Source organism: Massilia sp. TWP1-3-3, assembly GCF_049897805.1.
Taxonomy (GTDB): Bacteria; Pseudomonadota; Gammaproteobacteria; order Burkholderiales; family Burkholderiaceae_D; genus Telluria_A.
Map to the genome: position 1 here is coordinate 1 of NZ_JAFCWX010000024.1, position 97965 is coordinate 97965.

Consider the following 97965-nt stretch of genomic DNA (forward strand, 5'->3'; position numbering starts at 1 on the left):
ACCGGGACATAGATGCCGCCGACGCTGACGAACCGTTCTGAGCGGTCGCTGCGCCATTGCGGTTGAGAAATCACGCGCTTCCAAAGCCAGATTTAGGCGGATTTACACCGCCGCTAACAAAGCGGACTCCTGTCGCGGCGAAACGCGGGCTGCCAAGCCGAAGACTTCCAGCTCTCGTGCCTGAAATACCTGCGCTACGCGATCATGGACACCCCGGGTGCGGCCCTTTGCCACATGCCGCGGCAAGGGGCTCAATCGTTGGCAGCGAGGCGCGAGCCAGTTGGTCGCCTTGCGCCGCCGCCAGGCGAAGCCAGCGCAGCGACTCTGGATAGTTGCGCGCCACGCCATCGCCGTTGGCATAGGCTTGGCCAAGCAATCGTTGCGCCGGCACATTCTGCTGCTCCGCGGCCAGGCGCAGCCACTTGACCGCTTCGACCTGATCTCGCTTGACCTTGTCTCCTATCAGGTACATCAGGCCAAGATTTGACTGCGCCATCGGCATGCCTTGTTCGGCTGCAAGGCGTAACCAACGGGCTGCCTCGGCGCCGTCTCGTGCCACGCCCCGGCCTTCGGCATATAGCACACCAAGGTTAAGTTGCGCTACAGCCGCCCCCTGCTTCGCAGCGAGGGTCAGCCAGCGGGCCGCTTCCACTTCGTCTTTGGCCACACCTGTGCCGTCGCGATACATGACGCCCAAATTGGCCTGGCCCGGCGCCCAGCCTTGGGCGGCGGCAAGGCGGTACCATTTAACAGCTTCTCGCGTGTTTTTTTCGATCCCGATCCCGTCTGCGTACGCCAGCCCCAAGTTCGCCTGCGCCGGCGCCGCTCCAGTTGCCGCAGCGGCACGGAACAAGTTGACCGCTGCCGCTGCATCGCGCGGGACGCCTTTCCCCTCCCAGTACATGACGCCCAGGGCGTATTGGGAATAGGAGTCCCCTTTCTGGGCAAGAGGGGTGAGCAACGTGACGGCCGCCACGTTGTCGCCGCGCTGGACGGCCGCGAATGCGTCCTCCTGTGGGCCGGCGCGTACGCCGGAGGCCGCAATTAAGGCGATGCACACCGCCAGCGGTATCAAGATGTTCATTGGATTACCATAACATGGATTGGAACACCAGCATACCAATAGTTGTCAGGGGGCACGCTGCCAGGTTTTTAGCGCCGCATGAAAAATAGGTAAAGATATGAAAATCGCGTTAATGAGTACGCCAGATACCCGCGAAGAATTCGAGCATCGATTTCACTTGCTTGGTGAGCGTTTCAATAACGGGAAGTTGCAGGTTATGCGAGGAATTGATACTGGGCTTGAGCTAAACCGATTTCTTCCTAATGGCCGCATCGATCTACTTAGTATCAATGAGACCGCGCGTGTGACGGCGAATACGACAGCTACTTTCGCAGGACGCTTTAGTGGTCTCAGGCCTGTCGCTTTAGGGGGATATTAATGGGCATGAACATTGACCTGACGCCGCAGCTTGAGGAAATGGTGCGGCAAAAAGTGACGTCTGGCTTGTACACGTCGGCGAGCGAGGTTGTGCATGAAGCGCTGCGACTCATGGACGAGAAGGACAAGTTGCGAGAAGCGAAGCTTGGCCAACTTCGCAAGGATATCCAGGAAGGGCTTGATAGCGGCACGAGCATTGCCTGGGATCCGGAAGAGATAGAGCGTATAAGTCGGGTGAGACGCGCGGCAAAGGCGGATGACGGTGCGTAGATGCCAACCGTTACTCTTCGGCCCCAAGCTCGCATTGATATTGGGGGAATTTGGGACTACATTGCGCAAGACAGCGAGGCACAGGCCGATACTTTCGTCGACCGCTTGACTGCGAAATTCACTCTCCTTTCCCATCAAGCCGCATTAGGCCGGCAGCGCGATGATCTTATGCCAAAGTTACGCAGTCTTCCATTCGGGCGCTACGCGTTATTTTAAATGCTGACGCATAACGGTGTCGAGATTGTGCGGGTTCTTCACAGTTCCCGAGACGTCAAAACACAGTTTTAACCCGGTTGCTAGCAGGCCGAAACCGTTGCTGTCCTTTTTGTATCCATTCCCGCGACGCCGATCCCGCCATGGGACCCGCCGTAGTCCAGGGCTGAACGGCACTACTTCCCTGTTGTACCTATGCTGACCGCGCCCACGACATCGTCTCAGCGACTGCTGAACTTCCAGCGCCATCTATCGCTGCACATCCAAGCCGCCGGCTGCAATGGTGGGGCATCGACTTCCCCCATGCGCCGGCTGCCCCTCGCGCTACTGCACCGCAATCACGCCCTTGATCACCTTGCGCTCGGCCGCCTTGTTCCCCTGGCCCTGGCTATCGTATGCCACCATCTCAGCACCAGACATCGGATCCACCCGCCATATCTTCAAGCTGAAGTTGCCAGCGCCGTCGCCTTTCCCATTGCCTGCCTTCGCTCCCATGCTGAATTGATAGTTTCCCGCGCCATTGATCGTACCGTTGCCTGCGAATACACCCTGCATCCCGGTCGGGCGCAGTTCCTTGCTGCGGAAATTGAGCCCGCCGACTTGAAAGTCCAACTGACCGGCCACCAACACCTTCTCCCCACGGGTGACGGCAGGCGCTATAAAACTGAATGTGGCCAAGCCCGCCTGGAACGGCGCCTTTTTATTTGGCACGTGCGGCGACGTGAACGACCCCGCGCCGCCCGCAAAGCCGCGCGACTGGTCATATACGATGATCTTGCGGCTCACCGCAGCACTGTTACCAGCCAGATCGGCCACCCTGGCCGACACGGTATACATTCCCGGCGACCCAAACGTATGGCTGCCCGTTGCGCTTCCGCTGCCGTTACGCGCCATCGTATTACCCGCGCTGTCGCCACTACCGTCACCCCACGACCAGATCACGTTGTGCCTGGCGGCCCGGTCCTCGCCCGCAAAGCTGACTGAAACGTCGAGCGGCGTACCGACTTTTACCAGCTCGGCAGCTGCGATCGGACCCACTGCGTGGCGGCATCCACAAACGCGCTCCGGCACCAGCAACACCAGTCCCGCATTTGAAATCGCCAAGATCGCGCCCTTGTCCGAGACCGCCTGGGCCGAATGCAAGGTCAGCCCCGCCGGCGCATGCCTCAGCCGTGTGTTCAGGTCAACCAGGCCTTCTTTCGCCGTCCAGACAAAAGCGCGCCAATCGTCGTCAACCGTTGCCGCGCCGCCGACCACCTGGCCCTTATTGTTGGCGCCAATGGCGAACGAGGTTGCACCGCCAAACGTGCCGAGCATGACAATCCCAGTAGCGCGCGTCCACGTCATCGCACGCTGGGCGACGTTGGTGGAAGTGATGACGCCGGTCATGCGGCCGCTGGCCGTCATGCCTACGATCCAGTTGCCTTCGCCGCCGGCCGTGCCGATATCGCGCATGCCGCCGCCGCGCGTCCAGATGAACGCGTGCGTATTGCCATTATCGACGAAGAAATTGCCGCCAATTTGTCCGTTGGCGTCCACCCCCACCGCGTCCGAATAGCGGTTGCCAAGTGTATCGATATCAACGATGCCGGTGGCGCGCTCCCACGCAAAGGCGTGGTAGTCGTACGCTGGCGTCAACGAGTTACCCGCGATTAAGCCGTTATCATTGATTGCCCTGCCATAAGCGATGGTGTCGGCCCCGCTGGCCAGGCCGCCCAGGTCTTCCATGCCGCTGGAAAGTGTCCAGCGGAACGCGCGCGGATACGGCAGCGGATCGCCATTCGACTCGCCGGTAATTTCATCGCGATTATTGATCGCCGGTTCCCATGTCGATACGGCACCAGGGAGCGCGCCGAGATCGATCATGCCGCGCCGTTTGCTCCACACAAATGATCGCACGATGCCAGCCTTGGTTTGCGAAACGCCGGTGACGTGGCCATGATCGTTCAGCCCAGTCACCCGCGCAAAATCGGCGCCGAGCGTGCTTATATCCTGGACGGTTTTTCCATCATAAAAAAACGAGCGCAGCGGACCATCGCGGCCGTTAGCCAGCGAAAACGCCACTTGTCCGCTAGCGTTGATCAACGCTGGAGCAATGTAATCTCCATTTGCAAGATTGATGATGCGATAGGTCGTGCGTTGCAGCGCGGCATGCGCGCTGTCGGCGCCTTGCTCCAGCGCTGCGGCTTGCCGGGCAGACGCCGCAGCGGCCAGCGTCAAGCCAGCTAACAGACAGGGCAGCCACACGGCAACTGCCAATTTTTGGGACGGCGAGGGTTTAATAAAGTTCAGCATTTTTTGCTCCAAGGACGGATGGGAGAACGGCGCGCGACGCTTTTTTAATCGCGGCGCAGAAGTCCATCATCAGGTGCGGCTCGGCAGTGGAGCATGGGGGAGATCATGGGGAGTTCGTTTGACGCCAAAAGGGCGCCGTGCCTCTATCGCACGCGCATCACCAACGCCAGCCCGGTCACCCACGCCACCGAAGCCATCCACCCGGCCAACACATCGGAGGGATAATGCACACCCAGATACACCCTGGACGCTCCCACCAGCACGACAAATACGGCGCCGCAAGCAAGCGCAATCCCGCGCCAGCGGGTGCTGTGCCAAAGCAGACACACTACCGCCGCAGTGACCGCCATGCTCGCCATGGAATGCCCGCTCGGAAAGCTGTAGCTAGTGTCCTGCGTTGGAAATTCGTTGTATAAATATTCCGACAATCCCCACGATGCTGCGTCAAAAATGCTCGCAAGGCCCCGGCCTTGCTCCGCTTTTGTTCCTTGCCTCATGGCGATTTAGGAACATTTATAAACAACGAACTTCCAACGCAGGACACTAGTTTCAGGCAACATCGACGTCCATAAACTTGGTCGCGCCCGCGCAAAGCTGTATTTCGCAAGCAGATTGAGCAGCGCCGCGCCCCCAGCCGCCAGCAGCCAGAACCACAATCGCAAGCGTTCGCCGCGCCTGTACAGCCAGCCTGCCACCAGCACAATGCACGGCACCAGGCCCAGCGCTGATCCGGCGCGCGTGCTCGCCACCATCACCAGGTCCAGGACCGCGCCGGCATGTGCGTGCATGAACTGCAAAATCGGACCATCGAAGAAAAAAGCGCTTTCTCGATCACGTCTTCAGCCAGCATGCCAAAGCCAAACAGCGGCACCAGCACGCACGCGAACAGCACCAGCACGCGCCTGGCTGCAAACGGCGCAATACGGGGCCAGCGACTCATCGTGCATCCGCCGAGACGGCTGCAGCCCGTTGCGGCGCCATGATGATGCAAGCGATGATGAACGCGGCCAGCCAGGCCGTGGCGCTGTAGCGGCTCAGTGCCAGGCCGCCATTGCCGATCGGCTTGTCGAGGTAGTCGCCAACTGTCGCCCCCAGCGGGCGGCTCAAGATAAATGCCGCCCAGAACAGTGCGGTACGTGAAACGCCGGTCCAGAAGTACGCTGCCGCAATGGCCAGCAGCGCCGCGGCGAACACCAGCGCGCTGCCTTGATAGCCCAGGCCCAGCCCGGCGGCAGGATCGGCAAACCAGTCGCCCAGCGCGGTTCCCAGTGTTTGCGAAAACATGATCGTCACCCAGTAGAAAACTTCCGCCCTGCGCGTATCGAGGCGTTCCAGCGCGACCGATCCCAGCGACATGTGCCAGCAGGCCAGCGAAGCGAGCAGCAAAATACCCAGCGCGGCGGCGCCGCCGGCGTAGCCAATTCCCAGTGAGCGGTCGACATAATCAGCCAGCGTGGTCCCGAAGGTGGTGGTGGCCACAATGACCGTCCAGAACAGCGCCGGGTGAAAGCGCCTGGCTACGATCTGCGCCGTCACTGCCGCCAGGAACAAGGCGGCAAACACGACACTGCCAACCAGGTAGCCCAGCTTCATCGACATGGTCACAGCGTCGCCCGCGGTTTCTCCCAAAGTGGTCGCCGCGATTTTGATGAGCCAAAACATCAATGTCAGTTCCGGGACTTTGCCCAACTTGTTGCTGCTAACGCCAGGCATCTGCATCCTCCGGTAAATTTCCTTAACGCGAGGATAGCGGCTGGCTAGCCGCGCACGCTTAAGATTACGAAAATGTAATCTCCCGTTTCCCTATGCCAGCCGAATTGCGGTCACAATGCGGTATCGCTTTTTTATGCCTGCCCATGTTCCTTTCCAAGCCTCCCATGGCGTTATCGCCATGACCAAGATCCTGTTGGTGGAAGACCAGCCCACGGCCGCCGCCTACCTGGCGCAAGGCTTGCGCGAGGCGGGCATGGTCGTCGATGTCGCCCACACCGGCCCCGACGGTTTGCACCAGTTGCTGACCCAGGCCTACGACTTGGCCATTCTCGACGTCATGCTGCCCGGGTTGGACGGCTGGTCCATTCTGGCAACCGTGCGCCGCGCACACAGGCCAACCCCGGTGCTGTTTTTGAGCGCGCGCGACGACATTGAAGACCGCGTGCGCGGCCTGGAGCTGGGCGCCGAAGATTACCTGGTCAAGCCATATGCGTTCAGCGAACTGCTGGCGCGCGTTCGCGTGATCTTGCGCCGCAATGATGGCAGCGCGCAAACGCACGAAGCCTCCCGGTTTACACTGGCCGACCTCACGCTCGACCTGCTCAAGCACCGCGCCACCCGCGGCGCCGACAGGCTGGAGCTAACGCCGAAAGAGTTTGCGCTCCTGGCCTTCTTGCTGCGGCGCGCCGGCGAGGTCCAGTCGCGCACCGTGATCGCCGGCCAGGTGTGGGACATGAATTTCGAGTCGGATACCAATGTCGTCGACGTTGCCATCCGGCGCCTGCGCGCCAAGCTCGACGATCCGTATCCCGTCAAGCTGCTCCACACCGTGCGTGGCGTGGGCTATGTTCTCGATGTCCACAATTAGCCTGCTTGACGCGCGGCGCTGGTCGCTGACGGCGCGCTTGACGGTGTTTTTCGGGACCGCCATTGCCGTGATCCTGGTGTGCGTGTCGGCCATGATGTACGCCGAATTGGTGCGCCAGGTGCACGAGAAGCAAGAGGTCGAACTGCTGGAAGACGTGCACATCCAGCAAGAGGTGCTGAGCGAGCTGCAAAGGAAGGGCCGCCAGTCCGACTGGGAACATGAATGGCGCGAACAGCAGGATGAAATCGGCGAATTTACATGGCAACTGATCGGGGCGGACGGCAAACTCGTCGCCGCTTCAGGCAACGCGGCCAACCTGGCGCCCGCGTTCGCCCACGCCGCTCCGGCCAACCGCTTTTACCGGGTGAGCGTCCCCGGCGCCCAGGGCGAGCGCTACTTTCTGGTGTTCGACGCCACCGGCAGCGGCGCCGACGGCAGCAAGCTGTTGCGCGGCATACTCGACGTCGCGCAGGACGAACAAGTGCTGCGGCGCTACCTGGCCAAATTGTTCAGCGTCGTCATGCTGGCGATCGTCGTCGCGGTCCTCACCGGCTTCTTGCTGGCGCGGCGCGGCCTGGCCCCGGTGCGCGCCATCAGTGCCGATATCGCCCGCATGAGCGCCGAGCGCCTCAGTGCCCGCATCGCACAAGATGGCTGGCCGTCCGAACTGCGCACGCTGGCCGGCAATTTCGACGAGCTGATGGGGCGCATCGAACGTTCCTTCGAACAGTTGTCGCGCTTTTCCTCTGAGCTGGCGCACGAATTTCGTTCACCGATCAACAATCTGGTGGCGGCAGCCAGCGTCACGCTGGGCCGCGCACGCTCGGCCGAGGAATATCAAACCACGCTGGCGGTGGTGGTCGAGGAGGGCGCTCGCCTGTCGCGCATGGTCTCGAGCATGCTGTTCCTGGCGCGCGCCGACAATGCCAAACAATTGGTGCAGGTCGAAGACTTGTCCACGGAACTCGAGTTTCAAAAGCTGCTGGAGTTTTTCGGCATCCTGGCCGACGAGCAGGGCGTGGCGCTGGAAGCGGACGGCAGCGTGCATCTGCGGGCCGATCCGCTGCTGCTGCGCCAGGCCTTGTCGAACCTGCTGGCCAATGCCTTGCGCCACAGCGCGCGCGGCGGCAAAGTGCGCCTTTGCGCGTTCGACCGGGCCGACGCCATTCTCATCGCGGTTAGCGACAATGGTTGCGGTATCGCCCCCGCGCACCTGCCTTTCCTGTTCGACCGCTTTTACCGCGCCGACGCGGCGCGCAGTGCGACCGACAGTACCGGGTTGGGCCTGGCCGTGGTGCGTTCGATTGTCGAGCTGCACGGGGGCACGATCGAGGTCCGTAGCACGCCGGGGGAAGGCGCCACATTCACGCTGCGGCTGCCAAAAGACGCGCCTGGCATGTCCAGATGACAGAAATGTAATCAGCCCATCCGTATTCCGTCACGGTGCACTTGTCACAATGCTGGCATTCACCGGGAGACGGACATGCAGATCAAATGCGCAATAGGAACCTTATTGTTGACGGCAACGTGTTGTGGCACGGCTTTGGCGGGCAGTGGACCCTTGGGAATAGATTCCAAGCTGAACTACGACAACCAGGGAATCTGGAAACGCAGCAATCAAAAAGCGCTGGCCGGCGTGCTGATCGGGGGCGAAATAGTCGGCGCGCTGTGGGAAGGGAGCGACACGCGCCTGGGCCGCACGTTCTACCAGGCGATCGACGCCTCCATCGTCGGCGCCGTTTCGTCCGAAGTCCTCAAGCGCACTTTCAGGCGCGAGCGGCCTTCTCAGACGGACGACCCGAACGACTGGTTCAAACGCGGCGGTCGCAGTTTTCCCAGCGGCGAAGTCACGCTGGCGGCATCGGTGGTCACGCCCTTCGTGCTTGAGTACGGGCACGACCATCCCGCCGTGTATGCGCTCGAACTGATTCCCCTGTACGACGCGCAGGCGCGCATGAAAACCCACGGCCACTGGCAAACCGATGTGCTCGCCGGCTGGGCGCTCGGCACGCTGGCCGGCTATTACGCCCATTCACGCAGCGAATCGTTCACCGTCGGGTTCGTCCCGCGCGGGATCAGCGTCGGATGGAAAAGCAAGTTCTAGGAGAACGTCATCCGTCACCATGCATATTGATATGCTGAATGCCACCGCGCCCGCCAGGCCCAACAAGGTCCCGGCGGTGACGCTTGTGTTTTGGATCATCAAGCTCTTGTCGACCACGGTCGGCGAAACGGGCGCCGATTACCTTGCGGTCAACGCCGGCTTCGGGCAGTTCGTCACCGTCGCCATGATGGCCGCCGCGCTGGCCGTGGCGGCAGTGTTGCAATTTCGCACGCGCCGTTGCATTCCGGCTGTGTATTGGCTGACGGTGATCCTGGTCAGCATTGTCGGCACGCAGATTACCGATGTGCTCACGGACAGCCTTGGTGTCAGCCTGTATGCAAGTACTGCATTTTTCGGCGTCGCATTGGCGCTGGTCTTTATAGGGTGGTACCGCTGCGAACGGACGCTGTCGATCCGCTCTATCGACAGCGTACGCCGTGAATGCTTCTATTGGTCTGCCGTCTTGTGCACCTTCGCACTCGGGACCGCAGCGGGCGACCTGGCAACCGAAGCCTGGGGATTGGGGTTCAAATTTGGCGTGCTGGCATTCGGCAGTCTGATCGGCATGGTGCTCGTGGCCTGGCATCTGGGCGCCAACGCGGTCCTGATGTTTTGGCTGGCGTATATCCTGACCCGGCCGCTGGGGGCCGCCCTGGGGGACCTGCTGACCCAGTCGCCCGACTATGGCGGCATGGGCCTGGGGTCCACACTGACCAGCGTTATTTTTCTGGCGGCGATCGTCGCTCTGGTCGCGCTTTCTCACCTGCCGGGAACGCGGGCCCAGGCAGCGTCCAACTTGCCTTTAAAGGAATTGCCATGATGTTGATATCGAAGACGTGGGGCCTGGCCGGATTGTTGCTGGCGGCGCTGATAACGCAGGCGGGGTGTTCGAAACCTGGCCAAGGCCAAGCAAGAGCACCAGTTGCCAGCGCGGCGCCGGCCACAAAACATGCATCCAGGCTAGGCGAACTCGGGCATTTTCGCGTGATCGCGGCTGACGTGGCAAAGATGGTGGAACGTGGCGATTTAGCGGCGGCAAAGGCGCGGATCAAGGATCTGGAAATTGCCTGGGACGAGGCGGAATCTGGATTGAAGCCCCGCGCGGCGGCCGACTGGCACACGCTGGACAAGGCCATCGACCAGACACTCGACGCCTTGCGCGCCGAGCCGCCCAACGCCAGCGCGTGCCGGCAAAAATCAGCTGATCTGCTGAAAGTATTCGCGCTGATGGACTGACACGGCGCGCCATTGAAGATCAAGAATCTTGCCCAGCAACCGGGGGACACGCGCCAGCGCTGACCTTCACACGATAGCGAGAAAGTCTTCGAATGGTGCCAATCCGTTCGCGCAGGTGCTTGCGCGGCCTGTTCAGCGCGCTGGACGGGATCAGCCACGATGGCCGCATAGGGCAGCTTGCACTGGCTGCGGGGCGCCAAGGTGCAAATGGCGCCGGCCGTTGTTGAAAAGCCCATCGTGCTACTTCTCGCCAAGCGCCACTGTTCCTTGCGCCGGTCCCTTGGGCATTGCCTTGCCGGACGACTGGACGTCAACAAGCGCCGGGACGCCGGAACGTGCCTTCAAGCCCGCAGCCTTGTCTGGCGCACGTTCGGCCGGGTAAAAAAACGCCGCCCAAACGACCGCAACGAAGATGCTAATAATGGGATACTTTTTCTTGGTCATGCAAAACCCTGGACCAAAGGAAGCCTTGCCTCGTGTTGAGACAATCTGAAATAACATGGTGGGAAGTCCTCACGTGGCGCCGCGCTCTGCGCCAGGATTTACCCGCGCAACGCCATCGGCATACGAACAGACAAGATTGTTTTCTAAACTGCAGCTATCGTACGATGGGCTTGGCCGCGCGCGATTCGATTAGTTGCAAGTGTTTGTATCAATAGTAACGAATCTGCTATCTTGCACGAATCGGATTGCACAGGTGCTTTCCGACGCGCGTATTCGCGTCGCATCGACGCAGGAGAGAAGCCATGGAAATGAAACGCATCAACGCAGGCAAGCTGCGCGCTATCGGATACGACCAGAAGGAACGCATGTTGCGCGTCGAACTCGACGACGGCAATGCGATCGATTACGCCGGCGTGGGACAGGAGGTGTGGCGCAAGTTGTCGACGTCAGCTTCCGCCTGGAGCTATTACCGCGACAATATTGAAGAGGAATTTTCTGGCAAGCGCGGTATCGCGAACAAGCAGCAAAACCGCGATGCACTTGACGCACTGTTCAGGTCAAGCGATACCGACGAAACGCCTTGACTGCACCAGCTTGGCACGGCCGGCGTGGCGCCAGCCGTGCGCCAACATTAGATTACGCAGGCAACGTACGAAGCGGTCGATTCAGCATCGTCGCTGACCGCACCGTCACTAAGCCGCACGCCTTTGCGCTGAGCGGCGAGCAAGCCGGCGGTGGACGACCAGGTCCGCGACAACGTCCAGCCGTGGCCCGCCATCGCGCCAGCGGCGCGCAGGTCGCTCAGTTCAAGCTCGGTGGGCATGCGCCAGCCTTTGGTGCCATTGATGGTCGTCGTGGTGCAATAGTTGTTGGCGTTTGCCCAGGTATCCACGAAGGTAACGCCCATCCACGTGCGCCCGGCGAACGTGACGGGCGTGGCGCTGGTGGCTGGTGCGGTACAGGTGTTGTTCTGACGGGTTGCCGGCGCGATGCATGCCTTCATGCTGACGGTCAGTACGGCGCTCGTGCTCGAGGCGTTATAACTGCCCATCGCTGCCTGCTGGGCCGTGATGGTGCTGGTGCCAGGGCCGACAATCGTGACCGTGTTGCCGGCGATGGTGGCCACTTCCAAGTTGCTGCTGCTAAACGTGAACGCGCCCGGGCCCTTGCTGCTCGGCGCCGTCAAGGTAAATGGGGCATCGCCTTCAGCTTTGCTTGTTGCGGGAAATGCGCCCAGGGTAGGGCCGTCTCCGCCGCCACAGGCAACCAGGAACATGGTCAGTAATAAAGCAAAGGGAAACAAGCGTTTGAAGGTCATATCGATCCATCGGTAATGAGCAGGATTGCAGACCAATATTGTCTCATGTATAAGTAAGAAAACGCAGACTGAGGAGTTGATTTTGAACATTTTTTCTTTTAGAAATACCGTCGTGCTGTCCATGCTGAGCTTGAGCGTTGGCATCAGTGCGTGCAAGCGTACCGAGCCAGCCAAACCGCCGGCCCCGCCCACCGAGGCCCCGGCGCAAGCGAACCAGCCTGCTGCGCCGCCTGCAGCCGTGCCCGCGCCTGCGGAACCGGCGATGGCGCCGGCGCCTGCCAGTGCCGCGGGCGGCAGTGCAGCCCCGACGACCGGGCATTCCAAGGGCAAGGCCAGCAGCCACTCGCAACGTGCGCCGGTGCTGCGCGCCGTTCGCAGCGCCACCCAGGCCGGGTTTGACCGGCTCGCGTTCGAGTTCGATACTGTCGGGCTCCCAGCGTGGGATGTTGCCTACGTCGACAAGCCCGTGCTCGACTGCGGCAGCGGTGAGCCGGTCAAGGTGGCGGGCGAAGCCTTTTTGCAAGTCCGCTTCACCGGAGCCCAGGCAAATGCGGGAAAAGGGGGCGTGCCGCGGCGGCGCGCGCTGGCGCAACCGAATGCGCGCGAGCTGGTGCGAACCTGCAGTTTTGAAGGGGAGGTGACCTGGGTGGTCGGCCTTGCGCGTGCCAATGCGTATACGCCGCGCATCATGACAGAGCCGTCGCGCCTGGTCATCGATATTGCCCACTGACAAGCAAAGCTAGAGTAAGACCTCTACGGCTGTGTCGGTTACCGAACGGAGCCGGCGCCCGTTCGGCTCTAATCTGATTGTTCTGTCGAGCGGCGCCAAGCCTTGGCCCGTATTCAAACAGTACCAAGGGATAGCCATGCAAACCAAAGAGACCTACATCGCCAAAATGAAACTCCAACTCGACGAGCTGGAAGTCAAAATGCATGCACTGGAAGCGAAAGCCAAAGACGCCAAAGAAGCGGCCCACGACAAGTATGTGGAAGACATGGCCAAGCTGCGCGAGCAGTCCAAGCTGGCAAAAGCCAAATTCGACGACCTGGTCGATGCCGGTGAAGACAAGTGGGACAATGTCGTCGTCGAAATGGAAAAAGTGCGCGATGCTTTTGCCCATTCGTTTAACTACTTCAAGTCGCAGCTGTAATACCGGCGCTTTAGGGAAGCACTGATTTATTCTGGCGGATGGAATCGGTCACGCAAAAAGTGCCCGGCAAGGCGCAACACTGCAGACATGCCGGGGCATAGCGAAGATTTGCAACGCAGCTGGGCGCTTTTTTCGTGCGCCGAGTCCGCCGCCATGAATTAATCAGTGCTTCCTTAGCACGTCATGTGCTGAACGCCTCGCTGGAAACAGGGTGATACAAGTTTCTGTTGTGGAGTCTGGATCTTCTATATAGTCCACACTTGTATTTCACACAGAAACACCCTGTTAACGTTTTCAAGCCAGCACATGTCCAATCTTTCCTCATTTCCCCGGCTCAGCGCTGCCACTGTCGTTGCCGGCACCTGTATTCTCGCGCTGCTCCATTTCGGCCGCGATTTTCTCGAGCCGCTATCGCTGGCACTGATCCTGAGCCTCGTTATCGCGCCGCTGGTGCGCATGATCAGCAAGACCGGCATGGGGCACTTGCCCGCCACCCTGGTATCGGTGCTGCTTGCCACCATCGGCGTGATCGGCATTAGCGCCATCCTCGCTTCGCAAATGGTGTTCGTCACGGCCGACCTGCCGCAATACCGGGTCGCCATTCAATCAAAGCTGGAAAAAGTGCGGGAATTGACCGAGCGCCCATTTGCCCGCTTCGAGGCCGAACTGCGGGCGGTAACACCGGGCGTTCCCAAAACCGAGCGCGTGCCCAATCGCCCCGGCTTGAAACTGGCTGTCGGCCAGGTCCAGCCTATTCCCGTCGAAATCCACACCCCGCCATTGACCGCGTCCAAGACCATCAGCCGCTTGCTCTCGCAGGTGCTCGGGCCGATCGGGGAGGCCGGCCTGGTGCTGGTGCTGATGATCTTCATCCTGCTCGAACACGAATCGCTGCGCGACCGCGTGGTGCGCCTGACAGGCAACGCCGATGTGGGCCGCACCATGAAGGCGCTGGCCGATGCGACCGAGGGTGTGTCGCGCTTTTTCTTTTCGCAATTCGTGGTCAACGTCATTTTTGGCTGCGTGGTCGGCGTGCTGCTCTGGGCGGCCGGCGTTCCGCACGCCATCTTGTTCGGCGCCTTGAGCGGCCTGTTGCGCTTTGTGCCGTATCTTGGTGCGCTGGTCGCCGGGGCGGCCATCGCGCTGTTTGTCGCCGCCACCGACACTGGCTGGACGCTGGCAATTTCCTGCGTGACGATTTTCATCGCCCTCGAACTGCTGGTGGCGAACGTGGTCGAACCGAAGGTGTATGGCCACAGTTCAGGCCTGTCAGCCCTCGGGGTAATGGTGTCGGCGCTGTTCTGGGGCGCGTTGTGGGGCCCGGTCGGGTTGCTGCTGTCGACGCCGCTTACGCTGTGCCTGGTCGTTGCCGGGCGCCACGTGCGCGCGCTGGAGCCCATTACCATCCTGTTTTCCGACGCGCCCAGCGTTGACGCTGCCCAGCGGTTTTATCACCGCATTTTGCTGGGCGACTCCGACGCGATCATCCGCGACGCCCATGCCTACTTGCGCAAGTTTAGTTTTGCCAGTTATTGCGACAACGTGCTGCTGCCAGGCTTGGCGCTGGGTGTCGATGAATTCGATTCGGGGAAGATTGAACAAGCGCAGCAGCAAAATATCCGCTTCGCCATTGCCGCCCTGGCCGATACCTTGATTCCGGCGGCGGGCGCTCTCAAAAAGCGTCCGAGGCGCAGGCGCGTGGCCGTGATTGATGCGAATGTCGGCGCCCATTTGCGCCATATGCGGCAATTGCAGCTGGGCAGGTGGCAGGGCTCGCTCGATGTACCGGCCCGGTCCATCGTGCTGTGCATCGGCTTGCCGACCGAGCGTGACGAGTTGCTCAACGAATTGTTCATCCTGGCGCTGCGCGAGGCCGACGTGGACGCGCGCAGCGTATCGGTTGAAGAGCCGCAGATCAGGCCGGACACCGCGCGCACCGATCTGGTGGCCACCGTCTTTGTCGCTTATCCACTGGAGGAAATGCTGGAGCAGTGGCTGGCGGTTGTGGGCCAGTGGCGCATCAGGTTGCCCGATTCGCTGTTCGTGTCGATACGTTTGCTGTCCGAAGGCAAGGACGCGAAGCAGTCGGTGGTGGAAAAGAGCGTCGACATGGTGTTGCGCACGTTCGAAGAAGGGCTGGAGTTTGTCGCGCCCGATCGGCCTGCCTGATTTGCCAATATATTTGAACGGCCGCGCTATTTGATGGCCCGGGGAAGTGCGCTAGGCAGGGCGGTTGTACTGCCGGCCGGCTATGTTGCCGCGGTCAGCATCGAGCATGGCGCTCACCTGATGCACGCGGTCGATGCCCATGGCGCGACGGCGGCGACGGGGCGCATTGTGCTGCGTGCCGGCACTGCGGTGTTCGACCGCATCGGAACGCTTGCGCCTTATCGCGGCAAGGGGCTGGCCACGGCATTGATGTGCGCGCTCGACGAACTGGCAGCGCGCGCCGGGGTATCGGAGCGCTTGCTCGTTGCGACCGAGGCGGGGGCTGGGCTGGCACGTCGTGTCAGCCTACTCGACGGCGGTGCTGGCCGCGCCGTAAAGCATCTGGAGCGCGCTGGTCGTCTGACCAGTCACATCTCCTCGCCATCTCCTCGCCATCTCGCGCCAGTGCGATGTATCTGCTCGCGCATTCACGGCAAAACACGTTCAACCCGCTGCCCGATACCGGCAAGCTCATGAAAAATGTCATCCAGATAGGTCACGATTTCCTCTTCTTCCAGATGACTTGGAATGACCACGTCGTTCATCCGGCCCCGCTTGCCCAGCGCGATTCGATAGACCTGCCAGCAGTTGTCCTCACGCCTCACCTCAACTTGAAACCGGCCGTAAATATTGAATTTCATGTTGTCCGCTTCCTCATATTTCGCATCATATCCTGCAATCACCTTCCAGGCAAAAGTACGTCCGGTATTAGTTAATCCCAATTTTGGTACTTAAAAATATTGAATTGGTGCTATATTGGTATGGCGAGCTTTTTTTCTCGTCATTTTTTTCCCTTGGACAAGAGTGAGAGATGCACGCACCGGTTGACCGTCGTCTGGCTCGACCTGCTGATCCGCGCTCTGCGGGCCTTTCAACACTTTCGCTATGGAGTCACTCTTGAACAGAACCATCATCAACAGTCTCATTGTCGGCCTGCTGGGCGGCTCGCTGGTCGCCTGCGGCGGTAGCACGCCCGGCGCCGCCGCTGCAGCGCCTCAACAAGCCAAAATGCTGGCGAGCACCACCGTGTGCTACGCAGCATGGGTGGCTACTACCGCCTATACAGGCGGACAAAGCGTCAGTTACGCCGGCGTAAATTACACGGCCGCCTACTGGACGCAGGGCGACAACCCATCAACCAACAATGGCGCAACAGGCAGCGGCAAACCGTGGCTGGTGACGAGCACTTGTGGATCGACACCGACGCCGACGCCGACGCCAACGCCGACACCGACGCCGACACCGACACCGACGCCGACGCCGACGCCGCCCCCAACGCCAACCCCTACGCCACCGCCAGCGGGATGTGCCTTGTGGGCCGAAGGCAAAACCTATACAGCCGGGCAGGTGGTCAGCTACCTCGGCGTCTCGTACACGGCCCTGGTCACGCACACCGCCCACGTCGGCGCGAATTGGAATCCCAAGGATTCGCCAACGCTGTGGTCTGCGAGCGGGAACTGCACCACGCCAACGCCAACGCCAACGCCAACGCCAACGCCAACGCCAACGCCAACGCCAACGCCAACACCAACACCAACCCCGACGCCAACGCCAACCCCGACACCAACCCCAACCGGCTTGGCCAAGCACGCCCTGGTAGGCTACTGGCACAACTTCACCAACCCAAGCGGCAACACCTATCCGATCAGCCAGGTAAGTAACGACTGGGACGTCATCGTCGTCTCCTTTGCCGACAACGCGGGCGGCGGCAATGTCAGTTTTACTGTCGATCCAGGCGCCGGCAGCGAAGCCCAATTCATCGCCGACATCAAGGCCAAGAAAGCCCAGGGCAAGAAAATTGTGTTGTCGCTCGGCGGCCAGAACGGTTCCGTCTCTGTCGGCTCCACCGCCGAAGCCACCAACTTCACCAATTCGCTCTACGCCATCATTGTCAAGTACGGGTTCGACGGCATCGACCTCGACCTTGAAAATGGCGTTGCCCAAGGCGCGGCCATCCAGACCTACCTGCCAATCGCCGTCAAGAACCTGAAAGGCAAGGTTGGCGCCGGCTTCTACCTATCCATGGCGCCGGAGTGGGTCTACGTGGAAGGCGGCTTCACCAGCTATGGTTCGATCTGGGGCGCGTACATTCCCATCATCAACGCGCTGCGCGGCGAACTGACGATCCTTCATCCCCAGTACTACAACAACGGCGACATCTACACGCCCTATGCGAGCGGCGCTTTGAAGGCCGGTTCCACCGATCAACTGGTAGCAACAGCGCGCATGTTGATCGAGGGCTTTAGCTACGGCGGCAATACCTTTGCCGGCTTGCGTCCGGACCAGGTAGGCTTTGGCGTGCCGTCCGGACCGAGTTCGGCCAACTCCGGCTTTACCACGGCCGCCAGTGTCAACAACGCGCTCACGTGCCTGACGCGCCTGCTCAATTGCGGCACCATCAAGCCGCTGAAAGCCTATCCGGATTTCCGCGGCGTGATGACCTGGTCGATCAATTGGGACAAGCACGACGGCTACAATTTTTCCGTGCCAGTGAAGACGACCTTGAAATCACTTCCCTGAGCAATCCAAAAACAGCCCGGGATCTCTGCCGGGCTTTTTATACACAGGCAAAGTGGCCGGGCCGGCATTGGTGTGGCGCGCACTTTGGCTTACACTATCGTCACCGTTGCCACCATGGCCAGACATCCTGTCGCATTGTGAGAGCAATGGCTTGCACGAAGGGGGTAAGATGAAAAAAGTAATCTTGTTTTCCGCAGCAATCCTGATCGCCGCCAGTGGTTCGGCCTTTGCCGACCATCACCTCAAGGGTGAGGGCGGGATGAAAATGATGGACGCCAATAGCGACGGCATGATCTCCAAGGATGAATTCATGAAGCACCACGAAATGATGTGGGACAAAATGAAGAAGAACAGTGCCGGAAGCGTAGACATGAAGGACATGGAAGCGATGCACAAAGAAATGACTGCAAAGCACAAAGACATGATGAAAGACGATAAAAAGAAATAAGCGCTGGCAGCCGGGCACTGATCGACGCTGCAGGTGCCCGGCTGCTTTATTTTTCCCTTGCAGTAGCACTGGCAAGCCGTGCTCACGCGACCTGGCTGTCGAGCGACTTGATTGCGTTCCCGCCGGCTCGTCATTCCCATCCTTCAGTTCCATCAACTCACTTTCCTGCATGTACTTGACGACGGCCACGCCGCCTGTCTTGCGGCACCTGTGCATGGCGGAATGCATCCGCCGTATGAGAGTCACGGCCCGTAGGGCGGATGCAATCCGCCATGAGAGTTGCGGCAACTGTGCATGGCGGATTGGCATCCGCCCTACGAGTCACGGCCTGTAGGGCGGATGCAATCCGCCATGAAAGTTGCAGCACCTATGCATGGCGGATTGGCATCCGCCCTACGAGAGTTGATTTGAACGAGCTAAAGTGAACCTTGCTCATATACGTGGTGAGCTTGGCCGGTGCGAAGGCAAATCCGACGGTTCATTTGGCTTGCCTGATGGGCTGAGTAATATTGTCAAATATTAAATCATTTCTGTGGTGAATAGGTCGCAAAATGAAAAGTTGCAGAAATAAAATCTTAGCAAATATATACATTGGGCTATCATGTCAGAAACTTGCAACGGGTAGCCACCAAAGACAATGAACAAGAAAAAGCTGGGAATTATCGCCGCCGGCGGCGTCGTCTGTGTCGCCGCGATCGCAGCCTACGCCGTCTTCGGCTGGAAGGGCATGGGCAAGGTCAGCGGCCTGCACCTGGACCTGTCCAGCCCCGACGCCATGATCGTCACCAAGAGCTTGTCGTCGCTGCCCAAGGACCTGCTGACCATTCCGCTCGCGCGCGACGTGCTGCGCGAAGATTTTTTGTTCTACTACGAGCAAAATGAAGACCGACTCGGCATCAGCGGCGCGCTGCGCCGCATCGCCTACGAACATGAACTGCTGTGGGGCGACCAGCTGATCCGCATGGTGCTCGACGAACCGGCCGACGTGGCCCTGTGGCGCGACGCCGACGGCTCGCTCAAGCACTTCGCCATTGCAGTCTCGCGCAGCAGCTTTACCCGCCTGCTCGAAGAAAGCGGCAAGATCGCGCTCAAGGACAGCCAGATGACGGTGGCCGGCAGCCTCAAGGTCGACGGCGACAAGGTGCCGGTCTACGCGCTCGCCTACGGCGCCAACCGCACGCTGCTGTTTGCCGCGCACGGCAAGCGCCTGGTGATCCTGTCGCACCCGGGCATGCTGTACAGCGGCGCCGACGGCAAGGACGCCGACAGCAAGGCCGTCGACGTCGTCGCCAACATGCTCGAAGAAGACCCCAAGAAAAGCCAGGCCTTGCGCCAGCAGTTCCACCTCGACGGCCAGGCACCTAGCGGGCACAGCGTCGCCGTCAAGGCCGATTTTTTATCCTTCGGCTACCAGCCGTTTTTTGGCGCGCTGGCGGCGCTGCGCTTCGACTTCAGCAAAGGCCACTGGAGCACGCAGGCCCTGGTCGACGCGGCGCGCCTGCAAAGCGGCGGCTATGACAACAAGGCGCTGTGGCCGATGCTGCCGCATAACCCGGCCGCCTGCTTTGCGCTGCCGGCCGACTGGGCCGCGATGGCGCCGGTCTTCAAGCGCGTGGGCGACAAAGCCAACGCCGATCTGTCCAAACTGGGCGAGCAGCTGAGCGGCCCGGCCGCCGTCTGCTGGTACGGCAGCTCGCGCCTGTACACGCCGCTGATCGTGGCCACCCGCAAGCCGGGCGCCTCCGGCGACGAGCTGCTCGGTGCGCTCTACACGGCAGCGGTGGGCAACGTGGCCGCCGGCGCCGTCAGCAAGCGCGCGGGCAAGAGCGGCGAAACACTGTGGCAGCGCGCCGTGACCACCCCCATCGGCGAGCAAACGCCGACACTCGCCATCAAGGGCCAGACGGTGCTGTTTTCGCCGGACGCCGCACTGGTGGAGCTGGCGCTGGCCGTGGGCCGCAAACAGTCGCCGGCCATTGCCGACCGGCTCGACGACGCCAGCCGTACCGTCGGCCTGATTGCGCCATCGTCGCTGTCGGACCTGATCCGCAAGGAGACCTTCGACGCGCTGCCGACCAGCCGCGAACCGGTACTGCGCGCCGCCGCCGACGTGCACCTGGTGCCGCGCCTGGACGCATTGAAAAAATATCCGCCCTACCGCCTGGTGCTCAAGTCGCTGCCGAAAAGCGGCGCCGCGTGGCAGAGCGTCGAGTGGCAAGCGCTGGACCGGTGACCGGATTGACGCACCGTCGCCGCATGCTGCTGGCGCTGGCCGCTTGCGCCGCGCTGCCGCATGCACGCGCGCTGACCGGCGCGCCCGATGCCAGCGTGCGCCTGGACCAGGCGCAAACGCGCGCCTTCCAGGCCTGGATGCTGCGCATCGTCAGCGCCCAGGTCGAGCGGGGCCCGTCGCCGCGCTGGCAGCACCGCGACTGCGCCGGCCTGGTGCGCTTTGCAGTGAACGAAGCGCTCACCGTGCACGACGCCAGATGGCTGCGCGCAAACGGCATCGGCACGGACCGCCAGCTGCCGCCCGAACTGGAACTCACGCCGCTGCAGGCAACACTGCGCAACCGCTGGGTGCAGACCGGCGGCGCGGTCGGCAATTACGTCTCGGCGCTGGCGCTGGTGCACCACAACAGCCGCTTCATCGCGCGCGAACTGACGCAGGCGCAACCGGGCGACCTGCTGTTTTTCGATCAGGGCGACGAACAACACTTGATGGTGTGGATGGGGTCGCGCATCGCGTACCACACCGGCACCGTGACATCCATCGACAACGGACTGCGCTCCGTGGGCGTTCAACAACTTAAAACCTGGAAGGACACGCGGTGGCAACCAGCGGTCGACAATCCCAACTTCGCCGGCATATTCCGGCTCGCGTTTTTATCATGAACTTGATCATGAACCCTCGTATGAACCGTATCTTCTCAAGCGTCCTGCTGCTGGCCACACTGGTGGCGGCCATGCCGCCGGCGCACGCGCAACCGGCCCAACAGCCGCCGCCGGCGGCTGAAAAGGCATCCGCGCCTGAGCCGGCGCGCGAGCCAGACGCCAGCAATTACACGCCGTTCAAGGGCGAGCCGTTCTTCCTACTCTCGGACGCGGCCTATGGCAGCGCCGACGTGGCGCGCGTGCGCCTTGAAGTGCCGGGCCGCGACAATGCGCGCGCCGGCCTTGCCAGCTACGGCGGCGTCGACATCATGGTCTACCGCGTGCCGCAGCCGCTTGAATTTTTGAAAAAGCAGCGCAACCTGCACCGCGTCGACGTCACTGCCAACTACCAGGGCGAAGGCTTGATGAATGCCCTCTCCATGCTGTGGGACAGCTGGTGGAAAAAATCGCGTCTGGCATGGCGCCGGCTGTTTACGGCCGAAGCGCGCCTGGCCGTCACCGATGCGCAACCCGCGCTGGCGACCAATGAAGCGATCCGCCGTCCTACCGTTTTCAAGAACCAGCGCCAGTTCAAGCCGCTCAAGGGTTTTGAGCTGGTCGAGCAGTTCCGCTATCCGCTGTGGCAGGCCGAACCGATCAAGGCGCCGAAAGAAGTCAAGCTGGAAGGCTCGAGCAGCGAATGGACCGTGGCCGGCGCCGGCAATTTGATGATACCGGTCGGCAAACGCGCACCGGGCCTGTACCTGGTGGAAGCGATCATCGGCGAACACCGCGCCACCACGCTGGTTTTCGTGTCCGACACCATGGCCGTGACCAAGGTCTCGTCGCAGCAAATGCTGGTGTGGACCGCGCGCCGCGACAACGGCGCCGTGGTGCCGGGCGTGGACGTGTCGTGGACCGACGGCAGCGGCGTGTTGCAGTCGGGCCGCACGGCGGCCAACGGCGTGGCAAGCCTTGAGCGCGGCAGTCCTGAACACACCTACGTGATGGGCGAGGACAGCAAGGGCGGCGTGTTCGTGTCCGAGAATTTTTACTACGACAGCGAAATCTATAACACCAAGATCTACGCGGTGACCGACCGCCCGCTGTACCGGCCTGACGACGTTGTCAACGTCAAGTTCATGGCGCGTGAATTTACCAGCGCGCGCGTGTCGCAAAGCGCTGCGGCGTCCCCCCTGGTGCTGACCGTGTTCGACCCGAACGGCACGCCTTTGCTGACGCAAACGCTGCAACTGAACGCTGACACCGGCGCCGAGGCGCGCTTCAAGCTGCCCGCCATTGCCACCGCCGGCGGTTATGAGCTGCGCTTTACCTACCGCGAAACGCCATACGGCGCCGCCTTCCGGGTGGCCGAATATGTCAAGCCGCACTTTGAAATGAACATCGTGCCGGCCAAGACCGACTTCAAGACGGGTGAAAAGGTCAAGGGACGCATCGAACTGCGCTACCCGGACGGCAAGCCGGTGGCCAACGCCAGCGTGGCGCTGACGCTGCGCGCGCAGCAAAACAGCATGGTCGAAGGCGAACTGTTTTATTCCGGCGCCTTCCCGGTCGAGATGAAGAGCGAAGAGCTCGACACCGACGGCAGCGGCAATGTGGACTTTACGCTGCCCGAGGCGAAGGAGCCGTCGCGCTACATCCTGACGGCGCTCGCTTCCGACGGCGCGGCCTTTCGCGTCAAGGGCACCAAGGAACTGCTGATCGAGCGCTCGGCCAGCCAGTATCGCCTGAGCACGCAGACGCGCTTTTCAACGCCCGGGCAGACCGTGCGCTTTAGCGTGACGCCGGAAGGTGTTCCTGGGCCAAAACCCGTGAAGTGGGAGATGATTCTTCTTGAAAAGCAGACAAAGACAGAAGGTTCTTTCGACGGCAGCAAAGCCACCTGGGACCTGCCCTTTGCCGCGCCCGGGTCATACCAGATCAGCCTGCGCGACGCCAACGGCACCATGGTTGCCTCCACCAGCCACTGGGTGGCGGGCGAGGGCTTGAAAGGCACGCCGGGCAGCATCGAGATCGTGCTTGACCGCGAACGCTATCGCGCCGGCGAAACGGCCGAAGCCTTGATCACGTTCTCGGACCCGGTGGACCAGGCTTTGCTTACGCTCGAGCGCGACAAGGTGGAGCAAGTGGGCCTGCTGGGCGGCGGCGCCGACTGGATCGTGCCCAAGCGCGTGGCGCCCAACCAGTGGCGCGTAAAAATCCCGGTCAAGGACGAGTACGGGCCGAACATCATGTTCTCGGTGGCGTACACGCGCCAGGGCGACTTCGTGTTCCAGAACGCGGGCTTGCAGATCATCGAACCGCGCATCGCGCTCACCTTCAAGACCGACAAGGAAGTCTACCAGCCGGGCGAAAAGGTCACGCTCGACGTCACCGCGCAGCTTGACGGCAAACCCGTCTCGACTCTGGTCGCGCTGGGCGTGGTGGACGAAATGATCTACGTGCTGCAACCGGAGATTGCGCCGGACATCGGCGACTTTTTTTACCACCCGCGCCGCAACAACGTGCGCACCACGGCCAGCCTGTCGTTCATCAGCTTCGACCTGGCTGCCGGGCGCACCGCCGGCGCACCGGCGCGCCACAACTACAATGAACGCGGCGTAAAAGTGCTCGAGCGCCCGCGGCGCGACAATATCGACACGGCCTTGTGGGCGCCAAGCCTGAAGACCGACGCCTCCGGCCGCGTGCAGGTCAGCTTCAAGATGCCCGATTCGCTCACGCGCTGGCGCATCACGGGGCGCGCGATGGATGCGCAGGGCCGCGTGGGCCAGCGCACCGGGTACGTGCGCTCCGAGAAAAACTTCTACGCCAAGTGGACCGCACCAACCTGGCTGCGCGCCGGCGACACGCCGCAAGCTGCCATTGCGCTGTTCAACCAGACCGCGGGCGAACAAGACCTGGAAGTGACCTTGAGTGGCGGCGGCGTCGTGGAAACCCAGAAGACCCACGCCAGGCGCGGCGTCAATTACATCAACTTTGCATTGACGCGCGGCGGCGGACCGATGCACCTCGAAGTCAAGCGGGGCGCCGTCGTGGTCGACATGCTCGACACCCAGATCGAGTTTTTGCCGCAAGGCTGGAACAGTCCGCGCTCGCTGGAACTGCCCTTGAACGGCGCCGTCGCCGCGCTGGCCTTGCCGGCCGACGCGCGCAATATCCGCGTCGCCTTCGCGCAGGGCGGGGCCAATCACTTTGCCCGCATCGCAGACGACCTGATCGACTATCCGTATGGCGGCGTGGAGCAAACCGCCAGCCGCCTGATACCGCTGGCGCTGGCGCTGCAAAGCGTGGGCCTTGACGCCGATCCGATGCGCGACCGCCTGCAAAACGCGCTGCAGTCCGAACGCCTTCGCCTGGTATCGATGGCCGGTCCCGCCGCCGTCTTTGGCTGGTGGGGCAATGCCGCCGAAGGCAATGCCTTGATGACTGCCTACGCTTATTACGGCGACTGGTATGCGGCGCGCGCACTGGGCATTGTACTGCCGGCCGAGCACTGGCAAAACCTGCTGACCGTGTATACCAAGAATGGCATCAAGGAGCCCTTGCTGCACCGCGCACTGACGCTGTGGATGGCGCAGGAGATGGGTTTGCCGGTCAAGACGCTCGCTTCCGGCCTGGCCGACGAACTGGCAAAGATGAATTTGGCCGGCAAGAGCGCGCCGCTGGCGCCGACCAGCAGCATGCTGATGGCGCCGCAAGACGCCAACGCCAACGCGCTCACGCTGGTGCTGCTGTCGGTAATCTCCAGCAAGGCCGAGCAGCCGCTTGCGCCCGAGCTGCAAGGCGCCGTGGCGGCCGCCGTAGCGACGCTGCAGGCCCATCCCGCGCCCATGCCGCAGGCGCTGCTGATGCTGGCCGGGCAGGCGCCCGTCACGTCAGCGGACGCCATCCTGGGCGCCGTGCGGTCCGACATGCCGACGATCGATCGCGCCATGACGCTGGTCTGGATCCAGAAAAAGCTTGCCTCGCCGCGCACCGCACGGTCGCTGGCGCTCAAACCGTCCGGTACCTGGCTTGAAAACACCAGCATGTTCGGCCAGCAGTTATGGCAGTGGCGGGGCGCCGCAGGCGGGCCAAAGCAGCTGCAACTGGCCGAAGCCGCACCAGCGGGTGCGGTGGCGACAGTGCGCTATGAAAGCAGCGTGACCGAAGTGCACGCGCTGCCGGTGCAGGTGGCGCGCCGCCTGCTGCTGCTCACGCAGGAGCCGGACGGCTACAAGGGCACGCTGGTCAAGGACGGCGACGCGCTGCGCACCGATGCGCTGTATCTGGACGAAATCACACTCACGCCGAGCGCGAAAGCCAGCTACTTCTTCGGCATGCTCGACGTGCCACTGCCGCCTGGCGCGTCGGTGGAAGCGGGCACCTGGGGCATCAAGCTGCTGGGCGAGAAAGAGTCGCTGGAACGCGCCAGCCATGCCGAACGGCGCGACGGCTATTCGGTGCCGGTGGACTCCCTGAGCGAGCCGCAGCGCGTGCGCCACCTGGTGCGCTTTTCGCAAAAGGGCAAGTACGTACTGCCGCCGGCGCGTTTTTACCGCATGTACCAGCCCGACAAAAAAGCGCTGGAAAACGAAGGCAAGACCGTGCGCAGCATGCGCGTGGAGTAAAGCGATGCGCGCTTCGCTTTTGCTGGCGCTGGCCTGGTTCGCCTGTGCCCACGCCCCCGCGGCGTGCGCGGACACGCTCGACGTGGCGTGGTGGCAGGAGGGCGCGCTGACGGCGCGGCGCATCAACGAAGACGGCAGCAGCCGCGCGCAAGCCTTTGACGGCGCCCGCCTGGTGCCGCTGGGGAGCCTGTGGAAGCTGTTCGTGTACGTGCACGCGGTGGAGCGCAAACTGCCCACGCCGGACTACACATGCACCGGCAAAGCGCCGCATGAAGAAGTGTATTGCTGCGACAAGGGCGGCAGCATCGCGCGCGACGCGGCGCTGGCGCAGTCGTGCGGCTTGTTCTTCGCGCCCGCGCGCCTGATGCTGGCGCGCCGTCCGTGGCGCGACTACTGGACCGAGCGGCTGGGCCACGCCCCGAGCGGCGAAACCGACTGGCTGGCCGACCCTGCGCGCCTGACGCCCGAGCGCCTGGTGACGCTGCGCAGCCTGCTGCAAGCGCTGGCCAGCGTGCCGGCGGCAGGCCGGGTCGAGGCGCAAGCCGCGCTGCTGCGCGTGGTGCTGGGTGCGCGCGGCGCGAGCACGGTTGGCTGGTTCGGCGCGCGCTTGCGGGTCAAGACATTTTCATGGCACGAGGCCAAGCGACCGACCGAGCGCTTCGGGGGCGCGGCCGGCTGGCTGGCCGACGGCACGCCGGTGTGGTTTGGCGGTGCGGGAACCAGCAACAGCGTCTTGCAGAAGTGGGCGCCGCGCCTGGCGGCGGTGCTGCCGGCGTCGGCGCCGGCGCGTGATGCCGGTTGCGTGCTGGTCGACTATTTTGCGCGCTATCCGCTCAAGCGCGTGGAAGCGGGCGGCGTGGCAGCTGTACCGGGTACGCTGAACGGGCGTTACGTGGTGCAGTTTGAAAATGGCCGCAGCCTGGCGCTGTTTAGCCAGGGCGAGCTGGCGCTGGGGCGCGACGCGCACGGACGCGCCCAGGTCAGCGGCCGCTTTGGCGTGAACGAATACGTGGCGCGCGTGATTGACCGCGAAGGCAGCGCCGCCGAGCCGCAGGCGGCGCGGGCGCTGGCCGTTGCCATTCGCACCTACCTGCAGCAAAACGCGACGTGGAAGGATGGCTGCCAGCGCATTGCCGACAGCAGCGCCACGCAGCGGGTCAGTCCCAATCCGGCCACGGCCGCGGCGCGCGCGGTGGCGCAGTGGACCGATCAGCTGGTGCTGGCCGGCGTCAACGTGCGCTACCACTCGACGACGCCGGGCAAGGATACGATGGCGTGGTCAGCCGCGCTGGAGCAGGCGCGCCAGGGACGCCGCTTCGACGAGATTTTGGCCGCCGTCTATCCGCGCGCCGAACTTGGCACGCTGGGCGGCGTGGGTGCGCTGCAGTGCACGCGCCTGGCCGGCGCCGAAGCGTGGCTGGCGCGCGAGGTGCCGCGCTGGGAGCGCGCATTGCGCCGCGAAGCGGGGTATGAAACGCCGCCGCAGCTGCCCGCAGTGTGCCAGCTGGCGGCCGGGATGCCGTTCTCGGAGCAGTCGCGCAACCGGATTTTCGTGCGCGGCTTGGTGACGCGGGAAGACCGCATCACGCTGGCGCACGAATTTTTACACCTGGGCCTGCGCAACCATCCGCGCGGGCAGGACGAAACACTGGTCGAACAGCTGGCGCGCCGGCTGGTCGATGTGAACCTGGACTCGCGTCGATGACGCCGAAAGCAATCATGAAAATACTGTTGATCCCCGTACTGCTGCTGTCCCAATCGGCGCTGGCCCAGACCAGGATCGAGGCGCCGGTGAACGGCTGGCGCAACTCGGCCGGCCAGCAGGAGCAGTACACGCAGCGCGTGAACTATCCCGCCGCGTCGGTCAATATGCAGGACGGCCAGAGCGCAAGCGCCCAGATTCGCGGCCGCATTGCGGGGGCGGCCAAGGGCAAGCCCGGTCTGTTGATCGTCAACGGCGTGCCGATGCCGATCGAGCTCGATGAGAAGGGCCGCTACGAGCGGCCGTACGCATTCGGACGCAATTCGAACAGCGTCGAAGTGCGTTCGCCCGACGGGCAGTCGCGCGCGCGCGGCCAGTTCATCGAGTCGTATGCGGGCAAGACGCAGGCGCGCTTGCGCGTGGTGCTGTCGTGGGACAGTCCCGGCACCGACATTGACCTGCACGTGATCGCGCCCGATGGCCAGCACGCCTGGTACGGCCAGCGCGTGATGAACAATGGCGGCGCGCTCGACGTGGACGTGACGACCGGCTACGGGCCGGAGATTTTTTCCAGTCCCGCGCCGGCCAAGGGGATGTATCACGTGTATGTGAATTATTTCGGCAGCGGCGAGACCAAGGAGCTGGTGACGATCGCGCAGGTGACGATCATCGCCAACGAGAATACGCCCAATGAACGCCAGCAGATGTTCAGGGTGCCGCTGCGGGCGGCGGGGGAGCTGACGCTGGTGAAGTCGTTCATGTATCCGTGAGAGGCAGGGCCTGGGAGGCTATTCCGTCGCGGCCCGCTGCCCCAGCCATGCATTGAGCGTGTCCTGCCCGTCCTGGTCGATATGCGCCAGCATGGACGCATACCACGCGTTAGCCTGCGCGCCACTCATGGCCGCATCCACCACTGGCGCGCTCTGGTCCAGGAACGATTCGAAGAACGGCACGCCGCGCAGCGTCAGGAAGGTTGCGTCGGTGCTGTGGGCCGCTTCATACACTTGCTTCACCCATTCCATGTAGGGCAGCGCCGCGGTCATAAAGCCTGCTTGTTTCAGTGCGCTGATGAAGTTGGTATGCAGGAGGATGGAACTCACGTCACCCGTATCTTCATTGACCGCTTTGGCCGTTGCAAACCATCGCTCGCCTTGTGCTAGCGCGCCCGCCATGACTGTGCTCGTGGCTACCTGCAAGGCGTTGTGCGCACTGCGTTCGGTGGCGAACACCGCTTCAAAATAGGCGGCGGCCTGCGGCCACTTGGCAAGCTGCGAGCAGCTGATCGCGCACAGGCGGTTGGCGTCGGTGCGCAGCGCAATATCGGCAGCGCCCGTGAAACCGCTTGCCCCGGCCAGCGCCTTTTCAAACTGGCCTGCCTGCATTGCGGCCAGTGCTGCTTCCAGTTCAACCGGGGTCGGCGCTTCCTGAACGTTGTCCACTTCGACGGCGCCGGCAGTTCGGGCTTGCTGCGCGCTCGCCGGGGAAATGCGCACATGCGTCACCATTTCCTTCCAGGTGTTGTTTGGCTTGCCATCGACGAATTTCACTTTTTCTTTGCGGATCGTGAGCCATGCATCCTTGCCGCCTGGCGCCAAATAGATGCCCAGGCTGGTGTAGTGCGCCGTCCCGGTCGAATACGGCGGCAGTAACTCCAGAAAGCGATCCGGATCGGCTTCCAGCGCACGGATAAACTGCGCCGTGTCGGCGTCGGCAATCGGGCCAAAGCGGCCCGCTGGTTTTTCTTCATTGACCCACGTCTTGCTGGTTTCGCAGAACGGATCGCGCGCCGCACTGCGGGCCATAAAGGCCGGGACGATGACGAACATGGCAAATTCGGCGATGGCGCCGGCGAGGTTGGCGCCTGTCCAGCGCTGCGGCGCGCTCGCGACGGCGAACAAGGCTGCCGGGTTGCCCAGGTAATCCATGGCGCTTTGCCACGCATCTTTTCCGACCGGCGCGGACAGTGCGGCCCAGAACGCCCAGTGGCAGTACCATGCAAACATGGTCAGCAATAAGGCCAGGCAAAACATCAGCACGGGATTGCGCACGTCCGCTTGTTTGCAGAGGAACACGCCGGAGCCGATCATAATCACGGTAAATATCAGCGGCGCAAAAACCGGATGATCGCGTGAAAATGCAGCGCGCCATACGCGTACAGCCATGCGAACAGCACGGCCACCAGCGACGTCACGACAAGGCGCGGCAAGAGCGTGGGCGAAAAACGGCCGGAAGGGCGGTAGTAAAGTGAGGTCATGGGATAGCTGCTGCGCTCGGTTGGAATGGTGTCTATATTAACATTTATACAATGAACTCGATTGCCAATCGGGTGCTTTTCTCATACACTTCGGCTCGTGCTATTCATCAACTGAGTTCCCCCCATTGAAAACCCCTAAACGAATTGTCCCGCTGGTCGAAGAAGGCTTGATCGATGAGGTCATGCGTCAACTGATGAGCGGCAAGGAAGCGACCGTCTATGTCGTGCGCTGCGGCGACGATATCCGCTGCGCCAAGGTCTACAAGGAAGCGGACAAGCGCAGCTTTCACCAGGCGGTCGCTTACCAGGAAGGGCGGCGCGTGAAGAACAGCCGCCAGGCGCGGGCGATGGAGAAGGGCACCAAATACGGACGCAAGATGGCCGAGGAGGTGTGGCAAAACGCGGAAGTCGAAGCCTTGTACCGGCTGGCGGCGGCGGGCGTGCGCGTGCCGACGCCTTTCGTCTGCTTTGAGGGTGTGCTACTGATGGAACTGGTGACCGGGGCCGACGGCAATGCCGCGCCGCGCCTGAACGACGTCGAATTGACGCGCGAACTGGCGCTGGCGTATCACAAAGCCTTGCTGCGCCAGGTGGTGCTGATGCTGTGCGCCGGAGTCATCCACGGTGACTTGTCCGAATACAATATTTTGGTGGATGCGGAAGGGCCGGTCATCATCGACTTGCCGCAGGCTATCGATGCGGCCGGCAGCAGCGTGGCCGCGTCGATGCTGGATCGCGATGTAACGAATCTGGCAACGTTCTTCTCGGCCACGGTGCCGGAACTGGCAGCCAGCCAGTACGGCAAGGAGATATGGCATTTGTACGAGGCGGGTTTGCTGACGCCCGAGACGCCCTTGACGGGCATCGTCGCGCTGCCCGATGTGCCGGCCGATGTGGGCGCCGTGATGCGCGAAATTGCGCTTGCGCGCGAGGAAGAAGCCGAGCGCGTCACCTACCAGATGACGGTCGACAGTTAATTAATCTTCAGGCGGCGCGTGCGCCTGGCGAGCCGCAGCCGACCTTGACGCTGATGCGCTGGCCAGCGCGCGACAGCGAACCGTTGTAGTGACTTGCCCAGCCGATATGGTCGACCTGGCCGGCGAGCATATGGCGGGCGCGCTTGACCGAACCCATCACGCCGGTAATGCCGGAGGGCCGGACAGCGCCGACGCCATTCTGGCCGCGTGGCGATTCGGGGGCGATTTCCCGGCACTGCCCGGCATCTGCACCGGCGTTGCCGGCATCCACGTGCGCGCCGCTCGGCTGCTGGGTGCCAGGATTGCTGCCCGCGATACCGTCAACCGGTTGATTGTTTTCTGCGCCAATCGATTGCTCATGGTTTGACATGGTGGACCTCTTTGAATAAGAGCATCCATAGTAGGCCAGAGGAAACATCGGCGGAATAGGCGCAGGAGAGGGCGCGTTGTAGGACAACACGCCATGCAGCAGCTTTGCTCGCCGTTGGTTTGGCCCCTTATGCAGCCTTCAGATCCAGCGACGGTTGCGCATCTTTCACCTTGCCGCGCGGCGGCATCGGGTCGGCCACGGCAATCAGCCGCTCTGCGGGATAAGGCGCGTAGACCGCCGGGTCATTCACCAGCGCCCCTTCCAGCCAGCCCTGGTACTGATCAGGTTCCAACAGCACGAGCATGCGCTTCTCGTCACCCGGCTTGTGAAACTGGCTCATCAAGGAATGGCCGTCCGCGTTGATCGTCAGCATCGAAAACGATAGCACCGGCAAGTCGCCCGGCCCGTTGGCCTTCCACTCCCAGATCCCGGCAATGCTCAGCGGCCGCGCGTCGGCGTGGGCGATGCGCCAGCGTACCGGCTTGCCCGATTCATAATTAGGTTCGTAAAAATTTTCAGCAGGAACAATGCAAAATTGATTGCGCTGCCATGCGTTGCGAAACGATGGCTTGGTGGCCACCGTTTCGGTGCGCGCATTGTAGGTCTGGCGCGACAGCTTCATCTCGGCCCAGTGCGGCACCATGCCGAACACGGCCGGGATGCATTCCATGCTGCCTGCCACGTCGCGCGACTCGCGCAGGACAGGCGCGAGATAGCCGGGAAACGATTCGGCGGGATGGTCGAAAATGCCGCGATCGAGCCCGTAATGGTGGCTGAACGCTTCGCATTTGCTGGGGGTATAGTTTGCGCACATGGCGCCAATTTTACCGGTTTTTGGGCACTGCACGACCATTCAAGCACTGGCGCGCAGGCGGCCAAGGACGTTGCCGGCCAAATGACCGGCCGTGGCGAAAGGGTGGCGCATGCCGTAGCCTTGGCGGCCCAGGTTTTGCGGCATGAAAAAGCGGCCGAAACGCTGCAGTGCATCCGGACTGGCAGTGCGGAAGCGGCCGTTGATGAAGGTGGTGCTGAAACCGTATTCATTGCTGAACAGGAAGACCGCGCTTGGCGAACTCATGGAGATATCGAACGAGGTGCCGATTGGCACCTGCTGATAGCCGTTGATGTAGGAAAAGCGGGCGGTGAGGGCGATGTCGGGAATGTACATGGTGAGCGGCTTGATCAGGCCGAGTTTTTCCAGCAGCCATGGCAAGCCGGGCAGGTTGGCGCATACGGCAGCGTGGTGCCTGGCAAAGGCGCCGGCGACGTCGGCCACGCTGGCCTGCGGCTCGGCCGGGAGTACTTCGCGCGGGGCGTCGCCCAAGCTTTCCCAATGGTCGACGGCGGCCTGGCTCATGCGCACGGTGCTGGCCGGGGTTGCGCTGTCGAGGTCGAGCACGTCGCGCGGCTTCATGAAGCGCACGGTCTCGGTTGAGGCCGACAGGCTCGACCATTGGCGGATGGTGTAGGCCGAATTTTGATAGTCGTTCAGGTAACTGTTTTCGATGCTGGAAAAGGCGACGAAGGAGGCAAAAGGGATTGTCAGCGCCGGCTTAAAGCACGCCATTTGCAAGCTGATGCGCGTGCGCCGGTCGGCTGCGGCGCGCCGTCGCAGGCCCGGCTCGAATGGGTTGCCGACCCAGTTGGCGTAACCGAACTGGGTAAACAGAAAGTCGATTTGCGGCGCCAGCGGCGCGATGGCGCTCTTGACGGCGCGGCAGGCGCCAGCGCTGGCGAGCGCGCAATCGTTCACGTTGAGCACGGTGCGTCCGCCCGAACGGATCAGGCAAAACGAGTTGCCGTCGGAGTAGGGGAAGACCGTGATGTCCATGCTGGCGTCAAGTTTCATGACAGCGCCGGGTGCGCATTCGATGGCGTCAAAACCATTTTTTTTGAGAAAGGCGAGTACGCGCTTGTCCTTGGTGCTTTGATACAGGATGGTGGCCTTGCCGGCGTAGTCTTGCTTGAGCTTTTTGAGAAAGGAGACGGAAAAGTGATCCGGATGTTCGTTAGAAAACCAGATATAGGTATTGAGCTTGCGCGTGTTCAGGTCGCGCACCACGGCGGCGTTCGAGGTGGCATTGTCGAGCAGGGTCCAGCCATGGTGGAATACCGCGCCCTCCAGCCATGGATCGACCAGCAGCAAGGTGCTGTCGTTGGCGATGTGAAAACATGCGTGGTTGAGGAAAGTTAGCGCATTGGTGGGCATGATCGCATCCGTTCGTAGAGGTGGGCAGATGGCGTGGTTCGAATCTCAGAGGGCGATGAAGCGGCCGCGGTGAAAGCCGAGCGTGCGTTGCGGATGGGAGTGGCAGGATTCGACCTCGCCGACAAAAATGACGTGCTCGGCTTCGGTGTAGCGGCTGCGGTGGCGGCATTCGAACCACGCCACGCAGCCGGGCAAGATGGGCAGGCCGCGGCGCGACAGCGCGAACGGCAGCGCCCCGAAAAGGCCAGGGTCGGCAAGAGCAAAGCGTTGCGCCAGCTCGATCTGGTCGCCGGCGAGTACGTTGACGACGTAACCGTCGCCGGCGGCAATGCCGGCCATGCTGCCGGCCGCGTGCGCCAGGCTCCACAGCACCAGCGGCGGCTCGAACGAGACGGCATTGAAGGAATTGCTGGTGACCCCGATCGGCTCGCCGTCGGCCTGACGGGCGGTGATGACGGTAACGCCGGTGGCGAACTGGGACAGGGCCTGGCGAAATTGCTTGGTGGCGAACTCGGGAGCCGAGCCGCACGCCGTGGGAGCGGACATGGGAAGCCTGCATGCATGGGTGGAGTTCAATCCATACTAAAGGCGGCCCGTTTGCTGGTCTTGATTCAAAACAATCGCCCCGGCGCGTTTGCCATCGCGCGGCGCGCACTTTTTCATTGCTGTATTCACATCAACGATAAAGTCAACCGTACGCTATCTTTTCGCTTAGAATTCACAAGCTTACCCTCAACTCATAAGGCAGCAATGGTGACACCGGCAGGCCAGCGCAAGGAGACGGCCGCATGACATTGGGCGCGTCGCCGCCGGACGCGGCCGACCGCGCCGACCGCCGCCTTTTGGGCGGCTTGCTGGCGTCGCTGCTGTTGCACGCAATTGTGCTGCTACTGCAGTTCGGCGTGCCGGGCATGGGGATGTCGGGCGCGACGGCGCCACCTTCACCTTTAACAGTGCGTATTGCCGCAACCGAGCCCGCGCCCGCTCCCATGCCGCCTGAACCGTTGCCGCCCGCGCTACCCGATTCCCCGCCAGCGCCGCCAGCGCCGCCAGCCGCGACCGCGCCGGTGGCAGGCATGCGGCTGGTTGATCCGGTGCCGGCCGCCGAGCCGCTGCCAGCACCACCGGCACCACCGGCCAAGGCCAGGCCCAAGGTCAGGAAAGATGCGCCGCGTCGCGCGCGCCGCATCAGCCCGCCGTTGCCGGCGCACGATATGCTGCAGGCAGCGACCAAGGTCATTGCGCAGGATGCAACCGTAAATGAATTTACGGTCCCGCTCGTACGGCCTGAGGAAGCAGAGCAAAAAACCGTCGATATCAAAGATGCGCAACTGGGCGACGACGATGGCGACGCCCAAAGCGCCGCCGACCTGAAAGCCGAGGCCGCGCAAGCGGGACGCACCAAGGCGGAAGAAGATGCGAAAGCGGCCAGGCTGGCCGAGGAGCTAGCACGGGTGGCGGCGGCGGAGTCGGCCGCGCAGGCGGCGCAACTGGAGAAGCGCCAGGCGGCCATGGAGCAGGATGCCCGCAAGTTGCTAGAGGCGCAGCAACTGGCGCAGCAGCAAAGCGAGCAGAAGGAGCAACAGCTCAAGCAGGAGCAACAGCTCAAGCAGGAGCAACAGAAGGCCGCGCAGCACAAGAGCGAGCAGCAGAGAGCCGAACAGCAGAGAGCCGAGCAGTTACGCGTTGAACAGCAAAAACTGGAACAGCAGCGCGTCGAGCAACAACAGAACGAACTGCTGCGTGTGGAGCGGCAGAAAACGGAGCAACTGCGTGCAGAGCAGCAAAAGCTTGAACAGCAACGGGTCGAACAGCAGAAAGCGGAACAGTTGCATGCGGAGCAGCAGAAGATAGAACAGCAGAAGATCGAACAGCAGAAGATCGAACAGCAAAAAATTGCTCAGCAAAAGATCGAACAGCAAAAGCTCGCACAGCAACAGCTCGAACAGCAAAAGAACGCACAGCAACAGCTCGAACAACAACGTGCCGAACAGCAGAAACGGGAACAACAACGCGGCGAGCGCGAACGCGCCGAGCGGCAGGCTGCGCAGTCGGCAGGGCGCGACCGCGACGCCTTGCAGCCTGGCAGCGCCGGCACCGGCGGCCGCAATGCCGGACTCGGCGGTTCAGGCGCGACCGGTCAGATTCCCCGCAACATGCTGGGCAGCGACCTGGCTAATCGCGCGCGCGACCTGGTCAAGGGCATCGACGTGCTGAGCGGCGATCCTCCCGGGCCGCGGTCGCGCGATGGACGGCGCGTTGCGGTCGGCGCCAATGAACGCGATTTGCCACTGCGCATGTACGTGGAAAGCTGGCGCCAGAAAATCGAGCGCAATGCTTCCGTGAACTTTTCGCGCAACTGGGTTGACGAGGAAAAGAAAGATCCCCTGGTCAGCGTTGCCGTGCGCAGCGACGGCTCGGTGGAAGAGGTGACGATTATCACTTCGAGCGGACGCGCCGACATGGACGAGGCGGTGCGCCGCATTGTGCGCGTCAACGCGCGCTACTCGCCGTTCCCGCCGGCCATCGCGCAAAAATACGATGTGATCGACATTCGCCGCGTGTGGCGCTTCGACGAAGCGCTCAAGCTGATGGAAGAAGTGCGCTAGCGGGCAATCGTCCGCAGCACCGAGCTTGACTAAACGCAAAGAGCACAGCTATGCCTGAGCTCGCTACAACCCTCCCTTGCTTGCCATCGCCATGCCGGTAATAGCGGTCCCGTTCGGCACGTTCCCCATTTGATATGCGGCAAAGCCGAGCCGGTGGGCGTCCCTTACTCTGGATCAGACAGTGTTTAGATTGGCAACCATCATGAAAACTTTTTCGCGTCATCTATGTACACAGGGCGCCGCCCTGGCCTTGTGCGCCGTTCTTGCCGGTCTGGCCGGGTGCGCCAGCCATGTCGTGGGCGGCAGGTCCGGGGTGTCCGAGAATGTCGGCGGCCCGGCCACGGAGCAAATTACCGAGGAGCTGATCAAGGCCGACCAGCTACAGCGCGAAAAGCGCATCAACCAGAACATCAAGCACCTGATGGTGGGCGATCCGCCGCCCTACACCATCGACCGCGGCGACGTGTTGTCGATCGTGGTGTGGGACCACCCCGAACTGGCCGGGCAGGGCGCCGCCGCCGGCGCCAACATGGCCGACACCTCCACCCCGTCGGCGCCGGCGCCCGGTTTTGTAGTAGACCACGAAGGGCGCGTGCAGTTCCCGTTCGCTGGCGTGCTCACGCTGGCCGGGCTGACCGAGGAGCAGGCGCGCAGCCTGCTGACCAAGCGCCTGGCCAAGTACATCGCCGAGCCCAACGTCACGCTGCGGGTGCAGGCTTACCGCAGCAAGCGCGTCTACCTCGACGGCGAAGTCAAGAGTGCCGGGCTGCAAGCCATCAACGACATTCCCATGACGCTGATGGAAGCGCTCAACCGCGCCGGCGGCATGCTGCCCACGGCCGACCAGAGCCGCATTGCGCTCGACCGCGGCGACGTGCGCTACATGATCGACCTGCGCGCGCTGGTGGCCAAGGGCATCAATCCGGGCAACATTTTGCTGGCCCACGGCGACGTGGTGCGGGTTCATTCGCGCGAGGAAAGCAAGGTGTTCGTCTCGGGCGAAGTGGTCACCCCCAAGGCGCTCACGATGCACAACGGGCGCCTGACGCTCAATGAAGCGCTGGGCGAATCGGGCGGCATCAGTCCGATAACGGGCGACGCGCGCCAGGTGTATGTGGTGCGCAAGGGCATCGACGGCACCCACGTGTACCAGCTCGACGCGCGCCGCAGCGGGGCGCTGGCCATGGCCGAAGCGTTCGAGCTGCATCCCAAGGACCTGGTCTACGTGGCCGCCTCGCCACTGGCCAACTGGCAACGCAATCTCTCAATGATTTTTCCCGGCGCCCTGTCGCAGGCAATCGGCGTTTCGCGTCCCTGAAACCCAAGGAACTGACATGAACCACCCTGGCGAACCGCACCAACTATCGAACATCCAGCACAATGTGCCGATGCTGCAAATGCCGCTGGCGGGACACCAGCAAGATGTCGAGCGTGACGGGCATGATATCGACCTCAAGGGCTACTTCAATATCCTGTACGACAGCCGCTGGCTGATCGGCACCGTCACGCTGCTGCTCACCGCCATGGCGATCGTGTATGCGCTCATCGCCAGTCCCGTGTACGAAGCGAACCTGATGATCCACGTTGAAGAGGAAAGCCCGAACGCGTCGAAAAACATTTTGTCCGAAGTGTCGTCGCTGTTCGAGACCAAAAAGGCGGCGATCGCCGAGATGGAACTGCTGCGCTCGCGCATGGTCATTTCGCATGCGGTCGACAACTTGCAGCTATTCGTCGACGTGCGTCCGCGCTATTTTCCCGTGGTGGGATTCTGGTTTGCCAACCGTAATGCCACCGAGCTATCCGAACCCGGCATTTTTGGCTATGGCGGTTACGTGTGGGGACCGGAACGGGCAGACGTGTCGGTGTTCGACATTCCCGAGGCATGGCTGAACCGCGAATTTACCATCACCACGCGCGGCGACGGGCGCTATTTGCTGGGCGGCGCGGGGCTGCCAGTGATCTACGAGGGCATTGTCGGCACCACGCTCAAGGCCGCCGCGCGCGGGGGCAACATTGAATTGCGCATCGACCGGCTCGACGCGCGCAGCGGCGCCCAGTTCACGCTCAAGCGCAGCTCGCGCCTGGGCACCATCGAACGGATCCAGACGGCGATGGTCATCACCGAGCAGGGCAAGCAGTCGGGCATCATCGAAGTGCGGCTGCAAGGCGACGATGCGCAGCGCATCAACAGCCTGCTGAGCGAAATCGGGCGTGAATACATGCGCCAGAACCTGGCCCGCAAGACCGAGGAAGCGGAAAAGTCGCTCGCTTTCCTCAATGAACAGCTGCCGGCGCTCAAACGCCAGCTCGAGCAATCGGAAGAGAAATACAATAACTTTCGCAACAGCCACGGCACCATCGACATGCGCGAGGAAGCCCGCATGAGCCTGCAACAAGCGGCGTCGGCGCAAACCCGGCGCTTCGACCTGAACCAGAAAAAGACCGAGCTGCTGACGCGCTTTACCGAAGACCATCCCATCGTCATTGGCCTGGACCGCCAGCGGCGCGAAGTGGACGCCGAAATTGACAGCGTGGCCAAGCGCATCAAGACGCTGCCCGTGCTCGAGCAGGACGAGGCGCGCCTGGTGCGCGAAATCAAGGTCAATACCGACTTGTATACGGCACTGTCAAATACCGCGCAACAACTGCGCCTCATTTCCGTGGGACGCGTGAGCAATGTGCGCTTGATCGACGCGCCCATGGCGCCCGAACAAGCGCTGAAACCGAATCGCCCGCTCATTGTCGTGCTGGCGGCGGTGACGGGCATGTTCCTGGGCACGCTGATCGCGTTTTCCCGCAAGGCTTTGAGCGGCGGCATTGACGATCCGCAACGCATCGAACGCTTGCTGGGCGCGCGCGTCGTGTACGCCAGCATTCCGCACAGCAGCAACCAGGACCGTTTGCTGCGCAAGGCGCGCAATACCCCGGGCTACCTGCCGCTGCTGGCGCAAGCCTTTCCCGAGGATATCGCCATCGAAAGCTTGCGCAGCTTCCGCGCGGCGCTGATGTTCGCCATGCCGCACCTGAAAAACAATATCGTGATGTTCGCCGGGCCCGGGCGCGATATGGGCAAGTCGTTCTTGTCGGCCAATTTTGCCGCCGTGCTGGCCGCCAGCGGCAAGCGCGTGCTATTGATCGACGCCGACTTGCGCAACGGCCACTTGCACCGCTATTTTGGCGTCAGCCGCGAACAGGGCTTGACCAAGGGTATCTCCGGTTCCATGCCACTCGAACACATCATCCATCGGCGCGTGCTGGAAAACCTGGACTTCATTCCCACCGGAGCACTGCCGCCGAACCGCGCCGAGTTCCTGCAACATCTCAATTTTGCCAATTTGCTCGACGCCGTGAGCGACCAGTACGACGTGGTGGTGATCGATCCGCCGCCTATCCTGGCCGTGTCCGACGTCTTGATCATTGGTGCGCACGTGGGCGCGGTGTTTATTTTGGCGCGCGCGGGCGTGACGACCGAAGGCGAGATCACCGAATCGGTCAAGCGCCTGAACCACGCCGGCATTTCTCCGCAAGGCGTGGTGTTCAACGACACGCCGCTGCGGCTGGGGGGCTACACCTACCATTTCCAGTACGGCCACGTGCCGCAACTGGGCCACGAAGATTGAGCACGCAAACCGCGCAATCTGGATGGCAACAAGAGGTAACCTGACGTGTGTCTGGCTGCCTGCACCTGTTTGCTGGGCCTGTGCGTCGCGACGGCCGGCCAGCGCGCCGAGAACGAACTGCTGTGCGCGAACATCGAGGCGGCCATGCCGCACAGGATTGATGCGCCGGCCTCGCGCGGGCTGGACGAGCCGCCGCGCAGCCCGGCCGCCAAAGCCTCCAATTTCACCAATTTCACCAGTTTCACCAATTATTATGTCGCCCCAAATGGCTGGGACAACAATCCCGGCACGATCGAAGCGCCGTTCCAGAGCATCGCCCGGGCCGCGCGCGCAGCGTTGCCGGGCACAACGGTGTACGTTGCGCGGGGCACGTATGCCGGCGGCTTTAAAACCACCGTTAGCGGCACCGCCGATGCGCGCATCGCCTTTGTGTCAAGCACCAAGTGGGGGGCGCGTATCGTGCCGCCGGCCGTGTCGGTCAACGACACCGCCTGGGACAACCGCGGCAGCTATGTCGATATCGTCGGCTTTCAGATCGATGGCAGCGCACCGCAGGGCGGGGTCCACTGGCTGCACGGCATTTACAACGGCGGCTCGTTCGACCTGATCAAGCATAACTGGATCCACCACATCGCCAAAACCGTTCCCTGCACCGGCGCCGGTGGCTCGGCGATCGGCGTAGACAGCTATTACCGCGGCGTCGACAGCGAGGTCATCGGCAACCTGGTGCACGATATCGGTCCGCTCGGATGCCGCTTTATCCATGGCATTTACCTTTCGACATCGGGCAGGGTCGCCAACAACGTGGTGTATCGCGTGGCGGAAGGGGCAATCCACCTGTGGCACGACGCGAACAATGTGATCATCGCCAACAATACAGTGACGTCATCGCATACCGGCATCATTGTCGGCGGCGGCGACTTTTACTTTACGTCCGGCGGCAACAATCACACTGTCGTGGTCAACAACATCGTGTACGACAATGTGATGGGCATTTCGGAGCAGGGCGCCACCGGCAAGGCAAACCGCTACAGCAATAATTTAGTGTATGGAAACCCCGCCTACAACTACCGCCTGAACAATGGCCTGGTGGCGGCCAAGGATGTTGGCGCGCCGCCCGGCTTTGCGCGCTATACGCGCACGGGCACGCCGGATCTGCATCTGACCGGCGCCTCGCCGGCAATCGGCAAGGCAAGCGCGACTTATGCACCGGCGCTCGACTTTGACGGCAAGCCGCGCAATGCGGCCACCGGCTTCGATATCGGCGCTTACCAGCACTAAAGCTTACCAGCGCTAGATGATCAGTCCAAAGCGGCCAGCCGGCCTCGCGCTAGCGTTCCACTGCCGCGCGCCGGTTCGGTAGCGGCGTACTGGACAGCATGCCCTTCAGCCAGCGCCGACCCTGACAGGTGCGCGCCTCGAACAGCCGGTAAAAGCCGTAAGCAAACAGCACCATCATGGCCAGCATCGCGCAGTACATGCCCAGGTTGGCCGGGCTGTCGGGGGCCAGCTGGCGCTTGTCAAACAGGTGCACGCCCAGCCAGCCGAGCATGCCCAGCACGGGAAGATGCACCACATACAGCGTGAACGAAAAACGCGAGAAGCAATGTGCCGCGGCGCGCAGCGGTGCAAGCAAGCGCGCATCCGGATTGGGCTTGATCACGGTGCTGGACAGGAACAGCAGGAACAGCACGCTGAGCAGCAGACAGGATGGGTAAGATGCCGTGCTCAAGCCCTCATTGCTTCCCGTGAGCCGGCCAGTGACGCACAGCGTTCCCAGCGCCGCCAGCAGGACGACCCGGGTCAGGGCCGTGCATTCCAGGCGCACGCGCGAAAACCCCGCGCCCAGCAGCCAGAGGGAAAAGTACAGCACGATGGGCGAGGGCAGCCACAGCGCGGCGAGCAGCAGCAGCGCGCCCGGCAGCAGGCGCTTGCCGGCGCGCCCGGGCCGCACGCACAGCACCAGCAGCGGGAACAGCAGGTAATACCAGCTCGTGTAGGACAGGCTCCACAAGGGTGCATTATTGCCGAACGGGGGCACGCTGATGGTTTGCAAACCGGCCAGGTTGCCGGCGAACGCGGCCACCGAATAGGGATTGGCGGGCGCAAAATCGGCGTGGCGCGCCGCCAGCGTGCCGGTGACGATGCCAAAGGCGAGGATCAGCACGAAGGCGGGAATGAGCACCGTCCACAGGCGCGTGATGCGGTCTATCGCGTACAGCTTCAGGGCATCCGGCTGGTCCAGTTTGTCGAGCAGGCTGCCGCCGACCAGGTAGCCGCTGATCAGGAAAAACACCAGCGCCGCCTGGTGCGCAAAGCCGGTAAAAAATAACAATGCCTGATACCACAGTGCCGGATGGTCCAGGCTGCGCAAGCTGGGGAAAAATTCGGAGCGCAGGTGCGCAGCGGCGACCTGCAGCGCGGCCAGGCCGCGCACGGCCGCGATCAGGATGAGGTGCCAGGAATCGTTGCCGCGCTCTTTTTCAGAAAGCAGGCGCAAGCGCAGGCGCAAACGAGGCAGGGCGGCGGCGTCCATGCAAGCATCCGCTTAGTCGAGACCGAGGGGGAACAGCTGGGTGTTGCCCGACAGCACCCGCGCGGCGCCGAGCATCCAGTAACCCACGTGGGCCGATTGCATCAGCCAGGCGGAGCCGGCGAACACCAGCGCGAACCAGACCAGGGCGGCCAGCGGACGCGCCGGCGGCAGCGGCCCGGACGCGACGATGGCCGTCACGCTGACCAGGGCGCCGGTGATCCAGCCGGCCAGCGCTTCGGCGGCGCTGTGCTCCTGCCTCAAGACCAGCAGCACGGCCACCAGCGCGCCCAAGGCCAGTCCGGCTACGGCGCCGGCCGTGCGCAGGCGCGCGCCGGCGCCGTACAGCAGCAGGTAAAACAGCATCGGGAACACGGCCGCCACGCCCGCCGCGTGCCCGCTCGGCGCCTTGAACGATAGTACCGGCCAGCCGGCGCCCCAGGCCAGATAGGCGATCTTGCTCGCACCCACCAAACCGATGCCCGCAGCGAACAGCAAGGCCCACGCGGCGGCCGGGCGCTGCGCGCGCCAGGCCAGCAGCCAGGCGCCGATGGCCGCCCCGGCCGGCAGCGTGAGCGCCAGATCGCCCAGCTGCACCAGTGCCCGCCACGCCGTCATGGCAAGGTCTTTCGGCTCATCAGCGCACCAGCGTGGCCAGCGTGGTAAAAATGATGCGCACATCATTCCAGAAGCTGCGCTCGTGCACATAGCGCAGGTTGTACTTGAGCTTGGCCGGCAGGATGGTCTCAAGGTAGGCTGCTTCAGGATTCGACGAGCGGCTCAGCAGCGAGTTCTCTTCCTTGTAATAGATCGAAGCCCAGTCGGTAATGCCGGGCGCCACCGACAGCACCACCGAGCGCACCTCGGGCGGATAGCAGTCGACATAGCGCGGTACTTCGGGACGCGGTCCGACCAGGCTCATGGTGCCGGCGATGACGTTGAACAGCTGCGGAAATTCATCGAGCTTGTGACGGCGCAGGAAACGCCCGGCCGGCGTGATGCGGCGGTCGTGGCCGATGGTCAGCAGGCCGTCGTGCGCTTCGTCGAACATGGTGCGGAACTTGACGATGTCGAACATGACGCCGTCCTTGCCCACCCGCGGCTGGCGAAAGAACACCGGCCCGCGCGAATCGAGCTTGATCCAGATGCCGACCAGCAAAAACAGTGGCGACAGCAGCAGCAAGCCAACCAGGGCGGCGGTAAAATCGAAGATGCGCTTGGTCATGACAGTAACTCCCTCAGGTGATCGATCGTGCGCTGCTGGTCGGCATCGCTCATTTTGGTGTACAGCGGTAACGACAACATGCTCTGGAAGGCCGCCTCGGCCACGGGGAACTGCTCCGGGCGCAGGCGGCAGCTGTCGCGCCAGATGGGCTGGCGGTGCAGCGGAATGAAGTGGACGCTGGTGCCGATGCCCCGTTCGGACAGCTTGCTGATCAGTTCATCGCGCCCGATCGGCGCCTCGTCAAGCAGGCGCACCACGTACAGGTGCCAGGCGTGGCTGCTGTCGCCGCTGCCCGTGGCCGGCAGGCGCAGCGGCAGCTCGCGCAGCGCCTCGTTGTAGCGCGCCGCCAGCAGCACGCGGCGGCGCAGGAAGGCGTCAATCTTGCGCAGCTGGGCGATGCCCATGGCCGAGGCCAGGTCGGTCAGGTTGTACTTGAAGCCGGCCGCGACCACTTCGTAAAACCAGGCCGGCGTGCGCGAGGTGTAGCGCGCGAACGCATCCTGGCTGATGCCGTGGATGCGCATGACGCGAATGCGCGCGGCCAGCGCGGCGTCGCGCGTGACGACCATGCCGCCTTCGCCGGTGGTCATGGTCTTGTTGGCGTAAAAGCTGAACACGGTCACGTCGCTGCCCAGCGTGCCCACCAGCTTGCCCTTGTACAGCGTGGGAAAGGCGTGCGCCGCGTCTTCCACCACTTTCAGGCCGTAGGTGGAAGCCAATTCGAGCAAGCCGTCCATGTCGCACGCCAGACCCGCATAATGGACCGGCAAGATGGCGCGCGTGTGCGGGCCGATGGCAGCTTCCACGGCGCGCAAGTCGACGCTGAGCGTGTCCGGGTCGGCGTCCACGAACACGGGCGTGGCGCCCAGGTAGCGCACCACTTCGGCGGTGGCCGTGAAGGTGAGGGTGGGCACGATCACTTCGTCCCCGGGCCCGATGCCGAGCGCTTCGAGCGCCAGGTGCAAGCCGGCGGTGGCCGAGTTGACCGAGATGGTTTCAACCCCGCCGCCCAGGTAGGCGGCGAAGTCTTGCTCGAACTGGCGCGTCTTGGGGCCGGTGGTGACCCAGCCCGAGCGCAGGCACTCGACGACGGCGGCAATTTCCTCGTCGCCGATGTCGGGCAGCGCGAACGGCAAAAAGGCCGGCGGCGCGCTGTTTTTGATATTGTCGTCAAGCATGGTATGTCCTTGATGGTGAGCGCCGGTTCAGGCGCAAGCTTGCAGGAAGCGGCGCCCGAGCACCGGATAGCTCAGGTTAGCCATGGCGAAGGCGCGTCCGCGCTGGCCGAGCGCGGCCCGTTCGTCCGGGCTCAGCATGAACAGGGCCAGCAGGCCGCGCGCGACCGCTGCCGGGTCTTGCGGGGCGACGGTCAGGCCGCAGCCGGCTTCAAGTACCGGGTCGTTGCCAGCCTCGACCGAATGGAGGATGGCGCAGCCGGCCATCATGTAGTCGATCAGCTTGTTGGGCGCGATGCCAAAACGGTACAGGCGCTGGCGCTGCCAGCCGATATAGGCGACGTCGAAGCATTCCAGCAGGGCCGGCACCTGCTGCTTGGGCACCGGATCGAAGAAATGCACGTTGCTCAGCTTGCGCTCGGCGGCGATTGCTTGCAGGCGCGCCTTTTCGGGGCCGCCGCCCACCAGCACAAAGGCGAACCGTTCGTCGCCCACCACGCTGGCGGCCGCCAGCAGCGTGTCGAGCGCATTGGCCACGCCGTGGGTGCCGGCATAGCCGACAATGAATTTGCCCTGGCGCCGCAGCGCGGCAAGGCGCGCGCCGGCCAAGCCAGGCAGCTGGTCGGCAACGCCCAGCCACTCGGCCGGATCGGCGCCATTGGGCACAATATGCAGCTTGTGCGGCGCCATGCCGTGCGCTTCGAGGTGCTCGCGCACCTTGGGCAGGATCGAGACGATGGCGTCGGCGTGGCGGCAGGCGTAGTTTTCGGCCGCCTGCAGCAGCATGATGAACGGGTGCCAGCTGGAATAGCCCCCCAACTCCATGGGCGAGAGCGGCCACAGGTCGTGCAGTTCGAACAGCAATCGGGCGCCGGACAGCCGGGCGATGCGGTGCGCCGGCCAGATGTCGAGCGGATAGGTGGAGGAAGCGATGACGACGTCGGCGTCGAACTCGCGCGCCAGCTGGCGGCCCTGGCGGTACAGCTGGCTGACGAAGGCGAACATATTGAGTACGCGCGCAGCGCCATTGCCGCGGTAGGCGGGGGTGGCGATCCAGCGGTACTGCACGCCGTCGATGGTTTCGTCGAGCCGCGCGCGCCCGTCCAGGTGCGGCGCCAGGGCCCGGATGTGCGACTGGGACGAGGCGATGATGCGCACCCGGTGCCCGAGCCGCACCCATTCGCGCGCCAGGTAAAACGGGCGGTATTCCATGCCGTGGCGCAGCGAGCCGGCGTAATGGTTGATCAAGAGAATGTTCACGATCGCTGATCCTTTGAAAGAAGGGTTACCAGGCCAGGTCTTCGACCAGGCGGCGCACATTGCACCTGGTGCTTTCGCGCCAGTTGGTTTCCCATTGCACCGGATGGGTCAGCAGGCAAATGCAGCGATAGCGCCCGAGAGCGGCGAGCGGCGCCATCGGGTGAAAGTAGGCCGGGTACGGGCGGTCGCTGATGTACAGGTCGAATTGCGACATCAGGGCCGCGTCGTAGGTTTCGCAGGCGATGCCGCAGCGGGCCCGGAACGCCTGGTCGTCCAGGATTTCCTGGTTGACCACTTTCAGGCGCCGGTTGGCAAAGTCGCCGTGGCTGGCGACGGTGCATAGCTTGCGCGCCAGGGCGGCCTCGATGCGTTCGAGGTTCTGGCGGAACTGGGCGCGAATCAGGGGAAAGCGCACGCGCACTTCGTCCGGGTCCTTGATGTGGTGGCGCTTGGCGAAGTCGGCCACTTCTTCAAAGTGGTAGCTCGCTTCGCTGCCGTACGCTTCGATCTCGCGCATCAGGCCAATGTCGAGCGTGGAGAGGCGAAAGTAGTAGCTGGCCGTGATGCCGTGACGCGCTTCGATGGCGAACATTTTCGCTGCGGTGCGCACGTCGCTGTCGATGTCGTGCCGGTGCACCAGCGTCGGCGCGCGGCCGGCGGCGGGCGGCGGCAGCAAAAAGTCGCGCACCGACTGCTGGCGGTAGCCGGCCTCGGCGGCGGCCTGCAGCAAATGCTCGTACTGCGCCAGGCGCGAAGGCATCAGGTAATCGCTGTAAATGCGGTTGAGCAGGGTTTTCATTGGACGGAAACATGCACGCGTTGGTCGATCGTCTGGCTGATCCGCCAGGGCCGAAATTCCTTGTGACTTTTGAAACATTCCAGTCTTGACTGTAGCGAGATAATCGACCGGGCTATTGAAGCTGCATAAGGAATCGGGAATATTGTGTTTGTTTGTCATCGGTGCCGGGCACCTGCGCCAGGCACCGTCAGTCGGTCGGCAGCGGCGCCGGCGCGATGGGGCGCGCCGGAAGGGGCAGCAGCGCGCGCTTGAGCCAGCGCCGCACGCTGGCGGTCTGCGATTCGAACAGCTGGTACGACAGGTAAGAGGCCGCCAGGATGATGGCCAGCATGCCCAGGTAAAACACGAAGTGCAGCGGCCGCGCTGGCGCGAACTGGCGCAAGCCCCAGAGCGCTTCGCTCCAGTGCTGCAGCAGGCCGATCAGGGGCACATGCAAGACGTACAGGCTGAACGAAAATGCAGCGAGGAAGTTGCCGGCGCGGGTCAGCGGCCGCAGCAGCGTCGACGTGGCGGCGGCCTTGAAGCGCAGGCTCGATAGCAGCAGCAGGAAGGCCAGGCTGCACAGCATATCGGGGAGCAAGGTGGCAAGCCCGAACGTATCCATGTCGCCGGTAAGGCGGTAATACGCCCACATCGCGAGCAGCAAGGCCGACCAGCACCAGCGCAGGGCGGCCCCGCAGCTGATGGTGATGCGCGAAAACGCCACGCCAAGCAGCCAGATGGCAAAGTAGCTCATCAGCGCGAGCGGCAGCGCCGCGGCCAGCAGCAGCAAGGCCGCGCCACAGGCCAGGCGCGCTGTGCGCCGGCGCGCGCCGAACAGCATTGCCAGCAGCGGGAACATCAGGTAGTACCAGGTCTCGTTGGCCAGGCTCCACAGGGGGAAGTTGCCGCCATATTCAGGCAGCGCGATGTGCTGCAGGCCGAGCAGGTTGGCGCACAAGGTCAGTGCCGAGTACGGATTGGCGCTTGAAAAAACGATGCCTTGGGTGCTGACGGCGCCAGTGGCCAGGCCGAACAGCAGCGTCAGTGCGAAAGTGGGTAGCAAGACGGTCCACAGGCGCGTGATGCGGTCGATCGCGTAGCTGGCGATGGCGTCGCGCTGGCCGAATTTGTCGAGCAGGCTGCCGCCGACCAGCCAGCCGCTGATGACGAAAAACACCAGCACCGCGTGGTGCGCAAAACCGGTCACGAACGAAAAGCCCTGGAACCAGAGCGCGGGATCGGCCACCGTGCGCAAACCCGGGTACATGGCCGCGCGCAGGTGCGCGCAGGCGACTTCGATCGCGGCCAGGCCACGCAGCAGCGAGATCAGCACTGCATGCCAGCTGTCGTCGGCGACCTGCCCCTGTGTCTGGAAAGTGATTCGTGGCATGGTCATGGCGTTTCCTCATCGGTTGTGCCGCGCTGGGGAAGAATATCCCCCTGCGACACTAGCAACCGCACACGCCGGCTCATTGAGTGTGCGCAAAGGAAGCGGGGCGGCGGGCGAACACTGACGTTGGTCAATCCGCCCATCATGCGGAGCATGATAATCAAGCAAGTAGCTTGACCTTCCGACATCCATCTCCGGGCCCCTCTCCGGGATGCAGCCAAAGATTTTCTGCAAAGACTACATATGACCGCGAACGTGCCTGTCTTCTGGAAACATGCCGCCACGGTTCTCTCTGGCACTGTTGCCGCGCAAGCGTTGCCGCTGCTGGTCGCGCCGCTCATCACGCGCTTGTGCACGCCCGCCGACATGGGCGCCTTCAGTGTCTGGATGGGCATCGTGGCCATTGCCGCCACCGTGGCCACCTTGCGGCTGGAGGCCGCCATGATTCTCGATCACGACACGGCGGACCAGCAAACCTGTTTTGGCGTGGTGGCCTATGCATCGACCGTGCTGGCCGTGGGCCTGACCTTGTGCGCGCTACTGGCGCGCCTGTGGGACCTTCCGCAAGCGCGCGACATGAGCTGGTTCGCCCTGCTCACGCTGGGCGTGGCGGCCTGGCTGACGGCGTACACCCAGACGGTGCTGGCCTATGCCACGTCCAAGCATGCTTTTGGCAAAGCCGCGCTGGCCAAGGTGTGCGGCGCCGGCACGGTAGCGCTGGGCCAGCTCGCGCTGCTGCTCGCCGGCATCGGCGGCAATGCGCTGCTGTTGGGACAGGTGATCGGACTGGCCAGCGGTCTGGCGGCCGGCATGCTCCTGCTGGCGCCGCCGCGCGCGCGCATCAGCATCAAGCCGACGCTGGCGCAGCGCAACTACCTGCACAAGCATGCATCGTTCTGGCGCTTTTCTTTGCCGGCCGGCCTGCTCAATATCGTCGCCGGCAAGTTTCCCCTGTTCCTGATCGGCGTGAAGTACGGCTTGCCCGCCGCCGGTCTGTATGCCTTGACCGAACGGATGCTGACCGCGCCGATATCGCTGCTCGCCGCCTCCGTGCTCGAAGTGTTCAAGCGCGAGTCGGTGCACCAGTTCCAGACACTGGGCAATTGCAGGCAGGCCTTTCGCGGCACGTTCAAGGCGCTGGTCTGGCTTGGCTGCGGACCGGCCTTGCTGATCCTCGCCTTCGCACCCGATTTGTGCGCGTGGATCTTCGGCCAACCGTGGCGCGAGGCGGGCGAGTTCGCCCGCATCCTCGCGCCCCTGTACTTCATGAATTTCGTCGCCAGCCCGCTCAGCTACGTGTTTTTCGTCGCCGGAAAACAAAAGGTGGAACTGATGTGGCAAGTGGCCTTGTTCGTGACGACGATCGCGGTCTTCCTCATGCCCGTCACGCTCAAGCAAATGCTGTGGAATTACACCATGTCGTACTCGGCGCTGTACCTGGTTTATCTGTATCTCGCGTATAAATTTTCCATCAACGACGCGCTTGCCGCATGAGAAAGCCGGCGTTGGTATAGCGCACGCAACGTGCTGGTGTCGACACCCTTACAGCGGACTTTGAATTATGCAAGCAATCAATCTGCGTCCACAGCGCTCGTCAAGATCAAAGCACGAGCAGCGCCTCGTTCAGCTTGCGTTCTTGCTGCTGTTTCCGGGATTTTTTTTCTACCAGACACTCCTTGGCCTGGGCATGATCCGCGCCTACCTGGGCGGGTATTTTTCCATCGTCGCGCTGGCCTTCACACTGCCGCTGGTATTCTTCTATTACATTGCGCTCAAGCGGCATCGCAATTTCGTCTCACGCTTCGACCTGGTCCACGTCATGTTCATCGGCTATGTCGTGCTCGTTCTCGTGATGAATTTCGTGGCGGGGGCAAATCCCATCATCGTGCAGCGCTACGTGCAAAGCCTGGTTTTTTGCGTCGATCTGTACATCATCTTCCGTCTGATCGATATTCACGACAAAAAATTCATTTTGATGGCGACGGCCTCGCTGGCCGTGATGTCGGCCATCACCATTCATTTTTCCATCAATGGCTTCTTTTACTTGCAAGCCTTGAACGACGCCAAGGATCCGGACAGCCTGGCCACTTATCAAGGTTTCGCGCGCTCGTACATCTATACCTTTATGATCGTCATTTCCTTGACAAAATTTACCAGCGCACGGCTTTTTCTTTACGGCTTGGCCATCACGACCTTGTTCTTGAATGGGGCGCGCACCGAGTTTTCGGCCATGCTGCTCCTGGTTCCGCTGTTGGAGTTTTATCACACGCGCCACAAACTCTATCTGACGCTCCCGCTCATTTTCGTCGCCATCCAGTTCGCCGCCAATGCCGGGGCCATCGCCGCGCTGCTGCCTGAAAACCGGACGCTGCAATTGCTCGATTTGTCGCATTCCAGTTCGGCCGTTGCGCGCGACCATTTGACCAGCAACGCCTTGCGCACCATCAGCCAAAACCCGATCTTCGGCGACTTTGCCAGCTATCCCGATGGCCACTACGCGCACAATATACTGGTGGCGTGGGTCGATTTCGGCCTCATCGGTTTTCTCGCTTTCTCGGCCATCTTGCTGTGGGCCGCATTCCGGCTGTTTAGCGATGGATTCTTCCTGAAAGCAAGGTCGGCCGAGTTCGTGCTCGCCTGCTCATTCGTCTGCGCGACCATTCTGTGGGTGGTGGCCGCCAAAAGCATTCCGGACATGAGTGTCGGTGCCGCGTTGGGCGCCTTTGCCCGGTATCGCTACGTGCGCCGCTATGCCAAACCCGGCCCGGTAAAACCAGAGGCCGTAACGTCGTACGGGGGCGGTGCGCCGCCTGGCACACCGCCCCCGCATTCCTGCACGTTGCCTTAGTAAGCGCCGATGTCCGGCGTGGCGTCGCGTCCGCTACCCTCAAAGTTGGTGCTTGGGGCATAGGCCGCCGCAGCCTTGTTCAAGGCCGGCGACGTGCCCTGCAGACGGTAGTTTCCATTGCCGTTCGCCAAGTAACTGACGAAGAGCGGATTGGCCGCGAGCGTGCCGCTGACGGCGCCCTTTACTTGCAATGCCGTCCCGCTGGCATACACCAGGTTGTTGATATAGCGGTTATTGCCGCCGACCGCGCCGCCTTCGACAATGCCATAGCTCATGTGGTCATGAATAATGTTATTGGCGACGACATTATTTTGCGAACCGCCCGCTGCGGAGCTACCGATCCAGATGCCGATCTTGGAGTGGAACATCGTATTGTTGACAATGGTCGAGCTGGTCGCGCCGCGGTATTGCAAGATACCCACGGCAGCGGCGCCCGATACCATATTGTTGGCGACCACGACGCCTGGACCGGCAATGTAGATGCCGTGGACGGAGGTGCAGGAACCGAGCATCGCCACGCCGATATTCCTGACGATATTGTTGGACACTGCTGCATCGCCGACGCTGCTTTCAACCTGGATCGCCGCGCCAACGCTACCGTTGCAGCCGCCACTGATCGTGAAATCATGGATGGCATTGTTCAAGATGGCCAGGTGAGCGCCACTTGCCAGCAAACCGACGCGTCCCGTTCCCGCGATATCGAAGCCGCTGATATCGACATAGCTGCCCTTGGAATTCCAGGCAATTCCCGTTCCCTGCATGACGATCCTGGCGCCGCCCTTGACGGTGGAGACGAACCTGATGCGGGCCGCCGCCGTGCCGCTTTTCGATGTCAGCAAGCCGACCGCGTCAGCGCCCGGCGCGGACACGTTGTAAGTGCCGGAAGCGACGTTAATGGTCGAGCCGGCAACGGCAGCTGCGTCCGCGCGCGCAATGGTCAGGAAGGGACTGGCCTGCGTGCCCGCATTGGTGTCGGACCCGTTGGGCGCCACATACAGGTTTGGGCCACTTGGCTGAGGCGGCGGGTTCGCCGGCGGTGGTGGTGGTGGCGGAGGCGGCGGATTGGTGGATGATCCATAGTTGTAGGCGCCAAGATCGATGGCCGAACCGGCGCGCGAGGCGCCGTCAAGGTCGGCCGCCGGGGCCAAAGACGTGGTGCCTTTGTCGATCGACGGCGACGTGCCCTGGACGTGATAGTTGCCCGAGCCATTGGCCTGATAGTTGACAAACATCGGGTTGCCGGTCAGCGAGCCGCTGACGGTGCCGGCAACGCGCCAATTGGTGCCGCTGGCATTGACGAGGTTGTTGACATAGCGGTTGTTGCCGCCCATTTTGCCGCCTTCGATGATGCCGTTCGCGGTGTTGTCGTGGACGATATTGTTGGCAACGTAATTGTTGGCCGAACCGGCGCTGGTGGCGCCGCCATCGCCCTGGCCGAGCAGGATCCCCATCTTGCTGCGAAAGGTTGTGTTGTTGACGATGGTCGACGAGGTCGCGCCGTGCCATTGCTGGATGGCCACTGCGGCGATGCCCGAAACGATATTGTTCGTGACCACGTTGTTGGCGTTGGCAATATAGATGCCTTGCACCGTATTGCACGAACCGATCATCGAGGCGCCGATATTGCGCACCACGTTCGCATTGATGACGACATTGCCGACCGGGCCATACGTATCGATGGCCGCGCCGCCGCCGCCATTGCAGCCGCCGCTGATGGTCAGGTCATGAATGAAATTATTGTTGATGGTCAGGTTGGCGCCGGCGGCCAGAATCCCGTGGCGGCCGGTTCCGGAGATGTCGAAGCCGTCGATATCGACATAACTTCCTTTCGAATGCCAGGTAATGCCGGTGCCGGAGACGATGATTTTCGCGCCCCATTTGACGTCTGAGACAAACCGGATCCGGGCGGCGGAGGTGCCGCTTTTGGCGGTGGTCATGCCGTAGCTGCCGGCAGCCGGGGCCGCGACGCGGTAGACGCCGGGGGCGACGTGGATGGTATAGCCGGCGCTGGCCAAGGCATCGGCGCGGGCAATGGTTTTCAGCGGCGCCGCCTGGGTGCCTGGATTGCTGTCGGAGCCGTTAGGCGAGACGTACAAGGCACCGCCGGCGAGGGCAGTCATTGTCGCTAACATTTTGGTTGGTGGCGCTTGGGCCGGCACTGCTTCGGGACTTGAGCCGCCGCCGCAGCCAGCTACCAAAGTGGCAACTACGCTGCAGAGCAAGAGTGGGGGATGGAACGGGTGTCGAACAGAAGTCATCACTTAAAGCCTCATCATTGGGAATGAGCAAGTTATGACCCGAGGAAAATATTTAAGTTCACCAATTGTTTATAATTAATTTTGCGCGTGATTAATTGACCAAAGTTATTTCTGTTACATTCGGCAGGTAAGAAATGACAAGTCACGACACAATTTTGCAACGGAAATTGCGAAGTACTGATAGTGAAAGGCAGCCCCGCCTCGCCTGTTGGGACGCGCCTCGCAGCTGAAGGGAAAGGTGAAAGGCCGTTAAGGCCAGACGGTCGCGCAGGCAACAGGCAGTGGGTCGATACAGGATGCCTATTCCAGACAAAGCGGACGGCAATGGCTCAGTGCAGTCAGCAGCGGCGAAGGGGCGCGAACTGCGCGCCCTGGGGTGAAGGCTGGGGTGAAGGCCGGGGTGAAGCGCTTGACTGCATGGCCGGAACGGCAATGGAGATGGGGGCGAACGCGAGCTCGCCAGCGCCGTACCGACTGCGACTCTAGTGCAGGTCGCGCGCCAAGCGCTGCACGATGCGCTGCGCCGCGTCCCCCGCGCCATACGGGGCCACATCGGCGCCCACGCTGCCAAGCGCGGCGCGCAGGCTGTGCAGCACGCTCGCCGCGTCGCGCGGGCTCGCGAGCCGGTTCCAGCCGGCCTCTACCAGCTCGCTCCACTCGGTCTCGTCGCGCAGCGTAACGCAAGGGACCCGGTAAAAGAAAGCTTCCTTTTGCACGCCGCCTGAATCGGTGGCGATCAGCGCCGCATGTTTTTCCAGCTGCACCATGTCCAGGTAGCCCAGCGGATCGACCACGACGGCAGCCTGGAGCAGCGCGTCGAGTTTGCCTTGTGTGGCCAGCGCGGCCCGCGTGCGCGGGTGCAGCGGACAGATGACCTGGATCTGCCCGGCAAAGGCCGTGAGCGCCTCCACAATGGCCGCCAGCCGCGCCGGGTGGCCGGTGCTTTCGGCGCGGTGCACGGTGGCTAGGCAATAGGCGCCAGGCACCACGCCATGGCGCGCCGCAAGCTCGCCGAGCATGCCGCCGTGCGCGCCGACCCGCTCGCCATGGCGCAGCGCGACGTCGAACATCACGTCGCCCACCTGCTCGATACTGCGGGGATCGACCCCTTCGCGCAGCAGGTGCGCGCCGGCCGCAACGGTGGGCGTAAACAGCCAGCGCGATACGCGGTCGGTGACGATGCGGTTGATCTCTTCCGGCATGGCCATGTTGAACGAGCGCAGCCCGGCCTCGACATGCGCCACCGGCATGTGCAGCTTGGCCGCCGCCAGCGCGCCGGCCAGCGTGGAATTGGTGTCGCCGTATACCAGTACGGCGTCCGGCCGTTCGGCCAGCAGCACTTGTTCGATGTCGACCAGCATGCGCGCCGTCATCGCACCGTGTTCGCCGCCATGGATGCCGAAGTGGTAGGCCGGCTTGGCCATGCCCAGCTCGTTAAAAAAGACGTCCGACATATTGGCGTCGAAATGCTGGCCCGTATGCACCACCACTTCGCGCAGCTGTTCGCAGTGGGCAAGGCAGGCGGAGACGGCGCTGGCCTTGATGAATTGTGGGCGCGCGCCGATCACGGTCAGAATTTTTTTAGTGCTCATCGGGTTTCCTTGCCGCTGTTGAACGGCGTTACTGGATTGAAAACTTGGCGCGATGCGGCGTAAAGCCGAGCATGGTTTTGAACTTGAGCATGCCCGGGCTGGCGCCGAAACAGGTGTCGTACATCAGGTAGCGGGCTTGGCGCGCTTCGATCAGGCGCGAGACGACCTCGGTCAGCATTAGGTGCATCACGCCATCGTTGTTGCGCAAGCCAATCAGGCGCTCGATGGCGAAGAAATTGCCGTACAGGCCAAAGTCGATGTAGCTCACCAGTTTGCCGGCCGGGTTCAGTACGCCCATATAGGAGTAATTTCTCTCTTTCGGGAAGTGCGTGACCTTTTCCCGATAGGTGGCATCCATCGGCCGGCCCTGGCGCACTTCCACCGACGTGTTGATCTCGTGAATGGCGTCTATATACTGGTTGCGGTCGATCTCGACGACCTGGTAGCCTTTTTTTCGCGCCTTCCTGGCATGGTCGGCCGCCAGGTTGCGCCCTTCGAGGGTGAGCATATACGCATCGCGGCTGTCAAAGCCGGACAAATCGACCAGCGCGGCGCCCAGCGCCTTGTTTTGAAACACCAGGTAGCGCGGATGGCGCTTGGTAAAATGCCGGTGCATTCTTGCCACGTCGGCCGGATTGAGCGCGCGTTGAAACTCCAGGCGCGCCACCGGCAGCCGGGCGATCGTCCCGGCCAGTTCAAACAGGTGCGACAGCTTGCTTGGCATGGGGAATGGCTCCATAAAAATCGGTCAGTTTCCTGGCCTGTACCGACCAGTTGTATTTTTCCAGCACCGCCTTGCGGCCGTTCTCGCCCATGCGCCGGGCGATCTCGGGATGGGTCACCAGGCGGTCAATCGCCGCCGCCAGCGCCCCGGGGTCGCAGGGGTCGATGCACACGCCGCACTCGTTGCCCTCGATGATGTCGCGCCACAGGGGAAAGTTCGACGCGATCACGGCAATGCCCGACGACATGTATTCGAACATCTTGGTCGGGTGCGCGTCCAGATGGTTGGGCAGCGGGTGGAAGGTGACGACCCCGGCAATCGAGCGCATCATCAGCGCGCGCACGCCGGCCCGGTCGAGCACGCCAAGCTGGTTGACGCGCGCCCAGCCGGGCGCCGCCTTCACCTCGGCCTCGAGGGCCGCTTCCGAAAAGGCGCCGGCCAGGTTGATGCGGGCCGCCGATTGCAGCGCGGCGCCGGCGCCGACCAGTTCGCGAATGCCGCGGATGGCGCCGATGCCGCCCACGTAGCACACTTCAGCCTGCTTGCCGGCCCAGGACGCCGGCGCGTGCAGTTCGCCCACCAGCGGGAAATTGTTGACATCGACCGTGTTCGGGTTGATTTTTAGGAAGCTGTCGCGAATGAATGGCGTAGCCGCGATGATGCCGTCAAAGCGCGCGCAGGCGTAGCGCTCGAACAGCGCATACGCCTTCGACAGCGCATGGCGCGACAGCGCGCCCAGGTAGGGCTTGCCCAGCAACTGGCGCGCGACGTCTTCGTGCGAGTCGAAGATGACGGTCTTGCCGAGGCGCTTGAGCTTGAGTCCGGCCGGTATCAGTTCCGGGTCGTGCAGGTGATAAATGTCGGCGTCCAGCGCGAGCGCCTGGGCCAGCACCCGGCCGGTGGTGGTAACGATCCGGTTCAGGCGTCCGTCAGGGCGCCCGACGTCGACAATGCGTACGCCGTCGCGCAGTTCGGGGCCTTTGCCGTCGGCCACGACCAGCAAGACATCGTAGCCATACGCGGCCAGCGTACGGCATTGCTTGATGAAGATGCGCGTGTCATTGCGCGGATGGGCGGAGGTGAGGTGGGCAATGCGGCGCATGTTCAGCTTTCGGCAATCGCTCAGGCGGACGGCGCGGCGCAGTCGCCGGGCACAGGCATGCCGGTTGCCGTCAATAGCGCAGTGGCGACCTCGTGTACGGACTGCTCGCTCAGGTAAGGACCCATTGGCAGGCTCATCACGGTGGCGGCCTTTTCCAGCGCCACCGGACAGCGCCCGGCGTCAGTCAGGTGGGCGTAGGCCGGCTGCACATGGATCGGCACCGGGTAATGCACGGCGGTGGGAATGCCCGCCTCTTGCAGGCGAGCCTGCACTTGCTCGCGCTCGTCCACTACCACCGTATACTGCGCAAAGGCGCTGGTGCGGGCGCGCGGACGCGCCATCAAGCCCAGCTTGCCCGAGAGCAGAGCGTCGTAGGCGGCGGCGACTTTGGCGCGTTGTTCGAGCTCCCATTCAAAGCGTTCCAGCTTGGCCAGCACGATCGCGCATTGCAAGGTGTCCATCCGTCCGCCCACGCCAAGGCGGGTGTGCACATAGCGGCGCGACTGGCCATGCACGCGGATTTCGCGCATGGCGCCGGCCAGCGCATCGTCGCTGGTAAAAATGGCGCCGCCGTCGCCGTAGCACCCCAAAGGTTTGCTGGGAAAAAAGCTGGTGCAGCCGATCTGGGACAGGTTGCAGCTCTTGCGGCCCTGGTAGGTGGCGCCGAAGCTTTGCGCGGCGTCCTCGATCACCACCAGGCCGTGGCGCCAGGCGATGGCGTTGATTTCGTCCATGTCGGCCGGCAGGCCGTAGAGCGAGACGGGCATGATGGCGCGCGTGCGCGCGCTGATGCGCTCTTCGATCTGCAACGGGTCGAGATTGCAGGTGGCCGGCTCGATGTCGACGAACACGGGCGTGGCGCCCACCAGCACGATGGCTTCGGCGGTGGCGATGAACGAAAACGGCGTGGTGATGATTTCGTCGCCCGGCTTGATGCCCAGCGCCATGAGCGAAATGATCAGCGCCTCGGTCCCGGACGACACCGTGATGCAGTGGCGCGCCCCGGTAAAGGCGGCCAGCCGCTGTTCGAGTTCGGCCACTTCAGGGCCCATGATGTACTGGCCGTGATCGAGCACGGCCTGCATGCGCGCGCCGATGTCAGTGCGCAGGGCCTGGTATTGCGATTTCAGGTCGATGAATTCCATGATGGGTTCCCGGTTCGATGGCAGTCGGCGTCAGGCGGGCAGGGCAGCTTCAATGGTGCACACGCCGCCGCGCACGGTGTAGACGTCGCCCGTGTGCGCGCACGTGGCCGACCCGTCGACGCCCGGTTCGAGCGCCAGGCGTTCGCCGTGGCGGCTCATCCAGCCGCTGTGGCGCGCCGGCACGCCGGTCATCAGGGCAAAGGCCGGCACGTCGCGATTGACCACGGCGCCGGCGCCGATAAAGGCGTACTGGCCGATGGTCACGCCGCATACGATGGTGGCGTTGGCGCCGATGGTGGCGCCGCGCTGCACCAGCGTGCGCCGGTATTCGTCCTTGCGCAATACCTCCGCGCGCGGGTTGTAGACGTTGGTAAACACCATGCTGGGGCCGCAGAACACATCGTCCTCGATGGTGACGGCGTCGAACACCGAGACATTGTTTTGAATCTTGACGCGCGCGCCGATGCGCACGTCGTTGCCGATAAAGACGTTCTGGCCCAGCGAACAGGCAGGTCCAATGACGGCGCCGGCGCACACGTGCGAGAAGTGCCAGACGCGGGTGCCTGCGCCCAGGGTGGCGCCGGCGTCGACGACGGCGCTGGCGTCGACGATGGCGCCGCTGTTGGCGCCGCTGTCAGCGGCGGTGTCGGTGTCGGGTTGCCCCATGCCGGCGGAGGCGAGCAGGTCGTGAAATGCAGAAAGGTCGGTCATGTCAGTACTCCAAAGGCAAGGCCACGCGCTTGCCGTCGCGCGCGGACATGTAGGCCGCGACTAGAATTTCGAGCGATTTGAGGCCTTCGCGCCCGTCGGTTTCGGGTTCGGCTTCGCCGCGCAGCACCTTGATCACGTTGTCGTAGTACAGCGGGTGGCCAAAGCCGTACACCGACGTGGTGGCGTAGCTGGCGTCGCGCACCAGCAGGTCGTCTTCGTGCGCAGTGGCGAACTCCCACTGCTGCACTTCGTTGACCGCCACGCCGCCAATGCGCACGCTGCCAAGTTCGCCCAGGATGGTGATCGAGCCTTCCAGATTGCGCGGGTAGGTCAGCATCGTCACATTCATGGAGCCGAGCGCGCCGTTGCGCCAGCGCAGGCTGATCACGCCGGTGTCTTCGACCTCGATGTCGCGCGCCAGCGTGGCCGTGTAGGCTTGCAGGCTTTCGACCGGACCCACGATCCAGTCGATCAGGTCGACGTAGTGGCTGGCCTGGTTCATGAAGGCGCCGCCATCGTATTCCCAGGTGCCGCGCCACTTGGCGCTGTTGTAGTAGGCGTCGGGGCGGGTCCAGAACACGTTCAGGTTGACCATGTAGATGCGCCCGAAGCGCTTTTTGTCGACCGCGCTTTTGAGCAGCTGCAAGGTGGCGTTGCGCCGGTTTTGCTTGACGACGAACATGCGCACGCCGGCCGCGTCGCAGGCCGCCACCATGCGCTTGCCGTCTTCCCAGCGCGTGGCCATCGGCTTTTCGGTGATCACGTGGCGCCCGGCGGCGGCGATCTGGATCGCCTGTTCCGGGTGCAGGCCGGACGGGGTGGCGATGATGTAGGCGTCGGCGTCGCAGCGCGCGAGCATCTCGGCCAGCGTGCGGTAGGGGCGCGCGCCGGTGGACAGGGCGGCGGCCGCCAGCGCCTCCTGGTTGATGTCGCACACGCCCACCAGTTCGCAGCGGTCGGCGTGGGTGGCGATGGCGTTGAAGTGATTGGCGGCGATGCGCCCGCAGCCGACCAGGGCAAAGCGGATTTTGCGGTCAAGAACGGCGGGTGGAAAGTAGCGCATGGTGGATCCTTGGGATGAGGGCGGGTCGGAGGCGATGTGCATGGACAGAGGCATGGGCCAGGTTCAGGCTTTGACGACGTTGGGCAGCGGATCGAGGTAGACCCCGCGCGTATCCACAATCAGTTGCGCGTGGCGGGCAATGAGCTGGTAGTCGAAAGCGCTGTGGCTGGTGGCTAGCAGCACCACGTCGTAGCTGGCCAGCGTCTCGGCGGTCAAGGGCACGCTGTCGAGCGCGAAATGGTGTTCGCGCATGGCCGGGAACACCGGCACGTGCGGGTCGGAGTACTCAACCAGGGCGCCCTTGTCGCGCAAAATTTCCATCAGTTCGACCGAGGGCGACTCGCGCATGTCTTCGACATTTTTTTTGTAGGCGATGCCCAGCACCAGCACGCGCGCGCCCTTGACCGAACGCGAACGCGCATTGAGCGCGTCGGTCAGTTTGCCGATCACCCAGTGCGGCATATCGCTGTTGATTTCGCCGGCCAGTTCAATGAAGCGGGTGTGCAGGCCGTACTGGCGCGCCTTCCAGGTCAGGTAAAACGGGTCGATCGGAATGCAGTGCCCGCCCAGGCCCGGACCGGGGTAGTAGGGCGTGAAGCCGAACGGCTTGGTGGCGGCGGCGCGGATGACTTCGTGAATGTCGATCGCCATTTTGTCGGCGATGATTTTCATCTCGTTGACCAGGCCGATATTGACGGCGCGGTGGATGTTTTCAAGCAGCTTGGTCAGCTCGGCGGCGCGCGTCGAGCTGACCGGCACCACCCGGTCGATCGCCGGGCTGTAGAGCGCAATGCCGGCCTGCAGGCAGGCTGGCGTGTCGCCCCCGCACACCTTGGGAATGGTGCGGGTGGCATAGTCGGGGTTGCCCGGGTCTTCGCGCTCGGGCGAAAACACGAGGAAGATGTCCTGGCCCACGGTAAAGCCGCGCGCTTCCAGGCGCGGGCGCAATTCTTCGTCGGTGGTGCCGGGGTAGGTGGTGCTTTCGAGCGAGAGGATCTGGCCGGCGCGCATGTGCGGCAGCAGCGCGTCGGCGGTGGCCAGCACGAACGATAGGTCCGGTTCGCGGTACACATTGAGCGGCGTGGGCACGCAGATGATGAGTGCGTCCGCTTCGGCGGCGCGCGCGAAATCGGTGGTTGCCTCAAAGCCTGCGGCGACGGCGCCGGCCACGGCGCTGGCGGCAATATGCTCGATGTAGCTGGTGCCCTGGTTCAGGCGCGCGACCTTGGCTGCATCGATGTCGATGCCGAGCACCTTGAAGCCGGCCTCGGCATAGCGCAGGCTGAGCGGCAGGCCGACATAGCCAAGGCCGATAATGCCCACCACGGCGTGCCGGGTTTCAAAGCGGTTAATAAGCCGGGTGAGGTAACTGCTGGCATGATGGTCGCGCATGATGATTATCTCCGCGTTTCGGAAAGTGATATTTAAATATTATTGGATGACGGTGTTAAATGCGCTTGAACTAAATACGGAATGGAATGATTCTGGTTAGTGCCGGGTGATTGACGGTTTTGGCCGGCAGCGAATGCGCGATGGATGGCATTTGCGGCGTATATTCCGTCACGATGGCTTTCACCATCGATTCGATCATCCCGCGGTCATTGGTATCGCAAGCCATCATCAGGAAAGTGATATAGGTTTCCAATACGCCCGCATGCAGCGCGTTTTCCTTCATGCGCATGATGCGCGGATGCTCGCTGGGGTACACCAGGCCGTCGGTCAGCAGCTCTTCGTTAAGCTTTTCGCCGGGAAACAGGCCGACGAACTTGATCTCGATGTCGCCGTCCGGCTTGGCGGGGGTGCGCTCGGTCAGGCCCGACATGACGATCATGGTGCGCGCCAGGTCGACGATTTTGATCGGCTCGCCCATGTCGAGCACGAACACGTCGCCGCCCTTGGCCATGGCGCCGGCCTGGATCACCAGTTGCGCCGCCTCGGAAATAAGCATGAAGTAGCGCGCCACCTCGGGGTGGGTGATGGTGAGCGGGCCGCCGCGGGCAATCTGGCGCTGGAACAGTGGAATGACCGAACCGGACGACCCGAGGACGTTGCCAAAACGCACCATGCAAAACGTCGTTTCCGGGGGCGCCTTGGACGCTGCCGCCTGGAAAATCAGCTCGGCGATGCGCTTGCTTGCGCCCATGATGTTAGACGGGCGCACCGCCTTGTCGCTGGAAATGAGCACGCAGGTGCTGACCTTGAACTTGGCTGCGGCCGAGGCGATGACTTGCGAGCCGAGCACATTGTTGCGCAAGCCTTCGACGATATTGGTCTCGACCAGCGGCACGTGCTTGTAGGCCGCTGCATGGTAGATGGTGTCGACCTGCTCGTCTTGCAGGATGCGTTCGACCAGCGCGGCGCTGCAGACCGAACCCAGGTGGGCGATGATGGGCAGCTCGGGGTGGCGCGCCATCAACTCTTGCTTGATGGTGTACAGCGCGAATTCGGAATGGTCGAGCAGGTGCAGCTGGGCCGGGGCGAGCGTGACGATCTGGCGGCACAGTTCGCTGCCGATGGAGCCGCCGGCGCCGGTTACCAGCACGGTCTTGCCATGCACGCAGCGGGCGAACAGGTCGATCCGGGGCGGCACCGGGGCGCGCCCCAGCAAGTCTTCGAACTTCAGTTCGCGGATCGCTTCCATGGGCGCTTTTTCGTCGGCCAAATCGAGCAGGCGGCTGAGAATTTTGGTGGTGACGCCCGCCGCCGCCATGCGCTGCATGATGTCGCGCAACCGTTCCGGCGAGACCGATGGAATGGCGATGATGATCGAGCGAATGCACAGCGAGTTGACCATTTCCACCAGGCGGTCGGTGTGAAACACGCGCAGGCCGGCGATGGTGCGCTCGTTGAGCAGGTGCTTTTCGTCAAAGAAGCACACGGGCCGGTATTCGTCGCTGTTGCGCATGGTTAACGCCAGTTGCGCGCCTTGCTCGCCGGCGCCGTAGATGGCGACGGCATGGTCGGGGGGCGGGCTCTTGCGGATATGGTTGCGCAGGAAATTGCGCACCGTCAGGCGCGATGTCACGACATAGGAAAATGCAATGAACCAGTAGATGGCCAGCGCGCTGCGGGGAAAGCGCTGATCGTTGAGCACCAGCAGCACGAAATACACGCACAGCACCGCCAGCGCCAGCGTGAGCCCGGTCACCACCAGCAAGCGCTGGTCGATGAAGCGGATCACGGCGCGGTACAAGTCGGACATGGAAAAGGCTGCCACGGTGACCGCCGCCACCACCAGGTAAGACACGAGGCCGTAATTGAATGCGAGACTCAGGTCGCCCACCCGCAGCAGCATGGCCATCAAGATGCAGAATGGCAGGGCCAGCAGGTCGACGCCGACCATCAGCGCGATTTTTGCATTGCGGTTGAGGGACACCAGGTCGGTGCAAAATTGGGCAAGGGCGGGAGCGAGTGGCGTCTGCATGGCGGTGACTATTCAGAATAAAGGTTATCTTCAATAGCTTCTTTTAAATGCCGCCGATAAATAATAATCGCGCCGGTGAAAGCAGGTGCCCGATTATGTGCGCTTAGATGGCTTATCGTTGTGTAAGTTTATTATCAGGCGCGCTTAAGGTGGTTGATTTGACAGTTATCAATGGCCGAGATAAGCATTATTTCCCCAGGGTTTTAAATCGTGATTGAATAAATACGCGCGGAAATATTATGTCGATTTAGCGTAGTGATTCGGGGTGATCGCGAAAGGCGTAGCTTTCCCCGTGCTTGAGATAGGTGATCCTGTTTTCCAGCCCGGCCGCGCGCACCGCCAGCGCAAAGTCGGCCAGTGGCGAGGTGAAGACGTCGTAATCGTTGTAATCGATGGGGATGGCGCGCGCCGGCGCGATAATGCGCAGCATGTCGGCGCCGTCCTGGCCATCCATGGTGACCTTGAGTACCTTGAGAATGCGGGTGCCGCCCAGGTGCAGCAGCGCCAGGTCGATGCCCGGATAGCGCTGCCCGATGTGCGCGATGTCGTCGTACAGCAGCGTGTCGCCACTGATATACATGCGGTAGTGCTGGCCTTGCTGCGGCCCGGCAAAGTCGAGCATGGCGCCCATGACTGCGGGCAGCAGCGCGGCCACGCCGGCGGGGCCGTGGCGAGCGGGCATGGCGGTGATGGTCAGGCGCGCGTCGCCATGGGCGACCTGGAGCGCCTCCCACGGTTGCAGTGCCACCAGGCGTTGAAAGCCCAGCGCCTGCAATTTGCCCGCCGCCTGCGCCGTGGTGACGATCACGGTGTTGCGGTCCAGCTGCTGCTGGACGAGGCGGTCGAAATGATCTTCGTGGAAGTGCGACAGCAGCACCAGGTCGATGGGCGGCAACTGCGCCAGCGTCAGCGCCGGCTCGGTCAGGCGCTCGCTGTGCAGGCCGTAGCCGAGATGCACCAGCTGGCCCTTGTGCAAGAAATTGGGGTCGGTCATGATGGTCAGGCCCAGGTAGCGGATCAGTACCGTGGCCGTGCCGATGAACTGCACCGAGCCGCCGGGCGCTGCCGCTGCCCCTATCGTTTGCGGGGCGACCGGCAAGGTGAGATGCTGGGTGGGCGCGGTGGCGGCCGCTGCGCCCGCCCCGGCCGGCGGTGCCTGGGCCAGGGCCGCGTGATCGGCCAGGCAGACAGCGATGAGTAGCACGACTGTGGCGAACAGGGCAGGTTGGCGCATCGCGGTCTCCGAGCCGGCGACAAGGGCCGGGCATGCAGGTTGGAGTCGCCTGGCGCACGACAGTTCAATATCTGCTGGGGGCTTGGCGCGCCGGAAGATGTATTTTGCGAAGGTTTGACATCGGTGGATACTGTCGCGCTGCGAAATTCATAACATCAAAGAGCGAACTGTGAAGGAAACCACCATGTCCGTTGTCGTCACGCTCGACCAGCTTGCCAGGCTCGCGCCACAGTGCAGCGCTGTTTACCGCGCCGCTTTCGTCGCCGGCCAGCCGGTGCTGGCGCGCTACGGCGTCTCGGCCAGGCGTTTGCGGGTGGTTCATTTCATGGCGCAGGTGCTGCATGAATCTGGCGCGCTGACGCTGCAGTTCGAAAATTTGCGCTACAGCGCCGAAGGCCTGGTCAAAACGTGGCCGCGGCGCTTTCGCCCGCAGGGGCCGCTCGAGCCCGAGGAGTATGCAAACAACCCCGAAAAACTGGCCAATGAAGTCTATGGCGAGCGCATGGGCAACGACCGCCCGGGCGACGGTTACCTTTACCGTGGTCGCGGAATGCTGCAGCTGACTGGAAAGGACAGCTATGCGCGTGCGACCACTTTCTTACGCCAGGGCGCGGCCGACGCGCCCGACCTGACGCGCGAACCGGACGCCGTGGTGAGCGCCGCCTGGTGCCTGCACGTGGCCGCCGCCGAATGGGCCGCGCGCGGCTGCAACCAGGCGGCCGACCAGGACGACGTCGCGCGCGTTACGCAATTGATCAATGGCGGCGAGATCGGCCTGGCCGAGCGCATCATGTGGACCGCGAAAACGCGCCGGGTTTGGCGCTGAAAGCTGGTATAGACCGAGGATCCGGCTAGTTCCTGGGAACCGCCTCGGCGCTGGACGGCACCGGGCGCGGCTGCGGCGCCATCGGCGGCACCACGATATTGTCGTTCAAGCGCAAGAACTTGAATCCCGCCAGCTTCTGGCCGTTGCGCCCTTCCTTCGCGTTCTTGAGCTCGCGCTCGGCGGTGCGCTGGAAGAACGCCGTGAAGCTTTCTTCGCGCACCTGCGGCTCGGCCGAATTGAGGAAATTGCGCTGGCCGTCGGCGCCGATGACGATCAGTCCCACATGCGAGACCCAGAACGCGCCGTCGCGCGTCGACACGACGTTGACCAGGTCGCCCTCGCGCAGTTGCGGCAATACCGGGGCCAGCTTGTCCTTGCCGACATACCATTCGCGGCTCGTTTGCACGGGAATGTCGCGCAGCGTCTGGTGGCGCATGCGCAAAAAGCGCGCGCGGTCGACCTTGAGCTCATAGCTCATCGCATCGGCGCCGCCAAGGCTGGCGCTCACGTCCGTCACCAGCCAGTTGTTGTTCGCGTTCCAGTCCACCTCGGTGTAATGGTTGCGCGTGGCTACGCCAATCACGCCATCCTTGTAGCGGATGCGCTGCAGCATCCAGAAAAACTCTTCCCACGAGCGGCTCAGCGCCATCGCGTAGGTATGTTCGGCAAACACCACGCAATCGCTTTGCTCAAGGCTGAACATCGGCAGTGCATCGTGCAGTTCGTACGGATATTCGCCCAGCAAATTGAGCATGTACGGCTGGCCGATGTTCTGGCGGCCGATGGCGGCGATGCGCTTGCGCAGATCGGGCTCGGCCTGCGCCATATGCGCAATGTAGCGGTTCACTTCCTGCGGCGTCATTTGGTAGACCTGCTTGTGCAGCAGTTCATCGGTGGTGAGCGTGCCGGCCTTGCAGGCGGACAGGATGAAAGCAAGAAACAGCAGGGAGACAATGCGCATGGGGACATTTTCAGCAGGGATGTGGCGCCATGGTAGCTGCTGGCACAGTCCCGGACAACCGAATTTACATGCAGTTGCGAAATTTAAAGCTGGCGATGCGCGTGCGCCACGCCGCGTGTCCCGTCAGCGGCAAATACTGCTGGGTGTACCAGAAGGTGCAGCCGTCGGCCGGGTCGAGCGTTAGCGCACCGGTGGCGGCCAGCTGGCGCGCCGCGCCAAGCTGCACGCCGCTGCCATTGACGACGACTTCCTCGGATTGCATGCGGCCCGGTGGATCGCTGCGCTGGCGCCCGGTATAGCGCACGCCGGGTGGCGTGTCGGGTCCGGCTACGCCGTAGCCAAGCGCGATATTGCCGGCCCGGTCGATGCCGATGCTGCCCTGGGCGCCGTGCGCGGCGTCGGGCGCGTGGGTGCCTTGCTGGTACACGTGCACTGCGCGCAGCGGAGCGCGCAATTCGTACCAGCGCAAACCGGTGCCGCCATCGCGCTGCTGCACCGCGTGCGCCAGCAGCAGCGCGCCGCGGCCCGCGTCGTCGCCGACGTTGCCGACCCGGCCAAGGTCGCCGGCGTCGTGGCGATAGACGGCGCGCGGCATGAGCCGGTCGCCCGGCGCAAATTGCGTCAACCCGGGCCGCGGCTGGCCGATGCATGGCGCTGCGCCGACGTCGGCGCAGGCGCTCTGAAACGGCGCCACGGCAATGGCGAGCGGCTCGCCCATGCTGGCGCTGGCAAACGCAAAGCGCCACAGCAGCAATCGCGCGCCGGTACCGTCCTCTGTAAAATCGAGCGACAGAATCGGCGCCGGCGTGCCTTTCGGCGGCGCCGTCTCGCCTTCCAGGCTGGCCGCAACGGCGGGACCGAAGGCGGCGCCCGGATCCTGGCAATGGAGCGCCGCATCGCGCCCGCGCAGCAGCGCCGCGCGATCGATGCCGCAGACGCGCGGGCCGCGATAGCCGCCCTGCGCATTGTCGAACAGGCTGAAGGTAAGGTAGTAGGCGTCGGGCCACAAGGCAATGCGCGCGTCGTCGACCTGCAGTGCTGCGCCGCCCGCGCCAACCATGTTGATCGCATAGCGGTAGTAGCTGCCACCCGCGTCGGCGCTGGTCGAGACGGCGATGCACTGCACGTGCCGTCCCGGCGCGCCAGCCAGCCAGGAGAGCAGCCAGCGCTTTTCAAGCTGGTCGTACAGGACCGACGCTGCGCCGCCGCCAGGGGCCGTGCAGGCATCGGCGCCGGCGCCGGAAAACAGCGCATGCAGGTTGACGGGCCCGGATTGCAGGGCGCCGTCATGCTTGCCGTAGACCGCCATCGCCGCGCCGACCACTTGAACGTATTGCTGTTCGCCAGCCGCGCCGCTGACACCCGAGGCGCCGGCGGCGGCCGCCATGCCGTCCACATTGACCGGGGTGCCGCCGGTGCTGACGTGGGGCAGTGGCGGCGTGGCCGGTCCGACGGGATGCGCGTGCACCGGCGCGCCCGCCTGCGCCAGTTTGCGCGGCGCGTGGCGCATCTGCGCTGTCACGCTGCGCACGCTGGTGTCCGCTGCGTCCGCTGCGTCCGATGTGTTTGGAGTGTCAGGCACAGGGCCACTGGCGGACAGAGAAAACAGCGCGCCGCTGACCCCGAGCTGGCGCACCGCCGCGTCGCTGGCCACTGCAGGCGCTGCGATTGCCAGGACAATTATCACAAGCGATTGCGCAAGCTTTACCATGTTTTCTCCCGTCGTTGTAGGACAGGAGGCAGTAATCATGCCTGCATGCGCTGACGAGGAGGGCGCGTGAAAGTTAGCCGCGTCAGTGCTGGTCTTCTGCGATGTTGTAAAAAATATCGACAGCGCAAAAACAGTGTGCGCGTAGTGTGTGGCAACGTACGGTTGACTTGCGTGCGCAGCCTTATGATGAAGCCGGGTGAATGAGGAGCCGCAGAAGCAAAACCTGCGGAAAGACTTCTTCAGCAGGTTAGCCGGTCGCCTCGAGTATCGGCACCAATTTTGCAAGCCAGCGCAAGCCACCGCGATGGACCAAACTACACTGGATAAGAATGGAGGTTGTCATGGCTAGCTTTAACCATCCGCCAAAGCAGGTCGTGCGCGCTTACCTCGAACGTCGCTCACGCGACCCGAAACCGCCGCCGTCGCCCGAAGAAATTCGGCGCCAGCTTGGATGGGGCCTCGCTCCTTCCGACTTCAAAATGGCCACCAGCCGTTCTTGATGTCCAGTGCCACGTAAATAAAATCGACAACAGGAGAAACCACCATGACCAAGCGTATCGGAAATAAAGACGAAGCCCAGCAACGCGGCAAAGCGGAAAAAAAAGACATTTAGCGCACCAACATCGCGCGTGAAGCCGTCAAGCAGGCAGTGGCCAGAAGCAAATATTTCAAACAGGTGAAGAACCAGCCTGCGATGAGCGCGTAATTCTGCCTCGTCCTGGCAAAGCCCGCATCGGCAACGATGCGGGCTTTTTTGCGTCGATCGATGCCGTTTGTGCTCTGTCTGGCGGCTGTTTGGCAGCTGTCAGTGCGTCTTTCGCCGAATTGCCCGTCATTCACCGGCAGCTTTACGCCATTCGCCGAATCCCGGTTTCCCTTGCCATCCTGTCCATGTATCTTGATCCTGTTCTTTCAACAGGAGGTAGCGTGAAACCCGAAACTTCGTACGAATGGCGCAAGCAATTGATGTGGGGCGTAGTCCTGATCTGCTTTGGCCTTGGCATTTTCCTGGACCAGATGAATTTGGTCGAGTTCCGCGGCATGTGGCATTATTCGCCGCTGCTTTTGGTGGTGTTCGGCATTAACAAGATGATCGGCTATCCGACGGCAAAGCATTTCACGAGCGGCTTGTGGGAGCTGTTCATCGGCTTGTGGATCTTTGCCGTGTTTGAAAACATGTACGGCCTGACCTGGGGCAACAGCTGGCCCTTCGTGATCATCGCCAGTGGTGTGACGATGGTGCTCGAACCGATCATCAGGAAGCGCTTTGCCCCCAACGAGGAGTATGGCAATGAAAAGTGATATCAACAAGCGTGACGGCAAGCGTGACGGCAAGCGCAGCATCCCAAGCCAGGTGATCCTGGGTGCGTTCGTCATCGGCATGGGTGTGTTGTTCCTGCTCGATAACCTTGACATCTTCGACTTCCACCGCGCCGTGGCGTTCTGGCCGGCAGCCTTTATTTTGTTCGGCGTCATCAAGCTGCTCGACACCCAGTCTCCCAACGGTGCTCTGGTCGGCGCGATCCTGATTGGCGTCGGTGCCGTCATGACGATCAACCGGCTCGGTTTCATGCATATCAATATGCGCGCCTTGTGGCCGTTGCTGATCATCTTCCTCGGCGCGGCTGTCATTTGCAAGGCGGTGACGGGGCGGCGCATGCTGGGCATGCAGTCGAAGGACGACGACGCCACCGATGCGGTGGTGGACATCACGGCCATCCTCGGTGGATTTGACCGGCGCATCACGACGCCCGCTTTTCGCGGCGGCGAAGTAACGGCGGTGATGGGCGGCTGCATGCTCGACTTGCGCGGCTCGTCGATCGAAGGCGAAGCGGTGCTCAATGTATTCGCCCTGATGGGCGGCATCACCCTGAAGGTGCCGCCCGATTGGACGGTGGCCCTGAACGGCACGCCCATCATGGGCGGTTTTGATGAAAAGACCATCACCGCGCCGCACAACAACAAGCGCCTGGTCATCCGCGGCTACGCCATCATGGGCGGCGTGGAAGTGCGCAACTGATGCAAGCGGTGCCAGCTCTGCCAGGCCTGCAGACGGTGCACGGCGCGCAGGGGGCAGTGTCCACCCGGCGCGGCGCCGCGCTGTACCTGCTGGCGTGGCTGATGCTCGGCATCGCCTTTGCCGCTTTGGTGGTCAGTGCCACTGGCGCCGGGTGGGTCAATGGCCTGGTGTTTGCGATTCCGGCGACGCTGCTCTATGGCTGCGCCGCCGGTTTCTCGTCGTACTATCTGTGCCGCGCCTATCCGCTGGCGGAAAAAAATGCCTTCGCCATCGTGCTGGTGTTTGCATTCTCGGCCATGGTGTCGGGCGCCATGTGGACCATGCTGTGCGTGCTCTGGAACAGCCTGTGGCGCGAGTTGCTGGTGCCGCTCGGGCCGGCGGCGCGCTTTACCGTGTTTGGCCTGGGCGTGATCCTGTACTGCCTGACGTCGGTCGCGCATTACCTGGCCATTGAATTTCAGCGCGCGCGCGCCGCCGAAAGGCGCGAGCTCGAATCGCAACTGGCCGCGCAAGAAGCCGAACTGCGCATGCTGCGTACGCAGATCGACCCGCACTTCCTGTTCAACAGCCTCAATTCGATCAGCGCGCTGACGTCGCAAAATCCGGCCGGCGCGCGCGAAATGACGCTGCAGCTGGCCGAATTTTTCCGGCACACGCTGGGCCTGGAGGCGCACCGCAAGGTCACGCTCGACGCCGAGGTCAAGCTGTTGATGCACTTTCTGGCGATTGAAAAAGTGCGCTTCGGCGCGCGCCTGCAGGTCACGCAAAACATCGTGGAAGGCGCCGGTGCCTGCCTGCTGCCGCCGATGATCCTGCAGCCGCTGGTGGAAAACGCGGTCAAGCATGGCATCGGCCACTTGCCCGGCGGCGGGGCCGTGCGTCTGCATGCCGAGCGGGTCGGCTCGATCCTGCATGTGCGGGTGGAGAACGACGTTGACGAAGACTTGCCGCAAGCGTCTGCGGGCAAGGGCATCGGCCTGGCGAACGTGCGCCAGCGCCTGGGGGCAATGTACGGTCATGAGGCCAGCGTCAACTGGACGCGCGAAGACAATCTGTTCAAGGTGGCGCTGGCGCTGCCCGCCGAGACCAAGGAGCTGTGAAGATGCTTGCGAAATTGCGTGTAATTGTCGTGGACGACGAAGACCTGGCGCGCGGCCTGGTACGCGAGTTCCTGGCCGCGCATGCCGACATCGAGATCGTGGCCGAATGCGCCAACGGCTTTGAAGCGGTCAAGGCAATCACCGAGTGCGATCCGGACCTGGTTTTCCTGGACATCCAGATGCCCAAGCTGAATGGCTTTGAAGTGGTGGAGCTGGCCGGACGCCGGGCGCGCTATATTTTCGTGACCGCCTACGACCAGTATGCGCTCAAGGCGTTCGAGGTGCACGCCGTCGATTATCTGCTCAAGCCGTACAGCCAGAAGCGCTTTGATGAAGCACTCGCGCATGCGCGCACCAGCCTGGGCGGCGCACCCGATCCCGTGGCCGCCGTGGTCGGCGAGGCGCTGGCGCGCAACAAGCCGCTTGACCGGATCCTGATTCGCGATGGCGCCAAGGTGCACGTGATCGGCGTCGAAAAAATCGACTATATCGAGGCCCAGGACGACTACGTGCAGATCCATGCGGAGGGCAAGGGCTACCTCAAGAACCAGCGCCTGGCCGAACTGGAAAGCGCGCTCGACGCCGGCGCATTTGTGCGCATCCACCGCTCGTACATCCTCAATATCGGCTGCATCAGCCGCATCGAACAGGGCAAGGACAGCCACAGCGCCATCCTCAAGGACGGCACCCGCCTGCCGGTCAGCCGCAGCGGCCTGCAAAAGGTCAAGGCGCTGATCGGGTAACTTGCCACCAGCGCGGCAGCAGCGCCTGCACGTCGTCCTGGGCGAAGCGGTCGTCAATCAGATAGACCACGCCGCGGTCGTTCTCGGTGCGGATCACGCGCCCGGCCGCCTGCACCACTTTCTGGATGCCCGGGTACAGATAGGTGTAGTCGTAACCCTGCCCGAAAATGGTCTGCATGCGCTGGCGAATCTGCTCGTTGACGGGATTCATTTGCGGCAGTCCCAGCGTGGCGATAAAGGCACCGATCAGACGCGCGCCCGGCAGGTCGATGCCTTCGCCAAAGGCGCCGCCCAGCACCGCAAAACCGATGCCGCGACTCTCAAGCGTAAAGCGGCCAAGAAAATCGTCGCGCTGCGCTTCGTTCATGCGGCGCGGTTGGTGCCAGGTCGAAATGCCCGGGAACTGCTGCGCGAACTGCGCGGCCACTTGTTCCAGATAATCGAAGCTGCTGAAAAACGCCAGGTAATTTCCGGGCATAGCGTCGTACTGCGCCGCGATCAGGCGCGCGATGGGTGCGGCGGAACTGGCGCGGTGCTGAAAGCGGGTCGAGATGCGCTCGACGATGTGAACGGTGAGCTGTTCGGCCGCAAACGGGGACGCGATGTCGACCCATGCGCTGTTGTCTGGCAGTCCAAGCGCGTCGCCATAATAATTCCAGGGACTGAGCGTGGCCGAGAACAGCGCGGTCGAATGCGACAGCGCAAAGCGTGGCTTGAGAAAGGGCGCGGGCAGGATGTTACGGATGCACAGGCGCGTGTTTTTGGGGTCGACCATGCTCGCGTCGAACAGCGAGTGTTCGCCGAAAAGTTCAGCGAGCCGCGCAAAATGCATGGCGTCGAAATAAAAGCGCTGCAGGGCCGGGTCCATCGGCGCCGGGTTGTCCGACAGGTAGTCGGTGATGGTGGCGCTGGCGCCCTGCAGGGCAGCCAGCAGTTTTTCGGGCGGCGCGGGGAGCACTTCGTAGGCGGCGCTGCCCGCGGCCGGCCAGTTGCGGGCGACCTTGTCGAGCGCTGTCTGCACCAGCTTGGGCGAGCCCGCGCGCGCCGCGCGCAGGGCGAGCCGGTCAAGTTCGGCCGAATACATCTGGCGCGCCCGGTTGACCAGGTTGTGCGCTTCGTCCACCAGCACCGTGATTTTCCACTGGTTGGCCAGCGTCAGGCCGTACAGCAGGGCGCCCAGGTCAAAGTAGTAGTTGTAGTCGCCCACGATCAAGTCCGACCACTTGGCCATTTCGCTGCCCAGGTAGTAGGGGCATACCTCGTGCGCCAGCGCCACGTCGCGCAGCGCGGCGCGATCGAGCATGCCGGCGGCGGCGGCGGCGCTGCGCGCGTGCGGCAGGCGGTCGTAAAAGCCCTTGGCCAGCGGGCACGCGTCGCCGTGGCAAGCCTTGTCGGGATGCTCGCACGCCTTGTCGCGCGCGACCAGTTCCAGCACCCGCAGCGGAACCGCGTCGCCCGTCAGCGAGCGCGCCGCGTCAAGCGCCAGCTTGCGCCCGGGCGTCTTGGCGGCCAGGTAAAACACTTTGTCGATCTTGTGCTGTGGCGCGGCCTTCAGGACCGGGAACAGCGTGCCGACCGTCTTGCCGATGCCGGTCGGCGCCTGCGCCATCACGCAGCGTCCACTGCTGCTGGCCTTGAAGATGGTTTCGGCCAGGTCGCGCTGGCCGGGGCGAAACGCCGGATGGGGAAACTGCAGCGCGGCCAGAGCGGCGTTGCGCGCCAGGCGGTGCGCCAGTTCCTGCTCGGCCCAGGCAACGAAGCGCTCGCACAGGCCGGTGAAGAGCGCCGCCAGCGTCTGCGCGCTTGCCAGCTCGCGCAGCACGGTTTCGCTCTGGCGCCCAATGTCGAAGTACACCAGCGCCAGGTGGACCTGGTCCAGGCCGAGCTTTTGGCACAGCAAGTGGCCGTACACGCGCACCTGCGCCCAGTGCAGGTGGCGATGGTTGTCGGGCATGCTGGCCAGGTCGCCGCGAAAGGTCTTGATTTCTTCGAGCAGGTTCTGGTTCGGATCGTAGCCGTCGGCGCGCCCGCGCACCAGCAGTGGCCCGTGTTCGCCCGACAGGCTCACTTCGGTCTGATAGGTGGCGCCGCGCCGGCCGGTGACGACGGCGTGGCCGGCCATGCCTTCGAGCGCGGTGGGCGAGGGCGTAAAGCGCAAGTCCAGGTCGCCCTGTTTGGCGGTGAACTCGCACAGGGCGCGCACGGCGACGACGTAGCTCAAACCGGCGGCCCGGACCACTGAAGGTAGCACACCGAAATGGGCATCTGGTGCGCGGCGCAGTATTCGATCCAGCGCATCTGGTTGTCCTGCAGGCGGTCGCCCGGGCCTTTTACTTCAATCATGTTGTAGCGCCGCTCGGCGGGCCAGAACTGGATCAGGTCGGGAAAGCCGGTGCGGTTGGCCTTGATGTCGAGCAGGATGCGCTCGCACCATTTTTTCAGGTGCAGCGCGGGGATGCAGTCGAGCGCCATCTCGATCAGTTCGGCGCTGAGCGCTTCCCAGGTCACAAACGGCGACTGGATGCCGCATTTTTCGGCATAGGTGGCGCGGATGGCGGCGCGATAGGCGTCGGTGTCGAGTTCAGCCAAGCATGCCCGAAACGCCGCTTCGCGCCGCGGAAAAAAATCGGCGCTGAACAGGTCTGCCGGGCCGCGGTGGAAAGGGTGGAAAAATGCGCCGGGAATGGCGCTGAAGATGGCGCGCCAGCACAGCAGGCCGAACAGCGCGTTGATCAGCGCATTTTCGACATAGAAGACGGGCGCGTCGTCGCGCTGCAGATGGTCGCGCACCACGCCTTCGACCCACCACGCTTCCTGCGGCATCGGCATCGGCAGGTGCAGGTCCAGGCGCTGCACCGCCGGGTTGCGCCGCGACGGCGCTTTTTCGTGGCCAAGCCGGCGCGCCAGGCGCGGCCCGATGCGCGCGAGCTGCTGGCGTTCGGCGTCGCTCTCCGGCGCTTTTTGGGCCAGCGTGAGCAAGGTATGGGCGCGCTGGTATTGACCGTCTTTTTCCAGCACCCGGATGGCCCGGCCGCGCGCGCCGGGAAAGCGGCAGCGCGTGTACAAATCAATGGCGCCGGCCCAGTCCTTTTGCTTTTCAACGTGCTGGGCGATCTGGAACAGCAGCCGTTCGCGCCGGCTGTCGATCCAGTCATTGTCAAACGCCTCTGGCGGCAGGGAATGCAGCACGTCGTCCAGCGCCTCGCCAGCTTCGAAGCGCTCCTTGCAGCCATGCAGCGCGAGATAGTCGTCGACGTCGCCCCGATGGCGAAAACCGCGCGAGTGTGCGCTGAAGTCGACCTTTTCAAACTTGAATACACCTAGGTCGGAGAGCACGAACTCGGTCCAGTCCTGGCGCAGATTGCCAAAGAAAATGAGGCGCAAGCGGTCGCACAGGGGTTTGACAAGGATGCTGTAGACCACGTCGGTGGAGTCGCGGCACCAGTGCGAAAAGGCGCGCGCATCGTCAAACTGGGTACGCAGCGCTGCCAGCTGCTCGGCCTTGCGGGCGCCTTTTTCGTGCAACGACAGGCGGAAAACGGTAGCCAGCTCGTCTTTGAGCAGCAGGTCGAACAGTTCGTCGAGCGACATGACCGGGTCGCAGGAGACCCAGCCGGTGGGCAGCAAATGGCGCGCGGCCTCGACCGGGCAGCCGATTTCAGCGTAGTTGAGCTTGCTAGCGCGAAATAATGTGCCTTTGCGCATGACCATGCGCACGAGCAGGGCGCGCGCAGGCTGGGGCAGGGTCGCGAACAGGGCGATGAAGGCGCGCTCATCGTCAAGGAGCAGGTCGTCGTAACGCTCGGCGATCCATTCCAGCACCCGATGGAAATTATCGAGATAGTAAAACTCGTTTTCAAGCACTTTGCGCATCTGCACTACCGGACTTCTCTATTAACTGTGATTATATACAGTATAACTTCTGACCCCGGCAAAGCCCAGAAAATTCCCTCTTTTCGCGCGCGCTGTGGTTTTTGCCGGTCAAGGTTTCAACTTGTGCAATTCGGCGCAGCCGTGGTCCTTGGGCGTAACGGGCATGCAGGTTCCCTGAGCGCGCCCGGCCAGTTCCATCGCCACCGCCGGCGCCGAGGCGGGCAGGGGCGCTGGCGTGAGCAGCAAGATCGCCGCGATCAGGGCAACATCCGGATCGGGCGCAGGGATCGTCAGCGTGGGTTCCCGGGGTGCCGGTTTCATCGGCGCAGGCCTGATTTTTTTCTCGCGCTCGAGCAGGGCGGCCAGGGCGCGCCCGTGCAGTGCTGGTTTTTTAGGCGCGCCGGCGAGCCGGGTGGGCTGCCTGGCCTTGGCTTTCGCTTTCGGCTTGGTCGCCGGGTGCATGCGTGTGGCCGGCGTCTGCGTCGGCAGCATGCCGGCAGTGCGCGCCTCATGCTGCAACGCTGGCGGAACGGGCGGTTCAGCCGGCGCGGCAGGCGGGGGTAAAGACGCCAGCTGGGCTTCGACCGAGTCCACGGTCTCGAGCCGGGCGGCGGCCACGATGACCTTGCCGTCCGGGGAATGATCGCTCTCCTGCGCCAGCAGGGCCAGCACTGCAAGCACCGCGGCTACGAGCAGCGCGCCCAAGGTCAGCATCGCCGTTTGCAAGCGGGTCAGTCGCTCCGGTTCTTCGCTGAACAATTGACGGCGATACGGCTTGGGCAGGCTGAAGTCTTTCTTGCTGACGGTGCGCCTGGGCTGCGGGGACCGCTTCGTTGGGGCGAGCGGAAAGGGTTTGTCGTCGGAAGCGTGCAAGTTCGACTCCTTGATTGGGAACCACGTTCCTAATTAGAAAGAAACTGCACGAGATCGCCATGATCTTTCTCTTGCTTCCTTCCGATTGTCCGCCCGGTGTCGCTTTTGTTTTCCGAAATGAAGCGTGCCGCACCGGTACATTGATCAGGCGCAATCGCCGTGCTTTTTCGGGAACCAATAATAGACTTCGGACTACAACTCGAGGCCTGCCATGAATGCGAAACAATTTCTTATGAGCCTCTCATGCGTTGCGGTGCTCGCCGCCTGCGCATCGACCACGCCGGCGCCGCCCGCGCCGCCTGCCATGGCCACCTTGCTGCAGCAGGCCGACAGCGCGCTCAAGTTGGGTCAGAGCGCCGCTGCCGTCGCCACCCTGAAAATCGCTACGCGGGCTTACCCGCTGGAGAAGACCGCCTGGCTGCGCATTGCCCAGGTCAGCTTCGATTGCCACGAATACGGGGAGACCATCACGCATGCGAAAAAAGTGCTGGAGCTTGACCCGGACAACGTCGTGGCAACCAGCTTGCTGGCAGTGAGCGGCCTGCGCGTGTCGAGCAAGGCGCTGGCCGACCTGACGGTCAAAAACAGGATCGTGACGGGCGACGTGCGCGCCGAAGCCCAGAATCTGGCGACGATTTTACGCACCAGCGTTGGCGGCGAGATCATCCCGGCCGTGGAAAAAACGGAGCGCAGCAAGCCGCGTGCAGGCCGCCCGCAAAAGACCATCGCTGCCTCGCAGGGGCCTCGCTCCACTACCGAGGAGGTGCTGGACCTCCTGAATCAACCGAACGTTCCGGTGAAAAAGTAATCGAATTCTCACACAACAATCACACTAGCGGGAGAAAACATGAGAGCACCAACCATAACGTACCTGGCGCAACTGCCGGCACGCAAGCGCACTACCTTGATCATGCTGTTCGTGGTCATGTGTGGCGGACTGGTGGCAGGGGGCGTACTTTCTTGAAACAGGCCATGCCGCTGGCGCGCAATGCGCAGCGGCATGGCTTGCTGTTGATGTTGACGTCAATGTTGATGTTGACGTCAATGTTGATGCTGGCGTCAATGTTGATGTTGATCTCGGCGACTGAGCTTCGCCTGCACCAGCCTATCCTGCTTTTTTCGCCCGCTTCTCGTTTGGCGCTACCTGTTCGGTTGCCTTTGCAATCTGGTCTTCGACAACCTGGACCGCCTGGCGCGTGGCCTGGGTGACTTGCTCGTAGCCCTGGAAGGCATTGTCAATCGCGGCCTTCATGATCTGCACTGCATTTTCCGAACCCGGCTTGACGTTCTTAGTCACATCATAGATGAGGGCCGACAGCGTGCTTTTCGCTTCGGCGATATGGGCGTCGGCCGCGCTCGTAAATTCGGTGTGGATGTCGTCGATAATGACCTTGAGCTGGGAGCCGTATTCAACGACTCCTTCCACGTTCGGCTGCGCGTGCGCGGCGGCCGCAGCCATGGCGGCCTTGGCATCCTTGGCCTGGCTCATTTCTTTACCTGCCGCCATCGACCCTTCCACCGAGTTTTTTGCCGTCGCCATGTTCAAGGCAACGACCTGTTCCACGCCTTCGACCGCCTTGCTGGTGAGGGCGTTAAAGGTCATCATCTGGAGTTCAAAAAGAGTCTTGGTGGCGGATGCAAATTGTTCGGGATTCGTAAACATTAACTTCTCCTCAGTTTGAATGGATGCTACGGACGACGTGTTGAATCTCTCCTCAAAGGGCAATGCTGTTCAAGGTATTATTGAGTGTACGCCAGCTTTGTGCAATGGCTATCTTTGAATGGGCCGTGTGCCTTTTCCCAGCCTGGGCCGAGCGCGGTTTGGGCGCAGACCTGCTTTCCGTCGAGCTTGCTGCGCCAGGTGTACCAGGGCGCGGGACCGGCCACCGCGCCCGCGCTGATACATGCAAGCAGGGTGAGGGCGCCAAGCGAGGAGAAAGATTTCATCATTGAAGCCGAGCATAGCCTGTTGGCGCCGCAAGTCAAGCACCGCACATGGGTGCAGATCAAGCGGGCGCCTTGGCGTCCGGCGCGACGCGCGGCAGCAGCAGCGTAAAACAGCTTCCCTGGCCAACGTCGCTGTGCAGCGCGATATGGCCGCCCAGCACGCCGCTGACGATATTGTGGGCCACGTGCAAGCCCAGGCCGGAGCCACCGGACCCTAGCCTGGTGGTAAAGAACGGATCGTACACGCGGTCGGCCAGTTCGGGCGCGATGCCAGCGCCGTCGTCGGCCACGGAGATGCTGACCTGGTCCTCACCCACCGGCCAGGCCGCAATGCGGATGGTGCCGTGCCCGTCCGGCGCAAAGGCGTGCACCAGGCAATTTTCAAACAGGTTGCTCAGCACTTGCGACAAGGGACCCGGGTAGCCGTCCATGGTCGGTGCGTTCAGTGCGGGCGCGATCGACAGTTCCACGCTGACCGGCCGCTGGCGAATCGCTATGCGCAGCGGCAAGGCGACTTCTTCAATCAGCTCCGCCACCGAAAAATCGCGCCGCTGCGACGTGGTGCGGTCCACTGCGAGCTGCTTGAAAGTGGTGACGAGCTTGGCGGCGCGGTGCAGGTTGCGTACCAGGAGGTCGCCCGCCTCGTGCGCCCGCGCGAGATAGTTTTCGAGCGTGGAGCGGCGCAGCCCGCCCGCCACGCCATCGGCCAACTGCTGCACGTGTTCGGCCATGGTGGTGGCCACCACCAGGCTGTTGCCGATCGGCGTATTGAGTTCGTGCGCAACGCCGGCCACCAGCGCGCCCAGCGCGGCCAGCTTGTCGCGCCGCACCAGTTCGTCTTGCGTGAGCGAGAGTGTCTCCAGCGCCGCCGTCAGCGCCGCCGTGCGCGCGGCCACCAGTTCCTCGAGATGTTCGCGGTGCTGGTTCAGTTCGCGCTCGCGGCGCGTGCGTTCGATGGCGATGCCGGCCAGGTGCGTGGCCACTTCGATCAGGCGCATGTCGTCCTGGTCGGGCGAGCGCACTTCGCGGTAATACATGGCGAAACTGCCCAGCACCTGTTGCTGGTCGAGGTAGATCGGGGTCGACCAGCAGGCGCGCAAACCGTAGGGCGCGGCCAATGCCCGGTAGGGCGCCCACAGTGGATCGGTCGAGATGTCGGAGACGATCACCGCTTCCTTGCGAAACATGGCCGAGCCGCAAGAGCCGACGTCAGGACCGATGGCAACGCCGTCCAGCAGCGCCATGTAGGAGGCGGGCAGGCTGGGCGCCGCGCCCGGGCGCAGCTTGATCCCGTCGTCGTCGAGCAGCATCACGCTGCAGATGACGCCGTCGGACTGGCTTTCGATGAGCAGCATCAGCTGGTCCAGCGTGGCCGTCAGCGGCGCGCCGCGCGCGACCATTTCCAGCACCTGGCCCTGGCCCTTGCGCAGCTTTTCGGCCTGGTTGCGGCGCGTAACGTCGATCAGGCGCACGTGCATCAAGCGGCCACTGGGCGTGGGCATGATCACCAGGCGCAGTTCGCACTCGATCAGGCGCCCGCTGTTATGCACGAACTCGGCCTCGAACACTTGCAGCACGCCGTTGCACACGCGCGCAATAAAATGGTCCATCAATTGCTGCGAAGGGGTGCCGTCGCGCTGGACGGGAGGGCACAGGTCAATCAGGCGGCGCGCGAGCAATTCGCGCTCGGACAGACCGAACTGCGAGCATGCCTTGGGGTTGACGTCGATCAGGCGACCGCTGTCGATGTCGAACAGGAGCACGGTGTCGGGCGAGGCCGACAGCAGGGCGTGATAATTGACCTGCAGTGACAGCGGATCGATGTCGGCATGCATGGACGACGTGGCGGCGTTGACGGGGGGCGACATTTTCACGGCCTTCTTCCTCTGGCGGGAGTTGGTTCAGTGTAGACCATATGCACGCTGAATGCCGCATTGCTTTGAATCAAGCCTGCCAACGCAAAACACCGCAGCCTTTTGCAAGGACTGCGGCGCCGTAAATATTGCGAATTCATGCGGAGTTACTTCCGGTAGAGTGGTGCCCACGGAGGGACTCGAACCCCCACACCCGAAGGCACATGGACCTGAACCATGCGCGTCTACCAATTCCGCCACGTGGGCACTGATACAACAAGTCTGCTACTGACTCAAACTAAAACGCCGCAATCGAGCGATTACGGCGAATCGATGAGCTTACTGATTGACTACTGATTGACTGCTTACTGACTGCTGCGGAAATCTCTACCGAAATAGAGTGGTGCCCACGGAGGGACTCGAACCCCCACACCCGAAGGCACATGGACCTGAACCATGCGCGTCTACCAATTCCGCCACGTGGGCATATTCCTGCGATTACTCACTGCAACCCGGCGTTGCCGCCGAGAACTGCTATCATACTAGCCTTTGAAGTTTTGCGCCAGACTAACTTTCGTTACTCCGCTGCTGTTTCCGCTGCCAATATGCTGCATTTTTTCCGCTGCAGATCTGGCTCGCCGCGAAAGACCAAAATTATAGCGGAACATTTTGAAATGTCAAAGCTCCGGTAAAAGAAACTTCGCAGCACGCTACGTTAGGCGAAACGCACGGGTGTCCGTTACACTACGCCTATCACCGTGTCAATAATCACCGTGTCAGTGCCCGCCAAGAAGTAGCGGGTCCACTGCCAAAAACAAATATAGAAAACGATTTGAACCAAATTACACACACCATCCCTAGCCGCGAGGATATTCTCGGCATTTTCCGTAACGCTCAGGCGCCGCTTGATCTGCAAGAGATCGCGCGCACGCTCAAGGTCAAGACTGCCGCGATCGAAGTTCTCACGCGCCGCTTGAACGCCATGCAGCGCGACGGCCAGATCTTCTCCGACGACGAAGGCAACTACTCGCTGTCGCAAGACACCGGTTTTGTCGCAGGCAGGGTCAGCGCGCACCGCGACGGCTTCGGCTTCGTCATCCCCGACGAACCGGGCGAAGATCTGTTCTTGTCCGACAAAGAAATGCAGAAAGTGCTGCATGGCGACCGCGTGTTGGCCAAAGTCACCGGCACCGACCGCCGCGGGCGCCAGGAAGGCACCATCGTCGAAGTCGTCTCGCGCGCCAACACGCACGTCATCGGCCGCCTGTTAAATGAAAATGGCGTCTGGATCGTCGCCCCTGAAGACAAGCGCATCGGCCAGGACATTTTAGTGTCCGGCACACCCGGCAAGGCCAAGGCTGGCCAGATCGTCAGCGTTGAATTGTCCGAGCAGCCGTCGCGCTTCAAGCAGCCGGCCGGCAAGGTCGTTGAAGTACTTGGCGACCTGGACGACCCTGGCATGGAAATCGAAATTGCCGTGCGCAAGTTCGGCGTGCCGCATATCTTTTCAGCCGCCGCGCTCAAGAGCGCCGCCAAGCTGCCCGGCGAAGTGCGCGACGCCGACCTCGAAGACCGGGTCGACCTGCGCGACGTACCGTTGGTCACCATCGACGGCGAAGACGCGCGCGACTTCGATGACGCGGTCTATTGCGAACCGGTGGTCGTGGGCAAGGCCAACTGCTTCCGCCTGATCGTCGCCATTGCCGACGTCAGCCATTACGTCAAGCCGAACGACGCGCTCGACGTCGACGCGCTCGAGCGCAGCACATCGGTGTACTTTCCGCGCCGCGTGATCCCGATGCTGCCCGAAAAACTCTCGAACGGCCTGTGTTCGCTGAACCCGGCCGTCGACCGTCTGACGCTCGTTTGCGACGCCGTCATTTCGGACAAGGGCGAGATCAAGGCGTACCAGTTCTATCCGGCCGTGATCCATTCGGCCGCGCGCCTGACCTACAACGAAGTGGCCGACATCCTGGGCAACACCGCCGGCCCTGAAGCTGCGCGCCGTCCGGCCATCGTGCCCCATCTGCTCAATTTGTACGATGTGTACCACGCGCTGCACAAGGCGCGCCAGGAACGCGGCGCGATCGACTTTGAAACCACCGAAACCTACATCGTCTGCAATGCCCTGGGCAAGATCGAAAAGATCATCCCGCGCACCCGCAACGACGCCCACAAGGTGATCGAAGAATGCATGCTGGCCGCGAACGTGTGCGCGGCCGACCTGCTGATTCGCCACAAGCATCCGGGCACCTACCGCATCCACGCCTCGCCGACCAAGGAAAAGCTCACGCAAGTGCGCACCTTCTTGAAGCAGGTGGGCCTGGACCTGCAAGGCGGCGACAAGCCGACAGCGGGCGACTACGCCAACATGATGAAGCAGATCAAGGACCGTCCCGACGCCCAGCTACTGCAAACCATGTTGCTGCGCTCGATGCAGCAAGCGGTCTACAGCCCCGACAATATCGGCCACTTCGGCCTGGCGTACGAGGCCTATGCCCACTTCACCAGCCCGATTCGCCGCTATCCCGACCTGCTGACGCACCGCGCCATCAAGGCCATTTTGCTCGGCAAAAAATACGAGCCGAAGGGCATCGACCTGACCGCCCTCAACTCCAACGTCTCGAACGCCACGCGCAAGCAGAAGGCCAAGGACAAGGCGGCCGGCACCCAGAAAAACGAGAAGGACTTGACGATCTGGGACGCCCTGGGCGTGCACTGTTCGGCCAACGAGCGGCGCGCCGACGAAGCCTCGCGCGACGTCGAAGCCTGGCTCAAGTGCTACTTCATCAAGGACAAGCTGGGCGAGGAATTCACCGGCGTGGTGTCGGGCGTGACGACCTTCGGCATTTTCGTGCAGCTCGATGCCCTGTTTGTCGAAGGCCTGGTGCACATCACCGAACTTGGCACCGACTTTTTCCAGTACGACGATGCGCGCCACGAACTGCGCGGCGAACGCACCGGCAAGCGCTACCAGCTGACGGACCGCGTGACGGTGCAGGTGGCGCGGGTGGACCTGGAAGCGCGCAAGATCGACCTGGTGCTGGCCGGCGGCAGTATCGCCGCCGACACCGGTGCGGGCCAGCCCAAGAGCGCCGCGCACAAGGCGCTCGACGCCAAACCGGGCAAGTCGCGCGAGCCGAAGGTCAACACCGCGGGGCGCTATGACCTCGACACCAGTGAAGCCAAGCCACGCCGCAGCAAATCGGCGTCGGCCGGCACCAAGAGCGCTTCGCGCTCAGCCAAGCCGGCAGCCAAAACCAGCAAGTCCAACAAGAATAAGCGATAAGAAGTAATGAAGAATAAAATGATTTTCGGGTTCCACGCGGTGACCTCGCGCTTGCGTCATGAAGCGTCGTCGGTGGAAGAGATTTTTGTCGACGCCACGCGCGAAGACCGGCGCATGCACGACCTGATCGCCAGCGCCAAGGGCATGGGCGTGCGCGTGATGCCGGTCGATTCGGCGCGCCTTGACAAGATCGTCGGCACCCGCCGCCACCAGGGCGTGATCGCGTTTGCCAGCCAGCTGGCGCTGGCGCGCAACCTGGACGAATTGCTCGACGCGATCGAAGGTCCGCCGATGCTGCTCATTTTGGATGGCATCACCGACCCGCACAACCTGGGCGCCTGTCTGCGCGTGGCCGACGGCGTTGGCGCACACGCAGTGATCGTGCCCAAGGACCGTGCGGTGGGCTTGAATGCGACCGTCGCCAAGGTTGCCAGCGGCGCGGCCGAAACCGTGCCGTACATTGCCGTGACCAACCTGGCGCGCACCATGCGCGACCTGAAGGACCGCGACATCTGGCTGATCGGCACCAGCGACGACGCCGACAAGGGCTTGTACCAGGCCGACTTTACCGGCCCGACTGCGCTGGTCATGGGTTCGGAAGGCGAGGGCATGCGCCGCCTGACGCGCGAGACGTGCGACATGCTGGTCAATATCCCGATGTTTGGTTCGGTCGAGAGCTTGAACGTCTCGGTGGCGTCGGGCGTCTGCCTGTACGAAGCGCGCCGCCAGCGGCTGGCCAAGGAAGGCTGACGCCGCAGGCCGATCGTGGCGCAATGCGCGCCTTGCGCTTTTGCGCCCTACGGTGTGCGACGGATTTGCCACGCGATCGCCACGGGTTTCGCCCGAATCCGGCCCGAATCCGGCTCGAATCTGGGCACGAACGTGCCAACGAATCTCCCACGCACCGTAGGGCGCAAAAGCGCTGCGCGCGCATTGCGCCACGCTCAGCCGGGGACCTTTTGATCGCCCCGTCGACTTTGACCCCCCGTAAGCAAGCATGGGGCGAATACGCTACCATGCCTGTATCGCAACTGTTTCCCTCCCCATCTATGTTCCCCAATCTGCGCGACGATATCAAGAGCATCATTGAGCGCGACCCCGCGGCGCGCAATGCCTGGGAAGTGTTTACCTGCTATCCGGGCTTCCAGGCCATCATGATGCATCGCTGGGCGCACGCCTGCTGGACGCGCGAACTCAAATGGATAGGCCGCTTCATTTCCTATATCGCGCGCATCATCACCGGCATCGAAATCCACCCCGGCGCCACCATCGGCCACCGGGTCTTTATCGACCATGGCTTTGGCGTGGTCATCGGCGAGACCGCCAACGTGGGCGACGACTGCACCATCTACCAGGGCGTGACGCTGGGCGGCACCTCGCTTGGCGCCGGCACCAAGCGCCACCCCACGCTCGAACGCGGCGTCATCATCGGCGCCGGCGCCAAGGTGCTCGGTTCATTTACGGTGGGCGAGTATGCCAAGGTCGGCTCGAACGCGGTTGTCATCAAGCCGGTGCCGGCCGGCGCGACGGCGGTGGGCAACCCGGCGCACATCGTCCAGAAGAATGCCGATTCGCTCAGCGCCCATTTGTTTTCGGCCTACGGCGTCACGCCCAACGGCGACGACCCGCTCTCGAAAGCCTTGCACGGCCTGATCAACCACGCCGCGCGCCAGGACGAGCAGCTCGAACGCCTGACGGCGCTGATGAAGGCGTCGGGAATAGCCTGCGCGAGCATGCCCGAATGTGATAAATTGGATTCGGTAGAGCTCAATAAACTGGTCGAGTAAGGAAGCCATGACACAAGAAACACCCGACGGCGCGCCCATCCTGGACCCGTTTGAAATCCGCGTGCTGGCCGTGCTGGCCGAGAAAGAAGCGCTCACGCCGGATAACTATCCGATGACGCTCAACGCCATCACCAACGGCTGCAATCAACTGTCTAGCCGCGACCCGGTGATGCAGCTCTCCGACGAGACGGTGCAGGAAGTGCTGCAAAGCCTGATGCAGCGAAAATACGTCAACGGCATCACGCAAGCGGGTGCGCGCGCCGCCAAGTACGAGCACCGCATGCGCATCAAATGGTCGCTTGAACAGGACAAGCTGGCCGTGCTCACCGTGCTGATGCTGCGTGGTCTGCAAACGGCCGGCGAAATCCGCACCCGCAGCGGGCGCCTGCACGACTTCAAAAGCGTCTCTGACGTCGAAACGTGCCTGCAGTTTTTGATCGACAAATACCCGCCCATCGTCGCGCGCCTGGCGCTTGCGCCCGGCACCAAGGAGCCGCGCTACGGTCAGCTGCTCGGCGGCGACGCCGCGCTGGCGCAGCAGGAAAGCGCCTTCGGCACGGCGTCGGCTTCGCCGTCGGCGCAGGGCAGTCGGGTAGGGCAGCTGGAGCAGGAAGTGGCCGCCTTGCGCGGTGAAGTTGAAGCGCTCAAGCAGCAGTTTGAATCGTTCAAACAGCAGTTCGAATAGTCACCGGCTTTCGATAGTAGGGCGCAATGCGCTGCGCTTTTGCGCCCTACTGTATTTCCGCAACCTGATCTGTGTCGTCAAGTGGGGGCGCCGTCGTAAAAGCGCGGCGTTTCAAGTCGATTAACCTTCGTCTTTCCAGCGCCGAATCCGGATCGCGGCAAAGATCATGGCCGCGCCGGCAACTGCGCCAATCATGGCTTGCGGCGTTGCCAGCGTCATCCACGACATGGTGAACACTTCGGTCATGAATGTGGCGCGGTCGCCGCCAGCGAGCGCTACTTTGTCAATGTGCGACAGCGGCAACCAGTTTCCAGGCACCAAGCCGACCAAGCCGCGGGCGACGATGTTTTCGGTGACCCAATGCGTGTCGATGCCGAAGCCAAGAATGTGCGTGGCCCACTTAAGCATGCCGACCAGCAGCAGCGGCGCACCCACGGCCCACAGGAACACTTTCGACTTGGCCCACGACGACACCATCAGCAGCCAGCCGATGGTGGGCAAGGCCCACACCAGATACACCGGCAGCAGGCCGAGCAGCTGGAGCGGCGCCAGGTAGAAGCTGGCGTTCGACAGTACGAGACCAAACATGTTGATGCCTTGCACGGCGGCGACAGTGCCCACGACCAACATGGTCAGCACCGACAGGAACACGCCCACCGCGATGGTGATCAGCGGCGCGACGACGCCGGCCGTAAGGACCTTGGACAGCACGGTCTGCGCGTCCGACACCGGCAGCGACTTCCAGAACAAAATGCTGCGGTCGCGCCGTTCGTCATGCAGGGCGCTCAGGCAATAAAAGAAAGCGACCGCGGCCAGCATGAGCAGCAGCGGCGCGGCCAGGGCCAGGTAGCTGCTGGCGGCGATGTCAGCCATTTTTTGCTTTTCAGCCGCGGGCAGGGCGTCGAAGGCGGTATGGATTGACGTCGTTTCAACGGCATTGTCCATCTTGACCGAGATGTGGCTCTTGAATTCGCCCTGCGCCGCGCCGTAGATCATTGTGCCGCTCAAGAAGCAGAACATCAGCGCCGCCGCCACGATCGGCGCCCAGAACATTGCGCCCTTGTGCTCCCAAAATTCGCGGCGCACCAGCCATTTCATCGTTTTCATGCGTAGGTTCCTTTCATGGTCGCAACGAACAGGTCGGCGACGCTTGGGTTGCGGGTTTCGCCGAGGGCGGAGAGCTGGGCACGCGACACGCCATCGAAGAGCATCACGGACTTGCCGAACACAGTGCGCTGGTCGATCGGCAACAGCGCATTGGCGGCCGTCAATTTGTCGCCCGACACCATCACTTCGGTATAGCGCTCGCTCAATTCGTCCATCGACGCCGACAGCACGATCTTGCCGTCGCGGATGAACATCAGGTCGGTGAGGATGTGTTCGATCTCCTCGACCTGGTGGGTGGTGATGACGATCGTCTTGTGTTCGTCAAAATAGTCTTCCAGCAAGTTCTGATAGAACTGCTTGCGGTACAAGATGTCCAGGCCCAGCGTCGGTTCGTCAAGCACCAAGAGCTTGGCATCGATCGCCATCACCAGCGCCAGGTGCAGTTGCACCACCATGCCCTTGGACATTTCCTTGACCTTCATCGAAGGCTTGAGCTTGGTGTTGGCCAGGTAGCGTTCAGCCTTTTTGCGGTCAAAGCGCGGATGCACGCCGGCCACGAAGTCGATGGCGTCGCCCACGCGCAGCCAGCGCGGCAGGATTGCCACGTCGGCGATGAAGCACACATCCTGCATCAGCTGGTCGCGCTGGGTGCGCGGGTCAAAGCCCAGCACCGACAGTTCGCCCTCGAACGGGATCAGCCCGAGGGCTGCCTTGAGGGTGGTGGTCTTGCCCGAACCGTTCGGTCCGATCAGACCGACGATCTTGCCGGCGGGGATCTCAAAGCTGATATTGTCGACGGCGACCGACTTGCCGTAATGCTTGCTCAAGCCCTTGGCGGAAATGACGGCGCTCATGACTGCGCTCCGCTCGCCGCGCTGCTGCGCAGCAATTGCTCGACATCGAGGCCGAGCCGGCGAATACGCTCGACCATGGCGGGCCATTCTTCGCGCACGAAACGCTCGCGTTCGCTGGCCAACAGTTTTTCGCTCGCGCCTTCGGTGACGTACATGCCAATTCCCCTTCTTTTTTCTACGAGATTGTCGTCCACCAGTTCCTGGTAAGCCTTGGAAACAGTGATCGGATTGAGCTGGTACTCGGCCGCCACCTGGCGAACCGAGGGCAGGGCGTCGCCCGCTTTCAGGACGCCGTCGAGCATCATGCCGATGACCCGTTCCTTGAGCTGGCGGTAAATGGGGGTGTTATCGTTCCAGCCGGTCGTCATGTCATGCGCTCCCGCGCTGGTGGTGCTGTTTGGATCATACGTCCTCCTATTGGTGGGGTATCAAAGTGGTGATGTAGTGAACTATAACACTAATATTATAGTAGTCAACACAATTTTGATATGGCTATCGATGGATTGCGGGCGCAGGGCCGGGTGGGTTACAGCTGGCTGAACAGCAGCAACATGGTGAGCGCCAGAATCAACGCGCCAATGCAGCAAGCGGCGACAGCTTCCTTTCGCCTGGAAGATGCGCACTGTTCGACAGCGTAGCTATCGTAGGGAAACTCGCGCGCATACCAGACGTCGAGCGGCATGCGCAGCAACTGATCGTGAAGGCGCAGGTCGGCAACGCCAAACGCTTTTTCGCACATGGATGCATCGACACTGACAGTGGATTCCCGCTGAACCGTCGGTCCTGAACCTGCTTTTACCGGGTAAGTCACGGTAAGATCGAGCAGTTTGGGGTCCTCGCTGTCGAAGGCGGTGTTGATCACCAGTGCCTGGACCTTGATCCAGGTCCGGCGCCGTCCATAATGCCATCCACTGCCCAGCATGATAGCGGCGAACATGAGGCCTATCAGGGCCATGGCAATGACGATCGGCGCAGGAAGCCTGTCCATTACGGCGTGCTGGCGAGCACTTTGCCGTCGAGGTCGAACCGTGTGACGGCGCCGTCGCTTCCAATGGCGATCCAGCCGCCGCGCGCCGGTTCGGCATACGGCTCCCAGTCCGGCAGCACGTAACGCCGCCGTCCGCCGTGCGCGTGCAGGGCCGGGCGGTGGGTGTGGCCGTGAATGATGACGTCGCATGCGGCGGCATCGAACAGCGCATCGACGGCAGAGGGCGCCACGTCCATGATCTCGGCGCTCTTGGTGCTGTGCGCTTCCTTGCTGCCCTCGCGCATGCCGGCGATGATTGCCTTGCGCTGCGCCAGCGGCATTGCCAAAAATTGCGCCTGCCACACCGGATCGCGCACCTGGGCGCGAAACGCCAGGTACTTCACGTCCCCGGTGCACTGCGCGTCGCCGTGCACCAGCACCACCCGTTGACCGCCGATGTCGGCAACATGCGGTTCGGCCAGCAGCGTCACGCCGGTAGCGGCAGCAAATGCCGCGCCCACCAGAAAATCGCGATTGCCTGCGATCCAGTAAACGGCCACGCCGGCGTCAACCACGGCGCGTATGGCTTGTGTAATTGTTTGGTGGAACGAATCAGCGAGATCGTCGTCGCCTGCCCAATATTCGAACAGGTCGCCGAGAATGTAGAGCGCCTGCGAGGCCATCGCCCGATCCTGCAGGAAGGCAAAAAATGCCGCACAGGTTTCGGGATGCGAGGTCTGCAGGTGCAGGTCGGAAATGAACAGCGCGAGCGTGCGCGCGGGCATCGTCATCGCGCAAAGGCCGGAACCGGATGCCCGCAGTGCATCAGATGACTTCGATCTTCTCGATGATGACTGACTCTTTTGGCACGTCGGACGAGAACATGCCGCTGCGACCGGTCGGAACTTTGCGGATCTTGTCAACCACGTCGGTGCCGTCGGTCACTTTGCCGAACACGGCGTAACCCCAGCCATCCTGGCCCGGATAGTCGAGGAAGCTGTTGTCCACGGTATTGATGAAGAACTGCGCCGAGGCCGAATGTGGATCCGACGTGCGCGCCATTGCCAGCGTGTACGGCTTGTTCTTCAGGCCGTTCTTGGCTTCGTTTTCCACTTGCTGGTCAGCCGGCTTTTGCTTCAGGTCAGGGTCGAAACCGCCGCCCTGGATCATGAAGTTGCCGATCACGCGGTGGAAAATCGTATTGCTGTAGTGGCCCTTAGAAACATATTCGAGGAAGTTGGCAACCGTTTTCGGCGCTTTTTCAGCATCCAGTTCAACGGTGATATTGCCCATGTTGGTGGTAATCAGTACGGCCATGATGAGATCCTTCAGTAGAGTTTTTGTTTGATCGCTATTTTACTGCGCTTTATTACTGTTTCAGTACCGCTGGCGCCTTGACCAGCGTGGCGCCCTTGATCACGATCGGAATGACCGGCACGTTTTGCTGGCCCTTGACATCATCGACCAGCACGCCCTTGATCTTGTCGACCACATCCTGGCCCGACACGACCTTGCCGAACACCGTGTAGCCAAAGCCGTCGCGCCCCGGATAATCGAGCGCCTCGTTGTTGGCAACGTTAATGAAAAACTGCGACGTGGCCGAATGCGGATCGGCGGTGCGCGCCATGGCGAGCGAGTAGGGCACGTTCTTGAGGCCGTTCTTGGCTTCGTTCTCGACCGGCTTGTTGGTTTTCTTTTGATTGAGCTTGGCGTCCATGCCGCCGCCCTGGATCATGAAGCCGTCGATCACGCGGTGGAAAATGGTTCCCTTGTAATGGCCGCTCTTGACGTAGGTAAGAAAATTGGCGACCGTTTTCGGCGCTTTTTCCTGGTCCAGTTCCACGACGATTTCACCCATGCTGGTATTGATGGCCACTTGCGGCGGTTCGGCGGCCATGACAGCGTGGCTGAGCGTGAGGCCGCAAAATACGGTGAGGAAGCGGACGAGCAGGGGCGTGCGGACCAATTTCGAAAACATTTTCGATTCTTGCATTAGGGCTTCCTTGGTGTTGAACATTTGATATAAAGTGGCGGATCGGCTGTCAAGCCTTTTACGCAAAAATAAACCTGATCCATATGCGGCCAGTCGGGATTTTATCAATGCTATACTTTGCTCGCAACGCCCTATTCTATCCCAAAGAAGAACACGCAGAGGGCGCCAACGATCTCGAAGCAATAACCGTTTCACCGGTGCGCGCCTATGCGGCGCTCGCGCCTGGTGATGGTATTGCCCGGGTGTGGCGCGCGCTGTCACCAGTAGAAATCCGATGAGCCAACTAAAGATTTACAACACGCTTGCGCGTGACAAGCAGGTCTTCGTTCCGATCGTACCAGGCAAGGCGGGCATGTATGTCTGCGGCATGACGGTCTACGATTACTGCCATATCGGCCACGCGCGCATGATGATGGCCTTCGACGTAATCTATCGTTGGCTCAAGGCGTCGGGCTACCAGGTCACCTACGTGCGCAACGTCACCGACATCGAAGACAAAATCATCAAGCGCGCCGTGGAAAACGGCGAGTCGATCCATGCGCTGGTGTCGCGTTTTGAAACATACATGGATGAAGACACGGCTGCACTGGGCATCCTGGCGCCCGACGTGGTCCCGCACGCCACGCAGTACGTACCGCAGATGCTGGGCATTATCGAGCTGCTCGAGCAAAAAGGGCTGGCCTATCGCGCCGCAGACGGCGACGTCAATTATGCAGTCCGCAATTTTGAAGGCTACGGCAAACTGTCGGGCAAGTCGCTCGACGACCTGCGCGCCGGCGAACGCGTGGACGTCAATACCGGCAAACGCGACCCGCTCGACTTTGTGCTCTGGAAGGCGTCCAAGGAATCAGAGCCCGATGAAGTGAAATGGGATTCCAAATGGGGCAGCGGACGTCCCGGCTGGCATATCGAATGCTCGGCCATGTCGTGCGCCACGCTGGGCAAACAATTCGACATTCACGGCGGCGGGGCTGATTTGCAGTTTCCCCACCACGAAAATGAAATCGCCCAGTCCGAAGGCGCTTTTGGCCATCCGATGGCCAATTTCTGGCTCCATAACGGCTTTGTGCGCGTCGATAACGAAAAGATGTCCAAGTCGCTGGGCAATTTTTTCACGATCCGCGATGTGCTGAAAAAGTATGATGCCGAAGTCGTTCGTTTTTTTATTTTGCGCGCACACTATCGCAGCCCGCTCAACTATTCCGACGCCCATCTGGACGACGCCAAGGCCGCGCTCACGCGCCTGTACACGGCGCTGGTTGACGTTGAGCTGGCTGACGTCGATCTGGCCGGCATCGATGTCGCCGTCGACTGGGAAGAAGCGCATGCCATGCGTTTTCGCGAAGCGATGGACGACGACTTCAACACGCCGGTCGCGCTCGCGGCGCTGTTCGACCTGGCCACGGAACTGAACAAAAGCAAGTCGCTCGCCCATGCGCGCCAGTACAAGGCGCTGGCCGGCGTGATCGGCTTACTCGAACGCACGCCGCAGCAATTTTTACAAGGCAGCGAAGACGCTGGCGACGCCGTCCAGGCGCGCATCGACGAGCGCATCGCCGCCAAAAAAGCGAAAAATTTCGCCGCCTCCGACAAGATCCGCGCCGACTTACTGAACGAAGGCATCATCCTCGAAGACAAGCCGGACGGCACCACCTCCTGGCGTCGCGCATGATGGCGCTGCACAAGGACAGCGCGGGGACCACCTCGCTGGTACTCGCAGTGCCTGCCTATTGGGAACAAGCCAAAACCGAACTCATGAAGCGCGACCGCATCATGAAAAAGCTGATCCCGCAATTTGGCGACCTGCATCTGGTCGGCCATGGCGACCCGTTCACCACGCTCGCGCGCTCCGTGGTCGGTCAGCAAGTGACCACCAAGGCCGCCGACGCGGCCTGGAACAAGCTGATCACCGTGTGCCCCAAAATTACGCCGGCGCAGGTCATCAAGGCGGGCGCCGAGCAGCTAGGCAGCTGCGGTCTGTCCAAGCGCAAGACCGAATACATCCTCGACTTGGCCGACCATTTCAAGGCCAAGCGCGTGCATGCGAACCAATGGGCGGAGATGGATGACGAAGCCGTCATCGCCGAACTGGTGCAAATCCGCGGCATCGGACGCTGGACAGCCGAGATGTTTTTGATATTTAATCTGTTGCGCCCGAATGTACTGCCGCTCGACGACCCTGGCTTAATCCAAGGCATCAGCCAGAATTATTTTTCGGGCGAGCCGGTCTCGCGCAGCGATGCGCGCGAAGTCTCGGCCAACTGGGAGCCGTGGCGTACGGTCGCCACATGGTATTTGTGGCGTTCCCTCGATCCCATTTTTGTCGAATAGCTGAACGGCGGTAGAATAGTGCTTGTATCGGCCGCGCGGCGGGGCATGTCGCGGCTTGAATTTATCCGGAGATATAATGATTAAAACAACATTCCTCAATTTTGAGCAGCCAATTGCAGAGCTCGATTCGAAGATTGAAGAGCTGCGCTTCGTCCAGGACGACTCTGCGGTGGACATTTCCGAAGAGATCGATCGGCTGGCCAAAAAAAGCCAGCAGCTGACCAAAGACATCTACGCCAAGCTGACGCCTTGGCAAGTTTCCCAAATTGCCCGCCACCCGCAGCGTCCGTACACCATGGATTATGTGAATGAAATCTTCACCGATTTCCACGAATTGCACGGCGACCGTTCGTATGCGGACGATCTGTCCATCGTGGGCGGTCTGGCCCGCTTCAACGGCCAGGCTTGCATGGTCATCGGCCACCAGAAGGGGCGCGACACCAAGGAGCGCGCGCTGCGCAACTTCGGCATGCCCAAGCCGGAAGGTTACCGCAAGGCCATGCGCCTGATGAAAGTGGCTGAAAAATTCGGCCTGCCGATTTTCACCTTTGTCGACACCCCGGGTGCCTTTCCCGGCATCGACGCCGAAGAGCGCGGCCAGTCCGAAGCCATCGGCCACAACCTGTACGTGATGGCCGAACTTAAGGTGCCGCTGATCGCGACCATCATCGGCGAAGGCGGCTCGGGCGGCGCGCTGGCCATTGCCGTGGGCGACGCCGTGCTGATGCTGCAATATGCAACCTACTCCGTCATCTCGCCCGAAGGCTGCGCATCGATCCTCTGGAAAACGTCTGAGCGCGCCTCCGAGGCTGCCGACGCGCTTGGCCTGACGGCCCACCGCCTCAAGGCCATGGGCTTGATCGACAAGATCATCAATGAACCGCTGGGCGGCGCCCACCGCGACCCGAAAGCCATGGCAACCATGCTCAAGCGCGCACTGGCCGACACGCTGCGCCAGTTCCAGGGCATCAAAACCAAGGACTTGATCGAGCAGCGCCATCAAAAGTTGATGAGCTACGGCAAGTTCAAAGAAACGACGCCGGCCGAAGAGTGAGCCAGCAGATCGCCGGGAACCTTCCGGCAGCATTTGCGCGGGCCTTGAGCGGCCTGCGCGACGTTTCTCCCGACCCGATCGCGATCGCCTACAGTGGCGGTCTCGATTCCTCCGTCCTGTTGCACCTGGCGCATGCCTACGGCGTGCAGCACGGCGTGCCCGTGTTCGCCTTTCACGTTCACCACGGCATCAGTCCGAACGCCGATGCCTGGCTCGTCCATTGCGAAGCGACCTGCGCCACGCTCGGCATCCCGTTTGAAGCGTGCCGCGTGGTGCTGGAAAAAACCAGGTCGGGCGTGGAGGCTGCTGCCCGCAAGGCACGCTACGCCGCCCTGGGCGCCATGTGCCGCGGACACGGCGTGCGCCTGATGCTCACCGCCCACCACCTCGACGACCAGGCTGAAACAGTGCTGCTGCAATTGCTGCGCGGCTCGGGCACGGCCGGTCTTTCCGGCATGGACGCGGCCAACGCCGCGCCTGAACTGCTGGGCAATCCTGATCTGGTGATGGCGCGCCCGCTGCTGCCGGTGTCGCGTGGCGCGCTTGAACATTACGTCGCCGCTCAGGCCATCGGCTACGTGGAAGACGAATCGAACACGCATCCGCGCTACGCCCGCAATGCGCTGCGGCACCAGGTGATGCCATCGCTGGCGCAAGCGTTTCCCGGTTATCAGGAGCGCTTTGCCCGCAGCGCGGCGCATGCCCAGTCGGCCCAGCGCCTGCTGACCGAACTGGCCGAACAAGACCTGGCCGGCTGCCTGGTTGACGGCTGCATCGATTGCGCCAAGCTGCGCGCGATGAGCCTGGACCGCGCTTACAACATGCTGCGCCATTGGTTTGCATTGCGCGCCATGCGCATGCCGTCCACCGCCTGGCTGACCGAAATGGTGGCCCAGCTGGTGGAGGCGCGCCACGACCGCCAAGTGCTGGTCACCCATCCCGATTGCCACATCCGGCGCCACCGAGACCTGCTGCACATCACGCCCAAGCTGGCTGACCTGGCCGGCCAGCGCGATCCGGACGATGAAGGCGTGTTCGTCAAGGAAGGCGAACTGTTCGCCTGGACGGGCGAGGCCAGCATGGCCTTTCCGGCCTACGGCGGGGTGCTCCATTTTGACCAGGGCGAGCAGGGCATGGACACCGACTGGCTGCGCGCCCAGCCGCTGCTGATCGATTTTCGCAAGGGCGGCGAGCGGCTCAAGCCGGCCGCCAACCGGCCCACCAGGCCGCTGAAATATCACTACCAGGCGTGCAACGTACCGGCCTGGGAGCGCGCGCGCCTGCCGGTCGTTTCCACCGGCAAAAGCTTGCTGTTTGCGGCGGGCATTGGCATGGATTGCCACCACTTCGGGACCGGTTCCGGTCCCTTTATCGCTCTGCGCTGGCAGACGTTCGCGGCCTGACGCCTACCTGGAAATGTAATTACCATATACCAATACGATATAGCTTTCCGATTCCCCGTGCCTTGTTTTTTTGCACCGCAGCATGTAGAGTTGAGCCCTTCTTTTTAATATTCTTGAGCGGAAACTTCTCTCTTATGGCTTTAATTGTCCACAAATATGGTGGTACGTCGATGGGATCGACCGACCGCATCAAAAACGTGGCGGCACGGGTCGCCAAGTGGCATGACGCGGGACACCAGATTATTGTTGTGCCGTCGGCCATGTCGGGCGAAACCAACCGCTTGATCGGCATGGCCAAGCAACTGATGGAGCATCCCGACCCGCGCGAACTCGACATGATCGCCGCCACCGGCGAACAAGTGTCGGTCGGCTTGCTGTCGATGGCACTTTTGGCCATCGGCAAGAAATCGGTCTCTTACGCCGGCTGGCAAGTGCCGATCAAGACTGATTCGTCGTACACCAAGGCGCGCATCGAGTCGATCGATGACACCAAGGTCAAGGCTGACCTGGCCGAAGGCAAGATCGTCATCATCACGGGCTTTCAGGGCATCGACCAGCACGGCAATATCACAACGCTGGGCCGCGGCGGTTCGGACACCTCGGCCGTGGCGATCGCGGCCGCCATGGGGGCGCAAGAGTGCTTGATCTACACCGACGTCGACGGCGTCTACACGACCGATCCGCGCGTGGTGTCCGAAGCGCGCCGCTTGAAGACCATTACGTTTGAAGAAATGCTGGAACTGGCTTCGCTGGGCTCGAAAGTGCTGCAGAGCCGTTCCGTTGAATTTGCCGGCAATTACCGCGTGCCTACCCGCGTGTTGTCGTCGCTGACCGACCCCCTGATGCCGCTTGAAGAAGAAGCCAAGTCGGGCACCCTGATTTCGTTTGAGGAAGATACACATATGGAACAAGCCGTCATCTCCGGTATCGCGTTCAACCGCGACGAGGCCAAAATCACCGTCCTGGGCGTGCCCGACAAGCCGGGGGTGGCGTACCACATCCTGGGGCCGGTCGCCGATGCCAACATCGAAGTGGACATGATCATCCAGAACCAGTCGGTGGAAGGCAAGACCGACTTCACCTTTACCGTCACGCGCGGCGAGTACGCCAAGGCGCTGGCGATCCTGGAAGCGGGCCGCGCCGAGCTGGGCGCTGCCAGCGTCTCGGGCGACGCCAAGGTGTCCAAGGTGTCGGTGGTGGGCGTGGGCATGCGCAGCCACGTGGGCGTGGCCTCGCAGATGTTCCGCACGCTGTCGGAAGAGGGCATCAACATCCTGATGATATCGACATCCGAGATCAAGATTTCAGTGCTGATCGATGAAAAGTACATGGAATTGGCCGTGCGCGCGCTGCATAAAACCTTTGATTTGGAAAATGCATAACTTTTTTCAAAAAAGTGAGCGTGCTCCATTGACCAAACTGCCGGGTAACCGGTATCATCGCGGTCTTCTGATCTAGTTCGCTGGATAAGAAAGGAGACGTGGCCGAGTGGCCGAAGGCACATCCCTGCTAAGGATGCATACGGCTTATACCTGTATCGTGAGTTCGAATCTCACCGTCTCCGCCAGTATTTGAAGAAAAAGCTCCCTCACCGGAGCTTTTTTTTTGCATGCTCATAGCGGGAAATGGCGTTGTTGCTGTCCACTAGCGTTGATGGTGGAGATAATCCGGTAGCCCGCAGGGCGGGCCGGCTAAACTGTGCAAACGCTTGTGTTTGACTTGTACGGGCTCCCGTAGCGCCGCCCGCACTGCGGCCCAATGCGCGTCGTCAGCGTGCGTCCAAGGCATTTTGCGCCCTCACGCCCATCTATAACTCGCCATCGGCATGCGCGCCCTGCGTTGAACAAAAGAACCTCGTGCCCATGCATGCCTGACGGGGACGGCGGGGGCTTCGACATCATGACCGGCAGCGTGCTGCCATTATTTTCGAGACAATGGTTCCATTCTTCAAAATTCGACTGCTTGTCTTCTGTTTAGCTCTCCATGGGATGAGCAGTATGGCGCGTGGCCAAGAGGCCGGCCCCCAAGTTACGGTGGTGGGCATCCGCAACCCGCTTCAGGTCAACTACCGCTTCGCGCATAGCGCCCTGAAATTTTCGGACACCTACGCCGGCCTCAAGGATGCAGTCCGGGCTCTATTTCAGCTCATCCCCCTGGTTCCCGACCTTGACACCTCTCCCTTGACACTCACTGTAGAGGGAGTAGCAGTAAACGAACCCATTGCACTTACAAGTTCGTTAACTGCTGTAATTCCACTAAATCAAAAAGCCTTTGATGAGGATGCTGTTATCAGCATTAACCGCAAACCTGATGCGTACCGAATGATGTTCAGTGCTTCTGTCGCGCTCAACGACAGTGGTGCCTACACGCCGGAGTATCTGAGCGCGGGCTGTTCGCAAGTATTTGACTTCGTGCGAGCACAGAGTTTCCGCGTAAGGTTGCGCACCGTAGGGAAGCGCTGCGTGGGCGTCAAATTTCGTGACTGTTCAGCGCCTATGCAGTGGGCTGGATAGGATTACCGGCGAAGGCGCGTTGCAGCACCTCCAGCATGCCGTGGCCCTGCTTTCGCAGCGTATCGAGGCAGGAGCGAATGACGCAGAAATTTTCAGCGCCTTCGACGGTGCGGAAGCAGCCTGAAATCTTTTGCT

91 protein-coding genes and 3 tRNA genes are annotated in these 97965 nt (G+C 62.5%); 45 read left to right on the forward strand and 49 right to left on the reverse strand.

All coding sequences use genetic code 11. From position 1 onward, the window contains the following. Positions 1-202: 202 nt before the first annotated feature. Positions 203-1084 carry a tetratricopeptide repeat protein gene (locus tag ACP7D4_RS20215; RefSeq protein ID WP_426210952.1) on the reverse strand — a complete coding sequence of 294 codons (882 nt, stop codon included), beginning with the start codon at positions 1082-1084 and terminating at the stop codon, positions 203-205. A 97-nt stretch (positions 1085-1181) separates the two neighbouring features. Here ACP7D4_RS20215 and avs1c point away from each other — a divergent pair, with 97 nt between their 5' ends. From avs1c to ACP7D4_RS20230, 3 genes are read left to right on the forward strand one after another with little or no spacing between them, the layout of a single operon-like run. Further along, positions 1182-1442: an AVAST type 1 anti-phage system protein Avs1c gene (gene avs1c, locus ACP7D4_RS20220; protein WP_426210953.1), complete on the forward strand. Its 261-nt coding sequence runs from the start codon at positions 1182-1184 to the stop codon at positions 1440-1442. A 5-nt stretch (positions 1443-1447) separates the two neighbouring features. Next, positions 1448-1711, forward strand: a complete 264-nt coding sequence (locus ACP7D4_RS20225; RefSeq protein ID WP_426210955.1) for a type II toxin-antitoxin system ParD family antitoxin — start codon at positions 1448-1450, stop codon at positions 1709-1711. Beyond that, positions 1712-1927 (forward strand): type II toxin-antitoxin system RelE/ParE family toxin, encoded by a 216-nt coding sequence (locus ACP7D4_RS20230; protein WP_426210957.1) that lies wholly within the window; start codon positions 1712-1714, stop codon positions 1925-1927. It abuts the gene before it with no gap. 321 nt (positions 1928-2248) lie between these two features. Here ACP7D4_RS20230 and ACP7D4_RS20235 read toward each other — a convergent pair whose 3' ends face one another. From ACP7D4_RS20235 to ACP7D4_RS20255, 5 genes are all read right to left on the reverse strand, one after another. Continuing rightward, positions 2249-4219 carry a PKD domain-containing protein gene (locus tag ACP7D4_RS20235; protein WP_426210959.1) on the reverse strand — a complete coding sequence of 657 codons (1971 nt, stop codon included), beginning with the start codon at positions 4217-4219 and terminating at the stop codon, positions 2249-2251. Between the two features lie 143 nt (positions 4220-4362). Further along, positions 4363-4716, reverse strand: a complete 354-nt coding sequence (locus ACP7D4_RS20240) for a phosphatase PAP2 family protein (RefSeq protein ID WP_426101906.1) — start codon at positions 4714-4716, stop codon at positions 4363-4365. 6 nt (positions 4717-4722) lie between these two features. Beyond that, positions 4723-5007: a hypothetical protein gene (locus tag ACP7D4_RS20245; protein ID WP_426101908.1), complete on the reverse strand. Its 285-nt coding sequence runs from the start codon at positions 5005-5007 to the stop codon at positions 4723-4725. Beyond that, entirely contained in the window at positions 4971-5159 is a 189-nt protein-coding gene (locus ACP7D4_RS20250; protein ID WP_426210960.1) for a hypothetical protein, read from the reverse strand. The genes ACP7D4_RS20245 and ACP7D4_RS20250 overlap by 37 nt, the downstream gene beginning before the upstream one ends. Then, complete coding sequence (locus ACP7D4_RS20255; RefSeq protein ID WP_426210962.1) at positions 5156-5932, reverse strand: hypothetical protein; 777 nt, start codon at positions 5930-5932, stop codon at positions 5156-5158. The genes ACP7D4_RS20250 and ACP7D4_RS20255 overlap by 4 nt, the downstream gene beginning before the upstream one ends. Positions 5933-6110: 178 nt before the next feature. Here ACP7D4_RS20255 and ACP7D4_RS20260 point away from each other — a divergent pair, with 178 nt between their 5' ends. From ACP7D4_RS20260 to ACP7D4_RS20280, 5 genes are all read left to right on the forward strand, one after another. After that, positions 6111-6800 (forward strand): heavy metal response regulator transcription factor, encoded by a 690-nt coding sequence (locus ACP7D4_RS20260; RefSeq protein ID WP_426101914.1) that lies wholly within the window; start codon positions 6111-6113, stop codon positions 6798-6800. Further along, entirely contained in the window at positions 6787-8208 is a 1422-nt protein-coding gene (locus tag ACP7D4_RS20265) for a heavy metal sensor histidine kinase (protein ID WP_426210964.1), read from the forward strand. Before ACP7D4_RS20260 ends, ACP7D4_RS20265 begins: the two co-directional genes overlap by 14 nt. Positions 8209-8361: 153 nt before the next feature. After that, positions 8362-8904 carry a phosphatase PAP2 family protein gene (locus ACP7D4_RS20270; protein ID WP_426101918.1) on the forward strand — a complete coding sequence of 181 codons (543 nt, stop codon included), beginning with the start codon at positions 8362-8364 and terminating at the stop codon, positions 8902-8904. A 31-nt stretch (positions 8905-8935) separates the two neighbouring features. After that, positions 8936-9724, forward strand: a complete 789-nt coding sequence (locus ACP7D4_RS20275; protein WP_426210966.1) for a hypothetical protein — start codon at positions 8936-8938, stop codon at positions 9722-9724. Beyond that, positions 9721-10140, forward strand: a complete 420-nt coding sequence (locus ACP7D4_RS20280; protein WP_426101922.1) for a hypothetical protein — start codon at positions 9721-9723, stop codon at positions 10138-10140. The genes ACP7D4_RS20275 and ACP7D4_RS20280 overlap by 4 nt, the downstream gene beginning before the upstream one ends. 240 nt (positions 10141-10380) lie before the next feature. Here ACP7D4_RS20280 and ACP7D4_RS20285 read toward each other — a convergent pair whose 3' ends face one another. Beyond that, positions 10381-10584: a hypothetical protein gene (locus ACP7D4_RS20285; RefSeq protein WP_426210968.1), complete on the reverse strand. Its 204-nt coding sequence runs from the start codon at positions 10582-10584 to the stop codon at positions 10381-10383. Between the two features lie 302 nt (positions 10585-10886). Here ACP7D4_RS20285 and ACP7D4_RS20290 point away from each other — a divergent pair, with 302 nt between their 5' ends. Beyond that, on the forward strand, positions 10887-11168 hold the full coding sequence (locus ACP7D4_RS20290; RefSeq protein WP_426101926.1) for a KTSC domain-containing protein: 282 nt from the start codon (positions 10887-10889) through the stop codon (positions 11166-11168). A gap of 47 nt (positions 11169-11215) precedes the next feature. Here ACP7D4_RS20290 and ACP7D4_RS20295 read toward each other — a convergent pair whose 3' ends face one another. Next, positions 11216-11902 (reverse strand): hypothetical protein, encoded by a 687-nt coding sequence (locus tag ACP7D4_RS20295; protein ID WP_426101928.1) that lies wholly within the window; start codon positions 11900-11902, stop codon positions 11216-11218. 82 nt (positions 11903-11984) lie between these two features. Here ACP7D4_RS20295 and ACP7D4_RS20300 point away from each other — a divergent pair, with 82 nt between their 5' ends. The 4 genes from ACP7D4_RS20300 to ACP7D4_RS20315 all read left to right on the forward strand — a co-directional run bounded on the left by ACP7D4_RS20300 (position 11985) and on the right by ACP7D4_RS20315 (position 15738). After that, complete coding sequence (locus ACP7D4_RS20300; RefSeq protein ID WP_426101930.1) at positions 11985-12632, forward strand: AMIN-like domain-containing (lipo)protein; 648 nt, start codon at positions 11985-11987, stop codon at positions 12630-12632. A 136-nt stretch (positions 12633-12768) separates the two neighbouring features. After that, positions 12769-13053 (forward strand): hypothetical protein, encoded by a 285-nt coding sequence (locus ACP7D4_RS20305; protein WP_426101932.1) that lies wholly within the window; start codon positions 12769-12771, stop codon positions 13051-13053. Between the two features lie 306 nt (positions 13054-13359). Continuing rightward, on the forward strand, positions 13360-15222 hold the full coding sequence (locus ACP7D4_RS20310; protein WP_426210970.1) for an AI-2E family transporter: 1863 nt from the start codon (positions 13360-13362) through the stop codon (positions 15220-15222). 120 nt (positions 15223-15342) lie between these two features. Continuing rightward, positions 15343-15738 (forward strand): GNAT family N-acetyltransferase, encoded by a 396-nt coding sequence (locus tag ACP7D4_RS20315; RefSeq protein WP_426210971.1) that lies wholly within the window; start codon positions 15343-15345, stop codon positions 15736-15738. On the opposite strand, the gene ACP7D4_RS20320 is transcribed toward ACP7D4_RS20315, so the two are convergent. Beyond that, positions 15690-15983, reverse strand: coding sequence for a DUF7661 family protein (locus ACP7D4_RS20320; RefSeq protein ID WP_426210973.1), 294 nt, complete (start codon positions 15981-15983; stop codon positions 15690-15692). The two genes, ACP7D4_RS20315 and ACP7D4_RS20320, sit on opposite strands and share 49 nt — an antisense overlap. Before the next feature lie 175 nt (positions 15984-16158). Between ACP7D4_RS20320 and ACP7D4_RS20325 the strand changes: the two genes are divergently transcribed. The 7 genes from ACP7D4_RS20325 (at position 16159) to ACP7D4_RS20355 (ending at position 28206) form a co-directional block, all read left to right on the forward strand. After that, a complete protein-coding gene (locus ACP7D4_RS20325; RefSeq protein ID WP_426210975.1) occupies positions 16159-17781 on the forward strand; it encodes a chitinase in 1623 nt (540 codons plus the stop codon). 169 nt (positions 17782-17950) lie between these two features. Then, a complete protein-coding gene (locus tag ACP7D4_RS20330) occupies positions 17951-18229 on the forward strand; it encodes a hypothetical protein (protein ID WP_426101942.1) in 279 nt (92 codons plus the stop codon). Between the two features lie 637 nt (positions 18230-18866). Continuing rightward, positions 18867-20462, forward strand: a complete 1596-nt coding sequence (locus tag ACP7D4_RS20335; RefSeq protein ID WP_426210976.1) for a DUF2138 family protein — start codon at positions 18867-18869, stop codon at positions 20460-20462. A gap of 23 nt (positions 20463-20485) precedes the next feature. Further along, positions 20486-21124 carry a DUF1175 family protein gene (locus ACP7D4_RS20340; RefSeq protein ID WP_426102331.1) on the forward strand — a complete coding sequence of 213 codons (639 nt, stop codon included), beginning with the start codon at positions 20486-20488 and terminating at the stop codon, positions 21122-21124. Between the two features lie 20 nt (positions 21125-21144). Continuing rightward, positions 21145-25734: an alpha-2-macroglobulin family protein gene (locus ACP7D4_RS20345; RefSeq protein WP_426210978.1), complete on the forward strand. Its 4590-nt coding sequence runs from the start codon at positions 21145-21147 to the stop codon at positions 25732-25734. A 4-nt stretch (positions 25735-25738) separates the two neighbouring features. Continuing rightward, the gene (locus tag ACP7D4_RS20350) at positions 25739-27439 is read left to right on the forward strand and encodes a DUF2300 domain-containing protein (protein WP_426210980.1); all 1701 of its coding nucleotides are present in this window, start codon (positions 25739-25741) and stop codon (positions 27437-27439) included. Positions 27440-27453: 14 nt separating this feature from the next. Beyond that, positions 27454-28206: a YfaP family protein gene (locus tag ACP7D4_RS20355; protein ID WP_426210982.1), complete on the forward strand. Its 753-nt coding sequence runs from the start codon at positions 27454-27456 to the stop codon at positions 28204-28206. Between the two features lie 18 nt (positions 28207-28224). On the opposite strand, the gene ACP7D4_RS20360 is transcribed toward ACP7D4_RS20355, so the two are convergent. Beyond that, a complete protein-coding gene (locus tag ACP7D4_RS20360; protein ID WP_426210983.1) occupies positions 28225-29529 on the reverse strand; it encodes a hypothetical protein in 1305 nt (434 codons plus the stop codon). A gap of 8 nt (positions 29530-29537) precedes the next feature. Then, positions 29538-29690 carry a hypothetical protein gene (locus ACP7D4_RS20365; protein ID WP_426210985.1) on the reverse strand — a complete coding sequence of 51 codons (153 nt, stop codon included), beginning with the start codon at positions 29688-29690 and terminating at the stop codon, positions 29538-29540. Positions 29691-29815: 125 nt separating this feature from the next. Between ACP7D4_RS20365 and ACP7D4_RS20370 the strand changes: the two genes are divergently transcribed. Beyond that, complete coding sequence (locus ACP7D4_RS20370; RefSeq protein ID WP_426101954.1) at positions 29816-30667, forward strand: PA4780 family RIO1-like protein kinase; 852 nt, start codon at positions 29816-29818, stop codon at positions 30665-30667. Positions 30668-30674: 7 nt separating this feature from the next. Here ACP7D4_RS20370 and ACP7D4_RS20375 read toward each other — a convergent pair whose 3' ends face one another. The 4 genes from ACP7D4_RS20375 to ACP7D4_RS20390 all read right to left on the reverse strand — a co-directional run bounded on the left by ACP7D4_RS20375 (position 30675) and on the right by ACP7D4_RS20390 (position 33792). Beyond that, the gene (locus tag ACP7D4_RS20375; protein WP_426101956.1) at positions 30675-31037 is read right to left on the reverse strand and encodes a hypothetical protein; all 363 of its coding nucleotides are present in this window, start codon (positions 31035-31037) and stop codon (positions 30675-30677) included. Positions 31038-31164: 127 nt separating this feature from the next. Beyond that, positions 31165-31851 (reverse strand): SOS response-associated peptidase, encoded by a 687-nt coding sequence (locus ACP7D4_RS20380; RefSeq protein WP_426210986.1) that lies wholly within the window; start codon positions 31849-31851, stop codon positions 31165-31167. A 39-nt stretch (positions 31852-31890) separates the two neighbouring features. Beyond that, a complete protein-coding gene (locus ACP7D4_RS20385; RefSeq protein WP_426210988.1) occupies positions 31891-33246 on the reverse strand; it encodes an MBL fold metallo-hydrolase in 1356 nt (451 codons plus the stop codon). A gap of 45 nt (positions 33247-33291) precedes the next feature. Further along, positions 33292-33792: a flavin reductase family protein gene (locus tag ACP7D4_RS20390; protein ID WP_426210989.1), complete on the reverse strand. Its 501-nt coding sequence runs from the start codon at positions 33790-33792 to the stop codon at positions 33292-33294. 242 nt (positions 33793-34034) lie between these two features. Here ACP7D4_RS20390 and ACP7D4_RS20395 point away from each other — a divergent pair, with 242 nt between their 5' ends. The 4 genes from ACP7D4_RS20395 (at position 34035) to ACP7D4_RS20410 (ending at position 40756) form a co-directional block, all read left to right on the forward strand. Then, on the forward strand, positions 34035-35855 hold the full coding sequence (locus ACP7D4_RS20395; RefSeq protein ID WP_426210991.1) for an energy transducer TonB: 1821 nt from the start codon (positions 34035-34037) through the stop codon (positions 35853-35855). Between the two features lie 202 nt (positions 35856-36057). Next, on the forward strand, positions 36058-37173 hold the full coding sequence (locus tag ACP7D4_RS20400; RefSeq protein WP_426101966.1) for a polysaccharide biosynthesis/export family protein: 1116 nt from the start codon (positions 36058-36060) through the stop codon (positions 37171-37173). A gap of 16 nt (positions 37174-37189) precedes the next feature. Beyond that, entirely contained in the window at positions 37190-39475 is a 2286-nt protein-coding gene (locus ACP7D4_RS20405) for a polysaccharide biosynthesis tyrosine autokinase (protein ID WP_426210992.1), read from the forward strand. 45 nt (positions 39476-39520) lie between these two features. After that, the gene (locus tag ACP7D4_RS20410; protein WP_426101970.1) at positions 39521-40756 is read left to right on the forward strand and encodes a DUF1565 domain-containing protein; all 1236 of its coding nucleotides are present in this window, start codon (positions 39521-39523) and stop codon (positions 40754-40756) included. 49 nt (positions 40757-40805) lie between these two features. Here the strand turns inward: ACP7D4_RS20410 and ACP7D4_RS20415 are convergent, their stop codons facing one another. The 7 genes from ACP7D4_RS20415 to ACP7D4_RS20445 all read right to left on the reverse strand — a co-directional run bounded on the left by ACP7D4_RS20415 (position 40806) and on the right by ACP7D4_RS20445 (position 47845). Further along, the gene (locus tag ACP7D4_RS20415) at positions 40806-42011 is read right to left on the reverse strand and encodes an acyltransferase family protein (RefSeq protein WP_426101972.1); all 1206 of its coding nucleotides are present in this window, start codon (positions 42009-42011) and stop codon (positions 40806-40808) included. Between the two features lie 12 nt (positions 42012-42023). Beyond that, positions 42024-42626 carry a hypothetical protein gene (locus ACP7D4_RS20420; RefSeq protein ID WP_426210994.1) on the reverse strand — a complete coding sequence of 201 codons (603 nt, stop codon included), beginning with the start codon at positions 42624-42626 and terminating at the stop codon, positions 42024-42026. A 19-nt stretch (positions 42627-42645) separates the two neighbouring features. Continuing rightward, the gene (locus ACP7D4_RS20425; protein ID WP_426101976.1) at positions 42646-43233 is read right to left on the reverse strand and encodes a sugar transferase; all 588 of its coding nucleotides are present in this window, start codon (positions 43231-43233) and stop codon (positions 42646-42648) included. Continuing rightward, entirely contained in the window at positions 43230-44411 is a 1182-nt protein-coding gene (locus ACP7D4_RS20430) for a DegT/DnrJ/EryC1/StrS family aminotransferase (RefSeq protein ID WP_426101978.1), read from the reverse strand. The genes ACP7D4_RS20425 and ACP7D4_RS20430 overlap by 4 nt, the downstream gene beginning before the upstream one ends. Before the next feature lie 27 nt (positions 44412-44438). Then, the gene (locus ACP7D4_RS20435; RefSeq protein WP_426210996.1) at positions 44439-45668 is read right to left on the reverse strand and encodes a glycosyltransferase family 4 protein; all 1230 of its coding nucleotides are present in this window, start codon (positions 45666-45668) and stop codon (positions 44439-44441) included. Between the two features lie 25 nt (positions 45669-45693). Continuing rightward, the gene (locus ACP7D4_RS20440; RefSeq protein ID WP_426101981.1) at positions 45694-46467 is read right to left on the reverse strand and encodes a hypothetical protein; all 774 of its coding nucleotides are present in this window, start codon (positions 46465-46467) and stop codon (positions 45694-45696) included. 187 nt (positions 46468-46654) lie between these two features. Further along, positions 46655-47845 (reverse strand): acyltransferase family protein, encoded by a 1191-nt coding sequence (locus ACP7D4_RS20445; protein ID WP_426210998.1) that lies wholly within the window; start codon positions 47843-47845, stop codon positions 46655-46657. A gap of 237 nt (positions 47846-48082) precedes the next feature. On the opposite strand from ACP7D4_RS20445, the gene ACP7D4_RS20450 reads away from it, so the two are divergent. Further along, positions 48083-49333: a lipopolysaccharide biosynthesis protein gene (locus ACP7D4_RS20450; protein ID WP_426101985.1), complete on the forward strand. Its 1251-nt coding sequence runs from the start codon at positions 48083-48085 to the stop codon at positions 49331-49333. Between the two features lie 67 nt (positions 49334-49400). Beyond that, positions 49401-50687 (forward strand): hypothetical protein, encoded by a 1287-nt coding sequence (locus ACP7D4_RS20455; protein WP_426210999.1) that lies wholly within the window; start codon positions 49401-49403, stop codon positions 50685-50687. On the opposite strand, the gene ACP7D4_RS20460 is transcribed toward ACP7D4_RS20455, so the two are convergent. The 10 genes from ACP7D4_RS20460 to ACP7D4_RS20505 form a co-directional block, all read right to left on the reverse strand. Continuing rightward, entirely contained in the window at positions 50684-52807 is a 2124-nt protein-coding gene (locus ACP7D4_RS20460) for a choice-of-anchor Q domain-containing protein (protein ID WP_426211001.1), read from the reverse strand. The genes ACP7D4_RS20455 and ACP7D4_RS20460 overlap by 4 nt on opposite strands. 620 nt (positions 52808-53427) lie before the next feature. Continuing rightward, the gene (gene wecB / locus ACP7D4_RS20465) at positions 53428-54537 is read right to left on the reverse strand and encodes a non-hydrolyzing UDP-N-acetylglucosamine 2-epimerase (RefSeq protein WP_426101991.1); all 1110 of its coding nucleotides are present in this window, start codon (positions 54535-54537) and stop codon (positions 53428-53430) included. 28 nt (positions 54538-54565) lie between these two features. Continuing rightward, positions 54566-55261, reverse strand: a complete 696-nt coding sequence (locus ACP7D4_RS20470; RefSeq protein WP_426101993.1) for a hypothetical protein — start codon at positions 55259-55261, stop codon at positions 54566-54568. After that, a complete protein-coding gene (locus tag ACP7D4_RS20475; RefSeq protein WP_426101995.1) occupies positions 55233-56363 on the reverse strand; it encodes a glycosyltransferase family 4 protein in 1131 nt (376 codons plus the stop codon). The genes ACP7D4_RS20470 and ACP7D4_RS20475 overlap by 29 nt, the downstream gene beginning before the upstream one ends. Positions 56364-56383: 20 nt before the next feature. Beyond that, positions 56384-57508 carry a DegT/DnrJ/EryC1/StrS family aminotransferase gene (locus tag ACP7D4_RS20480; RefSeq protein WP_426211002.1) on the reverse strand — a complete coding sequence of 375 codons (1125 nt, stop codon included), beginning with the start codon at positions 57506-57508 and terminating at the stop codon, positions 56384-56386. A 30-nt stretch (positions 57509-57538) separates the two neighbouring features. Next, the gene (locus tag ACP7D4_RS20485) at positions 57539-58174 is read right to left on the reverse strand and encodes an acyltransferase (protein ID WP_426102333.1); all 636 of its coding nucleotides are present in this window, start codon (positions 58172-58174) and stop codon (positions 57539-57541) included. A gap of 46 nt (positions 58175-58220) precedes the next feature. Continuing rightward, positions 58221-59282 (reverse strand): Gfo/Idh/MocA family protein, encoded by a 1062-nt coding sequence (locus tag ACP7D4_RS20490; RefSeq protein WP_426211004.1) that lies wholly within the window; start codon positions 59280-59282, stop codon positions 58221-58223. 63 nt (positions 59283-59345) lie between these two features. After that, entirely contained in the window at positions 59346-60674 is a 1329-nt protein-coding gene (locus ACP7D4_RS20495) for a nucleotide sugar dehydrogenase (RefSeq protein WP_426102001.1), read from the reverse strand. A 70-nt stretch (positions 60675-60744) separates the two neighbouring features. Further along, the gene (locus tag ACP7D4_RS20500) at positions 60745-62706 is read right to left on the reverse strand and encodes a polysaccharide biosynthesis protein (RefSeq protein ID WP_426211005.1); all 1962 of its coding nucleotides are present in this window, start codon (positions 62704-62706) and stop codon (positions 60745-60747) included. Positions 62707-62953: 247 nt separating this feature from the next. Further along, entirely contained in the window at positions 62954-63940 is a 987-nt protein-coding gene (locus ACP7D4_RS20505) for an MBL fold metallo-hydrolase (RefSeq protein WP_426211007.1), read from the reverse strand. 184 nt (positions 63941-64124) lie between these two features. Between ACP7D4_RS20505 and ACP7D4_RS20510 the strand changes: the two genes are divergently transcribed. Further along, positions 64125-64766: a glycoside hydrolase family 19 protein gene (locus ACP7D4_RS20510; protein ID WP_426211009.1), complete on the forward strand. Its 642-nt coding sequence runs from the start codon at positions 64125-64127 to the stop codon at positions 64764-64766. Between the two features lie 25 nt (positions 64767-64791). On the opposite strand, the gene ACP7D4_RS20515 is transcribed toward ACP7D4_RS20510, so the two are convergent. Together ACP7D4_RS20515 and ACP7D4_RS20520 are read right to left on the reverse strand one after the other, a co-directional pair. Further along, on the reverse strand, positions 64792-65727 hold the full coding sequence (locus ACP7D4_RS20515) for an N-acetylmuramoyl-L-alanine amidase-like domain-containing protein (RefSeq protein ID WP_426211010.1): 936 nt from the start codon (positions 65725-65727) through the stop codon (positions 64792-64794). 64 nt (positions 65728-65791) lie between these two features. After that, entirely contained in the window at positions 65792-67438 is a 1647-nt protein-coding gene (locus tag ACP7D4_RS20520) for a hypothetical protein (RefSeq protein ID WP_426211012.1), read from the reverse strand. 341 nt (positions 67439-67779) lie between these two features. On the opposite strand from ACP7D4_RS20520, the gene ACP7D4_RS20525 reads away from it, so the two are divergent. After that, positions 67780-67938 (forward strand): hypothetical protein, encoded by a 159-nt coding sequence (locus ACP7D4_RS20525; RefSeq protein WP_426102013.1) that lies wholly within the window; start codon positions 67780-67782, stop codon positions 67936-67938. A gap of 109 nt (positions 67939-68047) precedes the next feature. Here ACP7D4_RS20525 and ACP7D4_RS20530 read toward each other — a convergent pair whose 3' ends face one another. Next, a complete protein-coding gene (locus ACP7D4_RS20530; protein ID WP_426102015.1) occupies positions 68048-68278 on the reverse strand; it encodes a hypothetical protein in 231 nt (76 codons plus the stop codon). Between the two features lie 87 nt (positions 68279-68365). Here ACP7D4_RS20530 and ACP7D4_RS20535 point away from each other — a divergent pair, with 87 nt between their 5' ends. From ACP7D4_RS20535 to ACP7D4_RS20550, 4 genes are read left to right on the forward strand one after another with little or no spacing between them, the layout of a single operon-like run. Next, positions 68366-68740, forward strand: a complete 375-nt coding sequence (locus ACP7D4_RS20535; RefSeq protein WP_426102017.1) for a LiaF transmembrane domain-containing protein — start codon at positions 68366-68368, stop codon at positions 68738-68740. Further along, positions 68730-69458, forward strand: a complete 729-nt coding sequence (locus ACP7D4_RS20540; protein ID WP_426211014.1) for a LiaI-LiaF-like domain-containing protein — start codon at positions 68730-68732, stop codon at positions 69456-69458. The genes ACP7D4_RS20535 and ACP7D4_RS20540 overlap by 11 nt, the downstream gene beginning before the upstream one ends. Further along, positions 69458-70558 (forward strand): sensor histidine kinase, encoded by a 1101-nt coding sequence (locus ACP7D4_RS20545; RefSeq protein ID WP_426211016.1) that lies wholly within the window; start codon positions 69458-69460, stop codon positions 70556-70558. Before ACP7D4_RS20540 ends, ACP7D4_RS20545 begins: the two co-directional genes overlap by 1 nt. Before the next feature lie 14 nt (positions 70559-70572). Continuing rightward, on the forward strand, positions 70573-71301 hold the full coding sequence (locus ACP7D4_RS20550) for a LytR/AlgR family response regulator transcription factor (protein WP_426211040.1): 729 nt from the start codon (positions 70573-70575) through the stop codon (positions 71299-71301). Here the strand turns inward: ACP7D4_RS20550 and ACP7D4_RS20555 are convergent. The 3 genes from ACP7D4_RS20555 to ACP7D4_RS20565 all read right to left on the reverse strand — a co-directional run bounded on the left by ACP7D4_RS20555 (position 71282) and on the right by ACP7D4_RS20565 (position 76047). Continuing rightward, positions 71282-73522 carry an ATP-dependent DNA helicase gene (locus tag ACP7D4_RS20555; protein WP_426211018.1) on the reverse strand — a complete coding sequence of 747 codons (2241 nt, stop codon included), beginning with the start codon at positions 73520-73522 and terminating at the stop codon, positions 71282-71284. The two genes, ACP7D4_RS20550 and ACP7D4_RS20555, sit on opposite strands and share 20 nt — an antisense overlap. Further along, positions 73519-75174: a VRR-NUC domain-containing protein gene (locus ACP7D4_RS20560; protein WP_426102337.1), complete on the reverse strand. Its 1656-nt coding sequence runs from the start codon at positions 75172-75174 to the stop codon at positions 73519-73521. Before ACP7D4_RS20560 ends, ACP7D4_RS20555 begins: the two co-directional genes overlap by 4 nt. Positions 75175-75282: 108 nt before the next feature. Beyond that, positions 75283-76047: a hypothetical protein gene (locus tag ACP7D4_RS20565; protein ID WP_426211019.1), complete on the reverse strand. Its 765-nt coding sequence runs from the start codon at positions 76045-76047 to the stop codon at positions 75283-75285. A 211-nt stretch (positions 76048-76258) separates the two neighbouring features. Between ACP7D4_RS20565 and ACP7D4_RS20570 the strand changes: the two genes are divergently transcribed. Next, the gene (locus ACP7D4_RS20570; RefSeq protein WP_426211020.1) at positions 76259-76855 is read left to right on the forward strand and encodes a hypothetical protein; all 597 of its coding nucleotides are present in this window, start codon (positions 76259-76261) and stop codon (positions 76853-76855) included. Positions 76856-77152: 297 nt separating this feature from the next. Here ACP7D4_RS20570 and phaP read toward each other — a convergent pair whose 3' ends face one another. The 4 genes from phaP to ACP7D4_RS20590 form a co-directional block, all read right to left on the reverse strand. After that, positions 77153-77710 carry a TIGR01841 family phasin gene (phaP, locus tag ACP7D4_RS20575; protein WP_426211021.1) on the reverse strand — a complete coding sequence of 186 codons (558 nt, stop codon included), beginning with the start codon at positions 77708-77710 and terminating at the stop codon, positions 77153-77155. A 343-nt stretch (positions 77711-78053) separates the two neighbouring features. After that, positions 78054-79862: an ATP-binding protein gene (locus tag ACP7D4_RS20580; RefSeq protein WP_426211042.1), complete on the reverse strand. Its 1809-nt coding sequence runs from the start codon at positions 79860-79862 to the stop codon at positions 78054-78056. Between the two features lie 167 nt (positions 79863-80029). Further along, a tRNA-Leu gene (locus ACP7D4_RS20585) sits at positions 80030-80114 on the reverse strand. Between the two features lie 134 nt (positions 80115-80248). Then, positions 80249-80333, reverse strand: a tRNA-Leu gene (locus ACP7D4_RS20590). A gap of 346 nt (positions 80334-80679) precedes the next feature. Here ACP7D4_RS20590 and rnr point away from each other — a divergent pair. The 4 genes from rnr (at position 80680) to ACP7D4_RS20610 (ending at position 85608) form a co-directional block, all read left to right on the forward strand. Then, the gene (gene rnr, locus ACP7D4_RS20595) at positions 80680-83136 is read left to right on the forward strand and encodes a ribonuclease R (protein WP_426211023.1); all 2457 of its coding nucleotides are present in this window, start codon (positions 80680-80682) and stop codon (positions 83134-83136) included. A 6-nt stretch (positions 83137-83142) separates the two neighbouring features. Beyond that, entirely contained in the window at positions 83143-83886 is a 744-nt protein-coding gene (gene rlmB, locus ACP7D4_RS20600; protein ID WP_426102035.1) for a 23S rRNA (guanosine(2251)-2'-O)-methyltransferase RlmB, read from the forward strand. A gap of 299 nt (positions 83887-84185) precedes the next feature. Beyond that, complete coding sequence (gene cysE / locus ACP7D4_RS20605) at positions 84186-84923, forward strand: serine O-acetyltransferase (RefSeq protein WP_426211044.1); 738 nt, start codon at positions 84186-84188, stop codon at positions 84921-84923. Positions 84924-84930: 7 nt separating this feature from the next. Then, positions 84931-85608: a YceH family protein gene (locus tag ACP7D4_RS20610; RefSeq protein WP_426102037.1), complete on the forward strand. Its 678-nt coding sequence runs from the start codon at positions 84931-84933 to the stop codon at positions 85606-85608. Between the two features lie 120 nt (positions 85609-85728). Here the strand turns inward: ACP7D4_RS20610 and ACP7D4_RS20615 are convergent, their stop codons facing one another. The 7 genes from ACP7D4_RS20615 to ACP7D4_RS20645 all read right to left on the reverse strand — a co-directional run bounded on the left by ACP7D4_RS20615 (position 85729) and on the right by ACP7D4_RS20645 (position 90529). Next, entirely contained in the window at positions 85729-86715 is a 987-nt protein-coding gene (locus ACP7D4_RS20615) for a hypothetical protein (protein ID WP_426102039.1), read from the reverse strand. Further along, complete coding sequence (locus tag ACP7D4_RS20620; protein ID WP_426102041.1) at positions 86712-87569, reverse strand: ABC transporter ATP-binding protein; 858 nt, start codon at positions 87567-87569, stop codon at positions 86712-86714. Before ACP7D4_RS20620 ends, ACP7D4_RS20615 begins: the two co-directional genes overlap by 4 nt. Further along, positions 87566-87937 carry a GntR family transcriptional regulator gene (locus ACP7D4_RS20625; protein WP_426211024.1) on the reverse strand — a complete coding sequence of 124 codons (372 nt, stop codon included), beginning with the start codon at positions 87935-87937 and terminating at the stop codon, positions 87566-87568. The genes ACP7D4_RS20620 and ACP7D4_RS20625 overlap by 4 nt, the downstream gene beginning before the upstream one ends. A 158-nt stretch (positions 87938-88095) precedes the next feature. Further along, positions 88096-88557, reverse strand: a complete 462-nt coding sequence (locus ACP7D4_RS20630) for a hypothetical protein (RefSeq protein WP_426211026.1) — start codon at positions 88555-88557, stop codon at positions 88096-88098. After that, complete coding sequence (locus ACP7D4_RS20635; RefSeq protein ID WP_426102343.1) at positions 88557-89321, reverse strand: UDP-2,3-diacylglucosamine diphosphatase; 765 nt, start codon at positions 89319-89321, stop codon at positions 88557-88559. Before ACP7D4_RS20635 ends, ACP7D4_RS20630 begins: the two co-directional genes overlap by 1 nt. Positions 89322-89361: 40 nt before the next feature. Further along, positions 89362-89853 carry a peptidylprolyl isomerase gene (locus ACP7D4_RS20640; protein ID WP_426211028.1) on the reverse strand — a complete coding sequence of 164 codons (492 nt, stop codon included), beginning with the start codon at positions 89851-89853 and terminating at the stop codon, positions 89362-89364. A 52-nt stretch (positions 89854-89905) separates the two neighbouring features. After that, the gene (locus ACP7D4_RS20645) at positions 89906-90529 is read right to left on the reverse strand and encodes a peptidylprolyl isomerase (protein WP_426211030.1); all 624 of its coding nucleotides are present in this window, start codon (positions 90527-90529) and stop codon (positions 89906-89908) included. 274 nt (positions 90530-90803) lie between these two features. On the opposite strand from ACP7D4_RS20645, the gene cysS reads away from it, so the two are divergent. The 7 genes from cysS (at position 90804) to ACP7D4_RS20680 (ending at position 97830) form a co-directional block, all read left to right on the forward strand. Beyond that, on the forward strand, positions 90804-92201 hold the full coding sequence (gene cysS / locus ACP7D4_RS20650) for a cysteine--tRNA ligase (protein ID WP_426211032.1): 1398 nt from the start codon (positions 90804-90806) through the stop codon (positions 92199-92201). After that, entirely contained in the window at positions 92201-92860 is a 660-nt protein-coding gene (locus ACP7D4_RS20655) for a DNA-3-methyladenine glycosylase family protein (RefSeq protein WP_426211046.1), read from the forward strand. The genes cysS and ACP7D4_RS20655 overlap by 1 nt, the downstream gene beginning before the upstream one ends. Before the next feature lie 76 nt (positions 92861-92936). Then, a complete protein-coding gene (locus ACP7D4_RS20660; protein WP_426211034.1) occupies positions 92937-93914 on the forward strand; it encodes an acetyl-CoA carboxylase carboxyltransferase subunit alpha in 978 nt (325 codons plus the stop codon). Next, complete coding sequence (gene tilS, locus ACP7D4_RS20665) at positions 93911-95317, forward strand: tRNA lysidine(34) synthetase TilS (RefSeq protein ID WP_426211036.1); 1407 nt, start codon at positions 93911-93913, stop codon at positions 95315-95317. The genes ACP7D4_RS20660 and tilS overlap by 4 nt, the downstream gene beginning before the upstream one ends. 134 nt (positions 95318-95451) lie before the next feature. Next, entirely contained in the window at positions 95452-96699 is a 1248-nt protein-coding gene (locus tag ACP7D4_RS20670; RefSeq protein ID WP_426102057.1) for an aspartate kinase, read from the forward strand. A gap of 92 nt (positions 96700-96791) precedes the next feature. Next, a tRNA-Ser gene (locus ACP7D4_RS20675) sits at positions 96792-96884 on the forward strand. Between the two features lie 367 nt (positions 96885-97251). Then, a complete protein-coding gene (locus tag ACP7D4_RS20680; RefSeq protein WP_426211038.1) occupies positions 97252-97830 on the forward strand; it encodes a hypothetical protein in 579 nt (192 codons plus the stop codon). Positions 97831-97965: the final 135 nt, after the last annotated feature.

What these genes read in the sequence shown, in the direction of transcription:
- ACP7D4_RS20455 (WP_426210999.1), top strand. Translation starts at nt 49,401, where the DNA reads ATGCAAGCAATCAATCTGCGTCCACAGCGCTCGTCAAGATCAAAGCAC.
- ACP7D4_RS20350 (WP_426210980.1), top strand. Translation starts at nt 25,739, where the DNA reads ATGCGCGCTTCGCTTTTGCTGGCGCTGGCCTGGTTCGCCTGTGCCCAC.
- ACP7D4_RS20450 (WP_426101985.1), top strand. Translation starts at nt 48,083, where the DNA reads ATGACCGCGAACGTGCCTGTCTTCTGGAAACATGCCGCCACGGTTCTC.
- ACP7D4_RS20290 (WP_426101926.1), top strand. Translation starts at nt 10,887, where the DNA reads ATGGAAATGAAACGCATCAACGCAGGCAAGCTGCGCGCTATCGGATAC.
- ACP7D4_RS20520 (WP_426211012.1), bottom strand. Translation starts at nt 67,438, where the DNA reads ATGGTAAAGCTTGCGCAATCGCTTGTGATAATTGTCCTGGCAATCGCA.
- ACP7D4_RS20630 (WP_426211026.1), bottom strand. Translation starts at nt 88,557, where the DNA reads ATGGACAGGCTTCCTGCGCCGATCGTCATTGCCATGGCCCTGATAGGC.
- ACP7D4_RS20540 (WP_426211014.1), top strand. Translation starts at nt 68,730, where the DNA reads ATGAAAAGTGATATCAACAAGCGTGACGGCAAGCGTGACGGCAAGCGC.
- ACP7D4_RS20280 (WP_426101922.1), top strand. Translation starts at nt 9,721, where the DNA reads ATGATGTTGATATCGAAGACGTGGGGCCTGGCCGGATTGTTGCTGGCG.
- ACP7D4_RS20365 (WP_426210985.1), bottom strand. Translation starts at nt 29,690, where the DNA reads ATGACCTCACTTTACTACCGCCCTTCCGGCCGTTTTTCGCCCACGCTC.
- ACP7D4_RS20335 (WP_426210976.1), top strand. Translation starts at nt 18,867, where the DNA reads ATGAACAAGAAAAAGCTGGGAATTATCGCCGCCGGCGGCGTCGTCTGT.
- ACP7D4_RS20420 (WP_426210994.1), bottom strand. Translation starts at nt 42,626, where the DNA reads ATGACGGCGTGGCGGGCACTGGTGCAGCTGGGCGATCTGGCGCTCACG.
- ACP7D4_RS20670 (WP_426102057.1), top strand. Translation starts at nt 95,452, where the DNA reads ATGGCTTTAATTGTCCACAAATATGGTGGTACGTCGATGGGATCGACC.
- ACP7D4_RS20440 (WP_426101981.1), bottom strand. Translation starts at nt 46,467, where the DNA reads ATGAAAACCCTGCTCAACCGCATTTACAGCGATTACCTGATGCCTTCG.
- ACP7D4_RS20255 (WP_426210962.1), bottom strand. Translation starts at nt 5,932, where the DNA reads ATGCCTGGCGTTAGCAGCAACAAGTTGGGCAAAGTCCCGGAACTGACA.
- ACP7D4_RS20330 (WP_426101942.1), top strand. Translation starts at nt 17,951, where the DNA reads ATGAAAAAAGTAATCTTGTTTTCCGCAGCAATCCTGATCGCCGCCAGT.
- ACP7D4_RS20660 (WP_426211034.1), top strand. Translation starts at nt 92,937, where the DNA reads ATGATTAAAACAACATTCCTCAATTTTGAGCAGCCAATTGCAGAGCTC.
- ACP7D4_RS20445 (WP_426210998.1), bottom strand. Translation starts at nt 47,845, where the DNA reads ATGACCATGCCACGAATCACTTTCCAGACACAGGGGCAGGTCGCCGAC.
- ACP7D4_RS20230 (WP_426210957.1), top strand. Translation starts at nt 1,712, where the DNA reads ATGCCAACCGTTACTCTTCGGCCCCAAGCTCGCATTGATATTGGGGGA.
- wecB (WP_426101991.1), bottom strand. Translation starts at nt 54,537, where the DNA reads ATGAGCACTAAAAAAATTCTGACCGTGATCGGCGCGCGCCCACAATTC.
- ACP7D4_RS20215 (WP_426210952.1), bottom strand. Translation starts at nt 1,084, where the DNA reads ATGAACATCTTGATACCGCTGGCGGTGTGCATCGCCTTAATTGCGGCC.
- ACP7D4_RS20580 (WP_426211042.1), bottom strand. Translation starts at nt 79,862, where the DNA reads ATGTCGCCCCCCGTCAACGCCGCCACGTCGTCCATGCATGCCGACATC.
- ACP7D4_RS20315 (WP_426210971.1), top strand. Translation starts at nt 15,343, where the DNA reads ATGCACGCGGTCGATGCCCATGGCGCGACGGCGGCGACGGGGCGCATT.
- ACP7D4_RS20635 (WP_426102343.1), bottom strand. Translation starts at nt 89,321, where the DNA reads ATGCCCGCGCGCACGCTCGCGCTGTTCATTTCCGACCTGCACCTGCAG.
- ACP7D4_RS20655 (WP_426211046.1), top strand. Translation starts at nt 92,201, where the DNA reads ATGGCGCTGCACAAGGACAGCGCGGGGACCACCTCGCTGGTACTCGCA.
- ACP7D4_RS20495 (WP_426102001.1), bottom strand. Translation starts at nt 60,674, where the DNA reads ATGCGCGACCATCATGCCAGCAGTTACCTCACCCGGCTTATTAACCGC.
- ACP7D4_RS20680 (WP_426211038.1), top strand. Translation starts at nt 97,252, where the DNA reads ATGGTTCCATTCTTCAAAATTCGACTGCTTGTCTTCTGTTTAGCTCTC.
- ACP7D4_RS20355 (WP_426210982.1), top strand. Translation starts at nt 27,454, where the DNA reads ATGAAAATACTGTTGATCCCCGTACTGCTGCTGTCCCAATCGGCGCTG.
- cysE (WP_426211044.1), top strand. Translation starts at nt 84,186, where the DNA reads ATGTTCCCCAATCTGCGCGACGATATCAAGAGCATCATTGAGCGCGAC.
- ACP7D4_RS20510 (WP_426211009.1), top strand. Translation starts at nt 64,125, where the DNA reads ATGTCCGTTGTCGTCACGCTCGACCAGCTTGCCAGGCTCGCGCCACAG.
- ACP7D4_RS20260 (WP_426101914.1), top strand. Translation starts at nt 6,111, where the DNA reads ATGACCAAGATCCTGTTGGTGGAAGACCAGCCCACGGCCGCCGCCTAC.
- ACP7D4_RS20460 (WP_426211001.1), bottom strand. Translation starts at nt 52,807, where the DNA reads ATGACTGCCCTCGCCGGCGGTGCCTTGTACGTCTCGCCTAACGGCTCC.
- ACP7D4_RS20610 (WP_426102037.1), top strand. Translation starts at nt 84,931, where the DNA reads ATGACACAAGAAACACCCGACGGCGCGCCCATCCTGGACCCGTTTGAA.
- ACP7D4_RS20305 (WP_426101932.1), top strand. Translation starts at nt 12,769, where the DNA reads ATGCAAACCAAAGAGACCTACATCGCCAAAATGAAACTCCAACTCGAC.
- ACP7D4_RS20470 (WP_426101993.1), bottom strand. Translation starts at nt 55,261, where the DNA reads ATGCCAAGCAAGCTGTCGCACCTGTTTGAACTGGCCGGGACGATCGCC.
- ACP7D4_RS20395 (WP_426210991.1), top strand. Translation starts at nt 34,035, where the DNA reads ATGACATTGGGCGCGTCGCCGCCGGACGCGGCCGACCGCGCCGACCGC.
- ACP7D4_RS20390 (WP_426210989.1), bottom strand. Translation starts at nt 33,792, where the DNA reads ATGTCCGCTCCCACGGCGTGCGGCTCGGCTCCCGAGTTCGCCACCAAG.
- avs1c (WP_426210953.1), top strand. Translation starts at nt 1,182, where the DNA reads ATGAAAATCGCGTTAATGAGTACGCCAGATACCCGCGAAGAATTCGAG.
- ACP7D4_RS20485 (WP_426102333.1), bottom strand. Translation starts at nt 58,174, where the DNA reads ATGGGGCAACCCGACACCGACACCGCCGCTGACAGCGGCGCCAACAGC.
- ACP7D4_RS20240 (WP_426101906.1), bottom strand. Translation starts at nt 4,716, where the DNA reads ATGAGGCAAGGAACAAAAGCGGAGCAAGGCCGGGGCCTTGCGAGCATT.
- ACP7D4_RS20620 (WP_426102041.1), bottom strand. Translation starts at nt 87,569, where the DNA reads ATGAGCGCCGTCATTTCCGCCAAGGGCTTGAGCAAGCATTACGGCAAG.
- ACP7D4_RS20525 (WP_426102013.1), top strand. Translation starts at nt 67,780, where the DNA reads ATGGCTAGCTTTAACCATCCGCCAAAGCAGGTCGTGCGCGCTTACCTC.
- ACP7D4_RS20560 (WP_426102337.1), bottom strand. Translation starts at nt 75,174, where the DNA reads ATGCGCAAAGTGCTTGAAAACGAGTTTTACTATCTCGATAATTTCCAT.
- rlmB (WP_426102035.1), top strand. Translation starts at nt 83,143, where the DNA reads ATGAAGAATAAAATGATTTTCGGGTTCCACGCGGTGACCTCGCGCTTG.
- ACP7D4_RS20515 (WP_426211010.1), bottom strand. Translation starts at nt 65,727, where the DNA reads ATGCGCATTGTCTCCCTGCTGTTTCTTGCTTTCATCCTGTCCGCCTGC.
- ACP7D4_RS20385 (WP_426210988.1), bottom strand. Translation starts at nt 33,246, where the DNA reads ATGCCCACCAATGCGCTAACTTTCCTCAACCACGCATGTTTTCACATC.
- phaP (WP_426211021.1), bottom strand. Translation starts at nt 77,710, where the DNA reads ATGTTTACGAATCCCGAACAATTTGCATCCGCCACCAAGACTCTTTTT.
- ACP7D4_RS20490 (WP_426211004.1), bottom strand. Translation starts at nt 59,282, where the DNA reads ATGCGCTACTTTCCACCCGCCGTTCTTGACCGCAAAATCCGCTTTGCC.
- ACP7D4_RS20425 (WP_426101976.1), bottom strand. Translation starts at nt 43,233, where the DNA reads ATGACCAAGCGCATCTTCGATTTTACCGCCGCCCTGGTTGGCTTGCTG.
- cysS (WP_426211032.1), top strand. Translation starts at nt 90,804, where the DNA reads ATGAGCCAACTAAAGATTTACAACACGCTTGCGCGTGACAAGCAGGTC.
- ACP7D4_RS20295 (WP_426101928.1), bottom strand. Translation starts at nt 11,902, where the DNA reads ATGACCTTCAAACGCTTGTTTCCCTTTGCTTTATTACTGACCATGTTC.
- ACP7D4_RS20400 (WP_426101966.1), top strand. Translation starts at nt 36,058, where the DNA reads ATGAAAACTTTTTCGCGTCATCTATGTACACAGGGCGCCGCCCTGGCC.
- ACP7D4_RS20500 (WP_426211005.1), bottom strand. Translation starts at nt 62,706, where the DNA reads ATGCAGACGCCACTCGCTCCCGCCCTTGCCCAATTTTGCACCGACCTG.
- ACP7D4_RS20475 (WP_426101995.1), bottom strand. Translation starts at nt 56,363, where the DNA reads ATGCGCCGCATTGCCCACCTCACCTCCGCCCATCCGCGCAATGACACG.
- ACP7D4_RS20345 (WP_426210978.1), top strand. Translation starts at nt 21,145, where the DNA reads ATGAACCGTATCTTCTCAAGCGTCCTGCTGCTGGCCACACTGGTGGCG.
- ACP7D4_RS20340 (WP_426102331.1), top strand. Translation starts at nt 20,486, where the DNA reads ATGCTGCTGGCGCTGGCCGCTTGCGCCGCGCTGCCGCATGCACGCGCG.
- ACP7D4_RS20505 (WP_426211007.1), bottom strand. Translation starts at nt 63,940, where the DNA reads ATGCGCCAACCTGCCCTGTTCGCCACAGTCGTGCTACTCATCGCTGTC.
- ACP7D4_RS20430 (WP_426101978.1), bottom strand. Translation starts at nt 44,411, where the DNA reads ATGCTTGACGACAATATCAAAAACAGCGCGCCGCCGGCCTTTTTGCCG.
- ACP7D4_RS20640 (WP_426211028.1), bottom strand. Translation starts at nt 89,853, where the DNA reads ATGGCCGTACTGATTACCACCAACATGGGCAATATCACCGTTGAACTG.
- ACP7D4_RS20275 (WP_426210966.1), top strand. Translation starts at nt 8,936, where the DNA reads ATGCTGAATGCCACCGCGCCCGCCAGGCCCAACAAGGTCCCGGCGGTG.
- ACP7D4_RS20225 (WP_426210955.1), top strand. Translation starts at nt 1,448, where the DNA reads ATGAACATTGACCTGACGCCGCAGCTTGAGGAAATGGTGCGGCAAAAA.
- ACP7D4_RS20570 (WP_426211020.1), top strand. Translation starts at nt 76,259, where the DNA reads ATGAATGCGAAACAATTTCTTATGAGCCTCTCATGCGTTGCGGTGCTC.
- ACP7D4_RS20625 (WP_426211024.1), bottom strand. Translation starts at nt 87,937, where the DNA reads ATGACGACCGGCTGGAACGATAACACCCCCATTTACCGCCAGCTCAAG.
- ACP7D4_RS20250 (WP_426210960.1), bottom strand. Translation starts at nt 5,159, where the DNA reads ATGAGTCGCTGGCCCCGTATTGCGCCGTTTGCAGCCAGGCGCGTGCTG.
- ACP7D4_RS20405 (WP_426210992.1), top strand. Translation starts at nt 37,190, where the DNA reads ATGAACCACCCTGGCGAACCGCACCAACTATCGAACATCCAGCACAAT.
- ACP7D4_RS20310 (WP_426210970.1), top strand. Translation starts at nt 13,360, where the DNA reads ATGTCCAATCTTTCCTCATTTCCCCGGCTCAGCGCTGCCACTGTCGTT.
- ACP7D4_RS20545 (WP_426211016.1), top strand. Translation starts at nt 69,458, where the DNA reads ATGCAAGCGGTGCCAGCTCTGCCAGGCCTGCAGACGGTGCACGGCGCG.
- ACP7D4_RS20480 (WP_426211002.1), bottom strand. Translation starts at nt 57,508, where the DNA reads ATGGAATTCATCGACCTGAAATCGCAATACCAGGCCCTGCGCACTGAC.
- ACP7D4_RS20245 (WP_426101908.1), bottom strand. Translation starts at nt 5,007, where the DNA reads ATGCACGCACATGCCGGCGCGGTCCTGGACCTGGTGATGGTGGCGAGC.
- ACP7D4_RS20285 (WP_426210968.1), bottom strand. Translation starts at nt 10,584, where the DNA reads ATGACCAAGAAAAAGTATCCCATTATTAGCATCTTCGTTGCGGTCGTT.
- ACP7D4_RS20415 (WP_426101972.1), bottom strand. Translation starts at nt 42,011, where the DNA reads ATGGACGCCGCCGCCCTGCCTCGTTTGCGCCTGCGCTTGCGCCTGCTT.
- ACP7D4_RS20235 (WP_426210959.1), bottom strand. Translation starts at nt 4,219, where the DNA reads ATGCTGAACTTTATTAAACCCTCGCCGTCCCAAAAATTGGCAGTTGCC.
- ACP7D4_RS20265 (WP_426210964.1), top strand. Translation starts at nt 6,787, where the DNA reads ATGTCCACAATTAGCCTGCTTGACGCGCGGCGCTGGTCGCTGACGGCG.
- ACP7D4_RS20380 (WP_426210986.1), bottom strand. Translation starts at nt 31,851, where the DNA reads ATGTGCGCAAACTATACCCCCAGCAAATGCGAAGCGTTCAGCCACCAT.
- ACP7D4_RS20615 (WP_426102039.1), bottom strand. Translation starts at nt 86,715, where the DNA reads ATGAAAACGATGAAATGGCTGGTGCGCCGCGAATTTTGGGAGCACAAG.
- ACP7D4_RS20375 (WP_426101956.1), bottom strand. Translation starts at nt 31,037, where the DNA reads ATGTCAAACCATGAGCAATCGATTGGCGCAGAAAACAATCAACCGGTT.
- ACP7D4_RS20645 (WP_426211030.1), bottom strand. Translation starts at nt 90,529, where the DNA reads ATGCAAGAATCGAAAATGTTTTCGAAATTGGTCCGCACGCCCCTGCTC.